The organism is Vreelandella gomseomensis (assembly GCF_031451645.1).
In the GTDB taxonomy this organism is placed as follows: Bacteria; Pseudomonadota; Gammaproteobacteria; order Pseudomonadales; family Halomonadaceae; genus Vreelandella; species Vreelandella gomseomensis.
Genome location: NZ_JARWAI010000006.1, coordinates 56512 through 165377, shown reverse-complemented (window position 1 = coordinate 165377; position 108866 = coordinate 56512). Strand labels below are relative to the sequence as shown.

Annotated in this window: 129 protein-coding genes, 1 tRNA gene, 1 other RNA gene, 2 pseudogenes and 1 riboswitch (2 of these 134 only partly in view); of the genes and pseudogenes, 96 read left to right on the top strand and 37 right to left on the bottom strand. The window is 60.2% G+C overall.

From position 1 onward, the window contains the following. The 26 genes from rplB to QC815_RS09605 form a co-directional block, all read left to right on the top strand. On the top strand, positions 1-672 hold the 3' portion of the coding sequence (gene rplB, locus QC815_RS09730; protein ID WP_230447687.1) for a 50S ribosomal protein L2. It extends 156 nt beyond the left edge of the window; 672 of the gene's 828 nt are visible here — the last part of the coding sequence; its start codon lies beyond the left edge, outside the window; the stop codon is at positions 670-672. 22 nt (positions 673-694) lie between these two features. Beyond that, positions 695-970 carry a 30S ribosomal protein S19 gene (gene rpsS / locus QC815_RS09725; RefSeq protein ID WP_027337511.1) on the top strand — a complete coding sequence of 92 codons (276 nt, stop codon included), beginning with the start codon at positions 695-697 and terminating at the stop codon, positions 968-970. A gap of 18 nt (positions 971-988) precedes the next feature. Continuing rightward, a complete protein-coding gene (gene rplV, locus QC815_RS09720; RefSeq protein ID WP_027337512.1) occupies positions 989-1321 on the top strand; it encodes a 50S ribosomal protein L22 in 333 nt (110 codons plus the stop codon). A gap of 10 nt (positions 1322-1331) precedes the next feature. Then, positions 1332-2036, top strand: a complete 705-nt coding sequence (rpsC, locus tag QC815_RS09715) for a 30S ribosomal protein S3 (RefSeq protein ID WP_230447688.1) — start codon at positions 1332-1334, stop codon at positions 2034-2036. A gap of 15 nt (positions 2037-2051) precedes the next feature. Next, a complete protein-coding gene (gene rplP / locus QC815_RS09710) occupies positions 2052-2465 on the top strand; it encodes a 50S ribosomal protein L16 (RefSeq protein ID WP_230447689.1) in 414 nt (137 codons plus the stop codon). Next, positions 2465-2656, top strand: a complete 192-nt coding sequence (gene rpmC, locus QC815_RS09705; protein ID WP_066318563.1) for a 50S ribosomal protein L29 — start codon at positions 2465-2467, stop codon at positions 2654-2656. Before rplP ends, rpmC begins: the two co-directional genes overlap by 1 nt. Position 2657: 1 nt before the next feature. Further along, complete coding sequence (gene rpsQ / locus QC815_RS09700) at positions 2658-2918, top strand: 30S ribosomal protein S17 (protein ID WP_027337515.1); 261 nt, start codon at positions 2658-2660, stop codon at positions 2916-2918. 50 nt (positions 2919-2968) lie between these two features. Then, positions 2969-3340 carry a 50S ribosomal protein L14 gene (rplN, locus tag QC815_RS09695; protein WP_066318559.1) on the top strand — a complete coding sequence of 124 codons (372 nt, stop codon included), beginning with the start codon at positions 2969-2971 and terminating at the stop codon, positions 3338-3340. A 14-nt stretch (positions 3341-3354) separates the two neighbouring features. After that, complete coding sequence (gene rplX, locus QC815_RS09690) at positions 3355-3669, top strand: 50S ribosomal protein L24 (protein WP_007111996.1); 315 nt, start codon at positions 3355-3357, stop codon at positions 3667-3669. An 18-nt stretch (positions 3670-3687) separates the two neighbouring features. Then, complete coding sequence (gene rplE / locus QC815_RS09685) at positions 3688-4227, top strand: 50S ribosomal protein L5 (RefSeq protein ID WP_230447690.1); 540 nt, start codon at positions 3688-3690, stop codon at positions 4225-4227. Positions 4228-4237: 10 nt separating this feature from the next. Further along, positions 4238-4543: a 30S ribosomal protein S14 gene (gene rpsN, locus QC815_RS09680; protein ID WP_027337517.1), complete on the top strand. Its 306-nt coding sequence runs from the start codon at positions 4238-4240 to the stop codon at positions 4541-4543. A 32-nt stretch (positions 4544-4575) separates the two neighbouring features. Continuing rightward, on the top strand, positions 4576-4968 hold the full coding sequence (gene rpsH / locus QC815_RS09675; RefSeq protein ID WP_230447691.1) for a 30S ribosomal protein S8: 393 nt from the start codon (positions 4576-4578) through the stop codon (positions 4966-4968). A gap of 9 nt (positions 4969-4977) precedes the next feature. Further along, the gene (gene rplF, locus QC815_RS09670; RefSeq protein ID WP_230447692.1) at positions 4978-5508 is read left to right on the top strand and encodes a 50S ribosomal protein L6; all 531 of its coding nucleotides are present in this window, start codon (positions 4978-4980) and stop codon (positions 5506-5508) included. Positions 5509-5517: 9 nt separating this feature from the next. Then, positions 5518-5868, top strand: coding sequence for a 50S ribosomal protein L18 (gene rplR, locus QC815_RS09665; RefSeq protein WP_066318549.1), 351 nt, complete (start codon positions 5518-5520; stop codon positions 5866-5868). A gap of 12 nt (positions 5869-5880) precedes the next feature. Next, positions 5881-6381 carry a 30S ribosomal protein S5 gene (gene rpsE / locus QC815_RS09660; protein WP_074397836.1) on the top strand — a complete coding sequence of 167 codons (501 nt, stop codon included), beginning with the start codon at positions 5881-5883 and terminating at the stop codon, positions 6379-6381. Between the two features lie 6 nt (positions 6382-6387). After that, entirely contained in the window at positions 6388-6570 is a 183-nt protein-coding gene (gene rpmD, locus QC815_RS09655; RefSeq protein ID WP_230447693.1) for a 50S ribosomal protein L30, read from the top strand. Between the two features lie 3 nt (positions 6571-6573). Next, a complete protein-coding gene (rplO, locus tag QC815_RS09650; RefSeq protein WP_230447694.1) occupies positions 6574-7008 on the top strand; it encodes a 50S ribosomal protein L15 in 435 nt (144 codons plus the stop codon). Further along, positions 7009-8340, top strand: a complete 1332-nt coding sequence (gene secY, locus QC815_RS09645) for a preprotein translocase subunit SecY (protein ID WP_230447695.1) — start codon at positions 7009-7011, stop codon at positions 8338-8340. It begins immediately after the preceding gene. Between the two features lie 29 nt (positions 8341-8369). Then, complete coding sequence (gene rpmJ, locus QC815_RS09640) at positions 8370-8483, top strand: 50S ribosomal protein L36 (RefSeq protein ID WP_009099023.1); 114 nt, start codon at positions 8370-8372, stop codon at positions 8481-8483. 122 nt (positions 8484-8605) lie between these two features. Beyond that, the gene (gene rpsM / locus QC815_RS09635) at positions 8606-8962 is read left to right on the top strand and encodes a 30S ribosomal protein S13 (RefSeq protein ID WP_230447696.1); all 357 of its coding nucleotides are present in this window, start codon (positions 8606-8608) and stop codon (positions 8960-8962) included. Between the two features lie 39 nt (positions 8963-9001). After that, positions 9002-9388, top strand: a complete 387-nt coding sequence (gene rpsK / locus QC815_RS09630) for a 30S ribosomal protein S11 (protein WP_027337525.1) — start codon at positions 9002-9004, stop codon at positions 9386-9388. A 12-nt stretch (positions 9389-9400) separates the two neighbouring features. Next, on the top strand, positions 9401-10021 hold the full coding sequence (rpsD, locus tag QC815_RS09625; protein ID WP_230447697.1) for a 30S ribosomal protein S4: 621 nt from the start codon (positions 9401-9403) through the stop codon (positions 10019-10021). A gap of 104 nt (positions 10022-10125) precedes the next feature. Continuing rightward, on the top strand, positions 10126-11121 hold the full coding sequence (locus QC815_RS09620) for a DNA-directed RNA polymerase subunit alpha (protein ID WP_230447698.1): 996 nt from the start codon (positions 10126-10128) through the stop codon (positions 11119-11121). A gap of 39 nt (positions 11122-11160) precedes the next feature. Further along, positions 11161-11547 (top strand): 50S ribosomal protein L17, encoded by a 387-nt coding sequence (rplQ, locus tag QC815_RS09615; RefSeq protein ID WP_230447699.1) that lies wholly within the window; start codon positions 11161-11163, stop codon positions 11545-11547. 222 nt (positions 11548-11769) lie between these two features. Further along, the gene (locus QC815_RS09610; RefSeq protein WP_309768250.1) at positions 11770-13062 is read left to right on the top strand and encodes a serine hydrolase; all 1293 of its coding nucleotides are present in this window, start codon (positions 11770-11772) and stop codon (positions 13060-13062) included. Between the two features lie 81 nt (positions 13063-13143). Next, entirely contained in the window at positions 13144-14019 is an 876-nt protein-coding gene (locus QC815_RS09605; protein ID WP_230447701.1) for a DMT family transporter, read from the top strand. 3 nt (positions 14020-14022) lie between these two features. Here the strand turns inward: QC815_RS09605 and thiE are convergent, their stop codons facing one another. The 4 genes from thiE to QC815_RS09585 all read right to left on the bottom strand — a co-directional run bounded on the left by thiE (position 14023) and on the right by QC815_RS09585 (position 16432). Next, a complete protein-coding gene (gene thiE / locus QC815_RS09600; protein WP_230447702.1) occupies positions 14023-14637 on the bottom strand; it encodes a thiamine phosphate synthase in 615 nt (204 codons plus the stop codon). Continuing rightward, the gene (gene thiM / locus QC815_RS09595; protein ID WP_309768247.1) at positions 14627-15436 is read right to left on the bottom strand and encodes a hydroxyethylthiazole kinase; all 810 of its coding nucleotides are present in this window, start codon (positions 15434-15436) and stop codon (positions 14627-14629) included. Before thiM ends, thiE begins: the two co-directional genes overlap by 11 nt. A 24-nt stretch (positions 15437-15460) precedes the next feature. After that, positions 15461-15556: riboswitch (TPP riboswitch) on the bottom strand. Between the two features lie 45 nt (positions 15557-15601). Next, positions 15602-15946, bottom strand: coding sequence for a hypothetical protein (locus QC815_RS09590; RefSeq protein ID WP_230447704.1), 345 nt, complete (start codon positions 15944-15946; stop codon positions 15602-15604). A gap of 111 nt (positions 15947-16057) precedes the next feature. Continuing rightward, positions 16058-16432 (bottom strand): DUF2237 family protein, encoded by a 375-nt coding sequence (locus tag QC815_RS09585; protein ID WP_230447705.1) that lies wholly within the window; start codon positions 16430-16432, stop codon positions 16058-16060. Between the two features lie 147 nt (positions 16433-16579). Between QC815_RS09585 and gloA the strand changes: the two genes are divergently transcribed. Together gloA and QC815_RS09575 are read left to right on the top strand one after the other, a co-directional pair. Then, positions 16580-17113 (top strand): lactoylglutathione lyase, encoded by a 534-nt coding sequence (gloA, locus tag QC815_RS09580; protein ID WP_230447706.1) that lies wholly within the window; start codon positions 16580-16582, stop codon positions 17111-17113. 1 nt (position 17114) lies between these two features. Then, positions 17115-17477, top strand: a complete 363-nt coding sequence (locus tag QC815_RS09575) for a DUF6164 family protein (RefSeq protein ID WP_230447707.1) — start codon at positions 17115-17117, stop codon at positions 17475-17477. Here the strand turns inward: QC815_RS09575 and QC815_RS09570 are convergent. From QC815_RS09570 to QC815_RS09535, 8 genes and pseudogenes are all read right to left on the bottom strand, one after another. After that, positions 17469-18149: a cupin domain-containing protein gene (locus QC815_RS09570; protein WP_230447708.1), complete on the bottom strand. Its 681-nt coding sequence runs from the start codon at positions 18147-18149 to the stop codon at positions 17469-17471. The two genes, QC815_RS09575 and QC815_RS09570, sit on opposite strands and share 9 nt — an antisense overlap. A gap of 168 nt (positions 18150-18317) precedes the next feature. Then, complete coding sequence (locus QC815_RS09565) at positions 18318-19361, bottom strand: metal ABC transporter solute-binding protein, Zn/Mn family (RefSeq protein ID WP_309768243.1); 1044 nt, start codon at positions 19359-19361, stop codon at positions 18318-18320. Between the two features lie 39 nt (positions 19362-19400). Then, on the bottom strand, positions 19401-20291 hold the full coding sequence (locus tag QC815_RS09560) for a metal ABC transporter permease (protein WP_230447710.1): 891 nt from the start codon (positions 20289-20291) through the stop codon (positions 19401-19403). Continuing rightward, a complete protein-coding gene (locus QC815_RS09555) occupies positions 20275-21009 on the bottom strand; it encodes a metal ABC transporter ATP-binding protein (RefSeq protein WP_230447711.1) in 735 nt (244 codons plus the stop codon). Before QC815_RS09555 ends, QC815_RS09560 begins: the two co-directional genes overlap by 17 nt. Beyond that, positions 21006-21155 carry a hypothetical protein gene (locus QC815_RS09550; protein WP_230447712.1) on the bottom strand — a complete coding sequence of 50 codons (150 nt, stop codon included), beginning with the start codon at positions 21153-21155 and terminating at the stop codon, positions 21006-21008. Before QC815_RS09550 ends, QC815_RS09555 begins: the two co-directional genes overlap by 4 nt. Positions 21156-21397: 242 nt before the next feature. Further along, on the bottom strand, positions 21398-21700 hold the full coding sequence (locus QC815_RS09545; protein ID WP_230447713.1) for a hypothetical protein: 303 nt from the start codon (positions 21698-21700) through the stop codon (positions 21398-21400). A gap of 68 nt (positions 21701-21768) precedes the next feature. Then, positions 21769-21993 (bottom strand): annotated as a pseudogene (locus QC815_RS09540) (alpha/beta hydrolase); the annotation flags it as partial. 321 nt (positions 21994-22314) lie between these two features. Further along, the gene (locus QC815_RS09535; RefSeq protein WP_309768240.1) at positions 22315-22890 is read right to left on the bottom strand and encodes a glycosyltransferase family 2 protein; all 576 of its coding nucleotides are present in this window, start codon (positions 22888-22890) and stop codon (positions 22315-22317) included. A gap of 544 nt (positions 22891-23434) precedes the next feature. On the opposite strand from QC815_RS09535, the gene glnA reads away from it, so the two are divergent. From glnA to ntrC, 4 genes are all read left to right on the top strand, one after another. Beyond that, positions 23435-24841, top strand: a complete 1407-nt coding sequence (gene glnA / locus QC815_RS09530) for a glutamate--ammonia ligase (RefSeq protein WP_230447715.1) — start codon at positions 23435-23437, stop codon at positions 24839-24841. Positions 24842-24909: 68 nt separating this feature from the next. Beyond that, positions 24910-25446 (top strand): DUF4124 domain-containing protein, encoded by a 537-nt coding sequence (locus QC815_RS09525; protein ID WP_230447716.1) that lies wholly within the window; start codon positions 24910-24912, stop codon positions 25444-25446. A 206-nt stretch (positions 25447-25652) separates the two neighbouring features. Further along, positions 25653-26711: a nitrogen regulation protein NR(II) gene (gene glnL / locus QC815_RS09520; protein ID WP_309768340.1), complete on the top strand. Its 1059-nt coding sequence runs from the start codon at positions 25653-25655 to the stop codon at positions 26709-26711. Further along, positions 26708-28135 (top strand): nitrogen regulation protein NR(I), encoded by a 1428-nt coding sequence (gene ntrC, locus QC815_RS09515; RefSeq protein WP_230447717.1) that lies wholly within the window; start codon positions 26708-26710, stop codon positions 28133-28135. The genes glnL and ntrC overlap by 4 nt, the downstream gene beginning before the upstream one ends. A gap of 24 nt (positions 28136-28159) precedes the next feature. On the opposite strand, the gene QC815_RS09510 is transcribed toward ntrC, so the two are convergent. The 3 genes from QC815_RS09510 to QC815_RS09500 form a co-directional block, all read right to left on the bottom strand. After that, positions 28160-28336 carry a DUF6435 family protein gene (locus QC815_RS09510; protein ID WP_230447718.1) on the bottom strand — a complete coding sequence of 59 codons (177 nt, stop codon included), beginning with the start codon at positions 28334-28336 and terminating at the stop codon, positions 28160-28162. A gap of 79 nt (positions 28337-28415) precedes the next feature. Then, the gene (locus tag QC815_RS09505) at positions 28416-28964 is read right to left on the bottom strand and encodes a YqiA/YcfP family alpha/beta fold hydrolase (protein ID WP_230447719.1); all 549 of its coding nucleotides are present in this window, start codon (positions 28962-28964) and stop codon (positions 28416-28418) included. Positions 28965-28971: 7 nt separating this feature from the next. Further along, positions 28972-29103, bottom strand: a complete 132-nt coding sequence (locus QC815_RS09500) for an entericidin A/B family lipoprotein (protein WP_230447720.1) — start codon at positions 29101-29103, stop codon at positions 28972-28974. A 714-nt stretch (positions 29104-29817) separates the two neighbouring features. On the opposite strand from QC815_RS09500, the gene QC815_RS09495 reads away from it, so the two are divergent. Beyond that, positions 29818-29949 (top strand): hypothetical protein, encoded by a 132-nt coding sequence (locus tag QC815_RS09495; RefSeq protein ID WP_268902800.1) that lies wholly within the window; start codon positions 29818-29820, stop codon positions 29947-29949. Positions 29950-29993: 44 nt separating this feature from the next. Here QC815_RS09495 and QC815_RS09490 read toward each other — a convergent pair whose 3' ends face one another. Both QC815_RS09490 and QC815_RS09485 read right to left on the bottom strand, forming a co-directional pair. After that, positions 29994-30533, bottom strand: a complete 540-nt coding sequence (locus tag QC815_RS09490) for a phosphatase PAP2 family protein (protein WP_309768233.1) — start codon at positions 30531-30533, stop codon at positions 29994-29996. Further along, positions 30496-31659, bottom strand: coding sequence for a glycosyltransferase family 4 protein (locus QC815_RS09485; protein WP_230447722.1), 1164 nt, complete (start codon positions 31657-31659; stop codon positions 30496-30498). Before QC815_RS09485 ends, QC815_RS09490 begins: the two co-directional genes overlap by 38 nt. Positions 31660-31881: 222 nt before the next feature. Between QC815_RS09485 and QC815_RS09480 the strand changes: the two genes are divergently transcribed. Further along, positions 31882-32547: an SDR family oxidoreductase gene (locus QC815_RS09480; protein WP_309768230.1), complete on the top strand. Its 666-nt coding sequence runs from the start codon at positions 31882-31884 to the stop codon at positions 32545-32547. Here the strand turns inward: QC815_RS09480 and QC815_RS09475 are convergent. From QC815_RS09475 to ugpB, 5 genes are all read right to left on the bottom strand, one after another. After that, positions 32533-32673 (bottom strand): hypothetical protein, encoded by a 141-nt coding sequence (locus QC815_RS09475; protein ID WP_230447724.1) that lies wholly within the window; start codon positions 32671-32673, stop codon positions 32533-32535. The genes QC815_RS09480 and QC815_RS09475 overlap by 15 nt on opposite strands. 10 nt (positions 32674-32683) lie before the next feature. After that, positions 32684-33739: a sn-glycerol-3-phosphate import ATP-binding protein UgpC gene (locus QC815_RS09470; protein ID WP_309768228.1), complete on the bottom strand. Its 1056-nt coding sequence runs from the start codon at positions 33737-33739 to the stop codon at positions 32684-32686. 1 nt (position 33740) lies between these two features. Beyond that, entirely contained in the window at positions 33741-34583 is an 843-nt protein-coding gene (gene ugpE / locus QC815_RS09465) for a sn-glycerol-3-phosphate ABC transporter permease UgpE (protein WP_230447726.1), read from the bottom strand. Positions 34584-34621: 38 nt separating this feature from the next. Next, positions 34622-35506, bottom strand: a complete 885-nt coding sequence (gene ugpA, locus QC815_RS09460) for a sn-glycerol-3-phosphate ABC transporter permease UgpA (protein ID WP_309768226.1) — start codon at positions 35504-35506, stop codon at positions 34622-34624. Between the two features lie 71 nt (positions 35507-35577). Beyond that, a complete protein-coding gene (gene ugpB, locus QC815_RS09455) occupies positions 35578-36903 on the bottom strand; it encodes a sn-glycerol-3-phosphate ABC transporter substrate-binding protein UgpB (RefSeq protein WP_309768223.1) in 1326 nt (441 codons plus the stop codon). Positions 36904-37120: 217 nt separating this feature from the next. Between ugpB and argE the strand changes: the two genes are divergently transcribed. Beyond that, a complete protein-coding gene (argE, locus tag QC815_RS09450) occupies positions 37121-38299 on the top strand; it encodes an acetylornithine deacetylase (RefSeq protein WP_309768221.1) in 1179 nt (392 codons plus the stop codon). 47 nt (positions 38300-38346) lie between these two features. Here argE and QC815_RS09445 read toward each other — a convergent pair whose 3' ends face one another. Further along, positions 38347-38658, bottom strand: a complete 312-nt coding sequence (locus tag QC815_RS09445; protein WP_230447730.1) for a hypothetical protein — start codon at positions 38656-38658, stop codon at positions 38347-38349. A 253-nt stretch (positions 38659-38911) separates the two neighbouring features. On the opposite strand from QC815_RS09445, the gene QC815_RS09440 reads away from it, so the two are divergent. From QC815_RS09440 to QC815_RS09400, 9 genes are all read left to right on the top strand, one after another. Beyond that, positions 38912-39736, top strand: a complete 825-nt coding sequence (locus QC815_RS09440; RefSeq protein ID WP_309768219.1) for an alpha/beta fold hydrolase — start codon at positions 38912-38914, stop codon at positions 39734-39736. 26 nt (positions 39737-39762) lie between these two features. After that, on the top strand, positions 39763-40263 hold the full coding sequence (locus QC815_RS09435; RefSeq protein ID WP_309768217.1) for a PAS domain-containing protein: 501 nt from the start codon (positions 39763-39765) through the stop codon (positions 40261-40263). A gap of 215 nt (positions 40264-40478) precedes the next feature. Beyond that, positions 40479-44480: a bifunctional diguanylate cyclase/phosphodiesterase gene (locus QC815_RS09430; protein ID WP_309768215.1), complete on the top strand. Its 4002-nt coding sequence runs from the start codon at positions 40479-40481 to the stop codon at positions 44478-44480. After that, the gene (locus tag QC815_RS09425; protein WP_230447734.1) at positions 44461-44787 is read left to right on the top strand and encodes a GIY-YIG nuclease family protein; all 327 of its coding nucleotides are present in this window, start codon (positions 44461-44463) and stop codon (positions 44785-44787) included. The genes QC815_RS09430 and QC815_RS09425 overlap by 20 nt, the downstream gene beginning before the upstream one ends. Before the next feature lie 26 nt (positions 44788-44813). After that, positions 44814-45851 carry a histone deacetylase family protein gene (locus QC815_RS09420; protein WP_309768211.1) on the top strand — a complete coding sequence of 346 codons (1038 nt, stop codon included), beginning with the start codon at positions 44814-44816 and terminating at the stop codon, positions 45849-45851. A 71-nt stretch (positions 45852-45922) separates the two neighbouring features. Further along, complete coding sequence (locus QC815_RS09415) at positions 45923-46261, top strand: hypothetical protein (RefSeq protein WP_230447736.1); 339 nt, start codon at positions 45923-45925, stop codon at positions 46259-46261. 53 nt (positions 46262-46314) lie between these two features. After that, entirely contained in the window at positions 46315-48006 is a 1692-nt protein-coding gene (locus tag QC815_RS09410; protein WP_230447737.1) for a VRR-NUC domain-containing protein, read from the top strand. Continuing rightward, the gene (locus QC815_RS09405; RefSeq protein ID WP_309768207.1) at positions 48003-50318 is read left to right on the top strand and encodes an ATP-dependent DNA helicase; all 2316 of its coding nucleotides are present in this window, start codon (positions 48003-48005) and stop codon (positions 50316-50318) included. Before QC815_RS09410 ends, QC815_RS09405 begins: the two co-directional genes overlap by 4 nt. 16 nt (positions 50319-50334) lie before the next feature. Next, positions 50335-51117 (top strand): TSUP family transporter, encoded by a 783-nt coding sequence (locus QC815_RS09400; RefSeq protein WP_309768205.1) that lies wholly within the window; start codon positions 50335-50337, stop codon positions 51115-51117. 251 nt (positions 51118-51368) lie between these two features. Here QC815_RS09400 and QC815_RS09395 read toward each other — a convergent pair whose 3' ends face one another. Beyond that, positions 51369-51809 carry a helix-turn-helix domain-containing protein gene (locus tag QC815_RS09395; protein WP_309768203.1) on the bottom strand — a complete coding sequence of 147 codons (441 nt, stop codon included), beginning with the start codon at positions 51807-51809 and terminating at the stop codon, positions 51369-51371. Positions 51810-51914: 105 nt separating this feature from the next. Here QC815_RS09395 and QC815_RS09390 point away from each other — a divergent pair, with 105 nt between their 5' ends. From QC815_RS09390 to QC815_RS09325, 14 genes are all read left to right on the top strand, one after another. After that, positions 51915-52106, top strand: a complete 192-nt coding sequence (locus tag QC815_RS09390; RefSeq protein WP_309768201.1) for a helix-turn-helix domain-containing protein — start codon at positions 51915-51917, stop codon at positions 52104-52106. After that, positions 52106-53074: a helix-turn-helix domain-containing protein gene (locus QC815_RS09385; protein ID WP_309768199.1), complete on the top strand. Its 969-nt coding sequence runs from the start codon at positions 52106-52108 to the stop codon at positions 53072-53074. Before QC815_RS09390 ends, QC815_RS09385 begins: the two co-directional genes overlap by 1 nt. Then, entirely contained in the window at positions 53016-53333 is a 318-nt protein-coding gene (locus QC815_RS09380; RefSeq protein ID WP_309768197.1) for a 3CxxC-type zinc finger protein, read from the top strand. The genes QC815_RS09385 and QC815_RS09380 overlap by 59 nt, the downstream gene beginning before the upstream one ends. Further along, a complete protein-coding gene (locus QC815_RS09375) occupies positions 53330-53821 on the top strand; it encodes a VRR-NUC domain-containing protein (protein ID WP_309768195.1) in 492 nt (163 codons plus the stop codon). The genes QC815_RS09380 and QC815_RS09375 overlap by 4 nt, the downstream gene beginning before the upstream one ends. Next, the gene (locus QC815_RS09370; RefSeq protein ID WP_309768193.1) at positions 53818-54096 is read left to right on the top strand and encodes a hypothetical protein; all 279 of its coding nucleotides are present in this window, start codon (positions 53818-53820) and stop codon (positions 54094-54096) included. Before QC815_RS09375 ends, QC815_RS09370 begins: the two co-directional genes overlap by 4 nt. Further along, a complete protein-coding gene (locus QC815_RS09365) occupies positions 54093-54725 on the top strand; it encodes a hypothetical protein (protein ID WP_309768192.1) in 633 nt (210 codons plus the stop codon). The genes QC815_RS09370 and QC815_RS09365 overlap by 4 nt, the downstream gene beginning before the upstream one ends. After that, positions 54671-55612 (top strand): P-loop NTPase family protein, encoded by a 942-nt coding sequence (locus tag QC815_RS09360; protein WP_309768190.1) that lies wholly within the window; start codon positions 54671-54673, stop codon positions 55610-55612. The genes QC815_RS09365 and QC815_RS09360 overlap by 55 nt, the downstream gene beginning before the upstream one ends. Continuing rightward, a complete protein-coding gene (locus tag QC815_RS09355; RefSeq protein WP_309768188.1) occupies positions 55612-56736 on the top strand; it encodes a metal-dependent hydrolase in 1125 nt (374 codons plus the stop codon). The genes QC815_RS09360 and QC815_RS09355 overlap by 1 nt, the downstream gene beginning before the upstream one ends. 5 nt (positions 56737-56741) lie before the next feature. After that, positions 56742-57311, top strand: a complete 570-nt coding sequence (locus QC815_RS09350; RefSeq protein WP_309768186.1) for a thermonuclease family protein — start codon at positions 56742-56744, stop codon at positions 57309-57311. A gap of 154 nt (positions 57312-57465) precedes the next feature. Further along, positions 57466-59376, top strand: a complete 1911-nt coding sequence (locus tag QC815_RS09345) for a site-specific DNA-methyltransferase (protein ID WP_309768185.1) — start codon at positions 57466-57468, stop codon at positions 59374-59376. Next, positions 59373-62006 (top strand): DEAD/DEAH box helicase family protein, encoded by a 2634-nt coding sequence (locus QC815_RS09340; protein WP_309768183.1) that lies wholly within the window; start codon positions 59373-59375, stop codon positions 62004-62006. Before QC815_RS09345 ends, QC815_RS09340 begins: the two co-directional genes overlap by 4 nt. A gap of 330 nt (positions 62007-62336) precedes the next feature. Next, complete coding sequence (locus QC815_RS09335; RefSeq protein ID WP_309768181.1) at positions 62337-62567, top strand: hypothetical protein; 231 nt, start codon at positions 62337-62339, stop codon at positions 62565-62567. 84 nt (positions 62568-62651) lie between these two features. Continuing rightward, positions 62652-63401, top strand: coding sequence for a DUF4417 domain-containing protein (locus QC815_RS09330; protein WP_309768179.1), 750 nt, complete (start codon positions 62652-62654; stop codon positions 63399-63401). A 91-nt stretch (positions 63402-63492) separates the two neighbouring features. After that, complete coding sequence (locus QC815_RS09325) at positions 63493-63723, top strand: hypothetical protein (RefSeq protein ID WP_309768177.1); 231 nt, start codon at positions 63493-63495, stop codon at positions 63721-63723. A gap of 183 nt (positions 63724-63906) precedes the next feature. Here the strand turns inward: QC815_RS09325 and QC815_RS09320 are convergent, their stop codons facing one another. Beyond that, entirely contained in the window at positions 63907-64356 is a 450-nt protein-coding gene (locus tag QC815_RS09320) for a hypothetical protein (protein ID WP_309768175.1), read from the bottom strand. Between the two features lie 379 nt (positions 64357-64735). Between QC815_RS09320 and QC815_RS09315 the strand changes: the two genes are divergently transcribed. The 12 genes and pseudogenes from QC815_RS09315 to QC815_RS09265 all read left to right on the top strand — a co-directional run bounded on the left by QC815_RS09315 (position 64736) and on the right by QC815_RS09265 (position 71536). Next, complete coding sequence (locus QC815_RS09315) at positions 64736-65116, top strand: hypothetical protein (protein ID WP_309768173.1); 381 nt, start codon at positions 64736-64738, stop codon at positions 65114-65116. Further along, entirely contained in the window at positions 65116-65442 is a 327-nt protein-coding gene (locus tag QC815_RS09310) for a hypothetical protein (RefSeq protein WP_309768171.1), read from the top strand. The genes QC815_RS09315 and QC815_RS09310 overlap by 1 nt, the downstream gene beginning before the upstream one ends. 918 nt (positions 65443-66360) lie before the next feature. Continuing rightward, complete coding sequence (locus QC815_RS09305; protein ID WP_309768169.1) at positions 66361-66912, top strand: DNA-processing protein DprA; 552 nt, start codon at positions 66361-66363, stop codon at positions 66910-66912. Between the two features lie 223 nt (positions 66913-67135). Then, on the top strand, positions 67136-67312 hold the full coding sequence (locus QC815_RS09300) for a hypothetical protein (protein WP_309768168.1): 177 nt from the start codon (positions 67136-67138) through the stop codon (positions 67310-67312). 14 nt (positions 67313-67326) lie between these two features. Continuing rightward, positions 67327-67635, top strand: coding sequence for a hypothetical protein (locus tag QC815_RS09295; protein ID WP_309768165.1), 309 nt, complete (start codon positions 67327-67329; stop codon positions 67633-67635). 85 nt (positions 67636-67720) lie between these two features. Further along, positions 67721-67897, top strand: a complete 177-nt coding sequence (locus tag QC815_RS09290; protein ID WP_309768163.1) for a hypothetical protein — start codon at positions 67721-67723, stop codon at positions 67895-67897. Beyond that, complete coding sequence (locus QC815_RS09285) at positions 67887-68750, top strand: hypothetical protein (RefSeq protein ID WP_309768161.1); 864 nt, start codon at positions 67887-67889, stop codon at positions 68748-68750. The genes QC815_RS09290 and QC815_RS09285 overlap by 11 nt, the downstream gene beginning before the upstream one ends. Before the next feature lie 115 nt (positions 68751-68865). Then, positions 68866-69192 carry a hypothetical protein gene (locus QC815_RS09280; RefSeq protein WP_309768159.1) on the top strand — a complete coding sequence of 109 codons (327 nt, stop codon included), beginning with the start codon at positions 68866-68868 and terminating at the stop codon, positions 69190-69192. 48 nt (positions 69193-69240) lie between these two features. Then, positions 69241-69732 carry a siphovirus Gp157 family protein gene (locus QC815_RS09275; protein WP_074397744.1) on the top strand — a complete coding sequence of 164 codons (492 nt, stop codon included), beginning with the start codon at positions 69241-69243 and terminating at the stop codon, positions 69730-69732. Between the two features lie 43 nt (positions 69733-69775). After that, the gene (locus QC815_RS09270; RefSeq protein ID WP_309768156.1) at positions 69776-70204 is read left to right on the top strand and encodes a hypothetical protein; all 429 of its coding nucleotides are present in this window, start codon (positions 69776-69778) and stop codon (positions 70202-70204) included. Beyond that, a pseudogene (locus QC815_RS17370) lies at positions 70197-70325 on the top strand (helix-turn-helix domain-containing protein); the annotation flags it as partial. The gene QC815_RS09270 and the pseudogene QC815_RS17370, both read left to right, overlap by 8 nt. Before the next feature lie 95 nt (positions 70326-70420). After that, complete coding sequence (locus QC815_RS09265) at positions 70421-71536, top strand: tyrosine-type recombinase/integrase (RefSeq protein ID WP_309768155.1); 1116 nt, start codon at positions 70421-70423, stop codon at positions 71534-71536. 66 nt (positions 71537-71602) lie between these two features. Here the strand turns inward: QC815_RS09265 and QC815_RS09260 are convergent. Next, positions 71603-71679: transfer RNA gene (locus QC815_RS09260), tRNA-Pro, on the bottom strand. An 89-nt stretch (positions 71680-71768) separates the two neighbouring features. Continuing rightward, entirely contained in the window at positions 71769-72773 is a 1005-nt protein-coding gene (ispB, locus tag QC815_RS09255; protein WP_230447740.1) for an octaprenyl diphosphate synthase, read from the bottom strand. Positions 72774-73069: 296 nt separating this feature from the next. On the opposite strand from ispB, the gene rplU reads away from it, so the two are divergent. The 4 genes from rplU (at position 73070) to proB (ending at position 76180) form a co-directional block, all read left to right on the top strand. Beyond that, the gene (gene rplU / locus QC815_RS09250; RefSeq protein ID WP_230447741.1) at positions 73070-73381 is read left to right on the top strand and encodes a 50S ribosomal protein L21; all 312 of its coding nucleotides are present in this window, start codon (positions 73070-73072) and stop codon (positions 73379-73381) included. A 31-nt stretch (positions 73382-73412) separates the two neighbouring features. Beyond that, the gene (rpmA, locus tag QC815_RS09245; protein WP_066316237.1) at positions 73413-73670 is read left to right on the top strand and encodes a 50S ribosomal protein L27; all 258 of its coding nucleotides are present in this window, start codon (positions 73413-73415) and stop codon (positions 73668-73670) included. Positions 73671-73807: 137 nt separating this feature from the next. Then, positions 73808-74995, top strand: a complete 1188-nt coding sequence (cgtA, locus tag QC815_RS09240; RefSeq protein ID WP_230447742.1) for an Obg family GTPase CgtA — start codon at positions 73808-73810, stop codon at positions 74993-74995. Positions 74996-75031: 36 nt separating this feature from the next. Beyond that, positions 75032-76180, top strand: a complete 1149-nt coding sequence (gene proB / locus QC815_RS09235; protein WP_230447743.1) for a glutamate 5-kinase — start codon at positions 75032-75034, stop codon at positions 76178-76180. Here proB and QC815_RS09230 read toward each other — a convergent pair. Both QC815_RS09230 and QC815_RS09225 read right to left on the bottom strand, forming a co-directional pair. Then, positions 76177-77148 carry a DUF1853 family protein gene (locus tag QC815_RS09230; protein ID WP_309768152.1) on the bottom strand — a complete coding sequence of 324 codons (972 nt, stop codon included), beginning with the start codon at positions 77146-77148 and terminating at the stop codon, positions 76177-76179. The two genes, proB and QC815_RS09230, sit on opposite strands and share 4 nt — an antisense overlap. A 233-nt stretch (positions 77149-77381) precedes the next feature. After that, on the bottom strand, positions 77382-77858 hold the full coding sequence (locus tag QC815_RS09225) for a PepSY domain-containing protein (RefSeq protein WP_309768151.1): 477 nt from the start codon (positions 77856-77858) through the stop codon (positions 77382-77384). 138 nt (positions 77859-77996) lie between these two features. Between QC815_RS09225 and QC815_RS09220 the strand changes: the two genes are divergently transcribed. The 11 genes from QC815_RS09220 (at position 77997) to QC815_RS09170 (ending at position 92210) form a co-directional block, all read left to right on the top strand. Then, entirely contained in the window at positions 77997-78377 is a 381-nt protein-coding gene (locus tag QC815_RS09220; protein WP_422828713.1) for a PepSY domain-containing protein, read from the top strand. Positions 78378-78400: 23 nt separating this feature from the next. After that, entirely contained in the window at positions 78401-79075 is a 675-nt protein-coding gene (locus QC815_RS09215; protein ID WP_230447747.1) for a response regulator transcription factor, read from the top strand. Next, positions 79075-80451: a sensor histidine kinase gene (locus QC815_RS09210; protein WP_309768149.1), complete on the top strand. Its 1377-nt coding sequence runs from the start codon at positions 79075-79077 to the stop codon at positions 80449-80451. Before QC815_RS09215 ends, QC815_RS09210 begins: the two co-directional genes overlap by 1 nt. 38 nt (positions 80452-80489) lie before the next feature. Further along, positions 80490-82424, top strand: a complete 1935-nt coding sequence (locus tag QC815_RS09205; RefSeq protein ID WP_230447749.1) for a metallophosphoesterase family protein — start codon at positions 80490-80492, stop codon at positions 82422-82424. 117 nt (positions 82425-82541) lie between these two features. Then, complete coding sequence (locus QC815_RS09200) at positions 82542-84290, top strand: bifunctional diguanylate cyclase/phosphodiesterase (protein WP_230447750.1); 1749 nt, start codon at positions 82542-82544, stop codon at positions 84288-84290. A 111-nt stretch (positions 84291-84401) separates the two neighbouring features. Next, positions 84402-85367 carry a phosphate/phosphite/phosphonate ABC transporter substrate-binding protein gene (phnD, locus tag QC815_RS09195; protein ID WP_230447751.1) on the top strand — a complete coding sequence of 322 codons (966 nt, stop codon included), beginning with the start codon at positions 84402-84404 and terminating at the stop codon, positions 85365-85367. Positions 85368-85442: 75 nt separating this feature from the next. Further along, entirely contained in the window at positions 85443-86285 is an 843-nt protein-coding gene (gene phnC / locus QC815_RS09190; protein ID WP_309768146.1) for a phosphonate ABC transporter ATP-binding protein, read from the top strand. After that, positions 86282-87115 carry a phosphonate ABC transporter, permease protein PhnE gene (gene phnE, locus QC815_RS09185; protein WP_309768144.1) on the top strand — a complete coding sequence of 278 codons (834 nt, stop codon included), beginning with the start codon at positions 86282-86284 and terminating at the stop codon, positions 87113-87115. The genes phnC and phnE (QC815_RS09185) overlap by 4 nt, the downstream gene beginning before the upstream one ends. Before the next feature lie 45 nt (positions 87116-87160). Beyond that, positions 87161-87976, top strand: a complete 816-nt coding sequence (gene phnE, locus QC815_RS09180; RefSeq protein ID WP_309768142.1) for a phosphonate ABC transporter, permease protein PhnE — start codon at positions 87161-87163, stop codon at positions 87974-87976. A 278-nt stretch (positions 87977-88254) separates the two neighbouring features. Beyond that, the gene (locus tag QC815_RS09175; protein ID WP_309768141.1) at positions 88255-90189 is read left to right on the top strand and encodes a methyl-accepting chemotaxis protein; all 1935 of its coding nucleotides are present in this window, start codon (positions 88255-88257) and stop codon (positions 90187-90189) included. 215 nt (positions 90190-90404) lie between these two features. Then, entirely contained in the window at positions 90405-92210 is a 1806-nt protein-coding gene (locus tag QC815_RS09170) for a putative bifunctional diguanylate cyclase/phosphodiesterase (RefSeq protein ID WP_230447756.1), read from the top strand. A 15-nt stretch (positions 92211-92225) separates the two neighbouring features. On the opposite strand, the gene QC815_RS09165 is transcribed toward QC815_RS09170, so the two are convergent. After that, positions 92226-92870 carry a putative metalloprotease CJM1_0395 family protein gene (locus tag QC815_RS09165; RefSeq protein ID WP_230447757.1) on the bottom strand — a complete coding sequence of 215 codons (645 nt, stop codon included), beginning with the start codon at positions 92868-92870 and terminating at the stop codon, positions 92226-92228. A 103-nt stretch (positions 92871-92973) separates the two neighbouring features. On the opposite strand from QC815_RS09165, the gene QC815_RS09160 reads away from it, so the two are divergent. The 4 genes from QC815_RS09160 to QC815_RS09145 all read left to right on the top strand — a co-directional run bounded on the left by QC815_RS09160 (position 92974) and on the right by QC815_RS09145 (position 97037). Then, positions 92974-93201, top strand: coding sequence for a DUF2835 family protein (locus tag QC815_RS09160; RefSeq protein WP_230447758.1), 228 nt, complete (start codon positions 92974-92976; stop codon positions 93199-93201). An 8-nt stretch (positions 93202-93209) separates the two neighbouring features. After that, a complete protein-coding gene (locus tag QC815_RS09155; RefSeq protein WP_230447759.1) occupies positions 93210-93593 on the top strand; it encodes a hypothetical protein in 384 nt (127 codons plus the stop codon). A 175-nt stretch (positions 93594-93768) separates the two neighbouring features. Next, complete coding sequence (locus QC815_RS09150; RefSeq protein ID WP_230447760.1) at positions 93769-94440, top strand: glutathione S-transferase; 672 nt, start codon at positions 93769-93771, stop codon at positions 94438-94440. 8 nt (positions 94441-94448) lie between these two features. Then, positions 94449-97037, top strand: coding sequence for an EAL domain-containing protein (locus QC815_RS09145; RefSeq protein ID WP_230447761.1), 2589 nt, complete (start codon positions 94449-94451; stop codon positions 97035-97037). A gap of 53 nt (positions 97038-97090) precedes the next feature. Here QC815_RS09145 and nhaD read toward each other — a convergent pair whose 3' ends face one another. The 3 genes from nhaD to QC815_RS09130 all read right to left on the bottom strand — a co-directional run bounded on the left by nhaD (position 97091) and on the right by QC815_RS09130 (position 100774). Next, positions 97091-98566 carry a sodium:proton antiporter NhaD gene (gene nhaD / locus QC815_RS09140; RefSeq protein WP_230447762.1) on the bottom strand — a complete coding sequence of 492 codons (1476 nt, stop codon included), beginning with the start codon at positions 98564-98566 and terminating at the stop codon, positions 97091-97093. A 180-nt stretch (positions 98567-98746) separates the two neighbouring features. Beyond that, on the bottom strand, positions 98747-99712 hold the full coding sequence (locus tag QC815_RS09135) for a calcium/sodium antiporter (RefSeq protein WP_309768135.1): 966 nt from the start codon (positions 99710-99712) through the stop codon (positions 98747-98749). Between the two features lie 93 nt (positions 99713-99805). After that, positions 99806-100774, bottom strand: a complete 969-nt coding sequence (locus QC815_RS09130; protein WP_230447764.1) for a LysR family transcriptional regulator — start codon at positions 100772-100774, stop codon at positions 99806-99808. 143 nt (positions 100775-100917) lie between these two features. Between QC815_RS09130 and QC815_RS09125 the strand changes: the two genes are divergently transcribed. Together QC815_RS09125 and QC815_RS09120 are read left to right on the top strand one after the other, a co-directional pair. After that, positions 100918-101859 carry a sodium-dependent bicarbonate transport family permease gene (locus QC815_RS09125; RefSeq protein WP_309768133.1) on the top strand — a complete coding sequence of 314 codons (942 nt, stop codon included), beginning with the start codon at positions 100918-100920 and terminating at the stop codon, positions 101857-101859. Positions 101860-101979: 120 nt separating this feature from the next. Next, on the top strand, positions 101980-102696 hold the full coding sequence (locus tag QC815_RS09120) for a metal-binding protein ZinT (RefSeq protein ID WP_309768131.1): 717 nt from the start codon (positions 101980-101982) through the stop codon (positions 102694-102696). Positions 102697-102834: 138 nt separating this feature from the next. Here QC815_RS09120 and ssrA read toward each other — a convergent pair. Continuing rightward, positions 102835-103212, bottom strand: a transfer-messenger RNA (tmRNA) gene (ssrA, locus tag QC815_RS09115). A 44-nt stretch (positions 103213-103256) separates the two neighbouring features. Further along, on the bottom strand, positions 103257-103748 hold the full coding sequence (smpB, locus tag QC815_RS09110) for an SsrA-binding protein SmpB (RefSeq protein ID WP_230447767.1): 492 nt from the start codon (positions 103746-103748) through the stop codon (positions 103257-103259). A 125-nt stretch (positions 103749-103873) separates the two neighbouring features. Between smpB and QC815_RS09105 the strand changes: the two genes are divergently transcribed. Both QC815_RS09105 and QC815_RS09100 read left to right on the top strand, forming a co-directional pair. Continuing rightward, positions 103874-104308 (top strand): type II toxin-antitoxin system RatA family toxin, encoded by a 435-nt coding sequence (locus tag QC815_RS09105; RefSeq protein WP_230447768.1) that lies wholly within the window; start codon positions 103874-103876, stop codon positions 104306-104308. After that, positions 104298-104621 carry an RnfH family protein gene (locus QC815_RS09100; protein ID WP_230447769.1) on the top strand — a complete coding sequence of 108 codons (324 nt, stop codon included), beginning with the start codon at positions 104298-104300 and terminating at the stop codon, positions 104619-104621. The genes QC815_RS09105 and QC815_RS09100 overlap by 11 nt, the downstream gene beginning before the upstream one ends. Here the strand turns inward: QC815_RS09100 and bamE are convergent. Continuing rightward, positions 104612-105076: an outer membrane protein assembly factor BamE gene (gene bamE, locus QC815_RS09095; RefSeq protein ID WP_230447770.1), complete on the bottom strand. Its 465-nt coding sequence runs from the start codon at positions 105074-105076 to the stop codon at positions 104612-104614. The genes QC815_RS09100 and bamE overlap by 10 nt on opposite strands. A 72-nt stretch (positions 105077-105148) precedes the next feature. Between bamE and fur the strand changes: the two genes are divergently transcribed. Beyond that, a complete protein-coding gene (fur, locus tag QC815_RS09090; RefSeq protein WP_230447771.1) occupies positions 105149-105601 on the top strand; it encodes a ferric iron uptake transcriptional regulator in 453 nt (150 codons plus the stop codon). 111 nt (positions 105602-105712) lie between these two features. Here fur and recN read toward each other — a convergent pair whose 3' ends face one another. After that, a complete protein-coding gene (gene recN, locus QC815_RS09085) occupies positions 105713-107386 on the bottom strand; it encodes a DNA repair protein RecN (protein ID WP_230447772.1) in 1674 nt (557 codons plus the stop codon). 195 nt (positions 107387-107581) lie between these two features. On the opposite strand from recN, the gene grpE reads away from it, so the two are divergent. Continuing rightward, positions 107582-108223, top strand: a complete 642-nt coding sequence (grpE, locus tag QC815_RS09080) for a nucleotide exchange factor GrpE (protein WP_230447773.1) — start codon at positions 107582-107584, stop codon at positions 108221-108223. A gap of 122 nt (positions 108224-108345) precedes the next feature. Continuing rightward, positions 108346-108866: the 5' portion of a molecular chaperone DnaK gene (dnaK, locus tag QC815_RS09075; protein ID WP_230447774.1), read on the top strand. Its footprint extends 1411 nt past the window's final position; 521 of the gene's 1932 nt are visible here — the first part of the coding sequence; its start codon is at positions 108346-108348; its stop codon lies off the right edge, out of view.

Genomic DNA, 108866 nt, shown 5'->3' with positions numbered 1-108866 from the left:
CATGTGGGCGGTGGTCACCGTCATCACTACCGGTTGATTGACTTCAAGCGTACCAAGGATGGCATTCCCGCCACCGTTGAGCGTCTGGAGCATGACCCGAACCGCAGTGCGCACATTGCACTGCTGAAGTACGCCGATGGCGAGCGTCGTTACATCATTGCACCGAAAGGTGTCAGCGCGGGTGACGTGCTGGAATCTGGTGTCAACGCGCCCATCAAGAAAGGCAATGCCTTGCCGCTGCGCAACATCCCGCTGGGTTCTACCGTTCACGGTATCGAGCTCAAGCCGGGTAAAGGCGCGCAGATTGCTCGCAGTGCCGGTACTAGCGCTCAGCTGGTTGCGCGTGAAGGCAACTACGCCACCCTGCGTCTTCGTTCCGGCGAAATGCGCAAGATCCTGGCCGAATGCCGTGCGACCTTGGGTGAAGTGAGCAACTCCGAGCACAGCCTGCGTCAACTTGGCAAGGCCGGTGCGAAGCGCTGGAGAGGTGTGCGTCCGACTGTTCGCGGTGTCGCAATGAACCCGGTGGATCACCCGCACGGTGGTGGCGAAGGCCGCACCAGCGGTGGTCGTAACCCGGTCACCCCATGGGGTGTGCCGACCAAGGGTTATAAGACTCGCAAGAACAAGCGCACCGACAAGCTTATCGTTCGTCGCCGCAAGGCCAAGTAACAGACATTAAGGGGTAACGGCTGTGCCACGTTCACTAAAGAAAGGTCCTTTCATTGACCTTCATCTTTTGAAGAAGGTTGAGGCTGCAGTGGAAAAGAACGACCGCAAACCGATCAAGACCTGGTCGCGTCGTTCAATGATCCTGCCAAACATGGTGGGTCTGACCATCGCAGTCCACAACGGTCGCCAACACGTCCCGGTGCACGTCTCCGAGGAAATGGTTGGTCACAAGCTAGGCGAATTCGCTGCCACTCGCACTTATCGCGGGCACGTGGCGGACAAGAAAGCCAAACGGTAAGCCAAAGAGGATTGAGAGATGGAAGTCACAGCTAAGCTGCGTGGCGCCGGATTATCCGCCCAGAAGGCCCGTTTGGTGGCTGACCAGGTGCGCGGTAAACCGGTCGCCGAGGCACTCGACCTGCTGACCTTCTCACCGAAGAAGGCTGCCCAATTGGTCAAGAAAGTGCTTCAGTCCGCCATTGCAAACGCGGAAGAAAATAACGGCATGGATATTGACGAGCTGCGTGTCTCGACCATCTGCGTCGATGAGGGCATGACGCTCAAGCGTATCAAGCCGCGTGCCAAGGGGCGTGCGGATCGTATCTTGAAGCGCACCTGCCACATCACCGTCAAGGTAGCCGAGAAGTAGGAGTCGACCGATGGGTCAGAAAGTCAATCCAACAGGCATTCGACTGGGCATCGTTAAAGACCATGCTTCTGTCTGGTATGCCGAGCGCGGCGCCTATGCCGATAAGCTCAATAACGATCTCGAAGTGCGTAGCTTCCTGGAAGAGCGTCTTAAAAACGCCTCCGTTAGCCGTATTCACATCGAGCGTCCGGCGAACAACGCCCGCATCACCATTCACACGGCCCGTCCGGGCATCGTGATTGGTAAGAAAGGTGAAGATGTCGACCGTCTGCGTCGCGATCTTACCGAGATGATGGGTGTTCCCGTTCATGTGAACATCGAAGAAGTTCGCAAGCCGGAGCTGGACGCCAAGCTCGTCGCTGCCAACGTAGCGGGTCAGCTTGAGCGTCGCGTGATGTTCCGTCGCGCCATGAAGCGTGCGGTACAGAACGCAATGCGTCTTGGCGCTGGCGGCATCAAGATTCAGCTGTCAGGTCGTCTGGGTGGTGCTGAAATCGCACGTACCGAATGGTACCGCGAAGGTCGCGTTCCGCTGCACACGTTGCGTGCGGACATCGACTACGCCACTTACGAAGCTCACACCACCTACGGCGTTATCGGCGTCAAAGTGTGGATCTTCAAGGGTGAAATCCTCGGCGGTATCGAGGAAGTACGTGCCAAGGCCAAGCAACAACAGCCTTCCGGCAACGCGCCCAAGAAGAAAGGTTCCAGGTAAGGGGAGAGCGAGTCGATGTTACAGCCCAAGCGTATGAAATTCCGCAAGATGCAGAAAGGCCGCAACCGTGGTCTGGCGCATCGCGGAAGCAAGATCAGCTTCGGGGAGTACGGCCTGAAAGCTACCGGTCGCGGCCGCATTACCGCGCGCCAGATCGAAGCCGGCCGTCGTGCGATCACACGTCACGTCAAGCGTGGCGGTAAAATCTGGATCCGCGTCTTCCCTGACAAGCCGATCTCTAAAAAGCCGCTCGAAGTTCGTATGGGTAAAGGTAAAGGCTCCGTCGAGTACTGGGTAGCCCAGATCCAGCCGGGTCGGGTTCTGTACGAGATCGAGGGTGTGTCTGAAGAGCTTGCACGCGAAGCGTTTGAGCTTGCCGCACAGAAAATGCCCATATCCACCACCTTTGCGAAACGGACGGTGATGTGATGAAAGCCCAGGAAATTCGTGAAAAGTCCGCAGGAGAGCTCCATGAGCAGCTCCTCGAGCTACTCCGCGAGCAGTTCAACCTGCGCATGCAGAAGGCCACTGGCCAACTGAGCCAGACTCATCTGCTCAAGCAGGTCCGTCGGGATATTGCCCGTGTGAAGACTGTGCTCAACGAGAAGGCAGGTGATTGAGATGGCCGAAGAGAAAAAAGCACGTACGCTCACCGGCAAGGTGGTGAGCGACAAGATGGAAAAATCCATCGTCGTTATGATCGAGCGTCGTGAGCGTCACCCGATCTACGGAAAATACGTTAAGCGCTCCACCAAGCTGCACGCCCATGATGAGGCGAACCAGGCTAAGGCAGGCGATACGGTTTCCATTCAGGAGTGCCGTCCGCTTTCCAAAAAGAAGGCCTGGACGCTGGTCGAGGTGGTCGAGCAGGCCAAGGGTTAATTCATGTGCCTGTTTAACCAGTGCAGTCAGATTAGGTTTGGAGAAAACCGATGATTCAGACTCAGACAATGCTGGATGTCGCCGACAACAGCGGAGCGCGCCGGGTGCAGTGCATCAAGGTGTTGGGCGGTTCACATCGCCGTTACGCTCGTATTGGTGACATCATCAAAGTAACGGTGAAAGAAGCCATTCCGCGTGGCAAGGTCAAAAAGGGCCAGGTCATGAAAGCGGTAGTGGTTCGGACCCGTAGTGGCGTCCGTCGTAACGACGGTTCGCTGATCCGTTTCGATGGAAATGCGGCGGTTTTGTTGAATAACACCAACGAACAGCCAGTCGGTACTCGTATTTTCGGGCCGGTCACTCGTGAACTTCGTAATGAGAAGTTCATGAAGATCATTTCCTTAGCGCCTGAAGTGCTGTAAGGAGCGAGGCGGATATGCAAAAAATCAAACGTGACGATGAAGTCATCGTCATCGCCGGAAAGGATAAGGGCAAGCGTGGCACCGTGAAGCGGGTATTAGAAAACCGCTTTCTGGTGTCCGGTGTGAACATGATCAAGCGTCACACCAAGCCAAATCCCATGGCGGGAAATCAGGGCGGTATCGTCGAGCGTGAGGCTCCGATTCACGCGTCCAACGTAGCCATCTTCAATTCGGAGACCGGTAAGGCGGATCGCGTCGGCTTCCAAGTGAAGGAAGACGGTACCAAGGTACGTATCTACAAGTCGACGCAGACGCAGATCGACGCCTAACGCGAGTCGGGTAGCAAAATGGCGAACTTGAAAGAACGTTATCAAAACGAGGTCGTAGCACAGCTCACCGAGCAGTTCAGCTACGCCAACGTAATGCAGGTGCCGCGCATCACGAAAGTGACGCTCAACATGGGCATCGGCGACGCGGTCAGCGATAAAAAGCTGATCGACAATGCCATCGGCGACCTGGAGATGCTGTCCGGTCAAAAGCCGTTGGTGACCAAGGCACGCAAGTCCATCGCGGGCTTCAAGGTGCGTGAAGGTTGGCCGATCGGCATCAAGGTGACCCTGCGCGCCGAGCGCATGTGGGACTTCTTGGACCGTCTGGTCAACATCGCGATTCCCCGCGTGCGTGACTTCCGTGGTCTCAACCCGAAGTCCTTCGACGGTCGCGGCAACTACTCCATGGGTGTGCGTGAGCAGATCATCTTCCCGGAGATCGAGTATGATAAGATCGATCGTATCCGGGGGTTGGACGTCACCATCACCACTACCGCCAACACCGACGAGGAAGGTCGCGCGCTCTTATCTGCGCTGCACTTCCCGTTCAAGAAATAAGGGTTGGATCATGGCAAAGAAAAGCATGGTAGAGCGTGAGCTCAAGCGCACCAAACTGGTCGAGAAGTACGCGGCCAAACGCGCTGAGCTCAAGGCAATCATTGTGGATGTGAACGCTTCTGAGGAAGATCGCTTCGAGGCGACGCTGAAGCTGCAGCAACTGCCGCGCGACTCGAGCCCGGTACGCCAGCGTAACCGCTGCCGTATCACCGGCCGTCCGCACGGTTTTTACAACAAGTTCGGCCTCGGCCGTAACAAGCTGCGTGAAGCCGCCATGCGTGGCGACGTCCCTGGTCTGAAGAAGTCCAGCTGGTAACGCCACGTAGAATCATCAGGAGCGCACATTAAATGAGCATGCAAGACACTCTGGCGGATATGTTTACCCGTATCCGCAATGCGCAGATGGCCACCAAGGAGACGGTCACCATGCCGTCCTCCAAATTGAAAGTGGAAGTGGCCCGCGTGCTGAAAGAAGAGGGCTACATCGCCGATTTCACGGTGGCTGAAAGCACCAAGCCCGAATTAACCGTGACTCTCAAGTATTTTGAGGGCAAGCCGGTTATCGACCATATCCAGCGGGTTTCCAAGCCGTCTCTGCGCCGCTACATGGGCAAGGACAACCTGCCTAAGGTCGCCGATGGCATGGGTATCGCAATCGTCACGACCTCGAACGGGGTTATGACCGATCGCGCCGCTCGCCAGGCGGGTGTTGGTGGCGAAGTCATCTGCACCGTATTCTAGGAGGCTGGAATGTCCCGCATAGCGAAATATCCGGTTAAAGTGCCTGCCGGCGTCGAAATCACCATCGATGCCGACCAGCTGACCGCCAAGGGCGGCCAGGGCACGCTGTCAATGACCATTCACCACCATGTGGTAGTGGCTCAAGAAGATGGCCAGCTGACCTTCGCCCCGAGTGAATCTGCCAAGAGCTGGGCAATGGCCGGTACCACCCGCGCCTTGGTTCAGAACCTGGTGACGGGCGTATCCGAGGGTTTCACAAAAACTCTCGAAATTGTTGGCGTCGGTTATCGTGCCCAAGCAAAGGGCCAGACGCTCAATCTTTCACTGGGCTTCTCGCACCCGGTCGACTACGAACTGCCTGAAGGTGTCTCAGCGGAAACGCCGAAGAACACCGTGATCGTGCTGAAAAGCGCGGACAAGCAGCAGCTCGGTCAGTGCGCTGCGGAAATCCGCGCCTTCCGTCCCCCCGAGCCGTATAAAGGCAAGGGTGTCCGGTACGCCGACGAGCAGGTGCGTCGCAAAGAAGCCAAGAAGAAGTAAGGCAGGGTTATGAACGCGAAGAAAGAATCTCGTCTCCGTCGTGCCCGCCGCGCTCGCGCCAAGATCCGCGAGCTGGGCGTGTATCGCCTGTGCGTCAACCGTACCCCGCGTCACATCTATGCGCAGATTATCTCGCCGGATGGTGGCAAAGTGTTGGCCAGCGCATCTACGCTGGACAAGGCACTGCGCGAGGGTGCGACCGGCAACTCAGAAGCCGCTACCAAAGTGGGCGAACTGATTGCCGAACGCGCTAAAGAAGCAGGCATCACCCAGGTGGCCTTCGACCGTGCTGGCTTTAAGTATCACGGTCGCGTCAAGGCTCTGGCCGACGCCGCGCGTGAAGGCGGCCTGGAATTCTAAAGGGTTTTTACGATGGCGAAGAACGAACAGCAAAGCGGTGATCTGCAGGAAAAGCTCGTGCAGGTCAACCGCGTCGCCAAGGTGGTCAAAGGTGGTCGTATTTTCGGCTTCACCGCACTGACCGTCGTTGGTGATGGTAAAGGTCGTGTCGGTTTTGGTCGTGGTAAGGCGCGTGAAGTGCCGATCGCGATTCAAAAGGCGATGGACCAAGCTCGTCGCAACATGGTCAAGGTCAACCTGTCAGGCCACACGCTGCAATACCCGGTTAAAGCCCGTCACGGTGCTTCCAAGGTATACATGCAGCCGGCCTCTGAAGGTACCGGCATCATCGCCGGCGGCGCTATGCGCTCGGTACTCGAGCTCGCTGGCGTCCATGACGTACTGGCCAAGTGTTACGGTTCCACCAACCCGGTTAACGTGGTACGAGCGACTGTCAAAGGTCTCTCTTCCATGCAGGCACCGGAAGACGTGGCCGCCAAGCGCGGTCTGTCTGTCGAAGCGATCACGGGGTAAAACACCATGGCAGCAACGATCAAGGTTACCCAGATCCGCAGCACCATCGGCGTTCAGCCCCGGCACAAGGCCACGATGAGTGGTCTGGGTCTGCGTCGCATCGGTCATTCGGTTGAGCTGGAAGACACCCCTGCCGTACGCGGCATGATCCACAAGGTAAACTACCTTGTGCGCGTTGAGGGAGAGTAATCCATGAAACTCAATACCCTGAGCCCGGCAGCGGGCTCCAAACACGCTGAAAAGCGCGTTGGTCGTGGTATCGGTTCCGGTCTGGGCAAGACCGGCGGCCGTGGCCACAAAGGCCAGAAGGCACGCAGCGGCGGCAATGTGAAGCCTGGTTTCGAAGGCGGTCAGATGCCGTTGCAGCGTCGTCTGCCGAAGTTCGGTTTCACGTCTGCCAAGTCGATGGTGTCAGAAGAAGTACGCCTGGCTGAGCTGGCCCAAGTGGCCGGTGACGAGGTTACCCTCGACACGCTGAAGCAGGCCAACGTGCTGAAGGATGCGACGCTGCATGCGAAGATCATCCTTTCTGGCGATCTGAAAAAAGCGGTTACCGTTCGCGGCATCAAGGTCACCAAGGGTGCCCGTGAAGCGATCGAAGCCGCTGGCGGCAAGGTAGAGGACTAAATGGCCAAGTCAGGAAACATGCCGGCGACGGGCAGCGGTCTGAGTGAACTGTGGGCGCGTCTGCGCTTCGTGCTCCTCGCCATCGTGGTGTACCGTATTGGTGCCCACATTCCCGTTCCCGGTATCAATCCTGACCAGCTTGCTGCCTTGTTCAGGGAGCAACAGGGCACCATCCTGGGCATGTTCAACATGTTCTCGGGTGGCGCTCTGGAGCGCATGAGCGTCCTCGCCCTGGGTATCATGCCCTACATATCGGCGTCGATTATCATGCAGCTGATGACCGCGGTCTCCCCGCATCTTGAACAGCTCAAGAAAGAGGGCGAGGCCGGCCGCCGCAAGATTAGTCAGTACACCCGCTACGGCACGGTGTTGCTGGCGTTCGTTCAGGCTGTCGGTATGTCCGTCGGCCTGGCGAGCCAAGGTATTGCCTATACCGCCGACTTCAGCTTCTATTTTACCGCCGTGATTACCTTTGTATCAGGCGCGGTATTCATGATGTGGCTGGGTGAGCAAATTACTGAAAAAGGCATCGGCAACGGTATTTCGTTGCTGATCTTTGCCGGTATCGTGGCTGGGCTACCCAGTGCGGTAGGCCAAGCGTTTGAACTGGCTCGTAACGAAGGAGCCTGGAACGTATTGCCGCTGTTGGCGTTATCGGCACTGGGTGTTGCCACCGTGGCCTTCGTGGTGTTCATCGAGCGCGGCCAACGTCGTCTCAAGGTGAACTATCCACGCCGTCAGGTCGGCAACAAGATGTATGCAGGGCAAAGTAGCTACCTGCCGCTGAAAGTGAACATGGCGGGCGTTATTCCGGCCATCTTCGCCTCCAGTATTCTGCTCTTCCCGGCCTCGATCGGTCAGTGGGTGGGAGCAGGCGAAGGCATGGAGTGGCTACAGCGCGCCTCGCAGGCATTAGGCCCCGGCCAACCGCTTTACATCTTGCTTTTTGGTGCGGCAGTGGTATTCTTCTGCTTCTTTTACACAGCGCTGGTCTTCAACCCCAAGGATGTGGCTGACAATTTGAAAAAGTCAGGTGCTTTCCTGCCGGGTATTCGTCCTGGCGAGCAGACGGCTCGCTACATTGACAAGGTCATGACGCGTTTAACGTTGTTTGGTGCCTTGTACATCACTGCGGTTTCCCTGATGCCCCAGTTCCTGATCGTTGCGTGGAACGTGCCGTTCTTCTTTGGCGGTACCTCGCTTTTGATCGTGGTAGTGGTCATCATGGACTTCATGGCCCAGGTGCAGTCGCATCTCATGTCGCATCAATATGACTCAGTGATGAAGAAGTCCAACCTGAAAGGCTACGGTAGTGGCGGCATCATGCGCTAAGGCGTGTGCCGTCCGTATTGGAGAGAACGATGAAAGTTCGAGCTTCCGTAAAGAAAATGTGCCGTAACTGCAAGATCATTCGTCGCAATGGCGCTGTACGCGTCATCTGCATCGAACCTCGGCACAAGCAGCGCCAGGGTTAATTCCCCGGGCTGCATTAAGCGGGTGCCGGCATACCCCTTGCCTTCGGGCTGCTAAAGGGGTATGCTGTTGCGCCTTTTAAAGATGATTAACGAGCAAGCCGCTCAAATTTCGGAGTAAGCTGATGGCCCGTATTGCAGGCGTCAATATCCCGGACAACAAGCATGCGGCGATCTCGCTGACCTATATCTTCGGGATTGGTCGTACCCGTGCTGAGCACATCTGTGTCGCAGCCGGTATTGCCATGAATGCCAAGATCCAGGACCTGTCTGCTGAAGAAGTCGACACCCTGCGTTCTGAAGTTGGCAAGTACACCGTAGAAGGTGACCTTCGTCGTGATACGACGCTTAACATCAAGCGTCTTATGGACTTGGGTTGCTATCGTGGTCTGCGTCATCGTCGTAGTCTTCCGCTGCGTGGTCAGCGGACCAAGACTAACGCGCGTACCCGTAAGGGCCCGCGTAAGCCGATCCGCAAATAACACGCACGTTCTGGCGTAAAGACAGGAATAGACATCAACATGGCTAACCCGCGTAGTAACCGTAAAAAGGTTAAAAAGCAGGTAGTGGATGCCGTAGCGCATATCCATGCCTCTTTTAACAACACGATCGTGACGATCACAGACCGCCAGGGCAACGCTCTGTCATGGGCGACTGCCGGTGGTTCGGGTTTTCGTGGTTCTCGCAAGAGCACCCCGTTCGCTGCTCAAGTGGCAAGTGAACGTGCAGCAACTGCTGCAGCCGAGTATGGTGTGAAAAACGTCGACGTGCTGGTCAAAGGCCCCGGTCCCGGTCGTGAATCCGCCGTGCGCGCACTGAATGCCGCCGGCTTCCGCGTGCAAAGCATTATCGACGCGACGCCCATCCCCCATAATGGCTGCCGTCCGCCGAAGAAACGCCGCGTTTAAGGAGACAGATTCATGGCCCGTTATATTGGACCGAAGTGCAAATTGTCTCGTCGCGAGGGCACCGATCTCTTTTTGAAGAGTGGCGTGACCCCCTTCGAGAAAAAGTGTAAATCCGAGCAGATTCCGGGTGTACACGGCCAGCGTCGTCAGCGTCTTTCCGACTACGGCTTGCAGCTTCGCGAGAAGCAGAAAGTACGCCGTATGTATGGCGTACTCGAAAAGCAGTTCCGCAACTACTACAAAGAAGCCGCTCGCCTGAAAGGCGCGACCGGTGAGGTATTGTTGCAGTTGCTCGAATCCCGACTGGATAATGTCGTCTACCGCATGGGCTTCGGCTCGACACGCTCTGAAGCGCGTCAGCTGGTCAGCCACAAGGCGATTGCCGTGAACGGTCGCACCGTCAACGTGGCTTCCTACCAAGTGAAGCCGGGTGACGTTGTCGCCATTCGCGAAAAGGCGAAGAACCAGGCTCGCATCCAGAACGCGTTGTCCATTGCGGCCAACCGTGGCGATGTGGCGTGGATCGAAACCGACGCCAAGAAGATGGAAGGCACTTTCAAGGCTCTGCCTGAACGCGGTGACCTGACTGCCGACATCAACGAAAACCTGATCGTCGAGCTGTACTCCAAGTAAGCAGTGTGAAGTAAACAGTCTCTGCTTCTTTGTAGCCCGGGCGGTTCTCCGCCCGGATGCTCCTGAGTACCAAGTATCCGTTTGGCAGCCTGAAAGGTGTTCATATGCAGCGTTCAGTGACAGAGTTTCTCCGTCCTCGTGACATAAAGGTCGAAGAAATCAGCGCACATCACGCCAAGATCGTGCTCGAGCCGTTCGAGCGTGGTTTTGGTCACACCCTGGGGAATGCACTGCGCCGCATTCTGCTCTCGTCCATGCCCGGCTGTGCCGTGGTAGAAGCCGAGATTGCGGGTGTCGAGCACGAGTACAGTGCCCTCGAAGGGGTGCAGGAAGATGTCATTGAAATCCTCCTGAACTTGAAAGATGTTGCGATCAAGATGCACAGCCGCGATGAGGCGGTGCTCTCGCTGAACAAGCAGGGCCCAGCCGTCGTCACCGCTGGCGACATTGCGCTTGATCATAGCGTCGAAGTCGTCAACCCGGATCACGTCATTGCACACGTCAATGAAGGTGCCGAGCTGAAGATTCAGCTTAAGGTAGCGCTGGGTCGTGGTTACGAACCGGCTGACGCCCGTGGCTCTGATGAAGAGTCCCGTGCTATTGGCCGCCTGCAGCTGGATGCCACCTTCAGCCCTGTCCGCCGTGTTTCCTATGCGGTCGAAGCCGCTCGTGTCGAGCAGCGCACCGACCTCGATAAGCTGATTATCGATCTGGAAACCGACGGTACCCTGGATCCGGAAGAGGCAATCCGCCGCAGTGCGACCATCCTGCAAGAGCAGCTGGCCGCCTTCGTCGACCTGGAAGCAGATAAAGAGCAGGAAGTCGAAGAGGAAGAGGATCAAGTCGATCCTATCCTGTTGCGCCCCGTAGACGATCTTGAGTTGACCGTTCGCAGCGCGAACTGCCTAAAAGCCGAGAATATCTACTACATCGGAGATCTGATTCAGCGCACTGAAGTTGAGCTGTTGAAGACCCCGAACCTCGGCAAGAAATCCTTGAATGAAATCAAGGATGTATTGGCAGCGCGTGGCTTGTCCCTCGGCATGCGGTTGGAAAATTGGCCGCCGGCTAGCCTGAAGGACGACAAGGCCTCCGCGTGAGTGTCGACTCGAGTCCCAGTTTGGTAAGGAATCACAACCATGCGTCATCGTAAGAGTGGTCGTCATCTGAATCGTACCAGCTCGCATCGGCAGGCCATGTTCAAGAACATGTCTGTCTCGCTGGTCGAACATGAAGTCATCAAGACAACCCTGCCCAAGGCCAAGGAACTGCGTCGCGTCATCGAGCCGCTGATCACCTTGTCCAAGCAGGACAGCGTTGCCAACCGTCGTCTGGCTTTTTCCCGCACGCGCTCTAAAGAAGCCGTCGGTAAATTGTTCAACGAGTTGGGCCCGCGTTACGCCGAGCGTCCGGGCGGTTACGTCCGTATCCTCAAGTGCGGCTATCGCACCGGCGACAACGCACCCATGGCGTTCGTTGAGCTTGTCGACCGTCCCATCGTTGAAGAGGCAGCCGGCGAAGAGTAATTTTCCTTCGGCCTGCCGAGTCAACGTCAAAACCGACCCCTTGTGGGTCGGTTTTTTTATATCGCCGCTTTGTGGCTTCAACGTATATACTCAAGGCGTTAACCTGTCATCCAGGCAAAATAAAATGGCGGTGTTGGAAGCTACTTTCAGGGGGCACGTATGTTAGCCAAGCGATGGAGGTGCCGGTGGCGCCTGCGTGGAAGCGCGTTACTGGTAGGCGTGATGCTTATTGTCGTCGCCTTGCCGCTTCAGGCGGCCAACCCTCGCTATGCGGGCATGGTTGTCGATCTGGATGAAGGCGAAGTGCTGTACGCCGAGAATGAAGACGCCAGACGCTATCCGGCCTCGCTGACCAAGGTCATGACGCTCTATCTCACCTTTGAAGCGCTTGAGCAAGGTCGGCTACAGGTCGATCAGCCGCTGCCGGTGTCTTCTCAGGCCGCCTCCATGCCAGCCTCCAAGCTATGGCTCTCACCGGGCAGCTCGATTCTTGTCGACGAGGCCATCCGTGCCCTGGCGGTGCGCTCGGCCAACGATGTGGCCGTGGTCGTGGCCGAGGCGCTGGGTGGCAGCGAGCGACGCTTTGCCCAGCTGATGACCGCCAAGGCGCGTGAGTTGGGCATGCGCAACACCACCTTTCGCAACGCCTCGGGGCTGCCCGATGATCGCCAGATCACCACGGCACGCGACATGGTCACGCTGGCGGTGCGCGTGATGCAGGACTTCCCCGACTACTACCATTATTTTGGCCTGCAGGAATTCACCTACCGCGGCACCCGGCACACCAGCCATAATCGCCTGGTGCGCAACTATCCCGGCGCCGATGGCCTTAAAACCGGTTTCATTCGCGCCTCGGGGTTCAATGTCATCACCACCGCCAAGCGCGGTGACCGTCGGCTGATGGGCATTGTCATGGGCGGGTTCACCGCGCAGTCCCGGGACAAGCACATGACCAGCCTGCTGAACCGCAGCTTTGTCCGGGCCGCGTTGCGCGATCAGCAAAACTTCGTATCCGATCTCAGTTTCTCTGCTGAGTACATGGCGTTTGCGCCATCCTCCACGCCAGCCCCCACCCGTGATGCCCCACCGGCTGCAGCGCCGGTCTCGACGCCTGAGCAACCTGCGGTGGTTGCCACCTACACGCCGGCTTCAGCCCCCTCCGAGTCGGTCTCGGCCCCGTCGGCGGTCGATGAGCCGGATCGCCAGCCCCAAGAGGATCCGCTACAGGCTTTTATCGAGCGTGAGCGCGTCATGGCGGCGCGTGCGGCCGCTGGCGGCTGGGGTATTCAGGTCGGCGCCTTCAGCCAGGAGGATCAGGCCCAGCGCTACGCCCGTGAAGCCGCTGATTATTTATCCCGTGACGTGGGTGGCCAGGTGGCCGTCGACGCATCGGCTGGCCAGCGTCCGGTATTTCGCGCCCGGCTGATGGCGCTGGAAGAACCGCAGGCCCGCCAGGCCTGCGAACAGCTACGCTCTCGAGGAATGGATTGCATGGTGGTCAACGCCAGTCTGTAATGCGGTAGTGTGACAGCACCCCGCCAGAGGCTATTTGGCGGGGTGCTTTGCTTTTTGGCAGGGAATAAAAAGGAGGTCACGGTGACGACGTCCCTGAAGGGTATCCTCTGCATGTGTCTGGGCGTCCTGTTCCTGGCGCTGGGGGATGCTGTGTCTAAATGGCTGGGCGAGGTTCATTCGCCGCTGCAGATCATTTTTTTCCGTGCCCTGATCTCGCTGCCGCTGATTGCCTTGCTTGCCCACTTTGCCGGCGGGGTGCGCAAGCTGCGCACGCGGCGACCGGGTGTTCACCTGCTGCGCGGGCTCATCTATACCGCCACCATGGTGTGTTTCGTGCTGGGGCTGACGCTGCTGCCGCTTGCTGAGGCCACCGCGATTGCCTTTGTGGCGCCGCTTTTTGTCACCCTGCTGTCGGTACCCCTGCTGGGTGAACGCATCGAGCCCCCCGTGCTGATTGCCTCCCTGGTGGGGTTTGTCGGCGTGCTGATTGTGGTTCGCCCCAATGGCGACGCGTTCCAGCCGGGTGCCTTGGCGCTGGTAGGCGCGGCGCTGTTTTACGCCCTGATGATGATTACCGCTCGGCGTTATGGCGCCCGGGAACACCTCTGGGCGATGCTGTTTTACATGACCTGTGTGCCCCTGGTGGTGACCGCAGCGACCTTGCCGTGGGTCTGGCAGACGCCGCAGCCCTGGCACTGGGCAGGGTTCTTTGCCTCGGGCGTGCTGGGCGTCGCCGCCACCGCTTTCATTACCCTGGCCTTTCGCTTTGCTCCGGCGGCGATTGCCGCGCCGTTTGATTACACCGCCATGCTGTGGGCCGTACTGCTCGGCTGGTGGTTCTGGGGAGAGTTGCCCGACCTGTGGGTGTGGGTCGGCAGCGCCTTGATCATGGCCAGCGGCCTGGCGATTGCCTACCACGATCGGCGCACGACCCTGAAGCGTCGCCCCACGGCCTGATGACTATACGCGCTGGAAGGCGCGTGCCGCCGCCTCGGGATCCGGCTGACCGCAGATCGCCGAGATGACGGCCAACCCGTCAGCACCGGCGCGCTGCACGGCGCTGGCGTGGCTGGCAGTAAGCCCGCCGATGGCCACGCTGGGTAGCGGGCAGGCGTTGACCAGAGAGGCCAGGCCGCCAAAGCCGATGGGCTGGGCGTGATCCTGCTTGCTGGGCGTGGCAAATACCGGCCCGATGCCAACGTAATCCAGCAGGTCGATGGGCAATGCCTGAAGCTGTTCAACGGCGTTGATCGACAGCCCCAGGATGGCGTCCGGCCCCATCGCCTGGCGGGCCTGGCGCACGTCGGTGTCGCTCTGGCCAACGTGCAGCCCATCCGCCTGGCTGGCCAGCGCCACCTCGAGACGGTCATTGATGATCAGCGGCACGCCGCTACCCGCCAGCAGGGCTTTCAGGCGCCTAGCCTGATCGATCATCTGCGCATTGCTTGCCTGTTTGTCGCGCAGCTGGACGATGCTGACCCCGCCCCGCACGGCCTCGCTGACGGTGTTTTCAAGGCCGTAGTGTTGGCACAGTGCCGCATCGGTCACCAGGTAAAGGGATAGATCAAGCGGCATGCGTCACCTCGTGCTGGGCAAAGTGGCTTAGGTCATCGGGGGTCAGTTGATAAACAGCGTCCAGAAAGGCCACGTAAAAACTGCCCGGCCCGGCGGCCGTCGCGCCGGCACGCTGACCGGCCAGGGCGAAAGACGCCACTGCGGCGCTGGTGGCCAGGAGTGGCTTGCCCGGCGTGGCCGCGACAAACGCCGCCACCAGCGCGCTCAGCGCGCAGCCCAGGGTGGTCACGCGCGGCATCAGCGGGTGGCCGCCGTTGATCGTGTAATACTGGTGGCCATCGGTAACCAGATCCCGCTCCCCGGTCATGGCCACCACGCAGCGATGCTGTTCGGCCAGCGCCATGGCGGCTGCCAGGGCATCCTCGGTGGCGGCGGTCGCATCCACGCCCCGCCCCTGGTGGGCCAGTCCATTGAGCGCGAGTATTTCCGAGGCGTTGCCGCGAATCACGCTTGGCCGGTGAGCCAGCAAGTCGGCGCAGACCGTTTGCCGATAGCGGGTGGCGCCAACGGCCACTGGATCAAGCACCCAAGGGGTGGCGTGGGTATCAGCAGTGTGGGTAGCGAGCTGCATGGCCTCGACCCAAGGCGGGGAAAGCGTTCCGATATTGACGGAGAGCGCATCGGCCAGCTGGGTAAATTCCGCCACTTCCTGGGTGGCGTGCAGCATGGCGGGGGATGCCTCGGCGGCCAGCAGCACGTTGGCCGTGCTGTTCATTGCCACGTAATTGGTGATGCAGTGAATCAGCGGGGTGGACTCACGCAGGGATGACAGACAGCTGCCAAGAGAAGGTTGCGTCATGGGATCCTCCCGACGGGGAGGTGGTGTGCGCACACCACGACTCCCTACGCCGGTATTAGCCGGTTCAGGTTATAAGGGTGCTTCTCAGCTCGCTGGTCACGAGCGCCCCTGTCGTGTGCTTACTATCCGTGGCTTTGGCGTGTCTGTAAAGCCTTGAAAAACGGGCTAGCGAAACGCGATGCGGGTTCCGTAGGTGAGCATTTCATCAGGCGTCATGGCTTTGCCTTCGACGCCGATCATTTCATCGCCACACTGGTCGGCAAAGGTCAGTACGCCGTGGGTCAAACCCAATGACCCAAGGGTATCGCGGATTTCGCCGGTGCCGAGAAAGGTGCTGACGTGCCCGTCGGCATTGGACAGGTCGGAGACGCCGTTGGCATGATGAAAGCGCACCTTGTAGATGCCATCCATGGATTCCACTTCCACAATCGGCGAGAAGCCGTTGCGTAACGCCTGGGATAGTTGCTTTAGCGTGATGTGGTCGCCAAGGGCCATATCGATCGAGGTCATGACCTGCTCCTGATGAACGCCTTTACGTGGGCATTAGAAAACGTTTTGTATAGCTAAGATAATAGAAGTGTAGAGTGTTTGCACAAAATATCCAACCTGTCTATTGTCACCTCAATGCACGGCATCCAGCGCATGTCGGCGCAGCGTGACCAGCTCGATGATATCGAGGGTTTTCTGATGGGTGCCGGAAAGGATAACCGGCGGGGCCAGCCCCACCTCGGCGGCTTCCAGCCAACGGGACGCGCACAGGCACCAGCGGTCGCCGGGCCGCAGGCCGGGAAAACCGAATTCAGGGCGGGGCGTCACCAGGTCGTTACCCTGCGCCAGCGAAAAGGCCAGAAACTCCTCGGTAAGCATGGCGCAGACGGAGTGAACGCCTACATCATCCGGCCCGACGCGGCAGAAGCCATCGCGGTAAAAGCCGGTTTTGGGGGCATGACAGCACGGAGTGAGCGGCTCACCCAGTACATTGAGATCGCGGGCCATAAGGCCTCCTGGCGGTTAAAGACTGGAATTCTGGGCGACTGCCCTCATGATGAAGTGACGGCGCGGTAGTCGCGTATCAACGACATTGGTTTAACAGCTACAGTATAGCCTTGTACACCGTGTTAAAAACGTCAAAGGAGATAGCGCATGCCCATGCAAGGTGAGCAGCACCCCGGCGTCAAGCCGGCCCCGGCGCAGACCCAGGGTTTCCGCCTGAATCACACCATGCTGCGGGTGAAAGACCCCGAGCGAGCCCTGGCGTTTTATTCCCAGGTATTTGGCATGCAGGTGATGCGGCGGCTGGACTTCGAGGAAATGCAGTTCTCGCTGTACTTTCTTGCCAACCTGGAAGACGGCGACAGCGTGCCCGACGATACCCAGGCGCGCACCGCCTGGACGTTCAGCCAGAAGGGCCTGCTGGAACTGACCCACAACTGGGGCACGGAAGATCAGGAGGATTTTGCCTACCACGACGGCAACGCCGAGCCTCAGGGCTTTGGCCATATCTGCTTTAGCGTGCCCGATCTGGCGGCGGCCCAGGCGTGGTTCGACGAGCACGACGTCACCTTCGTCAAGCGCGCCGATCAGGGCAAGATGAAGGACGTGGTGTTCGTCAAAGACCCCGACGGCTACTGGATCGAAGTGATTCAGGCCGACTTGATGGCCGGTAAAGGCGACTAACATGGCGCATCTGCTGTTCCGCCTGCGCCACGTCACCGACGAGGAAGCCATGGAGGTGCGCCAGCTGCTGGACGCCCACGGGATGGATACCTACGAGACCCAGGCGGGCTTCTTTCGGCTGGGCGTGGATGCCATCTGGCTCCGCGACCTCAGTCAGCTCGAAACGGCCAGGGCGCTATTGGCCGACTACCAGGCCGAGCGCCAGATTCGCGCCCGGCAGGCCCACCAGGAGGCCGTCGAGCGGGGTGACGCGCCGACGCTATGGCGACGCTTCACCGCCCACCCCATCCAGGTCACGCTGGTGGGCGTGGCCATCGTGCTGTTGATCGCGCTGACGCTACTGCCGTTTCTCGCGCTAGGCTGATTCGGCCTGTGCGGGAGGCAGGTGCCCGCGTTTGAGGTATAGCTGCACGCCGTTGGCGCCGGCGGTCAGCGTAAGCGCCACGCCGCTGGGATAACGGCACCAGCTGCCGGCCGGATAATCGCGCTCGCCGTCGCTCAGCGTGCCTTCCAGCACAAACAGTTCCAGCCCGCCGGTGAGCACCGGGTAGCGGATGGCGTGGCCGGGTTCCCAGCGTTCCAAGCTGACCCGCTCCTGCTTGAAGGTGTGCAGCATTTTGTAGGTAATGCCGGGGCGGCGATCCGGCTGCCAGGGCAGGCGGTGGGCGGGAACGGCCAGCTGCAGGATATCGTTGGGGTCAAACTGATGCAGCTTGACCAGAATCAGCGCGCCTTCCTCGCCAATTTGCGGCGTATGGCCGGTACCGATGGGGTTGCGCAGATAGCTGCCGGCCGCATACTGGCCATGCTCATCGGCGAACACGCCTTCCAGGACGAGAATCTCTTCACCGCCACCGTGGACGTGCCGATCAAACTGGCTGTTGGGCGCGTAACGCACAAGGCTCGTGGCACGCGCCACTTCATCACCAATGCGATCAAGCATCATCCGCTCGACACCGGCGCTGGGCGAGGCAACCCACTGATAATCGTCCGGAGTGACACAGGCGAAGTGGGAAAAATCGGCGTTCAAACGCATGGGGCTGGCTCTTTGCAGGCAAGGGAATGCTGCCAGTCTCCATATCGAGGTCGCAAAATGCAACTTTCCCTTCGCCAGATGCCCCCGGAAAGCCACGCGATGGCCGCTTTCCGGGCGTGGCTGCTCAAGGCGGTCAACGCCTGATCAGCGCGTATTTATCGAGGCTGATCAGTGATCGTGGTCGCCGTGGTCATGATCATGACCGTGCTCGTCGGCTTGACCATGGTCTTCATGATCCGGGTCGGCCAGCGCGTCGTGCAGCACCTTGGCATTGTGACGCATCATGCCTAAGTAAGTACTTGCTTCGCCTTCGGTGCTCAAGGCATCGGCATACAGAGTGCCCGCCACGCTCAGCCCGGTTTCTTCGGCCAGTTGGTCGAGTATCGACTGGTTGGTCATGTTTTCGTGGAACAGCGCCTCGACGTTCTCTTCTTCGATCACGTCGATGAGGTCGGCCATGCTGGCGCCGCTCGGGTCGGCTTCTGTGGATAGCCCTACCGGGGACAGAAAACGCACGCCGTAGGCGTCAGCAAAGTACCCGAACGAATCGTGGCCGGTGATCACGCTGGTGGAAGGGGGAATCTCCTCGATCAGCGCACGGATCTCGGCGTCGGTGGCCTGAACCTCGGCCAGATAGCGCTCGGCGTTTTCCTCATACGCCTCGCGGTTGTCGCCATCGGCCTCGATCAGCCCATCGCGGATGTTCTCGACGTAGGTTTCAGCGCGGGCCAGGTCCTGCCAGGCGTGCGGGTCGTCATCGCCGTGGGCGTGCTGGGCTTCAGCATCGTGACCATGATCGTCATGACCCTGTTCGTCGTGGCCATGGTCATCATGACCGTGCTCGTCGTGATCACCCTGGCCGGCCCGGGCCAGCGGCCTCATGCCCTGGGTCGCGGTAACCAGCGCGCCGCGATAATCGCTGGAATCGATCAGGCGCTCCATCCAGCCCTCGTAGAGCAGCCCGTTAAAGACTACCAGGTCGGCATCGGCCAGCGCGCGTGCGTCGCCGGGGCTGGGCGAATACACGTGGGCGTCGCCGTCAGGGCCAACCAGCGAGGTCACCGCCACGTGCTCGCCGCCGACCTGTTCAACCATATCGGCCAGAATCGAAAAGCTGGTGACCACTTGTACGCGCTCGGACGCCACGGCGGCGGGCAAGGCCAGCAGCGCAGACGCGCCAACCAGCCAGCGGGAGAAAGGTAACGGCGACATGAAGGCTCCTTATCAAGGTGAACGGGCAAGACCCGGTGATCAAGCGCTTGGCTCCGCCGAGAGCGGCGCGGTTTTGCGCCGCCAGCGAGCGGCCAAGCTGTGATAACGGCCGAACAGGGCAGACAATAGATAGCCACTGCCGGCCAGTAGAATAATGCTGGGGCCTGAGGGAATGTCGAGATGAAACGACAGCAACAGCCCGCCGGTACTGGCAATCATCGCAAGCGCCACGGCAATCCCGATCAACCCCTCCAGGCGCTTGCTCCAGAAGCGCGCCGAGGTGGCTGGCAGCATCATCAAGCCCACTGCCATCAGTGTTCCCAGGGTTTGAAACCCGGCGGTAAGATTGAGCACCAGCAGCCCCAAAAACACGCTGTGCACCCAGCCGCTGCGGCGACTCTGGCCGCGTAAAAACAGCGGATCCAGGCATTCCACCACCAGGGCGCGGAAAATCACCGCCAGGGTCAGCACAATCAATGTGCTCATCCCGGCGATCAGCAGCAGCGCTGTGGAGTTGATCGCCAGAATCGAACCAAACAGCACATGGGTCAGATCGACGCTGCTGCCACCAATCGAGATCAGCATCACGCCTGCCGCCAAGGAAATAATGAAAAAGCTCGCCATGGCAGCGTCTTCGCGCTGGCCGCCCATCTTGGAAACGGCTCCGGCAAGCAATGCCACCATCACGCCGAACAGCACGCCGCCGATGCTCATCACCGGCAGTGAAAACCCGGCCAGCAGAAAGCCCAGCGCCACCCCGGGCAGAATCGCGTGGGCCATGGCGTCGCCAATCAGGCTCATGCCGCGCAGCACCAGAAACACGCCCAGCGTGGGCGCCGCCAACGACAGTGCCAGGCCGCCGACTACCGCACGGCGCATGAAGCCGTAATCGAAAGGCGCGATAAACCAGGCATCAAGCAGTGCCAGCATGACGGCCTCCCAGCGTGAAGGGCACCACCTGAGCGGGCGCGTGCTGATGGGTAAGCGCGCTGGGCGACATCCAGCGGCCGTGACCGCCGTTGAGCATCAGCACTTCGTCGGCCAGGCGCTGCAGGTGATCCATATCGTGGAGCACCAGAATCAGCGTCGCGCCGTCGTCGGCCATCTGGCGCAAAATGCGGATCAGAATGTCCACCGTCTCGCTATCCACGTTGGCAAACGGCTCGTCGAGCAGCAGCAGCTCGGCTTCCTGCATCAGCGTGCGGCCGATCAGGGCGCGCTGGCGCTGACCGCCGGACAGCTCGCCCAGCGGACGGTGCGCCAGATGTGAGATGCCCAGCCGCGCCATGATCTCGCGGCCCTTGCGGTAGTGCGCCGCGCAATAGCCTTTCAGCGCCCCGTGGCTTGGCCAGCTGCCGGTCATCACCAGCTCTTCCACGCTCATCGGGAAGGAAAGGTCCAACGCCAACTGCTGCGGTAGCCAGGCCCGGCGTTCCTTGGGCACGGTGCATACCACCTTGCCGCTCATCGGGCGGAGTTCACCCATGATGGCCTGAATGAGCGTGCTTTTACCCGCGCCGTTCGCGCCGATCAGCGCGGTGATCGCGCCGGGTTGAAAGTCGCCTTCCACATGCTCCAGCACCGTGCGGTGCCCCTGGGCCAAATGCAGGTCATGCAGCTGCAGGCGTGATAGTGAGCGCCGGCTCATGATGCCCACCCGTTGGCCCACAGCACCATCAGCCACAGCACCAGCAGCGGTACCGCCACCGACAGCAACCGCCGCACCGCCGACAGCGACATCAGCGAAAAATGACAAGGCCCTTCCTTGTTATGGCGATGTGAATGCTCACTCATTAAGCCGCCCTCGTGAATAATCAAATAGGTTATAACATAACAATTGGCGAAGCCAATAAATTTGCCGAGTATTTTACTCGCTCAGCGGCACAGAGCAACGTCAAGAATGCGAGACCAACGCAAATGTGCCGGCGCGGTCATCTGGGGAGAAAAGGATGAGGAGAAGGCTAGCTGTGAAAAGTTAAGGTGATCCCTCGTTTACAACGAGGGATCCAGATATACATCGTTGTTTAAACGGCGTCTTACTCCTCGGGACTCGGCTCCATGGCGCGTTTGTCATCGGGTAGGCGGACAATGTCGCCCTTGTGCAGCTTGCCGTGACTGTCGAGGCGTTGGCCCTGGGGGCCGATGATGGCCACCACGGGGCCGATGCTGACCCTTTCGTCTTCCTGATAGCTTTGTACGTCTACCCTAACCGAACAGCCCTGGTAGCGGGCTGAGATGATGTCGCCGGTATGCGGTCTGGCGTCGTGGTTGGGATCCTGGGCGTAATGATGCGCGACGCTGGCGCTACCTGGCATATCCCATTCAATGTGGCGATGCATGGAAAACTCCTTGTTCCGTTGGGGTGAGTTGTTAACGACAACGCGAAATATCGTTATATAAGCGTAGCTTATTTGTGTGAGTTGTTCTGGGTTGGCGCCTCGACATATTGAAACATGAAGGTCAGCGCGGCCGGCAGGCTGGCCCGCCACACTTTCCAGGTGTGGCCGCCGGGGTACAGGTCGAAGTTGACCGCATTGGGCTGGATCTTCTCCATGGCCTGGCGTAACTGCCGGGCGTGAAACTCGGCGTCGAAAACGTCGCGCCGTCCGGCGCTGATGTACAGCGGCACGGGGCACGTAGCTGGCCCGGCTGATGGCGCTGAGCCTCTAGAGAGGGCGTTGTGCCACGAGCGCCTCGTCTGTTGGGAATTGTCGTGCACTGCCCAAGTCGGACAGCGCATGGTGTGGGATGTTCAGGGCGCGATGCGTCAAGCGTGGTGTAACCACACACAGGCAGGAGGGCTCATGCGGAAAGTGGAAGAGATCTTGGGGCTGGGGGCGTAAGGCTGCATCGCCGTTTTTATTCACTTGATGGATCAAGTGAATAACGACATGGATAACCTCGTCGCCGATTTCATGCGTATTCCGCTGGAGCCCTTTGTATGCAAGAGGCCCTAGGCAATATGGCCCGTGGAAAACGGTTTGCCGTCGGCATTCAGGGCGTCAATGCGGGTCGGGCAGGCGTGCAGCCGTTGCAGGAAGTCGTGGATGGCGGTCCGGTCGAGCTCCGGGTCGAAGCCGCCCAGGCGCTCCAGCCACGTTCGTCGAACCGCAATATAAGGGGGCGACTGCAGCGTGGTGGCCATAAAGCGCTGCAGCAGGCGCGTGGACAAGGTGGGCTCACTGGAGCCGAGGACAACGGCGTCCATGGCATAGCTATCCAGCATGGGAAACAGCGAGCGCCACAGGGCCGCCTGCAGGGCGGTGGCGTGCAGGGCAAACACCAGCCACTCGGCCTGGCTGGCACTGGCCGCATGGTTGAGTCGCTCCCCGAGTGCGGTGCCGGGCAGCGTGGTGCACTGGGCGGAAAAGCGCTGTTCCATGAGCGTTAACCGGGGGTCATGAGCCAGGCTGACGATCCGCAGTGAGAAGTCAGAGCCGTCGTCGGTAGCTCGCTGGATGGTCTGAAGATGGCGGGGCAGTTGAGCACCCGTGACATAGGTGTCGATGATAAAACAGACCGACTTCATGGGGTGCCCTCTGGCCGTTTACGCCTGATTTTGCCTAATTGTAACCGATTGTGTTCAAAAGTTAATATAGTAGCGATTGTCTAGTGCGCAAGCAAATACAGCGGCCATGTTACCGGTGTCATCTTGCCATATGCACCTTTTTAGTGCGCGTGGCGTTATTTTTGATTTATTTTGGTGCGAACACCGCGCCGGAAGAGCTGGATGTCAGGGCTTTAGCCAGGTATGCGACATGAAGATGCACGAGAACAGGTTTTTAAGTGCTTAAAAAACAAATACTTGTTTATTTTTAATGCCATATTGGTGCAAAAATGGCACGCAACCTGCATTGCTTGCAGTAGCGGCTAGTCGGTCATAGGCAAAACGCCATGCGGCGTGCTACAACATTAGCCGGTTTCGTTATCGCTAGACGTTCTGTTGAAGGCAACAAACAAACGTTGAGTGAATAAGCAAGGCAGGCGTGCCATGATGCACGCGTCATGTCGAACAACATTTATCGGTAGCTTACTGTCGTTAGCTTTAAGCCACGCTCATACCGGAGGACACTATGTCAGCCAAGACTCTCGCGCTAATCGAAGAGCATGATGTTAAGTGGGTAGACCTGCGTTTCACCGACACCCGGGGTAAAGAACAGCACGTGACCGTGCCTGCCCGCGACGTCGATGAAGAGTTTTTCGAAAACGGTCAGATGTTCGATGGTTCGTCCATCAACGGCTGGAAGGGCATCAACGAATCCGACATGATTCTGCGTCCGGAAGACGGTACTGCCTACCTCGACCCCTTCACCGAAGACGCGACGCTGGTACTCCGCTGCGACATCATCGAGCCGGCGACCATGCAGGGTTACGACCGTGACCCGCGCTCCATTGCCAAGCGTGCCGAGGCGTACCTGCAGTCCACCGGTCTTGGCGACACCGCCTTTTTCGGCCCGGAGCCCGAGTTCTTCATCTTTGACGAAGTGCACTGGAAATCCGATATCCAGGGTTCCATGTACAAGATCACCTCTGAAGAAGGTGCCTGGGCCACGGATAGCCAGGTAGAAGGCGGCAACCTGGGCCACCGCCCGCGCGTCAAGGGCGGCTACTTCCCGGTACCTCCGGTCGACAGCTTCCACGATATTCGCGGTGCAATGTGTAACACCCTGGAAGCCATTGGTCAGTCGGTGGAAGTGCACCACCACGAAGTGTCCAACGCCGGCCAGAACGAAATTGGCGTGAAGTTCAACACGCTGGTGAAGAAAGCCGACGAAGTCCAGGAAATGAAGTACGTGATCCACAACGTGGCGCACGCTTACGGCAAGACCGCGACCTTCATGCCGAAGCCGCTGGTAGGCGATAACGGCTCGGGCATGCACGTTCACCAGTCGTTCTGGAAAGAAGGCACCAACCAGTTCGCGGGCGACGAGTACGCCGGCCTGTCTGAAATGGCGCTGTACTACATTGGCGGCGTCATCAAGCACGCCCGCGCGCTGAACGCCTTCACCAATGCGTCGACCAACTCGTACAAGCGCCTGGTACCGGGGTTTGAAGCGCCAGTCATGCTGGCCTACAGCGCCCGCAACCGTTCCGCGTCTATTCGTATTCCGTACACCGCGAGCCCGAAAGGCAAGCGTGTCGAGCTGCGTTTCCCTGACCCGACGGCCAACCCGTACCTGTGCTTTGCGGCCATGCTGATGGCGGGTATCGACGGTATCAAGAACAAGATCCACCCTGGCGATGCCATGGACAAGAATCTGTACGACCTGCCGCCGGAAGAAGGCAAGTCCGTACCCACCGTGGCGCACAGCCTGGATCAGGCGCTGGAAGCACTCGACACTGACCGTGCTTTCCTGACCGAAGGTGGCGTGTTCACCGATGAAATGATCGACGCCTACATCGAGCTCAAGATGGAAGACGTGGAGCGTATCCGTATGACCACGCACCCCGTCGAGTTTGATATGTACTACAGCTGCTAATCTCACCTCTGTGGTGCTGATAAGCCTAAACCCCGCCACGGCGGGGTTTTTTCATTGAAGGAGGGCGCATGGTGCGCAAGGCATTGAGGCGTTGGAGACAAGCCAGCGCGATAGTCGGCGCTGGCCTGCTGCTGACGGTGGCGGCTGCCGGGGCGGTTGCGTCGTCAACGGTCTACCGGGTGGTGGATGACAACGGCAACGTCACGTTCTCCGACTCCCCGCGTGACGGCGGCGAAGCCATTGAGCTTGCGCCGCTGCCGGGCTTGCCGAGCCCAGCGTCGAAGGCGACGGACGCGCGTCCCGCCGCGGCATCGCCGGGGCCGCCTTTCATGCCCTACGACCGCTTTCAGATTGATTCGCCCGGTACGGGCGCGGAAGTGAGTGCCGCCACGCCGGTGACGCTACGCATCGTACCGCCACTGCGCGATGATCATCGCGTCCAGCTGCGGGTCAATGGAGACGTTAGCCAATCGGCGCTGCACAGCGATGTGTTCTGGCTGGCGAACCTGCCCGTCGGTCGGCATCAGCTCCAGGCGGACCTGCTGGACGCCCAGGGGCGTCGGCAGCACCGCACGCCACCGGTGACCATCGTGGTGGCAGAGTAGTGCAGATGCGCCATTATGGTGCAGAGGTGACGCAGTGCGGCCGACGGTTTGCGCCATGACAGCCCGCCATGCACCGCCACGCGGCGCAAGTAGCGTGCAAATCAGCGCTGTCGCCCATTTGGCGCGCTTTTTGCAGTGCCCACTACATCTTTCCAGCGGAAGGTTGACCCAAGGTAATGGACGAGGCGACTTTGCAAGACACCACCATGCACCAGCGATTACTGGAACATCTCACCACGGCGGTGCTGCTGTTGGACGGCCGCCTCAACGTGTGCTGGATGAACCCGGCGGCGGAAGCGCTGCTGGCGGTGAGCCTGAGCCGGGTAAAGGGAACCAGCCTGGATACCCTGCTGGGCGGCGATGAAAGCATTGACGAGGTGCTGGCCAAGGCCCGCGATGCATTCCATCCCTTTACCCAGCGCGAGGCGCGTATCACCCCGCTGAACAGCGACGCTTTGACCGTCGATTACACGGTGACACCGCTCTCCGAGTCGGAGCTGCTGCTCGAGGTCGAGCCGCGTGACCGGCTGATGCAGATTTCCCGCGAGGAAGCGCTGACCACCCGCCAGGAAACCATCAAGGTGCTGGCCCGGGGGCTCGCCCACGAGGTGAAGAACCCGCTGGGCGGTATCCGCGGGGCGGCGCAGCTGCTCGAGCGCGATCTGGATAATCCCGCGCTGCGCGAATTTACCCACATCATCGTCGAAGAGGTTGATCGGCTGCGCGACATGGTGGACTCGATGCTGGGGCCCAACTACATCGTCAAGCACGAACCGGTCAATATCCACAAGGTGCTCGAACGGGTGCGCTCGCTGCTGATTGCCGAGCATCCCCACGTCGATATTCAGCGTGACTACGACCCCAGCCTGCCGGATCTGTCCGGCGACGAGGATCAGATGATCCAGGCGGTGCTGAACGTGGCGCGCAACGCGGTGCAGGCCATGAGCGACGCGGAAACCCCGTCGCCGACCCTGGTGCTGCGTACCCGCGCGCGTCGCCAGTTTACTCTGGGGGCCGAGCGCCACCGGCTGGTCAGCGAAGTGGCCGTGCTGGACAACGGCCCCGGCATTCCGGCGGCGCTGCAAGAAACCCTGTTTTATCCGATGGTCTCGGGCCGTGCCGAAGGCAGCGGTCTTGGCCTGTCGATCGCCCAATCGATCCTGCACCAGCATCAGGGGCTGATTGAGTGCGACTCACGCCCGGGACACACCGAATTTCGTCTCTTGATCCCACTGGTTATTCATTCCACCGGAGAAGCGTCATGACTGAGCCTGCCCGTAATGATGTTGCGCGGGTCGTCATCGTTGACGATGACCGTGCGATTCGCTGGGTACTAGAACGCGCGCTGGCGCAACCCGACCTTGAGGTCGAATGCATCGAGCGGGCCGATACGGCCCTCACGCGTCTGCTTGAAAGCCCGCCGGACGTACTGGTGACCGATATTCGCATGCCGGGTATCGATGGCCTGGACCTGATGGCCCGGGTGCGCGAGGCCCACCCCGACCTGCCGGTCATCGTGATGACCGCGCACTCGGACCTGGACAGTGCGGTGGCGTCCTATCAGGGCGGCGCCTTCGAATACCTGCCCAAGCCGTTCGATGTCGACGAGGCGCTGGCCCTGGTGCGCCGCGCCGTGGCCCACGCCCGCGAGCGCCAGCGGCCGGTCTCGGTGCCCGAAGGGCTCAACGCCGAAATCATCGGCGAGGCGCCTGCCATGCAGGAGGTCTTCCGGGCCATCGGGCGGCTTTCCCACTCGCACATTACCGTGCTGATCAACGGCGAGTCGGGCACCGGCAAGGAGCGTGTTGCCGAGGCGTTACACCAGCACAGCCCGCGCGAAGGCAAGCCCTTTATTGCGTTGAACATGGCGGCGATACCGCGGGATCTGATCGAGTCGGAGCTGTTCGGCCATGAGAAGGGCGCGTTTACCGGGGCGACCTCGCAGCGCCAGGGGCGCTTCGAGCAGGCCAATGGCGGCACGCTGTTCCTGGATGAAATTGGCGATATGCCAGCTGAAACCCAGACGCGCCTGCTGCGCGTACTGGCCGACGGCGAGTTCTACCGCGTGGGGGGACACACCCCGACCAAGGTCGACGTGCGCATTATCGCGGCGACGCACCAGAACCTTGAATCATTGGTGGATGATGGGCGCTTCCGGGAAGACCTGTTTCACCGCCTGAATGTCATCCGCATTCATTTGCCCAAGCTGGCCGAACGCCGTGAGGACATCCCCCGGCTGACGCGGCATTTCCTGGCGGAAGCAGCCAAGGAACTGTCGACCGACGTCAAGGTGCTGACGCCCGAAGCGGAAGCCCATCTAACCCGGCTGCCGTGGCCGGGTAACGTTCGCCAGCTGGAGAACATCTGCCGCTGGCTGACGGTCATGGCCTCGGGGCGCGAAGTGCTGGTAGAAGACCTGCCGACCGAGCTGCGCTCGCCCAGCGCATCGGACACCAGCGCCTATGGGGACTGGCGCAGCGCGTTTCGCGACTGGGCGGATCATGCGCTCGCGGAAGGCCATACGCATTTGCTGGAAGAAGCCGTGCCGGACTTCGAGCGCATCTTGATCGAGACCGCCCTGAAGCATACCGGCGGTCGCAAGGGCGAAGCGGCAGAGCTGCTGGGCTGGGGGCGCAATACCCTGACCCGCAAGCTGAAGACATTGTTACCCGCGCTGGCTGATGAGTAGCCAGGCGGTATAACGACGGCGGGATTATTTGCCGTCTTTCTTCAGCTGTTCGATTTCGGCCAGCAGCGCATCGGCTTCTTCGGTCAGCGTGGCGTTAGCCCGCATGTCACCGTTGCGCGACGCTTCCATGGCGGCTTGCAGCTTGCGCTCGTAGTCTTGCTGTAGCTTTTTTTTGGGGTCGCGCTTAAAGAGACCAAACATGGACGCTCTCCTTCTGTGTGTACATTGTTTGTACACCCTTGAGGCGAGTTTGTCGACTGTTGCGTGCCAGGCGCTGCCCCTAGCGACGCGAGCAGGGGATGGAACTGGCATGCAGCAGGGCGCTGCAGCGGGTCAGAAAGGTGTCGAAGTCGCTGAGTAGGGTATCGAGGCTTTCGTGGAGGCGATGGTCGTCGTCGACCATGCGCAGCGACAGGCGTTGGCGCTGCGCGCGCTCGATCACCGGGCCGGGGGGAATGACGTCGTCCTGCCAGCCATGGATGATATGCGTGCAGCGCGCCTGAATGGTGGGCGAGGTCTCGGGGTAGTGCGCCAGGCCCAGTGCGGGGGCTAATAAAAAGCAGCCCAGAACCGGCTGCTGAGCACTGACTGCGGCGCTCAGCCAGCCACCCAGGCTGGAACCGGCAAGCACGCAGCGTTCAGGGTCATCACCCCGGGCCTTAAGCGTCGCCAGCAGGTGCTGAAGGCGCTGTTGCGGCTCGGGCTGATCACGGTAATCCATTACCACGGCCTCGCAGTCATCGAGTTTGTCGGCAATCCCTTTGAGGGCCTGCATTTTCAGCGCGCCAGGGCCGCTTTCCAGCCCGTGTGACAGGTAAACCGTTAGCATGATCGTGTTAACTCGCAGATTGCTGGATGGCTTCTCCGCCCCGCTCGATATCTTCACCCGCCCCGCGGATGGTATTGCAACCGCTCACGAGGAGCAGGACGGTAAGGCACAGAATGCCAAGGGCTGTTACGCGTGTCATGGAAGCCTCCTTACTCAGGCAGATCGTGTTATTAGCTAGATTAGCAAAGCTTTGCCATTTAGCGACACCGCCAGTATGTACCCATTTTGCCCCCATTGCCTTGCGGTTTTGTCGCATGTGCCACGCTGGCACAGTCTTTGTGTGCCAGCCGGGTGATCAGCGACGCATCGTGCTATAGATTAAGTGGTTGTTTTTGTTGTTATATTTAATTTTTCAAGCGTTGTTGGCCCAGTGCCTGCTTTACCCAGAGTGTATGGGGAGTCAATAACGTTTTCAGTCACTTGTCGTTAGTTATGTCACGGTCATCGGTAGTAAAGGGTAAATGGCGTCGCTGGTAAGGAGGGGTCACGAGTAAGTTAAGCGTCAATGAGTCACGTAGGTCAGGAGAGTGTCTTCACGTTAAACGGACGGCAGGAAGCCATCGCATAACGAAAGGAGCCTTCAAGGGAATCGGCACTCTCCGCTTTAGCGCCGGGACGCGCTAAACATCATTACCATGGACGGTCACGATGCGAATTGACCACTTTGTTTCGGCAAGGTGGTCTTTTTGCGTCTGGGCCATACGCAATGCCAAAGCGTCAATATTGTCATCAGCCTGAGGTTTTGCATAACATTTGTACAGTTTGGCCGCCTACTTTAGACTATCCCTATAAATGAGACAGTACAGCGCTCATAACAACACCCGCACTGCGGCATACTCAAAGGGATAAGCGTATGACCATGGGACTGATGCTAAGCATGTTGGTGCTTTTTTCTGCCTTTTCTGCCGTGGGCGTGTACATGGCCGTCAAGACCACCCTCGCCACCCTGAATGCTGATCCGGACGATCTGCCGCCGGAACGGTAATCCCGCTTTGGGCGGCCTTGCTCACCATTTGCGTTGTGCCTGGCTCAGCCCATCAGGTATAGGCTCAGCAGCGCAAAGCCGTAGCCCATGACCGCCCCGGCGATCACGTCGCTCACGTAGTGCAGACCCAGGCCCACCCGCGATATGGCAATCAACACCGCCAGGGGTAACACCACCGGCAGCAGCCATGGGGTATGCGCGGCGACCAATACGCTGAACATGACGGCGTGCATGGTGTGCCCGCTGGGAAAGCTGTAGCGATCCCGGGCAGGCGCACTGCGCTGAATACCGCTGCGGTAGGTGATGAAGGGGCGCTCGCGGCATAGGCGGGTCTTGATCAGGCGGTAGATGGCGATCGCCACGCCGGCGGTCGCGGCGTACTGCATGAGGTGCCCTAGGCCTTCCGGCTGTAGCCAAGGCTGCGCCACGACCAGCAATACCCACACCGGCCAGTCACCCAGCGCGCTGGCAGTCTGCAGCGTCACCCGCCACGGGCGAAACAGCGTCAGCCGGGCGATGCGCTGGCAAAACTGCCATTCCAGCAGGTCAAGACGATCGAATACGACAAGGGCGCGGGGTCGCATGATAAGCCTCCTGGGCTTGTTGAAGATGGTCAATAAACTGCTGGGCGATACCCGCCCAGCTCTGCTCGAGCGCTCTCAGGCGTGCCAGACGACTGTATTTGGCATAGTCCGCGGGGTGTTGGCATAGCGTGACCGCGGCCTGGCAAAACGCCGCCGGGTCGTCGACGGGCACGGTAATCCCGTTGTAACCGCTTTTAATCAGCTCGGCGCTGGCCGCGTGGTGGAAGGCGACCACGGCCAGCCCGCTCGCCATGGCTTCGTTGACCACGTTGCCCCAGGTTTCCGACAGCGAGGGGAAGATGAACAGGTCGGCACTGGCGTAATGCCGGGCGAGCGCCTCGGGGTCGATGAAGCCGGTAAAATGCGCATCCGGCAGCGCGCTTTCGAGCTGTGCCCGGGCGGGGCCATCGCCGACGATGACATGGGCCATGTCGGGGCGCACGTTGCGCATGGCGTGATAGGTTTCCTGGAGTAGCGCCAGGTTCTTCTCGGCGGCCAGCCGGCCCACATACAGCGCTACCGGTTGATGGTCGTTGACGCCCCAGGCGCGCCGCAGTGCCGGGTCGCGGTGGGCGGGGGAAAAGCCTTCGCCATCGATGCCCCGCGACATCACCTTGACGTCCTTGATGCCCTGCTGGCGAAGCTGCCTTGCCTGAAGGTGGGTGGGCACCAGCGTCAACGCGCAGCCGTTGTGAAAATAGCGCAGGTAGCGGCGGGTGGCGGCGGCGAGCCAGGGCACCCCGTAATCGTTGCAGTAGTGGTCAAAGTTGGTATGCCAGCCCGCTACCAGCGGAATGCCCAACCGCCGCGCGGCCTGGCGCGCCGACCAGCCCAGCGGGCCCTGGGTGGCCAGATAAATGATATCGGGGCGGTTGTCTTGCCAGAACGTGCGCAGGGTTGCCGGGCGGCAGAACCCCAGGTGCACCTCACGGTAGCCCGGCACCGACCAGGACGGCACCTGCAGCTCGGCCAGCGCCTGAGGTACCGGGGCCGGGCACGCCGGTTTGGGACGCACGACATCAATGTCGACCCGGTAATGCGCAAGCTCTCGGCTCAGCCGCCCCAAGGTGTGCGCGACGCCGTTGATTTCCGGTGCCCATGTTTCGCTGACGATGCAAAGCCGCATGTGCCATTCGTCCTGTTAGTCATTTAGCCACAGCTTGCGCGCCCGGCATGACGCAGCCAAGACAGCCCGGTGAATAATCGATGACAGCGGCGCGGCTAACGGTGGCCAGGCGGTTTTCGTTGGCCGCTGGCGGCGTGGGCGTTGACAGGCGAGGCGCCTACGGTTGCCGTGGTGATGTTACGATGCCCAGGCTATCCATGATCCAGTCACCAGGAGCAGAGCATGAAATCGACGGTGTTGATTACCGGGGCCAACCGGGGTGTCGGGCTGGCGCTTGCCGAGCACTACGCTGAGGCGGGCTATCGCGTTATCGGGGTCTGTCGGTCCTCTTCCGAGGCGCTGGCGCAGGTGGCCGACCAGGTCATCGAGGGCATCGATGTTACCCAGCCGTCAGACGTCGAAAGGCTGGCCGACACGCTCAAGGGTCAGACGCTGGACCTGCTGATCAATAATGCCGGCCTGTTACGCGATGAGTCGCTTGGCGACATTGATTTCGACAGCATCCGCCAGCAGATGGAAATCAACGCCTACGCGCCTCTACGGGTTGCCGAGTCGCTGTTACCGTTGCTCAAGCAGGGCAGCAAGATCGCCAATATCACCAGCCGCATGGGCTCCATCGCGGATAACAACTCGGGTGGCCGCTATGGGTACCGTGCGTCCAAGGCGGCGCTCAATGCGTTTGGCAAGTCGCTGGCGGTCGATGTCAAACCGCGCGGCATTGCCGTTGCGCAGATCCATCCCGGCTACGTACAAACGCGCATGGTCAATTTTGGCGGGGTAATCAGCCCAACCGAGGCGGCGCAAGGCATCGCCGCCCGCATTGACGCGCTGACGCTCGACACCAGCGGCGGGTTCTGGCACAGCAATGGCGAGTCACTGCCCTGGTGAGGGCGGCGGTCGGTGAGCGCGCGCCTGCTCGCGCCGACGCTGCAGAAACAGCGCATTGCCGTTGGCCAGCTGCACCAGAAAGGCAACCTCGTCGTTGCTGAGCGGCTTGCGGGGAGTTGTCGTCATGGTGTCACCGTCAATCCTGTATCCGTTGGCCCGTGGTGCTGTTAAAAGGGTGTAGCGCGTGGCGAGGCACATAAATGCGTAAGGTGTCGCCCTCGGCTACCGGCGGCTGGCCGGATACTCGAATCACCGTGGGCTGGGCGCTGTCGGCGAGCGTTACGTACAGGTGGCTTTCGGCACCGGCGGCTTCAAACAGCGCAAGCGTCGAATCGAGTATCAGGTGAGGCGCGTGGGGCGGCGCCAGGTGCATGTCATCCGGGCGAATACCGACGGTATCAGTGCCCTCGGGTAGGTTATCCAGCGGCCCGTCGGCGCCCTGTGCTGTCAGGTAATCCACCGACAGCATGTTCATGGCGGGGGAGCCGATAAACCCGGCGACGAACATGGTGGCGGGGCGGGCGTAGATCTCCATGGGCGTGCCCACCTGCTCGATCTGCCCGGCGTTCAGCACCACTAAACGATCACCCAGGGTCATGGCTTCCAGCTGGTCGTGGGTCACGTACAGGCTGGTGGTCTTGAGGCGCCGCTGGAGCTGCTTGATTTCCACCCGCATCTGCACGCGCAGCTTGGCGTCCAGGTTAGAGAGTGGCTCGTCGAACAGGAATGCGGCGGGGTCGCGGACCAGGGCGCGGCCCATGGCGACGCGCTGGCGCTGGCCACCGGATAGCTTGCGTGGTTTGCGATCCAGAAACGCCTCGATCTCGAGCATTTGGGCGGCAACCCGGACGCGTTTTTCTATGTCGTCTTTTTTAAAGCCCCGGTTCTTCAGGCCGTAGGCGAGGTTGTTGTACACCGTCATATGCGGGTAGAGCGCGTAGTTCTGAAACACCATGGCGATGTCGCGTTCGGCGGGTTCGAGCTTATTGACCACCCGGTCACCGATTTTGAGCGTGCCGTCGGTGATGGTTTCAAGCCCGGCCACCATGCGTAGCAGGGTGGATTTACCGCAGCCGGAAGGCCCGACCAGCACGACAAACTCGCCGTCTTCGATCTGCAGGTCAACGCCTTTGACCGCCCGGACATCGCCACTATAGGTTTTCGTTATTCCCTCCAAAGTAATGCTGGCCATCTTACTTCTCCGTCTCGGTCAGGCCTTTCACAAACAGGCGTTGCATAAACAGGATGACTAACACCGGCGGCAGCGCGGCCATGACCACCGCCGCCATTATCAGGTGCCACTGGGGGTTCTCCTCCGAGGTCATGCGCTGAATACCCATGACGATGGTGGTGTAGTCGGGGTCGGTGGTGATCAGCAGCGGCCAGAGGTACTGATTCCAGCCGTAGATAAACATGATCACGAACAGCGCGGCGATGTTGGTCACCGAGAGGGGCAGTAGGATGTCCTTGAAGAACGTCATTGGCCCGGCGCCGTCGACCCGGGCGGCCTCGAGCATTTCTTCGGGGACGGTCATGAAGAACTGGCGGAACAGGAAGGTCGCGGTGGCCGAGGCGATCAGCGGAATCGACAGGCCGGCGAAGCTGTTGAGCATGCTGAGATCGGCCACTACCTGATACGTCGGGATAATGCGCACTTCCACCGGCAGCATCAGCGTGACGAATATCAGCCAGAAGAAAAACATGCGGAAGCGGAAGCGGAAGTAGACGATGGCAAAGGCGGATAGCAGCGAAATAAACAGCTTGCCCACGGTGATCGCCATGGCCATTACAAAGCTGTTCCAGAGCATCAGCGCGGCGGATGGAGAGTTGGTCGACGAAACGCCGGATAGCCACATTTGGGTATAGTTTTCGATCCCATGGCTGCCGGGTAGCAACGGCAGGGTGCCGCGCAGCAGCTCATCAGGTGCCTGGGTCGATGCCACAATGGCGATATAGACGGGGAAAACCACCAGTGCCACGCCGATGATCAACACAGTATGGGCAAAGCCATTGGCCCAGGGTCGGTTTTCAACCATCACAACACTCCATCAAGGCCGGATTCGCAGGCCGTCTGTTAATAATTAACGCGCCGCTCGATAAAGCGGAACTGAATCACGGTCAGCGCGACCACAATGACCATCAGAATCACCGACTGAGCGGCCGAAGACCCCAGGTTCAGCCCCACGAAGCCGTCGGCATACACCTTATACACCAGGATGTTGGTGGCCTGTGCCGGTCCGCCTTCGGTGGTGGCGTGGATAATCCCAAAGGTGTCGAACATGGCGTACACCACGTTGACCACCATCAGGAAGAAGGTCGTGGGCGACAGCAGCGGGAAGACGATTGTCCAGAAGCGTTTGATGGGGCTGGCGCCATCAATGGCGGCCGCTTCAATCAGCGATTGTGGAATGGACTGCATCCCCGCCAGGAAGAACAGGAAGTTATAGGAGACCTGCTTCCAGGCGGCGGCTAGAATCACCAGCAGCATGGCGTCGCTGCCTGAATTGCGGTGGTTCCATTGGTAACCCACCATCTCCAGCATGTAAGGCACGATGCCGATGGAGGGGTTGAAGATGAACCACCATAAAACGCCCGCCAGGGCGGGTGCGATGGCGTAGGGCCAGACCAGCAGGGTGGTGTAGGTGCTGCGCGAACGAAGCATCCGGTTGACGGTGCTGGCCAGCAGCAGCGCTACCGACATGGACAACAGCGTGGTGCCCACGGCGAATACCACCGTCACCGACAGCGAATTAAGATAGTTGCCGTCGCGGAACAGGCGGACAAAATTTTCGAGCCCTACAAACGTCGAGCGTAACCCAAAGGCATCTTCGCGCAGGAGTGATTGATACAGGGCCTGACCCGCCGGCCAGATAAAGAAAATCAGCGTGATGATCACCTGGGGGGCCAGCAGGGCGAAAGGCAGCCAACGCCCTGGAAAGGTCATGCGTTTTGTTTGCATGGCAAGCTCTTGAACACAGCCGAAACGAAAGCGCCGCCTACCCTTGGGTAAGCGGCGAAGTCAGTGCCTGGTTACTGATTGGCGGCTTCGAAGTCCCGCAGCAGCGCATTGCCGCGTTCCACGGCATCGTCCGCCGCTTCCTGGCCGGATTTATCGCCGGTCATCACGGCTTCCATCTCTTCGGAGATGATGTCGCGGATCTGCACGAAATTGCCAAAACGCAGGCCTTTGGAGTTTTCGGTCGGCGCGTTGAGGGTCATCTGCTCAAGCGAGATATCTGCTCCCGGGTTCTCTTCGTAATAGCCCTGCTCTTTACTCAGATCCCAGGCGGCCTGGGTGATGGGCAGGTAACCGGTTTGCTGGTGCCAGTCGGCTTGTACCTCGGGTTGGGAAAGGTACTCGAAGAAGGCCGCAACGGCTGCGTACTCTTCTTCGCTATGGCCTTGCAGTGCCCAAAGCGTCGCGCCACCGATAATCGAGTTCTGCGGGGCATCTTCCACGTCGGCGTAATAGGGCTGCATGCCAAAGCCGACGTCAAATTCTGAATTGGCGGCGACATCGGCGCGTGAAGCAGAAGAGCCGAAGAAAATCGCACAGTCCTGGGAGTAGAACAGCGGCTCTGAGTCGGGGCCGGAACCGGGGCCGCCCCATTTAAAGACACCTTTTTCCTGCCAGTCGTGGAGGTTGTCCCAATGACGAGCAACCAGCTCATTATTGAAGGTAAGCTCGGTTTCCAGGCCGCCAAAACCGTTTTCCAGCGTACCTAGCGGCACGTTATGCCAAGCGGAGAAGTTTTCCAGCATTACCCAGCTAGGCCAGGAGGTGGTAAAGCCACAGCTGGCCGCACCAGCGTCGACGATCTGACGTGAAAAGTCGGCCACTTCATCCCATGTTTGGGGGGGCTGCTCGGGATCCAGGCCCGCTTCTTCAAACATGTCCTGGTTGTAGTACATGATGGGCGTCGAGGAGTTGAACGGGAACGACAGCATATTGCCGTTGGTGTCGGTGTAGTAACCCACCACCGCAGGCAGGAAAACATCGTTATCGAAAGCGCGACCATGCGCTTCCATCAGCTCGTACACTGGGTAGATGGCGCCTTTGGCGTTCATCATGGTCCCGGTGCCGACCTCAAACACCTGCAGAATATGCGGCTGCTCGTTGGCGCGGAAGGCGGCGATAGCGCCCGTCATCGTTTCGGTGTAGGTGCCACGGTAGCTGGGGGTCACATGATAATCATCCTGGGACTCGTTAAAGTCCTGAGTCATCTCTTCAAGAATGTCGCCCAGTTGGCCGCCCATGGCGTGCCACCAGCTAATCTCGGTTGTCGCCTGAGCAGACAGGCTAAGGCTGGCCGTCGCCACCCCTACGGCAAGCGCGTGCAGTGTAAAACGAGACATACAGAAGCTCCTTTTGGGCCTGAAATGAGACAGGCAGTACCCTGCGTTTGTTAGGGTTTTTGGATACATGGTTGTCTGGATGCCTAGACTGTAGAAAGTGCAGATGACGTTCAGGTGAACGCCAGATGAACTCCCCATGACAGCTTGCCGATGTAGGCGGCCGGTGGGCGGGGTGATAGTCTGGCAGACAAGATGGCCAATGACAGGAAGGGCAATAATGAGCGACGCGGAGCGACTGTTAGCAAGGTTGGTGGCGTTTGATACCACCTCGAGCGAATCCAACCTGGCGCTGGTCCGCTATGTGGAAGACTACCTGGCTTCCCATGGTGTTGACGCCGAGCGGGTAATGAGCCCGTGTGGTCAAAAAGCCAACCTGATCGCCCGTATCGGCCCCGAGGCGCCGGGGGGCGTCATGCTGTCGGGGCACACCGATGTGGTGCCGGTGGCGGGGCAGCCCTGGTCGAGTGACCCTTTCACCCTGCGCGATGGCGGTGATGGCCGGTTATACGGGCGTGGCACCTGCGATATGAAAGGCTTTCTTGCCTGCGTTCTGGCCAACGTGCCCGAGTGGGTGAACGCGCCACTCAAGCAACCAGTTTATCTGGGGTTTTCCTACGATGAAGAAATCGGCTGTGTGGGCGCGCCGGATCTGATTCGGCGATTCTACGAGCATTACTCGACCACTGCGCATGTGATTGTCGGCGAGCCGACCAGCATGCAGCCGGTTGTGGCGCAAAAGGGCGCGACCAACCTGCGCACCACCGTTACCGGACGCGAGGCCCACAGCAGCCAGGTCAATCAGGGCACCTCGGCGATTCACGTCGCGGCAAGACTGGTGACCTTTATCGAAGACACCATGGCCGCGCTGGTGGAAGAGGGCCGTGTCGATGAGGCCTTCAACGTGCCCCATACCAGTCTGCACGTCGGTAAAATCAAAGGCGGTACGGCGATCAATATCATGGCCCGGGAGTGCCAGTTCGAGTGGGAAATTCGCCATTTGCCGACGGATACGTTCGACGAGGTATATGCTCGCTATGAGGCGTTTTGCGCCCAGTTAAGCGATCAAATGCGGGCCAGAGGGAAGCATGTTGAGATCACGACCGAGGCGCTGAATGTGACAGTCCCGGGGTTGGCGGATCGTGATAATGACCGCGTCCTACGCTTGGCGAAAGACCATTTGCCAGCAGGATGCTGCGACCACGCGGTGGCCTATGCGACCGAGGCCGGGCAATTTCAGGGGCAGGGCTTGCAGACGATCATTTTGGGGCCAGGTAGCATTGCCCAGGCGCATCAACCGGATGAGTATGTTGAACGCTGCCAGCTTGAGGAGTGCCTGGCGTTTTTAACCGCCATGGGCGTCGCGTTGGAACAGCCCGCAGAACGTCATGGGGAGTAATGAGGGTCCCACCCCGCATCGCGCCGGGTGGGACGATCGTTACCTTGTCAATGCTGATGATCTTCTACATAGAGCTCAGCCTTGGCATGGCGCATTACATCTTCACAGGCTTGCTGCTGCGCAAGTTGCGTCAGCAAGCGCTGGGTCACTTCAAAGCCTTTACCCAAGCAGGTATCGACTTCGTGTGCGCTGATCGTTGGCGTCACGCGATAATCAATTTTTATCGTGCGCCCGCCGCCTTCCAGCCGATCCGCGACCCCCCTGAGACGCCACGCGATTCTCTCTTTCCAGCTAGCTGATTCTTCCGCGCCTTCGTTTACGCTAAACGTGCACTGCCATTCCGGTTTGTAGACCTTCATAGGGAGAACCTCCACTGCAATTTGGAAAGAATGATCGATCGTGATTCGTACTCCGTCTGTCTGATGATGTTGCCCATTCACTATACGCGCTTTACGGCGTAATCCGAAACGAAACCGTCACGCGTGCCGCGACGCGGACGCTCGTATAGCGTAGGCTGGTAGCTGACATGCCTGACTGTTAACAGCTTTTAGTCGTCACGTCATCTCATTATTTTTAATGAGCTCGACTGATCCCGTCACCAAGGGGTGCCCAATGGGAACACCATCGTCCATTATCGAACGCTTCAATGTCGTGCAGTCCGGGCCGCCAGACGCACCGACGCTGCTGTTGCTACATGGCCTCGGCTGCGATCAAACACTGTGGCATCCGGTGCTGCCGTACCTGGCCGATTATCGCGTGGTGATGATGGACCACTGGGGATCGGGCCGGTCGCTGACCCATGGCAGCGAGGCGGCGGCGCATGCCAGTCTGGACGGCTATGCCGACGACGTGCTGGCTGTCTGCGACGCCTTGGCGCTGCGCGATGTCATCCTGGTTGGCCACTCGTTCAGCGCGATGGTGGCGTTACTGGCAGCTCGGCAGCAACCCGACAGGTTCCGCCACCTGGTCATGATCTGTGCGTCGGCCTGCTACCTCGACGATCCGCCGCATTATGTGGGCGGCTACAGCGAGGAAGACCTGGCCGGCCTGATGACGTTGATGGAGCAAAACTATTCCGAATGGGCCAGCGTGGTGTCGTCCGCAGCGATGGGCGAGCAGTCGTCGGCGGCGTATCGTGACGACCTGCGCGAGCGCTTTCTCGATAACAACCGCGCCAGGCTGCGACGGCTGGCGACGCTGGTATTTTTCGGCGATCATCGGCAGCGGCTTGCCGACTGCCGGGTGCCCGCAAGCGTGCTGCAAACCGACACCGATGCGATGGTACCGCTTTCAGCGGCGCGCTACCTGGCCGATCACCTGCCCAACGGCCGGCTTGAGATGCTGGCTTGCCCGGGGCATTATCCGCCGTTGACCCATCCCGCGCTGCTCGGACGCACGCTGGGTCAGCTTGTTGCATTTACCCACCCGATCCACTAAGGCTTCTCCATGACGTTTCGCTGCTTATGACAATACCCCCGACGCCCGGCCTGACCGCGCGCGAAGCCTGGTGGGAAAACGCGCCCACCGGGCAATTGGTGGTGGATGCACAGGGAATGGTGCACGCCTGTAATGCCCAACTGGCCGAATGGATGGGGCAACCGGTCTCCGCGCTGGAGGGCCGCCTGGCCAGCGAGCTGTTCGACCCGGCCTCGCGGGCCATCTACCTCGGGCTCTTTGCGTTTCGCATGGCGACCATGGGGCGCGTGGATGAAGTGCACCTGGTGCTGCGCTCGATACATAATGACGATATCCCCGTACTGTGCTGCGCGGCTCGCCACATCGTTGACGATGAACGCTTCACGCAAATCTCGCTGCTGCCGATACACCGTAAGAACCGTCTTGAAAGCGAATTGATCCATGCCCGTCAGGCGGCAGAAAAAGCCGCCGAAGACCGTGCGCAGGCGCTTGCCGAGCTGGAGTCCGCGATGCAGCGACTTAACGACATGAAACATCCTCCTGGTTAGACCGTTGGTTGATGACGCCGCCCTGACGTATTCAGCGCCTGCGTTTCACGGTATGTTGCCGACAGGCGCGTAACGCTAAGCGGGATGAGGGCCGTGACGGGTGCTCGGACGCCACGGCGTTGAGCTGCGCCGTCTGTCGCCTGCCCTCGATAACCGGTGCGCTGATGGTGATCCGTAAGAGACCGACGACAATAAAGCAGGAAGAGGATGTCACCGTGCCAATCAACGCGCGCGACCTTGCGCTAGACACGCTGCTGTTAATGACCGTCGCCACGCTGGTGCTTATGGGCGTGATTGGCTGTCTCATGGGGTTGTCCACCTCTCACCCGCTGTTTGCCGTCGCGCTGGTGCCCGATGCGGCGCTGGCAACGTCCCTGGCCGGTGTCGGCGTGCTGGCCAGTCTGCAGGCGTGGCGGCGCGTGCGATGGCTGTGTGCCCTGGCGTTGACGGGGCTGGCGCTGTATACCCTCGGTCACAACGCCCTTGCCGCCACGTACAGCCCGTCCTGGGTAAGCGGCCAGGAACGCATGAGCAGTCTGGGCTCGTTGATGCTGCTGGTGGTGGGCCTGGCGCTGTGGTGCGGCCAGTCCACGTCCAGGCGTCGGCTTTTTTGGCTGCTCAGCGGACTGGGGCAGTGGGTGTTCGGCGGCTTGCTGCTGGTCAGGTTGTGGGCGGGGGCCGAACTGGATCATCCCACCTTCGCGTCGTCCCCGGTGGCGGTGGTGGTGTTTACGCTGCTGCTGGGCACCGCCATGGTGGCGTCTTACCTGCGCCGGTCGCCCGGGCCGCTCAGCCTTAACCGCACGACAGTGCTGGCGTGCCTGGTCGGGGTGGCCGCCAGCAGTCTGGCATGGGGGATACTCAGCCTGCAGCAGTTCAACGGTACGCAGCAGCAGGCCCGATACCTGCTGGACAATGTGCAGCTGAACGCCGAACAGGCGGTCAAATCCCGGCTGCAGCTGTTGCAGCGCATGGCCGAACGCATCGACGCCGCGCCGAATGACTTCGATCGCGAGCGGTTGACCCGTGATGGTGAAAGCTATCTGCGCGATACTCCCAGTCTGCAGGCGATTGCTCTGGTTGACGAGCGCTTGAATCCTGTCTGGTTTCATTCCCGCACACCGCCAAGCGAAGCGTGGCTCCGCCAGCAGCTCGACAAGCCGGCGGTGCCCAAGTGGTTATCGGTACCCTTCGACCGGCCCTGGGTAGTGATCTCTGATCCTGGCACCCCAAGCCTGGCGTTTGTGGCCATGCCCCTCGCCCAGCGGGATCAGCGGCTGGTGGCAAGCCTCGACCTGAGCGTGCTGCTCAACCATGACTTGCGCCTCGAGCTGGGACCCTTTCAGATCAACATACGCCGCAGCGGGTCGCGCCTGCTGATGCTGCAGCCGCCTGGCACACAGGCAGATCGGGACTTACATCCGGGTCGGATATTGGCGACGCGCAATGCGGGGTTGCCCGGCGGGGTCAGCCTGCGCCTCGAAGCGCTGGCGGGCAGCCATTACAACTGGTACCTGGCCGGTTTTGCCCCCGTGGTGGTCGCCATGGTGGGGCTGATGCTCAGCGGTTTAGTGGCGTTTTGCATCGGCCTGGTGGGCGCCAGTATCGCGCGGGCGAAAGAGCTGGCGGAGGCGCGTCAATACCTTGAGGATCAGCAGCACATCCAGCGCATGATTGCCCAGCAAGCCCCCCTGGACGATATCCTGGAAAACCTTTGCCGGCTGCTCGAGCGCCAGCTGCCCGGTGCGCTGTGTTCGATCATGATGGTCAATAACGCCAGGACGCACTTAACTCTGGCGACGGGGTCGCGCCTGCCCACGGCGTTCCGGGAGGCGATTCAACAGGTGGCGATCGGCCCGGCGGTGGGGGCGTGTGGTACGGCGGCTCATCACCGTTGCCAGGTGATCTGCAAGTGCATTCAGAGCGATTCGCGCTGGCAGGGGTATCATGACGTGGCTCGCCGAGCCGGCCTGGCGGCGTGCTGGTCACTGCCTGTCGTCGGCAGCAACGGTCAACTGCTGGGGACCTTTGCCACCTATTACGGCCAGCCCCGGGCGCCCAGCGAGCGTGACGCCCGGCTGATCGAGAAAGCCGCCGGCCTGATGGCCCTGGCGGTCGAACGCTTTCAGGTGCGCCGCTCGCTGGAAGAAAGCGAGCAGCGCTATCGGTCGTTGTTTACCCGCCATCCTGATGCGGTCTTCTCGCTGGACGAGCAGGGACGGTTCGTCACCGCCAATGCCACCTGTGCGTCTATCAGCGGTTACCCTATCGACGAGATTATCGGTCGCCATTTCCACTTTCTTATTGCCGATGACGGCATCGAAACCGTGACGCAACGCTTCGAGGCGGTCATGCAGGGCAGCATCATCCGCTACGAGCTGACCATCCGCGATCGCGCCGGTCAGCCGCATATCATGGATCTGATCAACCTGCCCATCGTGGTCGATGGCGAGATTCAGGGGCTTTATGGCATTGCCCAGGAGGTCACCGAGAAGCGCCAGCAGGAATCCCGGTTGCGCACCCTGGAGCGCAGTGTGGAAGCCAGCGTCAACGGCGTGGTGATTGCCGACGCCACCCGGCCGGACATGCCGATCGTGTACGCCAACCAGGCCTTTGCGACGATGACCGGCTATGACCATGCGGAGGTGCTGGGGCGTAACTGCCGTTTTCTGCAGGGCAGTGGTACCGACCCGAGCGCGGTGCAAACCATCCGCGATCATCTGACCGAACACCGCGACGTCCACGTTACCCTGCGCAACTATCGCAAGGACGGCAGCCTGTTCTGGAATGATTTATACATTGCGCCGGTACGCAGTCCAGACGGCCAGCTGACCCACTATGTGGGCGTGCAGCACGACATCACCGAGCATAAGGTGTTTGAAGAACGCCTGGCCTACCATGCCACCCACGATGATCTGACGCGGCTGCCCAACCGCTCGCTGTTCGAAGAGCGGTTAAGCAACGCCTTTGCCCAGGCCAGTCACCACCAGCATGCGGTCGGCGTGCTGTTCGTCGATCTGGACGACTTCAAGCCGATCAACGACAACCTGGGCCACGCCGTGGGGGATCGCGTGCTGGAAGAGGTGGCCAACCGGCTGATCGACGCGGTGGACGAGCAGCACCTGGTGGCCCGCCTGGGCGGTGACGAATTCGTCATTCTGCACCCGTGCGTGGCGGATGAACCCGAGGTGGTGGACGTCGCCGACCGGCTGCTGGCCACGCTGTCGCGCCCTTACATGATCGACGGGCACGAGCTATACCTGACCGCCAGCGTCGGCATTGCCATCAGCCAGACAGACACCACAGAGCCGCAGATGCTGATCCAGCAGGCGGACATGGCGATGTACAAGGCCAAGCAGCAGGGGCGTAATGCCTACCAGTGGTTCACCGACGCCTTTACCGACACCGCCAGCGAACGCCTGGTATTGCGTAATGACCTTCAGGAAGCCATCGAGCGCGAGGCCTTCGAACTCTACTACCAACCGTTGCTCAATCGCGAAGGGCGACTGGTGGGCGTGGAAGCGCTGCTGCGCTGGCGGCATCCGACCAAGGGCTTTATCTCGCCGGCACGCTTTATTCCCCTGGCGGAGGCCACCGGTCAGATCATGCCGATCAGCGAATGGGTGCTGGAGCGCGCTTGCCGCGACATGCAAACCCTGACTGAGCAAGGCCACGGCAAGATGTCGGTGGCGGTGAACCTGTCACCCTTGCAGTTCCAGCGGTCGAGCTTTCTCGCCACGCTGCGCCGGACGCTGGCGGCGACCGGATTGCCTGCCCGGCAGCTCACCCTGGAGCTCACGGAGGGGGTGTTGATGGATGACACCGAGGCAGCCATCGAGACCTTGCATGCCTTGCGACAGATGGAAATCGGGGTGGCCATCGACGATTTCGGCACCGGCTTTTCGAGCCTTAGCTACCTCAAGCACCTGCCGATCAGCACGGTAAAAATCGATCGCAGCTTTATTCACGAGCTCAACCAGGGAGACGGCGATGCCGCTATTGTCAAAGGTATCATTTCCATGGCGCACCACCTGTGTCTGAGCGTAGTGGCCGAGGGCGTTGAAACCGCTGAGCAGCATCGTCGACTGTTGGACTATCATTGCGATGCGTTTCAGGGCTTCGGATTGGCCAGGCCCATGCCGCTGAAGGCCCTGGCCGCGTTTATCGATGCCCTCCACGAACCGTCAGGAGCCGCCGGTGACCACGACAGCCAATAGCGTGCCCCCTCCGTCAGGTGGGTGGTATCTTTATTTACTCGAATGCCGGCGGGGTACGTACGTCGGCATCACCAACGATTTGAACAAGCGCTACCGTGCCCATGCGGCGGGTAAAGGCGCACGGTTTACCCGGGCCAACCCACCGCTGGCCCTGCTGGGCGCGCAGCCGTTTCCTGACCGGGCCAGCGCCAGCCGCGCCGAATACCGGCTCAAGCGCCAGTCGGCTCAGCAAAAACGTGCCTGGGCCGCGCAGTGGCCGTGCCCGGGTTATCCGGGCGGTGAGCCCGACGCGACGGTATCCAACTAACGGCGTGTGCGATGGCAGGAGGCACCATGCATATCTTTTATTCGGACAAAACCCGGCTGCGCCAGGCGCGAACGGAGCTGCACGACGGCGTGCTGGTCGCGCCTTTCGAATGCCCCGAACGGGTCGACCTGGTGTTGAAGCAGCTTCAACAGGCGGCCGTGGGCGAGCTGCACGAGCCCCGCGCCTATGGCCTGGAGCCGGTGCTGGCCGTGCACGATGCGGGCTACGTCAACTTTCTGGCGGACTGCTGGCACGAGTGGGTGGCGGCCGGCCACGAAGGTGAAGCGATTCCCAATATCTGGCCCGCCCGCACGATGCGCAGCGACCATCTTCCTCAGGCGATAAGCGCCAGGCTGGGCTATTACGCCCTGGCGGCGGAAACCTCAATCACTGAGGGAACCTTCGAGGCGGCCATGGCCAGCAAGGACATTGCTCTGGCCGCCGTCGAACATACCCTTGCCACCGGCGAGCCGAGCTTCGGGCTTTGCCGTCCGCCGGGTCACCATGCCGCCTTTGACCAGTTTGGCGGCTACTGCTTTTTCAACAATGCGGGCATCGCCGCCCAGCAGGCATTGCGTCAGGGCAAGCGCCGCGTGGCGATTCTGGATGTCGACTTTCACCACGGAAACGGCACCCAGCAGCTGTTTTATGCACGCGACGACGTCCTGTTCATCTCGCTGCACGGCGACCCGGAGGTCACGTTTCCTTACTACCTCGGCTATGCGGACGAAACGGGGCAGGGCAAAGGAGAAGGCTTCAACGTCAACTATCCGCTGCCACCGGGCACCAGCGTGGCGACCTGGATGGCCGCGCTGGATGATGCCCTGGCCACCATTGCGCGCACCCAGTGCGACATGCTGATCGTCTCCCTGGGGGTGGATATCTTCGAGGGCGACCCGATCAGCGCCTTTACCTTTACCAGCGACGACTTCGTGCTGCTGGGGCAGCGGCTTGCCGAGGCGGGGCTGCCCACGGCGCTGCTGATGGAGGGCGGCTATGCGGTGGATGACATTGGTGTCAATGTGGTCAATGTGCTACAAGGCATTAAACAGGGTGGCCGCTAACGTGCAGGAAGGTGACAACCCGGGACAATTCCGGCAGGCTGGTGGCCTTTTAACAGGCGGGGAGTGATGGCGTGGCCGTTTACGGCGGTATTCAAGCACATGAATTGGAGCGTTGGCTCAATGCCTTGACCAACGCCGCCTACGATCGACGCTGTCCGCTCTCCAAGGTGCACGGCGGCAACGCCCGTGCGCGAACGGCACGCCAGGATTTGCTGTATATCGCCAATGCGTTTCGCAGCGGTCAGCAAAGCCGCGAAGACAATGCCCTGGCCCTGGGGCGCTGGTGCGAAAGCTACCTGACCGAAGCGGAGTGGTACATTCTGGCGGGGGCGCACCACAAGGCAGACACGGCGGAGAGCGCGCCGGAAAGCCTGTCGGCCGAGGCGCTGCGCCAGCACCGCGTCGGCTAGTGCCATTAATCAGACAGTGGGCGAGAGTATCTGTACGCTGATACAATGGATAGATGCACAGTGCTTTCGTGACCCCCACCGCGTCGCTCGACGATCCTCTCTACTACCTGACGAACTTTCGCTTCGTGCTGGCCTGGGTAGGCGAACGCCACGGCGACCTGCTGTCTGGCGACGAGCGTGATTTTCTTGACCAGTTCGCACGCCTGCCTCAGCCCGCCCAGGCGCTGCTGGTGCGCATGGTGATGCGCAAGGGCGAGCTGTTTCGGCTCAGCAAACTAAATTACGTCGAAGTGGGCGATAGCGCTTCCGTCATGGTGCCCCTGGTAGCCCTCGGCTGGGTCGATGATGATCCGGTACTGAACCTCGACGAGCTGTTCAACCAGCTGCGTCTCGCCGAGCTGCGCCTGGGGCTGGCCGAGGCGATTCGCGCTGCCGGGGGGAGTACCGCCAGCGCCAAGACCGTCCTCTACGCGACCCTGTCAAGCCAGCCTCACGATGCCAAGCGGCTTTGCCAATGGTGGCCCGACGCCGCAGATCCGGTTGTGCGCCTCAAGGTCATGGATATCTGTGACCGCCTGCGGCTGATGTTCTTTGGCAACCTGCGCCAGGACTGGGCCGAGTTCGTGCTGACCGAACTGGGGCGGCAGCACTTTGAGACGGTGCCGTTTACGCCGCACTCCCGCGCTTTCCAGTGGCGCCATGAGGTGAATCTCTACCTGGATCTCCATCGCCTGCGCCAGCGTCTTGATACCGGCGAGCGGCCCGCCGACCTGTATCCCGAGGTGCCGCCGCCTGCGCATAACCGCTGGCTGGACGCACGGCGTGCGCGGCTGTTGCTGCAGCTCGGCCGCGAGGCAGAGCGTAGCGGGGAGGCGTCGCTGGCGCTGACGCTGTATGGCGATGCGGGTAGCAGCGACGCGCGCATCCGCCAGCTGCGGCTGCTGGAGCGCCAGGGCGAACATCAAACGGCGTTTGAACTGGCGATGCAGGCACTGGAGAGTCACCCCAGTGAAACCGAACGCCAGGCGCTGGCGCGAATTCTGCCCCGTGTGCAGCGGCGGCTGAAACGCTCCGTGGTGCCGAGCGATCCGGAGCCTGCCCATGAGCGCTGGGACCTGCCATTGCCCGGCCCGCAACGCGTCGAGCGCGCCGTGGCTCAGGCGTTAAGCGCGCCGCATGCGCCGGTCTATTACGTGGAAAACAGCTTGGTGACCGGGCTTTTCGGGCTGCTCTGCTGGCCGGCGATTTTCGCCCCGCTGCCAGGTGCGTTCTTCCATCCCTTTCATCATGGCCCGGCGGATCTGTACCGCGAGGATTTCGTGGCGCGGCGGCGGGATGCCTTCGATGCCTGCCTGGCGCGGCTGGACGACGGCAGCTACCGCGAGGCGATGAGGGCGACCTGGCGGGAGAAATATGGCCTTGCCTCGCCCTTTGTGCACTGGGCGATTGTCGATGAACCGCTCATCGAGCAGGCCCTTGCGTGTATTCCCCCCGAGCACTTGAAGCGCTGTTTCGAGCGACTGCTGGGCGATCTGAAAGCCAATCGGGCAGGGCTTCCGGACCTGATTCAATTCATGCCCGAGGCCCCGGAGGGAGAGCCTCGCTACCGGATGATCGAAGTCAAAGGCCCCGGCGACCGGCTGCAGGATAATCAGCGCCGCTGGCTCGCGTTCTTCCATCGCTGTGAGATGCCCGTGGCGGTGTGTTACGTGCGCTGGGCGGCAAGCGACGAGCAGCCGGCATGAGCGCGACCTATCGCGTCGCCGTGCGCGCGCTGTGCGACTTTACCGCCCGGGAAGGCGATCTCGATCACCGCTTTACCCCGGCGCCCAGCGCCCGGGAAGGCATGGAAGGCCACACCCTGGTGGCCAGCCGCCGAGGCGACGACTACCTCGCGGAGTTGTCGCTGTCGGGCGTTTATGAAGAGGACGGTTTTGCAGGACTCACCGTCACCGGGCGTGCCGATGGTTTCGATCCTACGGCCAACCGCCTGGAAGAGGTCAAGACCCATCGCGGCCGCCTTGAGCGCATGGCGGACAACCAGCGTGCGCTCCACTGGGCGCAGGTGAAGGTATACGGCGCGTTGCTGTGTGCCGAGCGGAGGCTGGAGCGGGTTACCCTGTCGTTGGTGTACCTGGAGATCGCCAGCGGCAAGGAGACCCTGATCAGTCAGGACGCCACTGCCGACGAACTCCAGGCGTTCTTTGCCGAGCAGTGCCAACGCTTTCTCGCCTGGGCGCAACAGGAAGCCGACCACCGCCAGCGCCGGGATAGCGCCCTGCAATGTCTGCGCTTCCCCCACGCGTCGTTTCGCCCCGGGCAGCGTGAACTCGCCGAGGACGTCTACAAAGCCACGCGCACCGGGCGCTGCCTGCTCGCCCAGGCGCCTACGGGCATCGGCAAAACGCTGGCCACGCTGTTCCCCATGCTTACGGCCATGCCGCGCCAGCCGCTCGACCGCATCGCCTTTCTGACCATGAAAACCCCCGGTCGCCGCCTGGCGCTAGACGCCTTGGCGACCCTGCGCGGCAGGCGCGATACGGTCGAGGCCCAGCCCCTGCGGGTACTGGAACTGGTGGCCCGGGACAAAGCCTGCGAATACCCCGATCGCGCCTGCCACGGCGAGTCGTGCCCGTTAGCCGCCGGCTTTTACGACCGCCTGCCTGCCGCCCGCGAAGCCGCCGTGGCGCAGCAGTGGCTGGATCGCGATGCGCTGCGTGACGTGGCGCTGGCTCACGACGTCTGCCCGTATTATCTGGGCCAGGAGCTGGCGCGCTGGGCGGATGTGATCGTCGGTGACGTCAATCATTGGTTCGACAGCCACGCGTTGCTGCATGGTCTGGCCCAGGCCAACGACTGGCGGACGGGCGTGCTGGTCGACGAAGCCCATAACCTGGTCGAGCGCGCTCGCGGCATGTACAGCGCCGAACTCGACCAGCAGCGCTTCAATCGCGGACGCCGTGCGGCACCCAAGGCCCTTGCGAGGCCCCTGGAACGTTTGGCCCGCCAGTGGCAGGCGGTGTTCAAGGAGGCCGGGGCGGAAGAAGCGGGGGAGCCGGGAAAGCCGACCTATCACCTGCTCACCACGCTGCCCGACAAGCTGGTCAGCGCGGCTCAACAGGTGGGTGCCGCCATCACCGACCACCTGGGGGAACACCCCGAAGACGCCAGCCTCGAGCTACAGGCATTGCTGTTTGAAGCGCTGGCGTTTTGCCGCCTGGCGGAGCGCTTTGGCGAGCACTCGCTGTGTGACCTCACGCGCTACGGGCGAGGGCGGGCCGTATTGGGGCTGCGTAACCTGATCCCCGCCGATTTTCTCGCCCCGCGGTTCCATACGGCCCGTTCAAGCGTGCTGTTCTCGGCAACGCTTTCTCCTGCTCACTACTATCGGGATCTCCTTGGCCTGCCGGACAACACGGTATGGCGGGAGGTGGCCTCGCCCTTTGCCGCGCGTCAGTTGGAAGTGCATATACGCCGTGATATCTCCACGCGCTTTCGCGATCGGGACGCCTCTATTGAGCCGATCGTGGCGACCCTGGCGGCCCAGTATCAGCGCAGGCCCGGGCACTACCTGGCGTTCTTCAGCAGCTTTGCCTATCTGGAGGCAGCGCTTATGAGGTTTCGTGAGGTGCACCCGGCAGTGCCGGTTTTCAGCCAAACCCGCGGGATGCCGGAAGCCCAGCGCGAGGCATTTCTGGCGCGCTTTACGCCCGGCGGCAAAGGCATCGGTTTCGCGGTGCTGGGCGGTGCCTTCGCCGAAGGCATCGACCTGCCCGGCGACCGACTGATCGGTGCCTTTGTCGCCACCCTGGGCCTGCCGCCGTTCAACGACTTCAACGAAGCGCTCAAGGCGCGGCTCACCGCGCGGTTCGGCCAGGGTGACGACTACGCCTACCGCATTCCCGGCATGATCAAGGTGGTTCAGGCCGCCGGACGGGTCATTCGCAGTCCAGACGACGAGGGCGTTGTGGTATTAATGGATGATCGTTTTGCCCAGACCGGCGTGCGCGCGCTGCTGCCAAGCTGGTGGCAACTGGGCAGCCACGCCTCTCGCTAAGGGACTTGCACGACCCATGACGGATCTACTCTGGTACCAGTATGCGCTGATCGGACTGATTTTCGCCTGGAGCGGTTTCGTGCGCACCAGCCTGGGCTTTGGCGGCGCCGTACTGGCGCTGCCTTTCCTGCTGCTGGTGGTCAACGAGCCGCTGGTGTTCCTGCCGATCATTGCCATCCACCTGCTGATTTTTTCAAGCTGGATCGCCTGGCGCGGGCATCGCCAGGTGCAGCAAGCAGGGGCGAGTACCACCTCGCCGGAGAGCAATATCGACTGGGGCTATCTGTCCCGCGCCCTGAAAATCATGATCATTCCCAAGCTGATCGGCGTGGTGGGGCTGCTGACGCTGCCTGCCCAGGTGATGACCAGCATCATTTTCGGCATCGTCATCATCTATGCCATCGGCTATGTGCTCAACAAGCCGTTCAAGAGCAACAACAAGTACGTAGATTATGTGCTGCTGGCGCTCGGCGGCTATGTCAGCGGGACCTCCCTGATCGGTGCGCCGCTAATCGTGGCGGTATTCGCGACTCATGTTGCCAAGGAGCAGCTACGGGACACTCTGTTTGTGCTGTGGTTTATCCTGGTGGTGATCAAGATGGTCTCGTTCCTGATCGCGGGCGTGGACCTACAGCTCATCCACCAGCTATGGCTGCTGCCCTGTGCGTTCATGGGTCATTTGGCGGGCGAGAAAGCCCACCGCTATATGCTCAAGGCGGACACCGGGCTGTTCTTCCGGGTGCTGGGCGCGGTGCTGATCGTGGTCAGCGTGGTGGGGTTGATTCACCCGCCGGGGTGAAGCGGGAAGCTGCCTGTTGACTATCTGGCGGGCAAACAAAAAACGACCACCTGCTCAATGAGCTAAGTGGCCGTTTTTCTAACATATCTGGTCGGAATAGCAGGATTCGAACCTACGACCTCTGCCTCCCGAATCCACTTCTCTTCATATGTGTCCTGAAAAATCAATACGTTAACGCACTCCGCCCCGCGTGTACGTGACCCTTCGTGACATGAACGGCCATAGCGTGACCCACGTGCGTCACGTTTTGGTCACGCGTAACAGATTGCCCGAATAGTGAACAGAAGCTGAACGTAGCCATCCCGGCTAGCTTCCCCGGGCAGCACAATGGAGGAAAGCGCATGCCACTCTTCGGTAGTGATCTGGAGGTGTCGGGTAAGTTGCTGGTCGATGGCCAGCTCACGCAGCCCAGTAGGTGCCATCTGATCGGCGACCAGCTCGGCTTGCTTGCTGTTGGTTTCCTGGACAGTGTACTCAGCGACATTGTCCCCCAGATCGAGGCCCATCAAATACTCGACCGTCACGTCCAGAACCTTGGATGCCTGCAGCAGCTGGCTACGTGTCAGTCCGCGTTCGCCACGCTCCACGCGAGAGACGCGCGCCTGGTCGACGCCAATCCGCTCAGCCAATTCCATTTGATTCAGACGCTTGGCTTTCCGTGCAGCACGAAAACGAGAAGAAACGATTTCCATAGTCATCTACTGAAACAATGAGATTACTGAATTATGCCTGTTTAGCATTCTTATGTCTTTTTATATGTATTAACGACATTGGGCATGTAATCACCAGGGGGCTTTATGCAACTTCGACAAGCTAGGCTCAACGCCGGGTTAACCCAGAACGCGCTGGCTGAAGCCATCGGCTGCAGTCAAAGCGATATCAGCCGAATCGAGAGTGGACAGCGCGATATCACGCTGGAGCGGCTCAAGGCTATCGCTGCAGCGCTGGGAGTTCCAGTGGCGCAACTGCTCGCCGACGAGGTGGCCTGATGGCTGCCCCGGCGCATGCCTGGATGCCGCTCTCCGCTTTCACCGACCGGCGTCTGGGCGCACGGGATATGCGCGTGCTCGGCGCGCTTTATGCCCATGCGGATACCGAAAGGACGTGTTGGCCTTCCGTGTCAACGCTGGCCGCATTGACCGGCATCGACCGCCGCGACGTTCAACGGGCTATCCGGCGCCTGGAAGGCTTCGGGTGGCTGACGGTCGAGGCGGGAGGCGGTCGCGCCGCAACCTCTCGCTACCGGCTATGGCAGGCATCACAAACAGCGGGTGATCCGCCCGCCGATATCCAGAGAAGGGCGGGTAAAGCACCCTCCGTTGAAGACGAAAAGGCGGGTATTTCCACCGCTGTTGATTCACCACAAAGGGCGGGTGAAGCACCCACCATATCGCCTAAAAGGGCGGGTGAATCGTCACAAAAGGGCGGGTGTTTTACCCCTGAAACAGCGGGTGATTTAACCGCCCGAACATACCAGGAACAAACCAGGAACATTAACCCCCCTTCTTGCGCAACGGACATGAGCGCAAGCGAGCCGAAGGCGAAGCGCGGGGAAGCTGCTCGGGAAGCGTCCTTTGCGGACTTCTGGCGAGCCTACCCGAAACGCCGGGGCAAGGCGGACGCCCGCAAGGCCTGGATGAAGCTCGCGCCCGACGAGGGGCTGACCGAGCGGATCCTGCAGGCTGTGGCACAAGCTCGGGCCTCGCCGGACTGGCGAAAGGAGGGCGGGCAGTTCATCCCGTACCCGGCGACATGGTTGCGCAGGCGCGGCTGGGAAGACGAACTGGAACCCGACATCGAGCCGCTGGTGGGGGCTCGGGGGCCGCACCACGGCGAAGCACAGCGTATCGGCGGCACTCTGGCCGCGCTGGATTCCCTGTTCAGAGGAGAGCAAGAACATGCACAACACGACGTTCCAGAAGGGCATGGCCTACCTGTCGGCCGCGTATGGCACTGAGCTTAGCCGGGAGCGGCTGGCCGTTTACTGGGATCAACTGGCCTACATGGATGATGACGCCTTCCTGGCAACCGTGAAGGCCCATGTTGCCAGCCGCCCTCGCTTCCCTGTGGTTGCCGAGCTGCGGGATGCCTACCGACAGCGCTGCCAGCCGCAAGCCTGTGTCCACCGTTTGCCGCGCGCCAGGCGGGTCGATGAAGACAATGCGAGGCGCGTACTGCAAAACCTGAAGACCCAAGTAAGGAGACCCTGCCCATGAGCGCGAGCGAACACCAAGAGCAGGTAGCGCTGTTCAAGTGGGCCGAGTACGCCGTAGGGCGTTGGCCGGTTCTCGAACTGCTCTACGCCATCCCGAATGGCGGCATGCGGCCGTCAAAGGCGCGCACGGACAAGCGTGGACGAATGGTGCGCTACTCGGTTGAGGCCCAGAAGCTCCGCGCAGAAGGTGTGAAATCCGGCGTGCCGGATATCTGCCTGCCGGTGCCGAGTGGCCCGTACCACGGCCTTTACATCGAGCTGAAGACGCGCCGAGGACGGCCCAGCGAGGCGCAACGGCAGTGGGTGGCTGCCCTTGTCCGCCATGGCTACCGGGCCGAGGTGTGCCGCGGATGGGAGGCGGCACGCACCGTCATTGAAGACTACCTGGGTGTGGCAGGCGAGGTCGCCACGGTTGCCGCACCTGACCGAGCCATTTACCACCCTACTCCACGCCCAGAGCGCAACCAGGCCGAGAGGATGCCGACATGACCGCTACTGCACAGACTGAAGGCCGCCGCCACGATGCTGCGATGATTCACATCAGCCCGGATGGCCAAACACTGCCCGTTGACGCCCGCGTCGACGCGCTGACCACCAAGGTCAAGAAGATCACCACCACCGACGAAGGCAAACTACAGATCGTCCTTGAATCGGAGGGCATGGATCAGGAGGCGCTCGACCAGGTCAAGGAGCTGCTCACGCTTCAGCAGCAATCCCTGGTGCTGGTCAGCATGACGCCGGTACAGCGGGAGCTGTTCTCATGATTCGCAAAGCGGCATTAGCCGCCATTGTGACGATTGCTGCCCCGGTGTGGGCAGAGGCCGCACCGCTGGACGACGCCATCGCCTTGGTGCAGCGCGCTCATCCCGTGCTGGCGGCTGAGTACGCCGAGTACCGGGAGACGACGCGCCAGCACGATTGGTCGAGCGACATCACGCTGGGCTGGACGCAGCGCGGTACCGTCGAGGGCGGCGCTGCTGGCGCCAATGCTGGCATAAGCGTCTCGATTCCGCTGTTCGACCGCAGCCATGAACTCCGCACCGCTGAGGCCCGTAGCGCCTGGACAGCCAGCCGTGACGGTGTGCTGACGGGCTTCTTAGCCAGCGTTTCGGAGCTGGAGGCGCTGGCGCTGAAACTGGCCGAAGCCGAGAGGATGCGGGATTTCCGCCGCGACCGGCTGGAATACCAGCGCCGCCAAGTGGAGGAAGGCATCGCCGAGCCGGATAGCCTATGGCCGGTCGCCGAAGCGATGGAGCTGGCGGATCTGGACTACGCCGAGCGGCAGGCCAAACAGCAGGCGCTCAGCGAACGCATTGCCCGTGAATTTGGAGGTGAACAGTGGACGACGTTACGGGATTTGTTGGCCGAGCACGTGAATCGGAAGGTGCCCTGAGCGCCATTCGACGTGGTGCCAATGTGCTGATCCAGGGCCGGGCGGGCATCGGCAAGTCCGCTTTCCTGCGCCATCTTCACGGCCAGCTGAAAGACGACGAGCTGCCGGTCGTGTTCGTTCCCGCAGGAACGACCAAGTCGAGCCTGCTCGAACTGGCCCGCCAGATTCATGAGCGTTGCGGCCTGGCCGTGCCAGAGGCCATGCTGCCACCGCGCACGCTGGCGCGCGTCAAACGCGAGGGAAGCCTGCCCTGGGCAGATCTGGTGCGCCCGCTGCGCCGCCTGCCCGTCGCCGATACCGTGGATCTGCTGGAAGGAAGCCTGCGACGCCAACGCTTCCTTGTGCTGCTGGAAACGCTTGAGGTACCGCCGAGCCAGGCCGAACTGTTTGCCGTCATTCTCGACTGCGCCCAGGTAGTCGCGTGCATGGACGACGCCAATCGCCGTACGCGCATCGAGCGGCTGCTGTGGCGCTTCCAGACCACTGTGGAGCTCAAGCCGCTGCCGCTCGACGACAGCCGCGAGCTGGCCGAGCGATGGCTAACCTTGCGCCCGTTGCGTTTCTCCGACGAGCGCACCCGTGACCGGTTCCTGCGCCACGTTGCTCAGGCCGGAGGCGGTATCCCGGCAGCGATCCGCGGCATGCTTGAGGAAGCCGACAAGGAGGGCGAGATCACCCCGGCCAAGGCGCGCTCGCTCTACCATGAGGCAGGCATTCGCTATGTGGATATGACCCCGCTGCTGGTGATTTTGCTGGTGATCGGCATGGCCAGTCGCTATATCAGCCGTGGCCTCGGCGACACCCAGATGTTGGTGCTTTCCGGCGTGGCCACGGCGATCTTCATGGGGCTGCGATTCTTTTTCTTCCAGATGCGGAGTCGTCGCTGATGCTTGCCCCGACCCACATGGTGGCCGGACAGGCCGCGTTCGTCGCCTTGAGCCTGGCGGTTGGTCACGCGCCTAGCTGGCCGGAGGCGTGTCTGGCCGCCGGAGCCGCCTTGCTGCCGGATCTCGACAAGCGTCATGGCGTCGTCGGAAGGTTGTTTCCATGGCTATCGGAGCCACTGGAGTACCGTTTCGGCCACCGCACCCTGACCCACTCGCTGCTCGCCTGCATCGTACTCGCCATGCTGCTCTGGCCGTTGCTGCCCCACGGCCTTTGGCTGGCGGTTGTGGCAGGATACACCTCGCACCCGGTGGCGGACATGATGACCCCGGCGGGCGTGGGATGGTTCTGGCCAGCGCGCTGGCGCTGCGTGCTGCCGGGCAATGAACGTTATCGCATGCGCGCCATGGGTTGGGGCGAGCTGGCCTTCGCCGCGATCCTTGCGGTGGCCACGATACCGCTGCTCGGTATGGCACAGTCCAAGCCCGGTACCGGAAGCGTGATCGCCGCTGCCATTGGCGATATTGCCACTGCCAGAACCCGGTACGATGCGGAGAAGGGCAACAACCGCTGGTCGCTGCGCCTTGAGGGGCGCGACAACCTCACGCTTGCCGACGTGAACGGCAATTACCCGATAATCGGACCCTGGAAGGCCGCTGGCTTCCTGATCGACACGGAGGGCGGGCCGCAGACCGTCTGTCGCAGCGGCGACTGTAACTGGTATGCCGAAAGCGCTGTGGCAGTCAAAGGTGAGCGACAGGAAACCCTCACGCGCCATATTGACGCCGAGCACACCTCGCCAGCGGCTCTGATGAACGCGCTCAAGCCGCTTGAGGCGTCAGGCGAGGTCTACCTGATCGGTAGCCTCACGGCGCGAGGAATTGCCGCACAGGCGCCCTCAGTGGCCGTCAGCGGCGACGATGTAAGCCTCTCTTACGCCGAACCCAGGGTAATCGAGAGCTGGGGCGCGCGCCCCCTGCGCGACCTTTTGATCACCGTGCAGGTTCGCCACTCACCGGGCGACACCGTCCCCAAGCTAGCGCTGAGCGAGGAAACGGCGGGCGTGATACCCGCTGAATTACGCCCATGGCTGCATGAAGATGACAAATTTTCTCGTGACAGGTAGGTAACATGAATAAAACACAAGTAAGAAACGCGATCCGGCGATTGGCGACCCGGCATGGACGACACAAGCGAATGCCGCTGTTCTGGACAGTGGCCGTCGTCGCCCTTATCTTGCCCTGGCTACTGCCCGATCTCGGCAGCAATGATGGCGCCCCCTGGTCGGGAAGCGCCACCGCAGACCGCTTGAGCTGTCGCGTGCAGAGTATCTATGACGGCGACACGATGACCGTCCGCTGTGCCGGACAAGAAGAGAAGGTGCGTCTCTACTGCATCGACACCCCTGAGATGGGACAGCAACCCTGGGGGCGCCAGAGCCGCGACTATCTGCGCAGAATCACGCCCAACCAGGTGGAGATCGTCACTCACGATCGCGACCGCTACGGGCGTCTTGTCGGCGAAGTGCTGTCAGGAGGACGCAGCCTGAATCTGGCAATGGTCGAAGCGGGGCAAGCTGCAGTCTACAATCGGTACTGCAGCGAAGACCGCTACTCGGCGGCAGAGCGGCAGGCTAAATCGACAGAGCTGGGGATTTGGGCTGAGCCGGGGTTGCACCAGCGTCCGTGGGATTGGCGGTAGCATTTCACCTATTAAAAAACTTATCTTATTGAATTTATTTTTTCTGGGTATGGGGTTCTACATGCTTTATGAAGTCGTGAGATGATCCGAACGCAGTTTCATGTTTCTTGCTCCCTATGCTCAATGAAATTTTAACCAAACTGGAAGGTGGAAATTGCAGAATTTACTTAAAGACCTTGAAGCTCTTTTGCAGCGAGACCAATCTTTTATATCAGATGGAGCGATCCTCAAGAACGCTGTGGTCGAGGCGGCGCTGAATATGGATACGCGGCTGCTGGAATTGCTGATGCAGTCCGAGACGATCAAGGAACATTTCTTCACTGAGGTGGCGGGCGCTTTGGTCTTCGACAAGGTGAAGTTTCAGGACTTCGTGTCCAACAAGGCTTTCCTGCCTGACAGCTACACGGCCTTCAAGAACCGAATCGGGCTGACGGATGGACGCGGCGACTACCTAAACCAGTCGCGCGACGTGGTGCTGGCGTGGCCATACAAAGACTGCGTGCTGGAAGGCGGAATGACGAAAGAGGATCAGGGTTGCAACGAGGTGTTCTGGAACACGACGTTGGCTCCAGACGACATCACGCGGCTTTTTGAACCCAAGGTAATGACTGGCTGGGAGCGCTGGGATGCCGAGGCCGTGGTGGCGGGTAAGCCTAAGTCCGTGGGCGAGGTGTCGGAGGACGACAACCTGCTAATCAAGGGCAACAATCTCCTGGTGCTTCATTCGCTGAAAGAAAACTATGCGGGCAAGATCGACTGCATCTATATTGACCCCCCTTATAACCCGCCCTCAAAATCGAATACCTTCCTCTACAACAATAGATTCAATCACTCCTCTTGGCTGACATTTATGAAGAATCGGCTTGAGGTAGCAAGGCAGCTTCTAAAGCACGATGGATCACTGATCGTAGCTATTGATGAGAACGAGTTTTTTTATCTCGGTGTGCTGCTGAAAGAGGTTTTCCCCAATCACGAAGTGCATTGCATTTCAGTCGTGCATAACCCCCGTGGCGTGCAGGGCGCAAACTTCTCCTATATCAACGAATACGCATTGTTTGTCATTCCGAAGGCGAAGAAGTCGATTGGCGGCAGGGTGATAGATGATGAAGAAGTCGATTGGTCTAACTTTCGAAACTGGGGCACTGAAAGCGAACGCAGTGATGCAAAAAACTGCTTCTATTCCGTCAAAGTAAAGGACGGGGAAGTAATAGGTTTCGGAGAAGTCCTGCCCGATAATGAACACCCAGAACAAACTGTCGAAGGTGAAGACGGTGTTTTTGAGGTGTTCCCCATTGACACTAAAGGCGACGAGCGCAAGTGGCGATATGCCCGACAGTCAGCTGATGAAATCAAGAACCTGCTGAGGGCAGTTTGGCGAAAGGGTCATTATGAGATTGAGCTTGGGAAGAACTTCGGGATGATGCGAACCGTCTGGCAGGATCGCCGATACGATGCCAACGGCTACGGCTCGCAGTTGTTACGTGAGATTGTGCCCGGCTGTGACTTTACCTTCCCAAAGTCACTTTGGACTGTTCATGACTGCATCAAAGCGGTGGTAGGTGAAAAGAAAACGGCCAAGGTGCTAGATTTCTTCGCAGGTAGCGGTACAACTGGCCATGCGGTGCTTGAGTTAAACAAGTCGGACAATGGCCGCCGCACTTTCATTATGACCGAGCAACTTGACTATGTAGAAACATGCACAAAACAACGCATTGTAGAGGTCATCAAGCGCGATAGACTGAACGCCCGGTTTGTCTACGCAGAAGCCATGCACTCTAACGCGGCCTTTGTCGACCGGATCGGAGCGGCCTCGGACATGACCACGCTGCAAGCCATCCATGCTGATATCCAGGCCACCGGCTATCTGCGCTATGACGTAGACCTGAGCGGGTTCGATACCGACGACTTCGCAGCACTTCCGCTTGCAGACGCCAAGCGCGTGTTGATGGACTGTCTTGATGCCAACCACCTCTATGTCGATCTCGGCTCCCTTGGCGATGCAGACTTTGACATCTCTGACGAAGACGCTCGCGCGACTCGCTCTTTCTATGGGGTGGGCAAATGAGCCAGACGCTAAACGACAAACTCGACGGGGCGGTTGAACTTGGGCTCCTCAAGAAAGACATCCCCGACTATGTGACGGGCAACCTTGAGGCCACGATCGACCTGCGGCCCTACCAAGTCACAGCGCTGGAACGTTGGCTCTACTACATCGAAGATTTCCCACAGCGCCCGACCAACCCGCACCTGCTATTCCACATGGCAACGGGCAGCGGCAAGACGGTGTTGATGGCGGCGCTGATCCTTGACCTCTACCGGCGCGGCTATCGCAATTTCTTGTTCTTCGTGAACTCCGCCCAGATCATCGAGAAGACCAAAGAAAACTTCCTCAATCCAGCATCGGCCAAGCACCTGTTCGCGCCCACAGTGCGCATTGACGACAAGCCGGTAGAAATCCGCGCGGTGGAGACCTTCGACGCGGTAAACATGGACGTGATCAACATCCACTTCACCACCATCCAAGGTCTTCACACTCGGATGCAGGCCCCGAAAGAGAACTCCGTCACCATTGAAGACTTCCGCGACTACAAGGTGGTGATGATCTCGGACGAAGCGCACCACCTGAACGCCGAGACCAAGAAGACGCTGACCAAGGGCGAGGCCCAGGACAAGGCGAGTTGGGAAAGTACGGTGTCAGAGATTTTCCATCAGCATCCCGAGAACATGCTGTTGGAATTTACCGCGACCGTGGACTTGAACAACGAGGCGATCCGGGCGAAGTACCACGACAAGATTTTATTCGACTATACCCTGCGGCAGTTTCGAGAAGATGGTTATTCCAAGGACATCGAGTTGCGTCAGGCTGATTTGCCCCCCGAGGCCCGGATGATGCAGGCGATGGTTCTGAGCCAATATCGCCGCAAGGTAGCCGAGGCATACGGGCTCCATTGCAAGCCGGTGATCTTGATGAAGTCCAAGACAATCAAGGACAGTGCCGACAACGAGGCCGCGTTCACATCGATGGTAGCCGGGTTGACAGGTGAGGCGCTGGACACGCTTAGGACGGACTCTGAAGGAGATGAGACGCTTTCCCGTGCTTTTGGCTTTATTATGGATGAAAGGGCCATGCGCGGCGCGGATTTCGCTCGTGAGCTGCGGGGAGATTTTGCGCCCGAGAAGGTTGTGAACGTAAACAACCCCAAGGATTTGGAAAACAGACAGATTGAGCTGAACGCGTTGGAGGACCGGGACAACGAGATACGAGTGATCTTTGCTGTCGATAAACTGAACGAAGGCTGGGACGTGCTGAACTTGTTCGACATTGTGCGGCTGTATGACACCCGCGACGGCAAGGCCAATAAGGTGGGAAAGACCACGATGGCCGAGGCGCAGTTGATCGGACGCGGGGCGCGATACTTTCCCTTCACGGCCCCTGACCAGGCCGACGCGGCTCGGGAAAAGCGCAAGTATGACAGCACGATGGAACATCCGCTGCGCATCTTGGAGGAACTGCATTACCACTGTTCCCATAACCCCAAGTATATCCAAGACATCCGCAACGCCCTACGCGAAACCGGGATGCTGGATGAGACTACTCAGACAGTGCAGCTTCGGCTCAAGGACAGCTTCAAGCAATCGACGCTCTATATGTCGGAACATGTCTGGGTGAATGATCGGATCAGGAATCCACGCGAAGATGTGGCGGGGCTAGATGCTTACAAGATTCAAGCCACATTTACCTATCCCAGGCTCATGACAGGGCGAGTGACAGAAGGCTCTGCATTTGGCGGTGGGCAGTCGACGATGAAACAGCCGAGCAAAGAGCCCGTGTCCCGCGACTTCAAGCTAGCCGACTTTGGAAAGGCCATAATAAGCTTTGCGATGGACGCCAATGACTTTTTTCACTTCTCCAATCTGCAAGCCTATTTCCCGAAACTCGCCAGTGCATCGGAGTTTATAACCTCTGATACCTATCTGGGCGGCGTGACAGTGGTTGTGTGTGGTCTGCCTGATGACTTGGACAATCTAGCCTCGCGGCAAAAACTGGACATAGCGCAATACGTTCTGCACCAGATCGAAAGCGGCGTGAAACACGAAAGTATTGAATATGTTGGTACGAGAGAGTTTAGGCCTCAGAAGATTAGCGAATGCTTCACAGACAAGACGTTAAAACTGCGCGCGGAAGGCGAGACAGGGTTGAGTTGGGTAAAAGGTGAAACCAACGTGCCGGGCTTGGATCAGATAGACTTGGCGGCAAAGGATTGGTATGTCTATGACGACAGTTACGGTACAGACCAGGAAAAATATTTTATCAAGTATTTGCACGATCATTCTGACCGTCTACGTGCACTGTATGAAGACTTTCATCTACTCCGTAATGAGAAAGCTGTAAAACTATTTGATTTCGAGACTGGGCAAGTATTTGAACCTGATTTCCTATTGTTTTTGCGGCGCACTGAAGGTGGGAGTGAAAACATCATGCAGCTATTTATTGAGCCAAAAGGTAGTCACCTGACGGCTCAGGATAAATGGAAAGAGGATTTCCTAAAGCAGTTGAAAAATGAGGCGAAGATGCATGTTTTCTTTCAAGGTAAAGACTACAGGATACTCGGGCTTCCCTTCTTTAATAACTCTTCGCCTAAGATTGAGGAGTTCAAGGCTGATTTTTCCTCAATAACAAGTATTGATAGGTAAAAATTCTCTATCCTGGGTGAAGTGCACTTTAGTCGTAACAGGCCGTTGAGGTTTTGTCTTACAGGGATGTAAGAAATATCTTACACCGGAATCTTCTAGAGTAGGCTAGGCTAATGTTGCATGTCGCCTGAATATTGCGTTTGAACAAGGAAAGTCACTCGCCTGAGTTATGCGTCATGTAGTCAAGCTGCTCCGGGTTGTGTGTTGTCATGCAGCCTGGAGCACACTGCAGGTCGTTTAGCTGAGATTTGGTATGCTTGAAATTTTATCGTATCCTAATTACTTATTTGTATATTTATCCACTCGCTGAGAAGCGACAGGAGACACATCATGACCAACGGCTACACCACCTTCGATAAAGCTCAGCCACCCATCGGCCTTCCCATCGTCTGCCTTTTCTGGTCTGCTGATATGCCTGAATCGCGCATGCATCATCGAGCCAACGCCATGAGCAAGGCGATCCGCCGTTCCGACGGCGAGATTTACTACCATGCCGACACCAGCCCTGGAATGGGTAGAATCCGAGGCCGGTTGATGGGCTGGAAACGCTGCTGGTGGTGATCCAGCACCCAGGAGGATTCTCATGACTGATATCGATGGCGGACGCGGCAACGACGCCAAGCCTAAGGAGTAGGGTGGCCACCGTTGCCGCAATCCTTCAGCCAGCCACCAGACTGGAGCTGCAAGCCTGGTGGCTGGGACACCACCGGTACCCGCGAGGTGTTCCCCAGCACCTCGCCGCTCGGCATTCCCGATCTACTCCCGCAGACCTTCAACGAGCTGCCCCCATCGTTCAGACTGTTGCCTTATCGAAGCAAGCGAAGCCTGGCCAACCGCGACCTTTGCCACTTCTATCTTGACGACTACCGCTTCGAAACGACCTGGAACCGCCCCAACGCTGCCGTGAATCACCTGCGCCGCTACTGGGCCGCGCTGACGCCGGACTTCAGCCTCTACCCCCAATGGCCCGCCGTGGTGAATCAGTGGAACACCTACCGGAGCCGCTGGTTGGGACGCTGGTGGCAGAGCCAGGGAATACGTGTGATCCCCACCTTGAACTGGGCTGATATAGCCAGCCATACCTACTGCTTTGACGGCATCCCAGCCGACCAGATCGTCAGCATCGGCGTACCGGATACCCGCCGCTCGCATGTCGTGGAACGCTACCGTGCCGGTGTCGACGCCATGTGCGAACGACTCCGCCCAAGGCTGGTGATTGTCTACGGCCACTCGCCGGTGGAGATCGACACACCGATGCTGGAGATCGAGCCTGACTGGCACCGACTGCGCGGCGTAAGCCACCGGCCGCAGGCGGGAGAGAAGCGAAGCTGCTCAGGAAGCGTCCAAATGAACCAGGCGCTGCACTATCGGCAGTCTTCATGCAGCAGGTCATGAATATGCTGCTGAAGCATATTGCTATTGCGATGAAGAAAACTTAGATTGGTTGTGCTGAATTTTCAGCCGTATACCAAGATGGGGATTAACAATGAACGATCATGATTACGTGAATTTTTCGGAAGACCACGAGATGGACTACATATTGCAAAAGTTCGAGCAACGTCAGACGGAGGACAACCGCGAAGAACTCAGAGCGATGGGCGTCGAGCTGAAACGAGCGCTAAAGAAGGAAAGGCTGATGCATATTGAATTTCACCCCTACGTGGAAAATAACCTTTTCCGCTTGGAGTCCAAGCCGAAGCCCTCGACGAAACTTTAGTATTGCTTTGGCATCCGCATGGTTACACGGGGGCCATCGCTTCCGACACGACAGCCAAGAGTGGGCATGAGTACAAGTATCAAGAAGGGGGGGGGCTGGGAGCATCATTGCTGAGATTCAGGCACTGTGAGAGTGACTGGAGGTCATTGGCCGCTGACCGGTCAGTCAACGGCAGGCGCGGTTCTAGTCGGGTCGTTCACTATACCTTAAAACGGTGTCCAGAGCGGCCTCGGCGTTGTCATCATCGTTATCATAGCCAAAGATATCGGCCAGCAAATCGTACTCCTCCTCGTCTTCACCATCGTCGTCCTCTGCATACACTTCATTGTCGCTCTCGTCTTCCTCTGGTGGAGTCAGAACCGGCCCGCTAACGCGCTGCATGGTGGCACTGACGACCTCTTCAGCCATGCTTTCTCCGTGACGTTGCTCACCGGGAATGTCGACATTGCCCTGGGCGATAGCCCCGTTGAGCCGAGCCCACTGCTCTACGTTGTCCGTCGAGGCGTCTACACCATGCCGCTGAAAGCTCCGGCTGGTGAGACAGTTAGCAGTATGGCGGTCGTACTCCTCCTCCGCTCTGCGGTGGGCGCTGTATTGTTGGATGATGCTTGACGTTCCATAGCACGTCGACATATGACACCTCTGCTCGCAGCAAGGCCGCTTTTAGCGGCGTGGGGAAAGTGTGTATGGCGGTACTTCTGCCATCGTTTAATAGTAGGCACTGCCACTGCGTTTTCAAGGTATCACCCGTTGGCAGCCCCGCCAGCTCGCCCCTCGCTAGCACAGGGAAGCTGACTTTATGCGGCCAATAGGCCAATAGTGCCTGTTCGTTTGGGGGGACACGAAGCATCACCACAAAACTTCTTTCCTAGACGCCTGAGTATGATCTATGCTACGAGATGAGCAGTGAGCATTTTTAAGTTAAAAATTTTTTTGTGATGAAAAGTAGGTTGAATCGTAGTGGTGCATTGTTGAAATTAACTTTTTAATGCTTTTAGCTAATGGGGTTAGGATGAGTTATGTATACAGAAATCCGTGGGTAAGAGCAATACTGCCAATTGTGTTAATGGCTATGATAGGGGTTTTCACTAATTTGGTTAGTCATGAGATTACAGAGTCTAAAAAGCCAATTCTCTACGTGCTTTTGAATGATATTAATTTTTTGTATTTGCTGATTTTTAGTTTAGTGCTTGCTTGGTATCAAATAGGGGCAATAAACTATGATAATACGTTTAGGAATTCATTGTCTCAGGAAGATTTTGATGCATACATGCGGAGAGAGGCTCTTGAAGGCACTGCAAAGCGTGTAAAAAAACTGATTAAAGAAGGTGATATTGATAATCTTAGAAAAGAAACCCAGGCTTTTAAGGATATGTTTGGAGGAGACCAGTAATGGAGACTCTCGTAGCCAAAGATTTTAATGATTCTGTGAGAGAGATGTCCGATGATCTAAAGAAAGAAGTTTTCAATGCTTTTAGTTCTTTAGAGTCATCCCGTAAAGAAAATATATTAAGTAAGGGGGTTGTAAGAACCTTTAGTGCTGATGAAGGGGAGGGGTTTATTTATCAAATGAGGCTTCCTAATTCTGTTGTATATTTTACATTCGCAAATAAGAATGGCGATGAGGATTTAGTTCTTCTAGACGCGACAGCTATAAACAATAAGGACAGGTTAAAAGGCAAGAGGTCTATGTTCCAAAGGAAGAAAGGAAAAGTTTAGTGTTAGTCTAAAAGGACTTCATGGTGATTATGGACTACGCGAACCCACTTATTAATAATACTTGCTTTTCAGTCACCCCCGCCAGCTCGTTCCTCGCTAGCGGTCGGGCTGCTACGGGCTTCGGCCCTTCGGGCTGGCTGACGCCACCCTACGCATCCCTGGTGCTCTTGCGCTCCGCGCGCTGACGGCTCCGCCTGTTCGTTCCTCACACGCTCCGCCTGCAGGGGCCGGCTCGTTCCTCGCCCGCCCCTGAACCCCGCGCTCCGGCGCAAGCTCGTTCCTCGCACGCGCCTTCGCTTAACCCCAACCCCACATCGGTGGGCGCAAGCGCCCGCTTGTTTCTTCCCCGTCTGCCACGGCGAACCCCAAAACCCGCTTCGCCAGCGAGGCAACCGGGGGCGGTTCGCATACCCCCGCTCTCCGCCCCCGGTGGGGGCAGCGTGGGCGCTCCGCTCCGGCAAGCACAACATCGGAACCCCACGCCAACCCCCGCGCGGGGCCCCCGCGATGTTGTGCTTGCCTACGCTCCCGCGCGGTGCATATGCAATGCAAAGTGCTGTTTTAATTGGAAAAATGGCCATTTTATGCTATATTTATATACAGTATTAAGGCGCGTTGGGGGTGGGTTATGGCGTTCGCTAGCGGCGGTATCAATTACGGGGCAGGGGTTGTACAGCAGCATTGTCGTGGCGGCTGGGTTTGGGCTCAGCGCATGGCGCGCAAAGGCAACAACCCGGCTCCGGCTTGCGTATGTATTCCGGTCGGCTCTCGGGCTCAAGCAGTCGCAGCCTGGTGGGTACTGCATCGTCAGGGTTGGCAATGTTGGCCACGGCCCGGCAAGCGTACTCAGGCACCGGCTGAAATCAAGCTTGTGGTACCGGCGGGTTGGTCGCTCGCTCAGGTGCGCGGGGCGCTGGCATGGCTGGCCGGGTAGCCATCGTGGGCGGGCGGCACATCACGCCCGCTGTCAACGTACAGGTGCAGTCAGTGGTCACCTCATTGGTGGCGCACGGTTATACCCTGGTGGCTGGCTGTGCCACTGGCGCAGATCGCGCTGCCGTGGCAGCGGCGCTAACGGGTAGTGTGCCGTTGTCCTCTCTCCAGGTATTTGCCGCCTTCGGCCCGGATGGTCAGGGCGCGTGTGGTGTGTCGGCGGTATCTGACGTGCAGGCGTTTGCAGCGCAAGGGGGTTCCGTCACCTGGTGGGCAGGGGGCGGCCCAAGTGTGCCGCTACGCGCGCGGCTGGCGGCGCGTGCCGCTCAAGTCGTCTCCCAGGCTTCCTCGGGTGTCGTGGCTTTCCAGCCAGGGAAGGGCAGCTGGCGCGCCTGCCGGTTGGCGGCAGGTCGTGGGTTGCGCGTTGTTGCGTTCACCAGCGTGCATGAACCCTTGGGCATGGGTGAATGGGTGCCTTGTGCTGAAAGCGGCACATGGGCCAGTGCCAGGCGTTGGGCGCCTGCCTCACTGTTCTAACGCTGTAAGCCATATCGCCTCTTTGTAAGCTATTTCTTACAAATCAAATGGAGTATTTCCTACAAAAATATATGTCTTTTATACATTTAAACCCTTGAAATATGTCATTTTTGGGCTAATATGTTTATATGACATTTAATATGTCATCGCGTTTTTTGCCGGCAGGTTCGGTCGCGTTAAAGGGAAAAGCCGGGTACTTAGCAACAATAGAAGGAAAATTGCCATGTCTACGTTCGTCCACACCGGTGGGCTTTCCAACTACGAATCCAGTGTGGTCAGTCAAGCTCGCCGCGTTGCTGCCGGGCAGTCCGCTGAACCGCCCAACCTGGAACATCTGCGCGTGCTCCTGAAATGGCTCGACGCACACGCCATGTGCCCTTCCGGGGCTTCACTGCATTAGAGGAGATAGTGCTCATGCTATTGAAACATCAGGAAGTGTTGACCGACATCCTGTTGCTCACGGTTTTGGGCTCCGAGCGGACGGGGAAGCGGATCTGCCACGACGTTACCGCCTGGGGAAATGGATCCTTCTGGAGCCAGGTGCGCGTGATCGAAGATGGCTGGCGCACCGATTCCGCAACAGATCCCGATACCGCCGTCGTTGTAGAGGCGAACGGCGAGCAGTCGCCGTTATTTTCAACCGGGGAGGTCGCCACGTTGAACGGCCAGCGCGAAGCGCTCGTCGATTGGATCGCCGCCAACAGACAAGGGGATGTTGCATGAATGCCAAGGTACAGACATGAAATGGCCCGCTTCCAGTGGGGGCTGGAGCGGGCCGACAACATGATCCGAAGCGAGGACCAATACCATGAAGAATATGCACTTAACGCCTGAATGGCAAGCCCGGATGGATTGGCGTGAGGAGGGTGCCTTCCGTTCAGGGCAGTTTGTGGGCAATGCCGCGCAGCGCTATTGCCGGGAAGCTCGACGCATCGAACGCGAGTGGCGAGCAGCACAGTATGGAGGGCAGCCTCATGTCGTCTGAGATTATCGAGCAGCGAGATACCGAACGGGCAGCGCACGAAGAGGCTCAGCCCAACGCGCTGACAACGTCGGCGTCACCGCTCGACCTGCCCGCCGAGGTGTTCCGCGCCGGGCTGGATCGACGGAAAGAAAACCGCGCCGCGCTTATGGAGTGGGTGCGCTCAGCACTGGTGGAAGGCGTGGACTTCGGGCGTATTCACGTCGTCAGCCGGAACAAGTGCCCGCATGGAGCTCGGTGCCGCAACCCTGCGCACTTCAGCAAGCCGTCGCTGTTCAAGCCCGGTGCCGAGAAAATCTGCGGCATGCTGGGGGTCACCATCCACTACCCTACGCTTTCCGATTACGAAGCCGCCGCGCTGCAGGGGGTTGGGCTGGCTCACGTCATCATGCGCTGCGAAATCCGCGATGCTACCGGCAACGTCGTCGCCGACGGGGTGGGCGCGCGCTCGCTGCGCCAGGACAGCGGCGACTTGAACAAGTCGCTCAAGATGGCCGAGAAGTCGGCCCACATCGACGCCACGCTGCGCATGGCGGGGCTCTCGGAGGTATTTACACAAGACCTGGAGGATATGGTTCATGGGCAAAACCTGGAAGAAACGACCGGAAACGCGCGCCCGAGTGCGCCGCAAACTCGAACTCCAGCGCCGCGTGCAGCAACGCAAGCGCAAGGCCGGATCAGCGACGCGCAGCGCCAGCGGCTCGAAGCCCGTATATCGGGACTGAACCTCGATCCGGATCGGGTCAGGCGCTGGCTTGCCAAGGCAAGTAGAGGGCGCGTGCAGTCGTTCAGCGAGCTGACGCCGAAGCTCTACCGTCGTCTCGATGACCGCCTCGACCAGTGGGCCTCTCAATGATTGCCCTGTCGCCCACACTCACCGTGCCAGCCGCGCTGCGGCTGGCGCACCGGCTGGACTGCGTGATCGTGGTTCGCGCCGGGGTTCCGTATCTCTCGCACCAGGAGCTGCAGCAATGAGCGCACAACCGACACATGATCTCGCCATCAAGACGGGCGAATATTCCGACCGCCAGACCGGCCAGCAGAAGGGCCGCTGGCTGCGTATCGGTACCCTGTTCCGCCATGACGACGGCGGCACTTCCATCAAGCTCGACGCCTTGCCGGTCGGCCTGACCGGCTGGGAAGGGTGGGTCAATGTCTTTCCACGCGACCAGCGGCAGCCGCAAGGCTATGCAGAACCCGGTCGGCGTGGCAACGGCAGTCACTACGCTGACGCCCGCGACGGGCGCGCCGCGCCACCGCCCTATGCCGACTTCGATGACGAAATCCCTTTTGATTGAGCCCCGTGCGCTCGCCTCACGGCGGGCGGGGCCGCAGGAGACACCGACATGAGCAACCTCTACCAACTTACCAACGAGTTCCAGCAACTGGCCGCGATGGATGCCGATGACGATGCCGCGTTCGCGGAAGCATTGGCCGAGACTCTGCAGGCCACCGGCAGCCAGCTGGAAGACAAGATCGAAGCCACCGTCATGGTGGCGCGCCAGCTGGATGCCGACGCCGCCGCCTGCAAGGACGAAGCCCGGCGACTGAGTGAGCGAGCCGCCCGGCTTGAGCGCAACGCCAAGGCGTGCCGGGAGCGTGTTCAGTGGGCGATGCAGGCCACCGGGCGCGACAGGGTAAAACGTCCGCTGTTCACCCTGTCCATCCAACGCAACCCGCCGTCCGTGGCGATTTCCGACGAAACCGCCGTGCCTGACGAGTTCAAGCGGGAGGTCACCACCATCAAGGTTGACCGTGCCGCACTGAAAACGGCCCTCAAGGAGCGCGCCATACCTGGTGCCGAGCTGGTCGCCAGCACACGGCTGGCCATCCGTTAACTGGAAAGCGGCGCGGGCAACGTCCCGCGCCGGGAGGATCGACATGATGCAACGTCTCGACGATATCGTCAGTCAGGCCCGAAAGGGCGCCGATGAAACCGCCCTGGACACGCTGATCAGACCGCTCAGCACCGGAGAACGGTGCTACGTCGCACTGGCAGCCGACCGTGCCGACTGGCTGCCCGATACCTACGACGCCCTGTCCGCCTGGCACCGACTCGACGACGATTGGCAGCTCGACGTATGCCGCTGGCGAGGATGGCCGGAAGAATGGGTGTCGGACAGCATTGGCGACAATGAATTGAACCTGGCCAGGCTATCCATGGCGCTTGATGCCGCCGGCGTACCCGCCAGTCAGCTGGGAGGGATCGACGCTATTGCCGAGCGGCTGCAGCATCTCATTGAGCAACGTGACGAGCTGGCGGTTCTGCTGGAGGAATCGTGTTCCGGCAAGGCGGTGCACCATGGCTGACGCACTGCTCTGGAGTCTTGAAGAAACCGCACGCCAACTGGGTGGCGTTTCGACGCGAACGGTTCGCCGACTGATCGAGCAAGGCGACCTGCCCGCCGTGCGGGTTGGCCGCCGAATCACAGTTCCAGCCGACGTCGCCCGTCACTGGGTGGCACGAAGTATGGCGCCAGCGCATAATGACGAAAGCGCGGGGCCGGATGTGCAAGGAGACAGCACATGCCGAAGCGCAAGACTAACCGTCGTCAAGACGGCATCTACGAACGCACGGACTCCCCGTACTACTGGGCGTCCTACATCGAGGCAAGCGGCAAGCGCGTTAGGCGCTCGACTGGCATCGCCAAATCCGTCGAAGGCAGGCGGGAAGCCGAAGCGCTGCTGAGTAAATGGCGCCTTGAAGCGCACATGGAAAGGCAGTGGGACGAACAGCCGTCAAGAACGTTCGACGAGTTGATGCTGGCGTACCTGGAGGAGCTGGAAGGGATGATGCGCAACACTGAGCGCCATATCTGGAGTCTGAAGAACCTGTATCCCAGGTTCACAGGCCGGGATCTGAACCAGCTTACGCCGGGGGATATACGCCAGTACATAGTGGATCGCCGCAAGGCTGGGGCCAGCAACGGCACCATCAACCGAGAAATTGGGCTGGTGTCGGCTGCCCTCAACCATGCCCGCAAGGAATGGGATTGGGCTGTGCCCAACCCCTGCGAAAAGCGGCGGCTCAGAGAGCCGGAAGGGCGTGTGAGGTGGATCACCCGTCGAGAGGCCGACGTACTGCTGGAGGCCGCCCGCGATCACGAGCGGCCAGGGTATCTGGCCGACTTCATCGCGCTGGCGCTCAATACGGGCTGTCGCCGCGGCGAGCTTCTTGGTCTGGAATGGTCACGGGTGGATCTTCAGGCGAGATTGATCCACCTGGAAGCCGAGCATACCAAGACCCGGCGTCGGCGCAGCGTGCCGCTAAATGAAGCCGCTCGGCAGGCGATCCTGTCCCGGCTCAGGTTCCGCATGCGGTACTGCGCCGACACCCCTTGGGTGTTCTGCAATCAGAAGGGCAGGCGGATTGCGGACATCAAGAAGACCTGGGCAACGGTGTGCCGAAAGGCGGGACTCGACGACTTTCGGGTTCACGATATGCGGCACACCTGCGCCGCCTGGCTGGTGACCTCGGGCGTGCCTCTGGCCGAAGTGCGGGATCTACTAGGCCACAGCACCATCGCCATGACGGAGCGTTACGCACACCTGGCACCCGAGAATGTGCGTTCAGCGGTTGCCAGACTGGATGAAAAACAGGAGCTGGAAACAAAACGCCCCCGGCATGGCCGAGGGCGTTAAGTCACGATTTGGTCACGTGAGACTCAGGCGCGTAATAGAGAAGTTGGCCTAAGGCTTTGAAATATCTGGTCGGAATAGCAGGATTCGAACCTACGACCTCTGCCTCCCGAAGGCAGCGCTCTACCAAGCTGAGCTATATTCCGAGGCGTTGTCAGCAGTGCTCGACAACGGAGAGAAATCATACGTAGCCGGACCGTTTTTTTCAAGCCTGCCAGGCGTCAAAAACGCAACTTTATGTTTGCCGGTCGACCGCGAGGCGGGCGAGCTGGGCCATGCTATCGCGGTAGGGGCTTTCCGGCAGCTGTTCGAGCTGCAGGAGCGCCTTGTCGACCATCGCCTCGGCGCGGGCGCGGGTATAGTCGAGCGCGCCGGTGGCGTGAACGATATCGAGGACGGCGTCCAACTGCTCAAGTCCACCGTCGCGGATTACCTGGCGGATCAGCTTGGCCTGTTCCGGCGTGCCTTGTTCCATGGCGCGGATCAGCGGCAGCGTCGGCTTGCCCTCGGCCAGGTCGTCGCCGACGTTCTTGCCCATGGCCTTGGCGTCGCCCTGGTAATCCAGCAGGTCATCGATCAGTTGGAAGGCGAGGCCCAGATAGCGGCCGTAATAGCGCAGCGCCTGTTCCTGCTCGGGCGTCGCCTCGGCCAGCACGGCGCCGCTGTGGGACGCGGCTTCGAAGAGCATGGCGGTCTTGCCGAGGATGGTCTCGAAGTAGTCGTCCTCGGAAACGCTGGGATTGCCGATATTGGTCAGCTGCTGGACTTCGCCTTCGGCAATGACGCAGGTCGCCCCGGATAGAATCGCCATGATGCGCATCGAGCCCACGTCGACCATCATCTGAAACGAACGCGCGTAGAGAAAGTCGCCGACCAGCACGGAGGGTGCATTGCCCCAGGCATCGTTGGCGGTTTTCTTACCCCGGCGCATGTGCGATTCATCCACCACGTCGTCGTGCAGCAGCGTCGAGGTATGCATGAACTCGATCAGCGTGGCGAGCGGAACATGCTTGTCGCCGGTGTAGTTCAACGCCCGCGCGGCCAACAGCGCCAGTAGGGGGCGCAGGCGCTTGCCACCGCTTTCGGTGATGTACTGGCCGATGGTTTCGACCAGGGGCACCTTGGAATTGAGCTGGGCGACGATGGTACGGTTTACGGCATCGAAGTCATCCGCTACCACGGCGTGCAGCGGAGAGGGCAGCGAGCTGGCAGGTTGGGCTGATGAGACGTTGGCGGTCATGGAGTGTTCATCGCGGCAGATGGAGGCGGCAGGAGCCGCGCTAGGTTGAAGTCATGCTATGGGGCTGTCCGTTGGGCGTCAAGACGCCGCGGCTGCCGGGTGGCGCCTGGGCTTGCCGGGGCGCAATAGGCCTTGTGGCTCGGTTCAAACATCGTTATAATCCGCGACCCACTCATCATGCTCCCTGTCAGATGGCTGCCAAAAGGGGCGCCACTCGCCGCAGGTCGACAAGAGCGTCAGCCGATGAGCGGCCGTTTAAGTTATCGAAACGGCAATACCGACGTCCGGAGAGAGACATGTACGCAGTTATCAAGAGCGGTGGCAAACAGTACCGCGTTCAGGAAGGCCAGACCCTCAAGCTTGAAAAGATCGAAGTCGCCACTGGCGAGACAATCGAGTTTGACGAAGTGCTGCTGGTTGCCGACGGCGACGACGTCAACGTCGGCGCGCCGCTGGTTGGCGGTGCGAAAGTGTCTGCCGAAGTGGTTTCCCATGGCCGCGGCGACAAGGTGACGATCATCAAATTCCGTCGCCGTAAGCACAGCATGAAGCGTCAGGGTCATCGCCAGTGGTTTACTGAAGTCAAAATTACTGGAATTTCCGCGTAAGCGGTCAATTCCCTTTTAGGAGGATTTTGCAATGGCACATAAAAAGGCAGCCGGCTCCACGCGTAACGGTCGCGATTCCGAGTCCAAACGCTTAGGTGTGAAACTCTTTGGTGGCCAGGCAGCAAGCGCCGGCAGTATCATCGTTCGTCAGCGCGGCACGCGTTTCCACGCGGGTACCGGCGTTGGCCTGGGTCGCGATCACACGCTCTTCGCTCTGAATGAAGGCTATGTGAAGTTCGAGACCAAGGGTCCGCACAACCGCAAGTTCGTTAGCATCGTTTCCGAGTAAACGGCTAACGCTGCGCTCGCATTTGCGAGAAAAAGCCCCGCCATGGCGGGGCTTTTTTGTCTGTTTACCCCTTTTGCTGAATGCATGAAGCAAAGGTCGGGTGACTATCGGGCGGCGAAAGCGGCCGGGAGAAACCAATGCAGTTCGTCGATGAAGCCTCCATCATTGTTGAGGCGGGAAAAGGCGGCAATGGCTGTCTCAGCTTTCGCCGCGAAAAATACGTGCCCAAAGGCGGCCCTGACGGGGGCGACGGCGGGCACGGCGGCAGCGTTTACCTGATCGGTGACGATGCGCTGAATACGCTGATCGATTTCAAATACCAGCGCTTCTACAAGGCGGAAAACGGTCAGGGCGGTATGGGCCGCCAGATGAGCGGCAAGGCCGGTGATGACCTGCACGTCAAGGTGCCGGTGGGCACCACGGTGATCGACGAGGATACCCTCGAGGTCATCGCCGACGTCACCGAGATCGGGCAGGTGGTGCTGGTGGCCGAAGGCGGACGTCGTGGGCTGGGTAACATCCACTTCAAGTCGTCCACCAACCGTGCGCCACGGCGCACCACGCCGGGCACCGAAGGCGACCGCCGCAACCTGCGCTTTGAAATGAAAGTCATGGCCGACGTGGGGCTGCTGGGCATGCCCAACGCGGGCAAGTCGACGCTGATTCGCTCGGTATCGGCGGCCAAGCCCAAGGTGGCCAACTACCCCTTCACCACGCTGGTGCCCAACCTGGGCGTGGTCAAGCTTGGCATGCACGAGCACTTCGTCATGGCCGACGTGCCTGGCCTGATCGAAGGCGCGTCCGATGGCGCGGGACTTGGGTTGCGCTTTTTGAAGCACCTGACCCGCACGCGGCTGCTGTTTCACGTGGTCGATGTCGCGCCATTCGACGAGTCCGACCCGGTCGAGGCGGCCAAGGCCATCGTTCACGAACTGGGCCAGTTCTCACCGGCGCTTTCCGAGCGCCCCCGCTGGCTGGTCCTGAACAAGTTCGACCTGCTGCATGAAGAAGAGCGCGAGGCGCGCGCCCAGGCGATTATCGATGCGCTTAACTGGCAGGGGCCGGTGTTCCGCATTTCGGCGATCAGCAGCGACGGCACCGACAAACTGGTGCAGGCCGCCTACCGCTGGCTCACCGAACAGCAGCGCCTGGAGCACGAAGACGAAGAAGCCCATGCCCGCGAGCAGGAAATGCGCCGGCGTATGGAGGAAGAGTCGGTGGCGCGCACCGAAGCGCGGCTGGGTCGTCGGCGTAAGCCTGACGATGAAGACGATGATGATTTCGACGATGATGATTACGACGTGGACGTTGAATACGCGCCTTAACGTCTAGCGTCGACAGGGCTGAAACATTCAAGGGAGATGGGCGACGTGGCTAGCAACGAGTCGGTGCTGGGTAGAGCGGCGTTGAGCAGAGCTCGCCGCGTGGTGGTCAAGCTGGGTAGCGCGCTGCTGACCAACGACGGCCGTGGCCTGGATGACCCCGCCATTGGCGGCTGGGTCGACCAGGTAGCCGCTTTACACCAGCGTGGTGTCGAGGTGGTGCTGGTGTCGTCGGGCGCGGTTGCCGCCGGTATGGTGCGGCTGGGCTGGCAGGCTCGCCCCAGCGCGGTGCACGAGCTCCAGGCCGCCGCCGCCGTGGGCCAGAACGGCTTGACCCAGTGCTATGAACAGCATTTCGCGCGCCACGACATGCTGACCGCGCAGATCCTGTTGACCCATGACGATCTCTCCAACCGCAAACGCTATCTCAATGCGCTTTCTGCGCTGCGTACCCTGGTCGGCATGCGCGTGGTCCCGGTGATCAACGAAAACGACACCGTGGTCACCGACGAGATCCGCTTTGGCGATAACGACACCCTGGGCGCGCTGGTCGCCAACCTGCTGGAAGCCGACGCGCTGCTGCTGCTCACCGACCAGGACGGGCTGTTCGATGCCGACCCACGCCACCACCCTGAGGCGCAGCTGATCAGCGAAGGCCGCGCCGACGACCCACGCCTGGCGGCGGTTGCCGGCAGCGGCGGGGCGCTGGGGCGGGGCGGCATGACCACCAAGGTGCGCGCCGCCCAACTGGCGGCCCGTTCCGGCGCCGTGACGGTGATTGCCAATGGCCGGCAGCCGGACGTCATCACCCGGCTGATGGCCGGTGAGTCGCTGGGTTCGCTGTTGTATCCCGAGCAGGCGCCCATCGCGGCGCGCAAGCGCTGGCTGGCCGGGCAGCTTCAGGTGCGCGGCACCCTGGTGCTCGACCCCGGTGCCGTGAAAGTCCTGCGTGACAAGGGCTCCAGCCTGCTGGCGGTGGGCGTGCGGAACGTTCAGGGCAGCTTCAAGCGCGGCGATATGGTGGCGTGTGTCGATGAGAAGGGCATGACCGTTGCCAAGGGGCTGGTCAACTACGGCGCCGATGAAGCGCGACTGCTGGCGGGCCAGCCCAGCCACCAGATTGAAGCCATCCTGGGGTATGTGGAAGCCCACGAGCTGATCCACCGGGATAATCTGGTGGTGGTTTAGCGCGGCGGCAGAGGCACTTGGCGGGGCCAATTGTCGGGTACGATGAATAGTCGCTCGCTGCGCTGCTCGGCAGGGCAGTAGACGATCACCTGCTGGGGCTGGTACAGGGCTTTTGTCAGCCACTCGACGCGCATACCGGGCGGCATAAAGGTCTCTAGCGGCGGCGGTGCCAGCCAGTGCGGCTTTTCCAGCCAGGCAATCCGGTAATCCCCGGGCAGCGTGGCGGCAAGGGCCGGCCAGTCGCTGACGTGGCACCAGCGGCCACGCCGGTGCCCGGGTGCGGCACCTTCCGGCGGCGGTAGCGGCGCATGCCAGGGGTAAAACAGCACCCCCGGCATCGCCAGCCGCTGAGCGAGCACGGCCGGCAGGTCAGGCGTCGCTGGCCCAAGGTCGCGAGGCGTCAACCAGTGGCGCAGGGTGTCGAGCGCCAGCGGCGTGGCCGAGAGCGGCAACTGATGGCGCTGCAGATGACGGCATTTGAGCGCCAGACTATCCAGACCGCCCGGGCCGATCCAACGTCCCTGATCGGTGACCGCTCCCGGCCCGTCGGGCAATCCCAGATAAAACTTGATCGCCACTTCTAGATGCACCGGTGCTGGGTTGTCGCGCCTGCGGTAGAGCATATCCAGCTCGCCCAGGGTGTTGCGCCTGCGGGTAATGCGCACGTTATGGGCCAGCAGGCGCGTGTTGGGCGCGCGGTCCAGCAGCCAGTGCCATAGCTGTTCGTGATAGTGCCCCATTCGGCTAGCTTGACGACCATTGCGGGCCAGCTCCGGTATCGCCAAGCCATTCAGCCAGGTTTCCAGGACGCCAGTTAACCCCAGCTCGGCCTGACTGGGGCGGCCTGAAAATGGGCTGGATGGCGGGAACGCCACGATATCCGGTGTCACGACCAGCCAGGCGAGGTCACGCAATAAGGCGTCTTGATATGTCGACGCCACACCTTCCAGGTAACCGGGCGGCTTCAAGCGTTGTTCTCCGGCCCGCGTAGTCTGGCGGTCAGGCGATGGCTGATCATGGTGGAATTCCCAGGGCATGCGAGGGGTTATAAAGCGTAATGACGACGGCTTTTGGTAACACGCTTACCGCTGATATGGAAGAGGCCGTCTCTGCAGGCGCATGATCAGGGATTGATAGGGGCGGGTGGCAGTAACGCAAACGGGCTCCCCCCTGGGAGCCCGTAAAACGACATGGTTAAAGATCAGTCGCGATCCATCTGGGTAATATCGTAGGAGCCCTGGCGCACACTGATTTCCAACTCACGGCCGTTTTCGCCACGGCCTTCTACTTCAATCATGCCGCTTTCATCGATGTCGATATCTTCGAACTCGACCATGCCTTCCTGGCTGGCGACGTTCAGCGCCTGGCGAATATCGTCTTCGCTCATGCCCCAGGCACCGGTAATTAGCCGTTCGCGTTTTTCTTCCAGCGTTTCGCCGTTATCGATTGAAAAGCTGACATCGGCGTACCACTCATCGTCGAGCCAGCCTTCGACTTCGGCGCGGCCACGACTATTGATGCTGACTTCTTCAAAATGCGTAAAGCCATAATCATTGGCGTGGGTCAGCACATCGTCAATCCGGTCCATCGCCAGAGAGTCCGCCTGGGCCGTGCCTACCGCTGCCGTAAGCAGTAACGCCGAGGTCGGGATAATCAGCATTTTTTTCATCGTGTTCATGGTTAATTCCTTCTTTCCATTCGAGGTGGTAAACGGCATTCGGCGAATGCGACAGTGACGTTATACCCCCACTATGCTTTCCTTAAGCTGACAAAGCGGTTCATCTGGCGTTCATGTTGAGTTTGGCATGCTGAGATGATGACACACATGATGTCCTTCCTTACCACGCGGCAACAATTCCGCGATCGACCTATCCTGCGGCGCCTGGCGGCGGGAGGGGTGGTCGTGCTTTGCTTGGCAGCCGGGCAGGCGGCTTCCGACTCCTCGTGGGAATCATTACACGGTGACGTCAGCCGAGGCGATGTGGTGCCGCTGGAAACCATTCTCGATTGGTTGGAGGCTCATTATATCGGCGAGGTACTGGAAGTTGAGGTCGAGCGTGAAGGTAGCTACGTCGAGTATGAAATCAAACTGCTCGGTCCGCAAAACCAGGTGGTAGAGTTTGAATTTGATGGCCAGACCGGGCAGCTTATGAAGATGGAAGGCGTACGGATCAATGACATGCGCCGCCCGCAGTAGAAGGCAGAAACAGTGGTGAGCCGATGAAGTGTTTGTTGGTAGAGGATGACCAGGCGTTAGCCCGCGAACTGGGCCAGGCATTACGCGATGGTGACTGGCTGGTAGAGCATGCGTTCAACGGTCAGGAAGCCGACTTTCTGGTGCGCACCGAAGCGTACGACAGCTTGATTCTGGACGTTGGGCTGCCTGATGGTGATGGCATCCGTTGGCTGGCGGCATGGCGGGAAGACGGCATTGATCTGCCGGTACTGATTTTAACCGCGCGTGAACGTTGGGCCGATAAAGCGGCCGGTTTTTCCGCTGGCGCCGACGACTATGTCACCAAGCCGTTTGAATCCGCTGAGGTCCTGTTTCGCCTGCGTGCGCTGGTTCGCCGTAGCCACGGGCACGCGCACCCGGTGCTCAGGATGGGAGAGTTAAGCCTGGATACCCATACCCAGCACGTGGCGCTAGCGGGCCGCCCCGTATCGCTGACCGCCCAGGAAACGCGACTGTTGAGCTATTTGATGCACGCCGCGCCCCGGGTGGTGAGCCGCACTGAGCTGTCCGAACACGTCTACGACCGTGACCATGAACCCGATTCCAACGTCATTGATGTTCAGGTCAGCCGATTACGACGCAAGTTGGGCGCATGGCGCATTGTCACCCAGCGCGGCCAGGGCTACCGCCTGTTGGCCGAGCAGCCGGCGGCGGGATGATGCCCTGGCCATGTTGGCAGGGCCGCATTGCGCGTCGCTCAATCGCCAGCCGTCTATTAGTGGCGACCCTGATGATCGTCATCGTCGGGCTGCCTTTAGCGGGGTTCTTGCTGTCCCATCACTATCGTGAGTCGGCGACGCAGGCCTTCGATGATCGCCTGGAAGCCTTGCTCAATGTGGTCATCGCCGGGGTCGCCTTTGACCGTGTCGAGCAGCGACTGATCTTTGATCGCGATCTGGGTGATCCGCGTTTCGATCAGGTTTACTCCGGCTGGTATTGGCAGATGACCGACGGTCAGCAGCACACGCTCACCTCGCGCTCGCTATGGGATCAGCGCCTGCCGACCCATGACGGCAACACGCTCATTGCCCGAACCGTGAACGGTCCCCGGGCAAGTTCGCTGCGCCTGGTCGAGCGCGATATACAGCTGGCACCGCTCGAGCAGCCGCTGCATATCAGCGTTGCAGCTGAAGACCAGGCATTGATGGACAATGTGCGCCAGTTTCAGCAGTGGTTATGGGGCGGTTTAGTCGGCTTGGGCACGCTGCTGTTGACGGTGCTGGCGTTACAGATTCGCTGGGGGTTGGCGCCGTTGCGGCGTATGCGAGCCAACCTGCGCGAGGTGGAAAACGGCGAGGCCAAGCAACTGGATACCCGGCTGCCCGATGAGTTGGCCGGCCTGGCCACCACCATGAACGCCGTACTGGCCCGTGACCAACGCTTGATAGAACGTGGTCGCCATGCCGCTGGCAATCTGGCCCACGCGCTGAAGACGCCGCTCAGTGTGATGCGTCTGCTGGCCCGTCAGGCACCGGCCGAGCAGCAGAGCGCCTGGGAAGCGGAGCTGACGCGCATCGACAGCGCCGTGCGCCACCATCTGGCACGCGCCTCGGCGGCCGGTGAGGGCGGCAGGGTAGCGCCCGTGTCGCTCAATGAAGCCCTGGCGCCGCTGATAAACGGACTGGCAAGGCTGGCCCAGCGCCGCGATATCCACCTTGAGCATACCCTGCCGCGCGATATGCAAGCGCACATGGATGCCCAGGATGCCCAGGAGATTGTCGGCAATATTCTGGATAACGCTCTGCGTTGGGCGAAGGGCGAGATTATTCTGACCCTGGAGGCACATGGCGAACACCTCCAGCTGTGTGTCAGCGACGATGGCCCCGGAATGTCCCCTGCTGATTGCCAGGCAGCGCTGCAACGGGGCAAACGGCTGGATGAGAAACGTTCGGGAAGTGGTTTGGGGCTTTCTATCGTTGCTGATCTGGTCGCTCTGTATCGTGGCGATATGCAACTTGAGCGGGCCGCTTTGGGCGGGTTGGCGGTCACCATCACGCTACCCGTCGTCGTGATTCGTCGCCCGGATAGCCGCTGAAAACGCGTCACGAACACCGAACAGGCAAGGAGCGATCAATGAACCACCCCGCGGCAGTCCTCCCGGATGTATTGGTTGGCCCCATTCTGCGCCGTATCACCCCATCACGCTGGGTGATGTGGTGCCTGACGTCACGGCCGCTCACCATGTCCCTGGTGTTGCACCCCGGTAAGCCGCACGCGCAGACGTATCCGCTAGCGGCTTACCAGCAATGCCTGCCGGTCGGGCAGCATGCGTTTATCCATTTGATCGACGTGCCGCTGGCGACCCCCTTGCCTTGCGATGAGCGCATTGCCTATGACCTGAAGGTGCAGCAGTGCGATGGCGGTTACCTGTCGCTTCCCGAATGGGCGCCGTGGTTATGCTACGACGACCAGGACTATCCGGGGTTTGTGATCGCCTCGCGGCATCATCGCCTGATGCACGGCTCCTGCCGCAAGCCCCACCATGATAGCGCCGACGGTCTGGTGCGTGCTGACCAGTGGTTGGGCGAGCGTCAGACGACGCCAGGCGAATGGCCCGCGTGGTTGCTGATGACCGGCGACCAGGTGTATGTAGATGACGTGGCAGGGCCGATGCTGCGCGCGATTCATGCCCTGACGGAACGTCTGGGGTTGGTCGATGAGTATCTGGAAGGGGCGACCATCAGCGACAGCCAGGCGCTCTATACGTCCCCCGACAGCTACTATCAGCGCAGCCAGTTGCTACCGGATACCACCAGCAACGTGGCGCTTCGCGAACGCTTTTTTGGCGGCGTGAAAAAGCCCGTCTTTACCTCGGCCAATGCGCAGAATCACCTGATGACGCTTGGCGAAATGCTGGCCATGTATTGCCTGGTGTGGTCGCCCGTGGCATGGCAGGTCATCGCGCCCACTCAGCCACCACTGGGTGACAAGGACGCCGCGCTCTATCAGCAGGAGCAGGCCGTGATTGAGGCGTTTGTGGCGGGGTTGCCCCAGTGCGCGCGCGCCATGGCGCATTTGCCGAGTCTGATGATCTTCGACGATCATGATGTGACGGACGACTGGAACCTGACCGCCGAGTGGGAGCGCAGTGCCTACGGTCACCCGTTCTCGAAGCAGATTATCGGCAACGCGCTGATCGCTTACCTGCTTTGTCAGGGATGGGGCAACGCGCCGGAAAACCTCAACCCGCTGATTGACGAGACCAAGGCGATGCTCGAGTCGGTGGACAGTAACGGCTATCTCGCCAACGTGGCCCAGGATGGGCTGATTGACCGCCTGCTGGCCTTTCAGGGGTGGGCGTTTCAGGTCGCCGGCGAACCGCCATTGATCGTGCTGGACACCCGTACGCGCCGCTGGCGTAACGAGCGACACCCGCAGCGCCCTTCCGGGTTGATGGACTGGGAGGCGCTGATTGAAATGCAGCAGGCGTTGATCGGAGCGCCCAGCGCGGTGATCATTTCTCCTGCGCCGATGTTTGGCGTCAAGCTGATCGAAGGTATCCAGAAGCTGTTTACCCTGGCTGGCAAACCGCTGATGGTCGACGCCGAAAACTGGATGGCGCATCGCGGGGCTGCGAACGTGCTATTGCAGATTTGGCAGCATTCCAAAACGCCCGGCAACTACGTGATCCTGTCCGGGGATGTGCACTACTCCTTTGCCTACGACATCGTGGTGCGTCACCGCAAGCAGGCGCCCAGGCTATGGCAGATCACCTCCAGCGGGGTCAAAAATACCTTTCCTGATTCGCTGTTGGACACCTTTGACCGGCTCAATCGCTGGCTGTATGCCCCCTGGTCACCGCTCAACTGGTTTACCAAGCGCCGCAAGCTGAGTGTTCATCCCCGGGACCCCGACCGTGCAAGTGCTGGCGAACGGCTTTGGAACGCCAGCGGTATCGGGCTGGTGACCCTCGACGAACACGGCTGCCCGGTCGACATTCGCCAGCTGGATGCGGCCGGCGGCGAGGCCTGCTTTCCACCCCCGGCAATGCCGCCCCGGGAGGGTTAATTAGCCGCCCCTTAATCGCTGTCATCATCCCGTCACGTTATTGACCCACGATTGTCTTCTTGAAAAAGGAGACAACCCCAGGGATATCGAGACGTTATTTAACGTGGCGCACAGACAATGACTGCCCAAGAAGCGCAATGGCTAGACCGCATCATCCGTGCGGAAGATTTACAGGTGCTGTTTCAACCGATTGTCGATGCCAGCCAGCAGGCGATTTACGGCTACGAAGCGCTGATCCGTGGCCCGCGCAGCTCACCGCTGCATTCGCCGCTGCGGCTTTTCGAGGTCGCGACCCAGGCGGGGCTGCTGGTCGAGCTGGATCTGCTCTGCCGCCGCCTGGCGATTCGTCGCTTTGCCGAGCTTGGGCTGCCCCACCTTTTGTTTCTCAACGTCATGCCGCTGACGATTGTCGAGCGTGATTTCCAGGAAGGCCTGACGCTTGGGTTTATTCGTGAAAGCGGCCTGCCTGCCGAGCGCGTAGTGATCGAGCTCACCGAGCACGTGCCCATTCATGATTACCAGTTGATGCGCCAGGCCGTCGCCCACTATCGCGACATGGGCTTCCAGGTCGCCCTGGACGACCTGGGCGCCGGCCACTCGAGCCTGCGTCACTGGTCGGAACTGCGTCCGGATTTCGTCAAGCTGGATCGCCATTTCATTTCGGGCATCGACCAGGAGCCCGCCAAGCGCGAGTTTCTGCGCTCGATTCTGGATGTGGCGCGCAGCCTGGACTGCCAACTGATCGCCGAAGGGGTGGAAACCGCCGCCGAGCACCTCTGCCTGTGGGAGCTTGACCGCGGGCTGGCGTTGCTCCAGGGGTTCTACTTTGCCAGGCCCAGTGCCGAACCGCCGCTTGATCTTCAAATGCGGCTACCCGCCGCTGAGCCCCTGGCAAGTCCGGCGGGGCGTACGGCTCGGTCGATCTGTCAGGCCATCGAGGCGGTTACCCCCGACTGTGCAATTCCGGTACTGGCCGAGCGCTTCCGGCAACAGCCCACGCTGCGCTGCGTGGCGGTGGTTGACGACGGTAAGCCCGTAGCGGTGGTGCGGCGCAGCGCTTTTCTCACCCTGTTTACCAATCCCTTTAGTCACTCACTGTATGGCAAACGTCCGATAGGGGACGTGGCCGATACTAAGGCGTTGATTGCCAGCGCCAGTACGCCGCTGGACGTCTTAAGCCAGCGACTCACCGACAGCCGCGATATCGAGCAGGAAGACTTCGTGATCGTCAACGATGACGGCGACTATCTGGGCATGGGCAATATCGTCGACCTGCTGCGCGAGATCACCGCGATCCAGGTTCGCCAGGCGCGTCACGCCAACCCGCTGACGGGGCTGCCTGGCAACATCCTGATCAATGAAACCTTGAGTCGGTACCTGAGTGCCGACGAGGGCGTGGCCGCCGCTTACGTTGATCTGGATAACTTCAAGGCCTTCAACGATGCCTACGGCTACGCCCGGGGGGATCACATGATCATTGCCCTGTCCCGCCTGCTGCAGGCTCAGGTGGAGAGTGTCGGAGGCTTTATCGGCCATATCGGCGGTGACGATTTCATGATGCTACTGCCGCTGATTCATTGGGAAAGTGTCTGCGAGGAGATTCTTCAGCACATGGAGGTGATGGCGCCGGGGTTCTACGAAGACGAAGATCGTCAGCGGGGAGGTATCTGCATTGAGAACCGCCAGGGCACCACGAGCTTCTACCCCTTCGTTAGCCTGTCGATTGCGGTCAAGCCAATAGCGCCCGCTGCCCGCTGCAAGGCACTGGACGTGGCCGCCGAGCTTTCGGAGCTGAAACACCAGGCCAAAAAAATCCCCGGCAATAGCCTGTTCGTGGAGCGTCGCGGCGGCAACACCCAGGCGTGATGTCATCGTGGGGTCTTTAAACCGTCATCCAGTGGTCATCGAAGTGCCCTGCCGTTGTCATCTAACGACGGCAGGATTAACGCTGTCTTCTAACAACGCTTCAGGTGATTCATGCAGACGTTATCCCTTCCCCGTACCCTCATTAGCGCCGCCGTTGCCAGTGCCTTTGCCTTTTCAGCCGTGGCGGTTCAGGCCGATCTTTCCAGCCGCTACCAGGATGCGGATGGCGATCTGATGGCAGATGTCCCCAGCGATGACGCCCAGTGGGTAGACCCGGACACGCTGGTGTTTGCCTATACGCCGGTCGAAGATCCCGCTGTCTATGCCGATGTCTGGTCTGACTTCCTGGATCATTTGAGTGACGCCACAGGTAAAGAGGTGCAGTTCTTCCCGGTACAGTCCAACGCTGCCCAGCAGGAAGCCATGCGTGCGGGCCGTTTGCACGTCGCCGGTTTCAACACCGGTGGTGTGCCAGTAGCGGTCAACTGCGGCGGTTTCCGTCCGTTTGCCATGATGGCCGCCGAGGACGGCAGCTTCGGTTACGAAATGGAGATCATTACCTACCCGGGCAGCGGTATCGAATCCGTTGAAGACCTGGAAGGCCGCCAGCTGGCGTTTACCTCCGAGACCTCCAACTCGGGCTTCCGCGCGCCGTCAGCGCTGCTGCGTTCCGAATACGGCATGGAAGCGGGGGAAGATTTTGAGACTGCGTTCTCGGGTTCACATGACAACTCTGTTCTAGGCGTGGTCAACGAGGACTATGAGGCCGCGGCCATCGCTAACTCGGTAGCGCGTCGGATGCTGTCGCGTGGCGTCGTGGAAGAAGGTGATTACGAGGTCATTTATACCTCGCAAACGTTCCCGACCACTGCCTACGGTACGGCCCATAACCTGGCACCCGAACTGGCGCAGGACATTCAGGACGCCTTCTTCAGCTACGACTGGGAAGGCACCGCCCTGGAGGAAGAATTCTCCAACTCCGGCGAAGCCCAGTTTATCCCCATTACCTATCAGGATAACTGGGAAGTGATTCGCACCATCGCCGATGCCAATGGGGTGACCTACGACTGCGACTGATCGCCAGGTGGACGTTGTTAACCGGCCAGGAAGGCTCCCCTTTCTGGCCGTTTCTTTATATGTTTGAGGTGGAAAATGTTGACACTAAGCGGCGTAGCCAAGCGCTACCCCACCGGCGATCGGGCGCTGGCCAATATAGAGTTAACCCTGCCCAAGGGACAGGTGATGGCGCTGATCGGGCCATCTGGCGCCGGTAAAAGCACCCTGATTCGCTGTGTTAACCGGCTGGTTGAGCCTACCCAGGGCAGCATTCGCCTGGAAAATACCGAAATTACCAAGCTTTCCGGCCACAAGCTGCGCCATGCGCGGCGTTCTATGGGCATGATTTTCCAGGAGTATGCCCTGGTTGATCGACTCACCGTGATGGAAAACGTGCTCTCAGGTCAGTTGGGTTACGTGGGTTTCTGGCGCAGCTTTCTGCGCCGCTACCCTCAGGAAGCGGTCGTGGAAGCGTTTCGGCTGTTGGAGCGGGTTGGCTTGACCCACGCCATCGATAAACGTGCCGATGCGTTATCGGGCGGTCAGCGCCAGCGTGTGGGGATTGCCCGGGCCCTGTTGCAAAGCCCCAAGCTATTGTTGGTTGATGAGCCTACTGCCAGCCTTGACCCGAAAACCTCCCGTCAAATCATGCGCTTGATCCGCGAACTGTGTGCCGAGCGCGATCTGGCAGCGATTATCAATATCCATGATGTGGCGCTGGCGAAGCAGTTTGCCGACCGCATCGTCGGACTGCGGGCGGGTGAAATCGTCTTCGACGGTGACCCCAGTGAGCTCACCAGCGAGATCCTCACCACGATCTACGGCGAAGAAGACTGGGATACCACGCCCGAACCAATGGATGACGAGGTTAGCGAAGACCAGCGCGATACAGGCTCGTATGGCGCGGCCCCCGCAATGGCCGTCGGAGGCGGACGATGAGCGAGCAGGCCGAGATGTTGACAGCGCGCCAGCAAGCGGCGCGCCGCGGCGAGTGGCGGCGGCTACCGCTGATCGAAAGCCCGCGGCTGCGCTGGGGCATTGTCCTTGGGGTGTTGGTGTATCTTGTGTTGGCACTGGCCTCGGTGGAGGTGGACTGGGAGCGCGTGGCCGAGGGGGCGGGCCGTGCGGTGAATTTTCTGGGCGCGTTTATGCAGCCCGATTTTGTCAGCCGTTACGACGATATCGTCGCGGGCCTGCTGGAAAGCTTGACCATGACGCTGACCTCCACGGTGATTGGGGTGCTGCTGGCGATACCCGTCGGGCTGGGGGGCGCGCGCAATATTGCACCATTGCCGATTTACACTGTCTGCCGGGCGATCATTGCGGTATCACGCACTTTTCAGGAGGTCATCATCGCCATCCTGTTCGTGGTGATGTTCGGCTTCGGGCCTTTTGCCGGCATGATTACCCTGGCGTTCGCGACGATTGGGTTCATGGCCAAGCTGCTGGCCGAAGACATCGAGGACCTGGATTGGCGGCAGGTCGAGGCAGTGCGCGCCACGGGGGCCAGCTGGTGGCAAACCATGAATCACGCGATTCAACCCCAGGTCATGCCGCGTTTGATCGGGCTTTCCATGTACCGCCTGGATATCAACTTCCGCGAATCCTCGGTAATCGGGATTGTCGGCGCAGGCGGTATCGGGGCCACCTTGAACACCTCGCTGAGCCGCTACGAATATGATACCTCCGCGGCGATCCTGCTGATCATCATCGCCATCGTCCTGCTGTGCGAATACAGTTCGAGCCATGTCCGCCGCTGGACCCAATAACCCTGAATCAGTCCTTGCTGAATCGATATTTTGTGGAGAAGTTGAATGCCCGTTTCCACCTCACCTTTGGGTCAACCGGTCTGGCGGCGGCGTACGACCCGCGCACAATGGCTGCAGTACCTGGCCTGGCTGGCAGGGGTCAGCCTGTTTCTGCTCTGCTGGAAGCTGATTTCGGATAACACCATGTGGGTGTTTGTCGAAGACGCCGGCCGCCAGGGAGCCGACCTGATCAGCCGCATGACCCCACCGGCGTGGGGCTACGCCAATGTCTTGTGGAAGCCCATGTGGGACACCCTGAACATTGCCACCCTGGGCACCGCGCTGGGCATTGCCATGGCGTTTCCGGTGGCGTTTCTGGCCGCCCGCAATACCACGCCGCACCCGCTGGTGCGCAGCGCCGCGCTGATGGTGATCGTCTCGTCGCGCTCGATCAACTCGCTGATCTGGGCGATGCTGCTGGTGACCATTCTAGGCCCCGGTGTGCTGGCGGGGATCATCGCCATTGCCCTGCGCTCCATCGGCTTTGTCGGCAAGCTGCTTTATGAGGCCATCGAAGAAATACATCCCACGCCGGTCGAGGCGATCAGCGCCACCGGTGCAAGCCGCATGCAGGTAATGAACTATGGCGTACTGCCCCAGGTCATGCCGGCCTTCGCCGGGATCAGTGTGTATCGCTGGGATATCAATATCCGCGAGTCGACGGTGCTGGGCCTGGTGGGCGCCGGCGGCATCGGCCTGCAGTTGAATGCCTCGATCAATAGCCTTGCCTGGGATCAGGTCAGCGTCATCTTCCTGATGATTTTCGTCACCGTGCTGGTCTCGGAATGGATTTCCGCCCGCGTCCGCCACGCCATCATGTAAGTCAACGTCAGCGGCGCCTTCCGGGCGCCCCTCGCCCCTCCGTCCCCTGCATGGCGTCTTCTTACCCGCTGGCTTTGTTGATCCAGGTCAGTAAATGCCTTTTCTGACGCCCTATACTGCCCCTTTCTCGCCACGTATCGCTCATCAAAACCTCATCCTTATGGGCTACCGTGGCCTAATGCGGCCAACTTGATTCCACGCGTGACACCTGCGCGATTATAACGATATGAGTACGCCGCTTACCTCCCCCGACCACGCTGTAACTGTAAGGCTAAACAATGAAAACTATCGTTAACCGCATGCCGATGCGGTTCAAATTTGCCTGCGTGCTGGTGCTGCCGCTGCTGGCCCTGGCCTGGTTCGCCACGCAGGGGATTCTGGAACGCCGTGCGACGGTCCTGGAGTTCGATCGCCTACATGCCATGACCGAGCTTGCCCAGCGGGCCGGGGACGCCGTGCATCAAATGCAGCTTGAACGCGGCATGACGGCGGGCTACTTGGGGAGTGAAGGAGAGACGTTCGGTAACCGGCTGCGCCAGCAGCGGCCCAAGACCGACGCCGCTGTGGAGGCGTTTCAATCTCAGCAGTCCACGCTGAACCAAGCCTCGCTGACGCCCGCCGTTCGCCAGCAGCTGAGCGCGATTGACGATCGCTGGCAGCGTCAGGCGGCCCTTCGCAACCGTGTCGATGCGCTGGAGGTAGAGACCGGTGAGGCGCTGAGCCATTACACCGCCATCAACGGTCAGCTGATGGCCTTTGTGGGCGGGCTTGCCCAGCTCACCCGCGAGGGCGATATTACCCGCCGGCTGAGTGCCTATTACCAACTGCTGGAAGCCAAGGATCTGGCCGGTATCGAGCGCGCGATGCTGGCCAATGCGTTTGCTGCGGACGGTATGCCGCCGGCCATGCTGCAGCGTTTCCTGTCGCTGCTGGGTAAGGAGCAGGCCTTTTTGGACAGCTTCCGCGTGCTGGCCCAGGACGCCAGCCGCGAGCAGCTGGCCCAGGCGTTGAGCGGCGCCGAGATTGACCGGCTGCGGGAACGTCGCGAGCTGGCGATCCGCCAGGCAGACGAGGGCGGCTATGGGGTTGATCCGGAAGAGTGGTTCGAGTGGCAGACGGTGAAGATTGGCCGCTTGAAGGCACTGGAAGACCAGGTGGTCGGGGCGGTGATCGCGGACACGGCAACGCTGCGCCAGGCCGCCCAGCAGGCACTCTGGCAGTATGCGCTGATTGTCCTGGTGGCAAGCCTGGTGGCCATCGCCGCGGCTATGCTGATCGTGCGAGCGATTACTCAGCCGTTGCAGCACGCCTTGGCGAACATCGCCAGCCGCGGCAATGACCTGACCCAGCGGTTGAGCGTGCCGGGCAGCGACGAGCTGTCGAAGCTCTATCACGCCTTCAACGAGTCGTCGGCGGTGACCGAAACCATGGTGGCCGATATCAAGCGCAATGCCCAGTCGGTGGCGGTCGCCAGCAACCAGATCGCCCAGGGGAATCAGGATCTTGCCCAGCGTACCGAGGAGCAGTCCGCTTCGCTGGTGCAAACGGCGTCGAGCATGGAGCAGATTACCGCCACGGTACGCCAAAGCGCCGATAATGCTCAGCAGGCCCAGCAGATGACGGGCGATGTCGCCAGCCAGGCCAAAGAGGCTACCCAGGTAGCATCACAAGCCCAGCAGGCCATGCAGCTGATCCAGCAGGCCAACGAGCAGGTCACCAGCATCGTGGCAGCCATCGACAACATTGCCTTCCAGACCAACCTGCTGGCCCTCAACGCCTCGGTCGAGGCGGCGCGGGCGGGCGAGCATGGGCGTGGTTTCGCGGTCGTGGCTGACGAAGTGCGCAAGCTGGCCAGCCGTAGCGCCGAAGAAGCCAATCAGATTCGCCACCTGATCGACAATAACGTGAGCAAGATTGCCGAAGGCGAAACCCTGGTGACCTCGACCAACACCACCCTTGAGCGGATTGCTCAGCGCGTTGGCCAGATGGCGGGCCTGATGGACGAGATGGCCTCGGCCACCCACGAGCAATCAGCAGGGATCGAGGAAATCAATCGCGCCATGGCCCAGTTGGAAGACGTGACCCAGCAAAATGCTTCGCTGGTGGAAGAAGTGGCGGCGGCCAGCCGCTCGCTGGACGAGCAGGCCGATGACATGACCAGCAAAATGAATGCCTATCAGGTGCGCGACAGCTATCAACTTTCGCTCAGCTAGGCCGATAAAGTATTAATAAGGTCGTCAGAAAGTACCTTTCCGGCTCGGGGCTGAAAAGCCTCGAGTATTCGTAGTTCGTTGATTCGCGACGATTGTCGGGTCGCGCAGGGTTAAACGGAGGATGATAATATAGCGATCAAACGGCGTGTGCCGGGGGAGGGCGTAACCCCGGGTGCACCACCAAGGCCACCATTATTCGAGGAGAGCAGGGACGTATGAGCCAGTCTTTCACGACGCCAAAGGCGCAGCCTTTGCCTCAGTCCCGCGCATCGTCGTTAACGCCTGACGCTAGCGATGCACTTAACATCTCTGATACCTCAGCCCCGTCCACACGCTTTCCGGCTCATTCAGCCTTCTGGTACGCCAACGAGGCGATCATCATCACCGACGCCGACAACCGCGTGATCGAAGTCAACCCGGCCTTCGGCGAACTCACCGGCTGTACCCTGGAAACGGTCAAGGGCAAGACCCCCGAGGCGTTCAGTATCCTGCCGCTGGACGATAGCCGAACCACGCGGCTGATGCGCGAGGAGCTCCAACTGCGCGACCGCAGTAAAAGTCAGGTGAGTTACCGCAGCCACGATGGTCAGTTCTATCCCGGCATGATGTCGATCAATCGGGTACGCGACTCAGCCGGCGGTATCGACCATCATGTCATCGTGCTGGCAGACCTCTCCGCTATCCCTGCCCACGCTCGGCACCTCAGCCGGGAGGTGTACTTCGATGCCCTGACCGGCTTGCCCAACCTTCAACTGCTCACCCAGCTTATCCAGGAGTCCATGCAACATGCGGAAAGCCAGCAGATGCGGCTCGCAGTCTGCTCGCTGGATATCGACTTCTTCAAGTCGATCAATGACCGGCTGGGCTCAAGCGTCGGCGATACGCTGCTCTCGACCTTCGCTCAGCGCATCAGCCACCTGCTGTTCGGCGACGATGTGCTGGCCCGGGTGGGCGGCGATGAATTTGTGCTGCTGCTGCATCACGGCGTAGATGACGCCTTCTTCGAGAATCTGCTGGCCTCCATTCGCCGGCCGCTGTTCATTGATGGGCACACGGTTCACTTCACGGCCAGCCTCGGGGTGACGTTTTATCCCGATGATCCGGTTCAGGGAGATGGTCTGCTGCGCCATGCCAATCAGGCCATGTACCGAGCCAAGCAGCGCGGTCGCGACACCTACCACGTCTTTGACCCCAATCACGACCGGCTGCTACAGGTGCGCCACGAGCAACGTCAGCGCTTTTTGGATGCGTTGGCAGGCGACGAGCTGCGACTTTACTACCAGCCCCAGATTGATATGTGCTCCGGTCGGGTTGTTGGGGTTGAAGCGCTGATTCGCTGGCAGCATCCCGAGCGTGGGCTGATGGCGCCGGGGCAGTTTCTGCCGACCATTGAAGCGACACCGCTCGAGGTCGATCTTGGCGAATGGGTGCTGGAGCAGGCAATGCGCCAGCTGGTGATATGGCAATCAGCGGGCATCATGCTGCCTATCAACGTCAACATAAGCCCTTCGCACCTGCTGCTGGGCAACTTCAGCCAGCGTCTGGGTGAGCTGCTGGCGCGCTACCCGACGGTACCGCCGGCGATGCTCAAGCTGGAGGTGTTGGAAAGCGCCGCCATGCACGATATCCAGGCAGCGCTGACCACCATGGCCGAGTGCCAGGCGCTGGGCGTCAACTTTGCGATCGATGACTTTGGCACCGGGTTCTCATCGCTGACGCATTTACGCCAGCTGCCGGTGAATCTGATCAAGATCGACCAGAGCTTTGTCCGCGACATGCTCAGCGACCCGGACGACATGGCCATCGTCGAGAGCGTGATCTACATGGCAAACCGCTTTCAGCGGCCGATGCTTGCGGAAGGGGTGGAGACGCTGGCGCACGCTAAAGCGTTGATCGCCCTGGGGTGTGAGCTGGCGCAGGGGTACGGTATTGCCCGCCCCATGCCTGCCGACGAGCTGCCCAAATGGTTGGTGGCGTGGCCCAAGCGGGCCGACTGGATCGCGCTGGGCAGGACGCACTAGTCAGCCGCTAGCGGATCAGGCAGCGCTGGGTGTATCGCTGATGGGAGTAGGCGCATTGGCGGGCGTGGACTCGTCAGCGCGGTTGTCGCTTTCTGCTCCGGCGCGTGCCTTATCCATTTCGATGGTCTGCATGCCGGCCTCCAGCTTGGCCTCCAGCAGGTATTGCCTGGCCTGGGCGGCGACCTGGTAATCCTTGGGTGACGGGTCAGCGGGTGCCATCGCGGCGGCAATCACCGTCTGCATCTTCTCGATGGTCGCCTTCGGGTCGTTGGGCACCGGGCCATAATCGATCGACACTTCGCCGGCCACGGCGTAGCGCTGGCCGTCGGGCCCCACTTCGTAATCGTAGCTTGCCCCGCCGGCGTAGGCGCCACCCACCGTCTGGTGAGCCATTTCGTGTTGGCGCACGGCACGGTCGGTTTGCTTGAGCTGTTCCAACTGCTCGATCTGTTCGGGGGCCATGGGAGTACCGTCGGCCGCCTTAGGTGCAACGCCGACTTCGTCGCGCGGGGAAGCCTGATCATCGGTATCTCCGGTCGGGGAGCTTCCGGGGTTGGTGGCGGTGTTGTTGGTCGAGGGGGTATGTGTGGCGGCGCCGGCATTGAATGTTGGCGATGCCCAGGCTGAAAGCGATGCGGCCCCCAATACGGCGATGGTCATGGCAAAATACCCATGCGGAGAATACGAGTAGCTTGAAGTATCGTCGAGGCGGGCCGGTTGCGCAAGTAAGCACCGGGTGAATGAGCGGCAGGGAATCGAGATCATGCAAACGGTGGATGTGGTCATCAAGCTGTCTTACGAGGCCTGCCTCGCGCACTATGAGGGGCGTATTGCCCAGGTGTACACCTATAGCCTGGACGGTCGCCGGGTGGTGTTTCCGGCAGAAGCACTGCGCCGGGTGATGACCCATGATGGCGTCTACGGCACCTACCGATTAAAGTTTTCTGAGCAAGGCCGATTTATCAGTATCCACCCGCTTACCATTGGTTGAACCTTACTATGCTGCACCCCACCTCCGACGTGTCGTTGCATGACGTCGTGTATGAGGTTATCCCCAACCTCAATACCGCTGAGAAGCTGGTGAATAACACACTGGATAGCATCATGGAGGCCGCCACGGATCCGTTGGAAGTGATGCGGCGCAAAGAGCAGCGGGATGCCTTTCGTCTGGAGATCCAGCGCGTGCGCATGAACCTTGAGCATTTGCTGGCGCGCTACCATGAGGAAGTGGCCGCGCTGGTCAACGCCGACGGACGTGAACGAGGCCCGGTGATAGCCCCTGACCGGGATGAGGCGGAGGCGATTCGCACCGCCATCGACATTTACCAGCACGTGCGGGCGTATCAGCGTGGGGAGCGCCGCCACCCTCTGGCGAAGCGCTAATCTCGCTGCTTCGCGCGGGGATGGCAGAGAGGCACCGGGCGACGTAGCGTTGGGCATGTCAGGCGACAGGGGTTTACTCCTTGATGGCCAACGCTGCTATGCTGAATGAGCGCACAGTGAAAGGAAGTCTGTCGTCGACGCAATGTCGGCGTGCTCAATCGCCTATGGAGTGTCCATGATACACGTTCACCATCTCGAACAATCCCGCTCACATCGTATCTTATGGCTGCTCGAAACCCTCGGGCTCGACTACGAGATCCGTGTCTATCAGCGTGATGCATCCTCTCAGCTAGCCCCTGAAGCGCTCAAGAAAGTGCACCCGCTGGGCAAGTCGCCGGTGATCACCGACGGCGAGTTCACCGTGGCCGAGTCCGGAGCGATTATCGACTATCTGTTGCAGCGCTACGGCGAGGGACGTTGCCAGCCCGACGGCAGCGACCTCAACGCCTGGGTGGACTATCGCTACTGGCTGCATTATGCGGAAGGCTCGCTGATGCCGCTGCTGGTCATGAAGCTGGTGTTTGGCCAGTTGCCCAAGCGGGCCCCCTGGCTGGTGAAGCCAATCGCCAAGGGTATTACCCAGACCGTCAACAGCACCTTTCTCTATCCGCAAATCAACCAGCATCTGCGCGTCATCGATGACTACCTGGCCGCCCACGGCCAGTTTGCCGGCCCGTGGCCAAGCGGCGCCGACGTGCAGATGGGCTTCCCGCTTCAGGCGGTTGCGGCGACGCAGTCAATGACGGAATACCCGGCGATTGCCCGCTTTGTCGAGCGTGTTGAAGCCGACCCGGCCTGGCAGCGTGTCGTCGAACGCGCCGGCCCGCTGACCATGCCCGGTGCCTAACCGGTCTCATGGTGGCGTTAGCGGTGACCCGGCCGAGGCGTAACCTGCGCCAGGCGCGTCGTGTTTATCTTGCCCGCAGCGTGCTGGTGATAGGCAGTGCCTTGATGGCGCCTGCGGTGATGGCCGATGAGACGCTGCGCGTCGGTGTGTATAACAATCCGCCCAAGCTGCTGCTCGATGGCCAGCAGCAGTTGAGCGGCATTTTTGGCGATCTGCTGACGGCCATCGCTGCGCGTGAGGCATGGCAGATCGATCCCGTCGTATGCGGGTGGCAGCGATGCCTCGACATGCTCGAGCGTGGCGACATCGACCTGTTGCCCGACGTGGCATGGAACGAGGCGCGGGCCGAGCGCTTCGGCTTTCACCATGAACCCGTGCTGCACAGCTGGTCGCAGCTCTACCAGCGCGAAGGCGCCACCATTGATGCCGTGGTGGATCTTGCCCAAAAAAGCGTGGCGGTGGTAGGCGGCTCGGTTCAGGAGCGCTACCTGGTCGATATTACCCAGCGCTTTGATATACCGGTCGACTGGATCCGGGTGGCCAGCTTCGAGGAAGGCTTTGCCCGGGTTGCCGACGGTGACGCCGATGCCGCTGCGGCTAGCCGTCAGTTCGGCGAGTGGCGCGCGCAAAAGACTGGCCTGGAGAGTTCTCCCGTGGTCTTTCAGCCCGTCCAGCTGTATTACGCCGCCTCGCCGTCGGTGTCTCAGTCGGTGCTGGCGAACATTGACGACCACCTGGCCCGTTGGAAGGCCGACGGCGACTCGCTGTATTTCGCCACTCTGCGCGATTGGCAGGCGGCGGGGGCTACGCCGTCTCCGGGGCAGTCGGGCTGGCTGTCCTGGGGAGTGGCGGCGCTGCTTGGCGTGTTGGCGCTGGCGTTGGTGGCGAGCCTGCTGATGAGGCGGCGGATAGCCAGCCAGCGGATGCGTCTGGCCACCAATGAAGCCATGCTGGCAACCATTCTGGACAGCGTGGATGCCTATATCTACATCAAATCCCCCGATCTGACCTACCAGTTTGTCAATCGGCGCATCAGCGAGCTGTTCGGCTGCCCGGCGGACGCCGTCATCGGTCAGCGCGACGAGGCGTTTTTCGATGCCGCCACGGCTGCCGAGATCGCTCAGGTGGATCGTCGCGTGCTGGGGTCGGGAGAAAAGACCACCCTGGAAGAGCGCAGTGTCCTGAAGCATGACGGCCAGGTCAGAACCTTTCTGACGATCAAGATGCCGCTGACGGTCACCCCCGGCGGCCCGCCCTCACTGTGCGGTATTTCCACCGAGCTGACCGAATACCTGGAGATGCAGTCGCGTACGCATTATCTCGCCTTCTATGACGCGCTGACGGGCTTGCCTAACCGGCGGCTGCTGATGGAATCCCTGGCGACGACGATTGATCAAGATACCCGGGGCAATCAGTTCGGCGCGATTCTGCTGGTGGATCTGGACAACTTTCGACTGGTCAATGACCTGCAAGGGCATGCCAGCGGCGATCAGCTACTGATCAATGTCGCCGAGCAGCTGCGCGAGGCCCTGGACAGCGATGCCATGCTGGCGCGTTTCAGCAGCGACGAATTCGTTGTGCTCCTCGAGCAGCTCGGCGAGCAGTCGCAGGAGGCCGCGGCCAAGGCCGAGCGCATGGCCCACCAGTTGATGACCACCATTCACCAGCTGCGCAACAGTCGCTCGCTGCCGATCAGCGCAAGCGTGGGGCTTTCGCTGTTCAACGGCGCAGCGAGCTCGCTGGATGTGGTTCTGCAGCAGGCGGACATGGCGCTTCAGCAGGCCAAGGCAGAGGGTGGCAATGCGCTGCGTTTCTTCAACCCGGATATGCAGACGAGCGTGCTGGAACGGGCGAACCTGGAAGCCGACCTCCACCATGCCCTGGCGCGTCGTGAGCTGGCGCTGCACTATCAGATACAGGTGGATCAGACCGGCGTGACCACCGGGGTCGAGGCACTGCTGCGCTGGCATCACCCGGAGCGTGGTTGGGTTTCGCCCGCCGAGTTCATTCCCCTGGCCGAAGAGAGCGGGCTGATTATTCCCATCGGCGACTGGGTGCTGACCCAGGCCTGTCAGCAGCTGGCCAGGTGGTCGCGGCAATCCGCCCATGCGGCGCTGACCATCTCGGTCAATGTCAGCTCGATCCAGTTCCAGCAGCCTGACTTCATCGATCGCGTCGAATACCACCTCAAGCAGACCCAGGCGCCACCGGATCGGCTGGTGCTGGAAGTCACCGAAAGCCTGCTGATGCGTGAGCCGACCCGGGTGCGGCATACCATGCTCAAGCTCCGTGAACAGGGCATTCGCTTTGCGCTGGATGACTTTGGCACTGGCTATTCATCATTGAGCTATCTGAAGCGACTGCCCCTCGATGAGCTCAAGATCGACCAGTCGTTTATCCGCGAGGTGCTGACCGACAAGGCGGATGCCGCCATTGTCGATACGATCATTCTGCTGGCGGTGAGTCTCGGGCTGGTGGTGGTGGCCGAAGGGGTGGAAACCCAGGCCCAGTTGAACTGGCTGAAAGGCCACGGCTGTTACCGCTATCAAGGCTATCTGCTGGGCCGCCCCAAACCTGTTGACGCCCTGTTTGAATGAAAAATGCCCCACCGGGGTAACGGCGGGGCATTGATCAATCGACCAGCGTGGCCTCAGCCAAACAGGGCGAAGCTTTCCGCATTCAGCCACATATGAACCAGGATACTGGCAGCGTAACCTAGCAAAATGACCGGCGACCACTTCAGGTGGCCCATGAACGTATAGGCGCCGCGCGCCTGGCCCATGACGGCTACGCCCGCCGCAGAGCCAATCGACAGCAGGCTGCCGCCGACCCCGGCAGTGAGGGTGATGAGCAACCAGTGCCCGTGTGACATGTCGGGCTCCATGGTCAGCACCGCAAACATGACCGGAATATTATCGACCACGGCAGAGACGACGCCGAGCACAATGTTGGCCGCCGTGGGGTTCCAGCCGAGATATAGGGCTTCCGAGAGCAGGCCAAGGTAGCCCATGAAGCCAAGTCCGCCCACACACATTACCACCCCGTAAAAGAACAGCAGCGTATCCCACTCGGCGCGCGCTACCCGGTTGAAGACATCGAACGGCACGACGCTGCCCAGCTGCTCCAGTTTCTTGTTGTCGCCCCGACGGCTGTAGCGCTCGCGCTTGCGCTCCAGCGAACGCGGCAGGCTGCGGCGCAGGTAATAGCCAAAAAACTGCAGATAGCCAAGGCCGGTCATCATGCCCAGCACCGGGGGGAGGTGCAGCAAGGTGTGACACAGCACCGCCGTGGTAATCGTCAGCAGGAAAAGCACCACGATGCGCCGCGCACCGCGCTTCATCCACACGTCTTCCTGGACGCTTTCCGGTTTCTTGTTGGGAATGAACAAGCTCATGATGACAGCGGGGATCAGGAAGTTGACCAGCGCCGGGAAGAACAGAATGAAGAAGTCCTGGAACGGTACGATGCCAGCCTGCCAGACCATCAGCGTCGTGATATCACCGAAGGGGCTGAAGGCACCGCCGGCATTGGCGGCGACCACGATGTTGATACATGCAACGTTGATGAAGCGCTTGTCACCCTCTGCCACTTTGGTCACCACCGCACACATAAGCAGGGCCGTGGTCAGGTTGTCGGCAATCGGTGAGAGCACGAACGCCAGGCCACCGGTCAACCAGAACAGCGACCGGTAGTTGAACCCCATGCGCAGCATCCACGAGCGCAACGCGTCAAAGACTCGACGCTCCTCCAGGGCATTGATATACGTCATGGCTACCAGCAGGAACAGCATCAGCTCGGTGAACTCCAGAAGCGTCACGCGGAAGGCGTGCTCAGACGCCTCCGACATGCCGTTCTGAACGTACACCCAGCCGATGAGGCTCCAGATGATACCGGCGGCGACCAGTACGGGCTTTGACTTGCGCATGTGGATTTTTTCTTCGGCCATGACCAACGAATAGGCCAGGACAAAAATACCCAGTGCGAAAAAGCCGACGACCGATTGGGTCAGATCCAGCTCACCTGTCACGGCGAGCACGGCGGGACTGAATACCAGCAGCAGGGCTGCCAACAAAAAAAGCCAGCGACGATCGAATCGTGGCTGGCATGGGGGTCGAAAACAAGGCATGACGATGCGTTTCCTTTCGGCAGATGTATAGGAAGGATTTGAAAGCCGCGTCAGTCTATCAGTCCGTATTGCGATGCAATACGTAATTAAAACGAATGAACCTAGCGGTTCTTAACCGCTAAAGATCATTTTTTAGCAAATTAATCGTTTAGGTAATAGTAACTTGGCGCATCTTGCGTTTTAGAAAGCGCCAATCACGCTAAAACTCAAGGTTAAGTACACTCCATAGCCGGCCAGTAATAGGCCGCCTTCAAGGCGCGAAAGCCGCATGCTGGTGTAGAGGAAGATCATCAGCACACCGGCGGCCCCAAGCATGACCCACTGGTCGAAAGCGGCGACCCGGTCGGCGATCGGCAGCGGCTGTAAAAACGCCGATATCCCAAGGATGCCGAGCAGGTTGAAGATATTGCTGCCCAGAATATTGCCCACGGCAACATCCGCATGCCGGCGCAGGGCCGCGATCACCGACACCGCCATTTCCGGCAGTGACGTGCCCACCGCCACGATCGTTAGGCCGATCACCGCTTCTGAAATACCCATCGCCTGGGCCAGGCCAATCGCACCGTAAAGCAGCAACTGAGAGCCCCCAATCAATAGCCCAAGGCCCAGGCCCAGTGCCATGACAATGCTTATAGTCGTCTTGGGGAGGGCAGTCACCTCATCCGCTTCTGCGGCGTGCATTTCGGCGGCGGGGATTATCTGCTGTCGTTCGCTCAGGTACGCCCAGATGAGATAGCTGATCAGCCCGGCCAGGAAAATACTCGCATCCAGGCGGCCCAGGGCGCCTCCAAAGGCCAAGCCGATAAACAGCACCGTGGCCGCCACCATGAACACACCGTCACGGCGCAGCGCCTGGGGCTGAACGGTCATCGGGCAGATCAGCGCACATAACCCCAGGATCAATAAAATATTGCCGATATTGCTGCCGACGATATTGCCCACGGCGATATCCGGTTGCTGGTTGATAGCAGCGTCTATCGAGACCACCAGTTCGGGTGCGGAGGTGCCGAACCCGACCACCACCAGCCCTGTTAGGAGGGGGGAAACCCCCATCCGCCGTGCCCCTGCTACGGCGCCCCGTATCAAGGCCTCGCCGCCCAGGGTCAGAAAGCTGATTCCCACCAATAAACTCAAGGCATACAGCATATTGTGTTCCTTACAGGGGGCGGGGCATCGTGCCCCGCTGGTGGTGAACAGTCGTTCAAAAGGTAATGGCCGCAGCCGTTTAATGGCATGCCGTCAGCGGCGGAGTGGAAAGGTTGGGTACAAGCGCAAGAGCGCCGGCAGTTCATTGCATACAAAGCGCGGTTCAATCCACTGGTCGAGGTGCTCGTCGACGTAGTGCAGGAAGCGCTGGGCGGACTGTGGTAGCCGCTGGTCATTGCGCACGATGAATTGCCAGTGGCTTTCAATGGGCAGCCCGTCAATGGGCAGCACCGCAAGCTCGGGATGTTCGTTGGGCAGCACGTGTTCCGATAATACGGCAACGCCCATCCTCGCCGCTACACCGACGCGGATCGCTTCGTTGCTGGCCATCTGCAGCGTCGTTTTCATGGCGAGCCCGTGTTCCTGCAGCCAGCTTTCCAGCAGCATGCGCGTGGCGGATCCCGGTTCGCGCAGTAACAGTCGCTCGTTGAGCAATTGCTCCATGGTAACCGACGGTTGCTGGGCCAGCGGGTGGCCGGCGGCGGCGATGGCGACCAGTGGATTACGCATGAAGCGTGCGGCCACCGCGTGAGAAAGCGCAGGCGGGTGGCTGAATACATACAGATCGTCCTCGTGGCGTTCGAAGCGCGCCAGCACCTGACGGCGGTTGCCGATATGCACGGTCACGTCCACCTCGGGAAATGCCTGGCTAAACGGGCCAAGCAGGCGCGGCAATACGTACTGGGCGGTATTCACCAGGGCAATGCTGAAACGTCCTTTGCTGCCCTGGTGAAGCGCCCTGAGCTGGTCGGCAAAGTCCTCGAAGCGGCCCAATACGTCGCAGCTGGCGTGATACAGCGCCTGACCGGTGGCGGTCATGGTCAAGCCCTGGGTGTGGTACTCCAGCAGCGGCCCGCCAACGGCTTCGCTCAACCGCTTGAGCTGTTGCGATACCGTCGGCTGCGTCAGGTGTAACTGCCGTGCGGCCTCGCTCACCGAGCCGCAGCGCACCACCGTGACGTAAACCTGAAGCAGTCTGAAGGTCAGCTGACGAATGTTCATGGCAGGGCTCGCTTGGCGCGTGAGAAGATCGGCATCTTTAATAGTATAGATAATTATCTATATAATTTTTTAAATATATGATTAGTTAACTTGCTGTCGCCATCGCAAGATGCAGCCTCTTTTAATGCTTGGGAGCTAGCGCGATGCCGGATATTGTGGTGATGTTTTTTCTGCTGGGGCTTGTTGCCGGGGCGGTAAAGTCGGATCTGGAAGTGCCCAAGGCCACCTACGACACCCTGAGCCTGCTGTTGATGCTGACCATTGGCTTGAAGGGCGGCATGGCGCTTTACGGTAACCTGCATTGGGGACTGGTGCCCGAGCTGTTGGGCGTGGCGCTGCTTTCGGCGCTGATACCGTTGATGCTGATGTCGGTGTTACGGCGCCTCGTACGCCTGTCCGCCGTCGACAGTGCCAGCATTGCCGCCCATTACGGCTCGGTGAGCGCAGGCACCTTTGCGGTCGCGCTCGCCTACGTGGAGGCGCGCGATCTGCTGGTGGGCAGCGAAGTCACGCTTTACCTGGTGGCGATGGAGCTGCCCGCGATCATGGTCGCCATCGCGCTGTTTAGGCGCTACCAGGGCGCCGCGGTCAAGGAGAGTACACGCAAGCTTTGGCATGAAACCCTGACCAATCGCGGCGTCATTCTGCTGGCGGGCGGTGTATTGATCGGTGCGCTTTATGGGCCTTTCCAGGGCGAGGAAGTCACTACGCTGTTTACCAGCGCGTTCAAGGGCGTGCTGGCGCTGTTCCTGCTGGAAATGGGCCTCACCGCTGCGCAAACGCTCAGGCCGATGCCCTGGCATCATTGGCGCCTGGTCACCTTTGCGCTGGTGACGCCGCCGTTGCTGTCGCTGCTTGGGATTCTGTTGGGCGCTGCCTTGGGGCTGCCGACCGGGTCGGTGGTGATACTGGCCGCGCTGGCCGCCAGTGCCTCCTATATTGCGGCACCTGCGGCCATGCGTGCCGCCATTCCCGAGGCCGACATCGGTCTGGCCATGCTGGCATCGCTGGGGATCACCTTCCCGCTCAACGTGACGCTGGGGATTCCTGTTTATCACGCCATCGTGGAGTATCTGCTTGGTTAGCGGGTCGTTGTGTCTGCTCAGGCCAGGTTCATCGAATAGAACGTCGTTGATAAATGAAATGTTATATTATACCTTATGCGTCTTAAAGTGACCCCCAACCAGCATAAGGAGCTATCGAACATGACGGCATTATCATCTAAAAGCTTGAGCGCAATCGCCTTGAGCGCTTTGATATTGGCGAGTACCCAAGGCGTCAGCGCCGATGAACACGACCATGAGCATGATCAAGACCATGCTCATCACGATCACGATCACGATCACGATCACGATCACGGCCACGACCATGGTCATGACCAAGATAGCGATATCTACGCCGGTTATTTTGATGATCACCAGGTTGAAGATCGCGACCTCACCGATTGGGAGGGCGATTGGCAATCCGTTTATCCGTACCTGAAAGACGGCACTCTGGACGAGGTGTTTGCACACAAGGCAGCGGAGGGTGACAAAACCGCCGAAGAATACAAAGCCTATTACGATACCGGGTACCAAACGGAGGTAGCGCGTATCGTCATTGACGGCAACAACGTCACCTTTTACGAGAACGGCGAGGAGATGTCAGGGGACTACCAGTACGATGGCTATGAGATTTTAACCTACCAGGCGGGCAATCGCGGGGTGCGGTTCATCTACGAACTCGAAGACGCGGCTGATGATAATCTGCCCCAATACATCCAGTTCAGCGATCACAGCATCTACCCCACCGATGCGCATCACTACCATCTCTACTGGGGGGATGACCGCGGCGCGCTGCTGGAAGAAGTCACCCACTGGCCGACGTACTACCCCTCGTCAATGAGCGGTCAGGAAATCGTCGAAGAAATGCTCTCGCACTAAAACGGCAGCGGACGAAGCAACACACCGTTTAGCCTGTTCGAGTGACGACAAAGCGCTGGCCAAAAGGGTAGCGCTTTGTTTTATGAGGACGGCAGACACAAAAAAAGCACCCGTAGGTGCTTGATTTGAAGGGATGTCTGGTGGAGGCGGCGGGAATTGAACCCGCGTCCGCCAGCACTCGCCCATTGGCTCTACATGCTTAGATTTCGTCTTTTGCTTTAGCGCGGCTGACTCCGACGATCAGGATTCAGTCACGCGAGTCTTCTAAGGTTTAACGATTGACGAGAAGACACCGTCAACCGCGATCCTATCATTTTTAGCTCGTATCCCCTCAGCGATGAATAGGCACATCGCCTTGGGGCCGGACAAGAAGCTACCAGCTTACGCTGCTAGCGCGCCCTGAGCATAGTTTTCGTCGTTTGCGACTATTTTTCGTGATGTGGTATTTACGAGATACATCACGCTCTCGGCATGCACCGCAGGGGTTGTCACCGGCGTCGAAACCATGTCGCCCCCTTAACTACGCGAGCATTCTAACGTGCTCACCCTTAATTGACCAGCTACGCCTTGTTATGTTCCCGCATGATTCGTCCTTTTTGGCGGTTCCAATCGCGATCCTTTTCCGTGGCGCGCTTGTCGTGGATCTTCTTGCCGGTCACCAGGGCGAGCTCGCATTTGACCTTGTTGCGCTTCCAGTAAAGCTTTAGCGGCACGCAGGTGTGGCCCTTGTCCTGGGTGACCGAGAACAGCTTGGCAATCTCCTTGCGATGCAGCAGCAATTTTCGCGTGCGCGTGGGGTCAGCGATTTCATGGGTGCTGGCGGTATTCAGCGGCATGATATGGCTACCCAGCAGCCAGGCTTCGCCGTTGCGAATCAGGATATAGGTGTCGGTGAGCTGGGCTTTACCCGCGCGAAGGCTTTTGACTTCCCATCCTGCCAGCGCAAGGCCTGCTTCGAAGGTTTCGTTGATGTGGTACTCGAAGCGTGCCTTCTTGTTCTGGGCAATGACGTTGCTGGTAGGGCCTTTGCTCTTCCCTTTTTTCGTGGCCATGAAACCTCATATTCGATCTGTCTGTGACACCCCCTTCGTTATATGGGGAGGCGTGATACCATTCAAGGTCTTAACTATGATACCCATGATACGCCTTGGGCACTGTGAAGTCAGCGGAGAGGTCAATGCCAACCGTCAATCGTTCCGCCTTGGTGCGGCACACCCCCAAACAAATGTTCGATCTGGTCAATGACTTCGAACGCTATCCAGAGTTTTTGCCGGGTTGTCGGCGTGCGCGCTTGCTCGAGCATGATGACGATCACCTGATCGGTGAAATGACCCTGGGGCGTGCAGGCGTCGAGCAGACGGTCACGACCCGTAACGACCTCTTCGCGCCGGAGCGTATCGAGATGTCGCTGGTCAGTGGCCCCTTCAAGCGTCTGACCGGCCGCTGGCAGTTTATCCCCATGGGCGACGGCGCCTGTAAGGTGAGCCTGCACATGGAGTTCGAGTTCGCCAACCGCCTGTTGGGCATGGCCTTCGGTAAATTGTTCCAGCAGATAGCCGGACAGCTTGTTGATGCGTTCACCCGGCGAGCTGACGAGCTTCATGGACGCTGACACCCACGCGGTCGAAGTGGCATTCGGCCTGCCGTATAAACAGCGCCTGGTCGCGCTGGATGTGCCACCGGGCACCACCGCTCGAGAGGCCGTGGCGCTTGCGGACCTACCTAACCTTTTTCCCGAATTGCCCCGTGACACCTTCGATGGGGCACCGCTGGGTATTTTTGGCCAGGCGCTGCGTGACCCGGCGCAATATATCCTTGCGCCGGGTGATCGGGTAGAGGTCTACCGGCCGCTGCTGATCGACCCCAAGGCCGCTCGCCGTGAACGCGCAAAGCGCCAGGCGAGCGGCACGGCCGATCAGAGCTGAGCGTCGGGTGAGAAGTTGGTGGGGCCAGGCGTCGGATTCTGTATGCGCTCGTTGGGGATAGTGTCGCCTGGCGCGACGGTATCCGTGGCCGGGCCGCCACCGCCTTCAACGTCGAGCGGAATATCCTCGGACAAGTCGCCTTCCCTGTCGATCTCGGCAAGCCTTCCCTGATTATCAAAGGTCAGCGTGACCCGGCGCTGCTCAACGCCTGCGTAGGCCTTGTCGAGTCGGAATACGTAGTCCCACTGGCGCGCATCGAAGGGGGCTTCGAGTAGCGGGCTGCCCATTACGTAGGTGACCTGTTCCTGAGTCATGCCCGGCTGCAGCTGATCGACCATGTCTTCGGTGACCAGATTGCCCTGGGGAATGTCGCGTTTGTACACGCCTACGTAGCTACAGCCGCTGATCACGACAATGGAAACGGAGAGCGCGATGATTCGAGTCAATTTTTGCATTTGAGCCTATTCTTCACTATCGTGGTTTCGGTCGATCATACCCGACCTAACCTGTTACTGCGAAGAGCAACCATGGCCGATCAGAACCATGAATTACGCAAAGCCGGGCTGAAAGTGACCCTGCCGCGTGTCAAAATCCTGCAGATTCTCGAAAATGCCTCGGGTCAGCACCACCTTAGCGCAGAAGAAGTGTATAAAACACTGATAGATGCGGGCGAAGATGTGGGGCTGGCGACCGTTTACCGTGTACTGACGCAGTTCGAGTCAGCCGGCCTTGTGATCCGTCACAATTTTGACGGTGGGCATGCCGTATTCGAGATGACGCAAGAAGACCATCATGACCACATGGTGTGTCTGGAAAGCGGTGAGATCGTCGAGTTTGTCGATGAGATCATCGAGCGCCGCCAGCAAGAAATTGCCGAAGAGCACGGCTACGAGTTGGTTGACCATGCCCTGGTGCTGTACGTGCGCCCCCGTGGGTCAGACATGACGCGCCAGGACAGCGGGCCTACTAACAAGAAGTAGGGTGCCTGCCAGTGCGACTGGTGTTGCAAGATTCGCCCCTGGGCTACCCGGCAGACCATGCCGAGTGGCCCAGGGGCGTTTTCATGTCTATCAGCACGACCTGCCTGGTCGTCAGTGCGGCTGCCGCTGACTGGCGTTGAGCATCTCCCGGGCGTGGGCGAGGGTCTGGTCGGATAGCTTGACGCCCCCCAGCATGCGGGCCAGCTCGCTTACCCGGCCGCTTTCATCCAGCAGTGCCATATGCGTAAGGGTGCTGTCGCGTTTGGCACGTTTTTCGATATGCAGGTGCTGATGTGCCTGGGCAGCGACCTGGGGCAGGTGGGTGACGGTCATGACCTGGCCGTTTTCGCCCAGCTTGCGCAGTAGCTGGCCGACGATTTCGGCAGTGGCGCCGGATACGCCGACGTCTACTTCGTCGAACACCAGGCTGGGAATTGTGGAGTGGGACGCGGCGACCACCTGAATGGCAAGGCTGATACGCGAAAGCTCACCGCCGGACGCTACCTTGGTGAGCGGTCGGGCAGGCTGGCCGGGGTTGGCGCTGATCAGGAAATGAACCTGGTCGAGGCCTTCCACCCCCGGGGTGTCGCGGGCGGTGACCTCAACCTCGAAACGTGCCTTGCCCATGGCCAAAAAGCTCAGCTGTTGCTGAACCTCCTTACCCAGCCGCACAGCGGCCTTCTGGCGTCCTTCGCTCAGCCGCTTGGCGTCGCGCCGATAGCGCTCGCGCAGCTCCGCCACCTGGGCGGCCAGGGCTTCGATATCGTTATCGCCACTCTCCAGTTCGGCGACTTCACGGCTCAGCTCGGCGTGCAGCGCGCAGACGTCCTCCGGCGCGACGTGGTGTTTGCGCGCGATGCGGTGCACGTCGGCCAGGCGCTCTTCCACCCACGCCAGCCGCTCGGGGTCGAGCTCGGTGGTGCTGGCGAGGCGGTGGAGTTCGCCAGCGGCCTCTTCGACCTGAATGCGTGCATCGCTGAGCATGGCGAGGGTATTGGCCAGCGTGCCCTTGTCGCTGCCGGGGAGGGCGCTTAGATGCGCGTGCGCCTGGTTGAGCAGCGACAGCGCACCGCCTTCGTCGCTGGCACAGCAATCGGCGGCGAACTGCGTTTCGCGCAGGGTTTCGTCGGCGTGAGCCAGGGTGTGCTGCTCGTCTTCCAGGGTTTGCAGCTCGCCCTCGGCCAGGGCCAGTTGATCGAGCTCTTCTACCTGATAGCGCAGCAGCTGGCGCTTGGCTTCCACCTCGCTGCCCGCTTCCTTGCGCTGCTTGAGGCGCCGGTTGGCGCTGCGCCATTCGCGATACGTCTCGGCCAGCTGCTGAGTGGTGTCGCGCAGTCCCGCGTAATCATCCAGCAGCGCCAGGTGAGTTTCCTCGCGCATTAACGCCTGATGGGCGTGCTGGCCGTGAATCTGCACCAGCCGCTCGCCGAGCGATTTCAGGTCGCTGATAGTGGCCGGCTGGCCATTGATCCACGCCTTGGAGCGGCCGTTGGCCGTCACCACCCGCCGCAGCAGGCATTCATCACAGGGCAGCTCGCGGCTGCTGAGCCATTCGCGGGCCGCCGGCAGGTGCTGGATGTCAAAGCGCGCCGCGAGGTCGGTGCGTTCGCTGCCGTGGCGCACGCTACCGGCGTCGGCGCGCTCGCCCAGGCAAAGGCCCAGGGCGCCCAGCAGGATCGACTTGCCGGCGCCGGTCTCGCCGGTAATGGCGGTCATGCCATGGGTCAGGTCGAGCTCTAGGTGCTCAACGATCGCGTAATCTCGAATAGCAAGCTGAGTCAGCATGGGGGCCTCCTGAGGCGCAGCGGAGCCAGCGTCGCCAGGGCGCTGGAGTATTGTTGTTTTATACAGTAGTCGAAAACGCGCTTCAATGCCCACTTGAGATGGCTTTCAAGATCCCCATATACCGTGCATAGCCAATTTGATTGCTACTTACTATTGGGCATTCGAACAGCCCCCCGAACGATGCAGGAGCAAGGCATGGCAAAAGAACCGCAAACCCCGTTGGATGACGAACTGGCTCGCCAAGAGCAAGAGGCCGAAACGCCGGAGCAGGCGTCGGAAGACCGTCTGGCCGAAGGCGAGCTGGAAGGCCTGATCAACGACGATGATGAAGCCGTCGTCGATCAAGTTGGTGACAGCGCCGAAGCTGACGCCCTGGCCGCCCAAGTGCAAGACCTGGAGCAGCGCCTGGCTGAAGCCAATGACCAGTCCATGCGGGCCGCTGCTGAAGCGCAGAACGTACGCCGGCGTGCCGAGCACGAAGCCGAAAAGGCGCGCAAATTTGCCCTGGAAAAGTTCGTCAAGGATCTGCTGCCGGTGGTCGACAGCCTGGAAAAGGCTCTCGAGTCGATGCAGGAAGACGCCTCCGAGGTGCATCGCGAAGGGGTCTCGATGACGCTGAAGATGCAGCTCGACGTGCTCAACAAGTTTGGTGTCGAGCGCATCGACCCGCAGGGCGAGCCCTTTGATCCCCAGGTTCACGAGGCCATGGCCATGGTGCCGAATCCCGAGGTCGAGCCCAACACCGTGATGGAAGTCATGCAGAAGGGCTACTCGCTGAACGGGCGCCTCGTTCGCCCCGCGATGGTCGTGGTCAGCCAGAAAGCGAGTGAGTCATAGGCGATCCGGGCATAAAAAGGCCTTGAAAACTTTCAGGTGGCCCCCAGATAAAGGGGCAACCCCGCGGGATAACCCGCAATCAGTTTGACGTAGTGAATCAACCGAATCCGAGGTTCTAAATTATGGGACGCATTATTGGCATTGATTTGGGCACCACCAACTCTTGTGTATCGGTGCTCGATGGAGACAGTGCAAAAGTTATCGAAAACGCCGAGGGTGGTCGTACCACGCCGTCCATCATCGCCTATACCGAAGACGGCGAGACGCTGGTCGGCCAGGCGGCAAAACGCCAGGCGGTGACCAACCCGGAAAACACCCTTTACGCCATCAAGCGTCTGATCGGCCGTCGTTTCAAGGACGACGTCGTACAGAAAGACATCAAGATGGTGCCGTACAAGATCACCGAAGCCGACAACGGCGATGCCTGGGTGGAAGTGAAAGGCCAGAAGATGGCGCCGCCGCAGGTCAGTGCGGAAGTGCTCAAGAAGATGAAGAAGACTGCGGAAGACTATCTCGGCGAAACCGTCACCGAGGCCGTCATCACCGTACCGGCCTACTTCAACGACAGCCAGCGTCAGGCCACCAAGGATGCGGGTCGTATCGCCGGTCTGGACGTCAAGCGCATCATCAACGAGCCGACCGC

Coding starts and splice junctions, on each gene's coding strand:
- rplV (WP_027337512.1), top strand. CDS start 989: ATGGAAGTCACAGCTAAGCTGCGTGGCGCCGGATTATCCGCCCAGAAG.
- rpsC (WP_230447688.1), top strand. CDS start 1,332: ATGGGTCAGAAAGTCAATCCAACAGGCATTCGACTGGGCATCGTTAAA.
- rplP (WP_230447689.1), top strand. CDS start 2,052: ATGTTACAGCCCAAGCGTATGAAATTCCGCAAGATGCAGAAAGGCCGC.
- rpmC (WP_066318563.1), top strand. CDS start 2,465: ATGAAAGCCCAGGAAATTCGTGAAAAGTCCGCAGGAGAGCTCCATGAG.
- rpsQ (WP_027337515.1), top strand. CDS start 2,658: ATGGCCGAAGAGAAAAAAGCACGTACGCTCACCGGCAAGGTGGTGAGC.
- rplN (WP_066318559.1), top strand. CDS start 2,969: ATGATTCAGACTCAGACAATGCTGGATGTCGCCGACAACAGCGGAGCG.
- rplX (WP_007111996.1), top strand. CDS start 3,355: ATGCAAAAAATCAAACGTGACGATGAAGTCATCGTCATCGCCGGAAAG.
- rplE (WP_230447690.1), top strand. CDS start 3,688: ATGGCGAACTTGAAAGAACGTTATCAAAACGAGGTCGTAGCACAGCTC.
- rpsN (WP_027337517.1), top strand. CDS start 4,238: ATGGCAAAGAAAAGCATGGTAGAGCGTGAGCTCAAGCGCACCAAACTG.
- rpsH (WP_230447691.1), top strand. CDS start 4,576: ATGAGCATGCAAGACACTCTGGCGGATATGTTTACCCGTATCCGCAAT.
- rplF (WP_230447692.1), top strand. CDS start 4,978: ATGTCCCGCATAGCGAAATATCCGGTTAAAGTGCCTGCCGGCGTCGAA.
- rplR (WP_066318549.1), top strand. CDS start 5,518: ATGAACGCGAAGAAAGAATCTCGTCTCCGTCGTGCCCGCCGCGCTCGC.
- rpsE (WP_074397836.1), top strand. CDS start 5,881: ATGGCGAAGAACGAACAGCAAAGCGGTGATCTGCAGGAAAAGCTCGTG.
- rpmD (WP_230447693.1), top strand. CDS start 6,388: ATGGCAGCAACGATCAAGGTTACCCAGATCCGCAGCACCATCGGCGTT.
- rplO (WP_230447694.1), top strand. CDS start 6,574: ATGAAACTCAATACCCTGAGCCCGGCAGCGGGCTCCAAACACGCTGAA.
- secY (WP_230447695.1), top strand. CDS start 7,009: ATGGCCAAGTCAGGAAACATGCCGGCGACGGGCAGCGGTCTGAGTGAA.
- rpmJ (WP_009099023.1), top strand. CDS start 8,370: ATGAAAGTTCGAGCTTCCGTAAAGAAAATGTGCCGTAACTGCAAGATC.
- rpsM (WP_230447696.1), top strand. CDS start 8,606: ATGGCCCGTATTGCAGGCGTCAATATCCCGGACAACAAGCATGCGGCG.
- rpsK (WP_027337525.1), top strand. CDS start 9,002: ATGGCTAACCCGCGTAGTAACCGTAAAAAGGTTAAAAAGCAGGTAGTG.
- rpsD (WP_230447697.1), top strand. CDS start 9,401: ATGGCCCGTTATATTGGACCGAAGTGCAAATTGTCTCGTCGCGAGGGC.
- QC815_RS09620 (WP_230447698.1), top strand. CDS start 10,126: ATGCAGCGTTCAGTGACAGAGTTTCTCCGTCCTCGTGACATAAAGGTC.
- rplQ (WP_230447699.1), top strand. CDS start 11,161: ATGCGTCATCGTAAGAGTGGTCGTCATCTGAATCGTACCAGCTCGCAT.
- QC815_RS09610 (WP_309768250.1), top strand. CDS start 11,770: ATGCTTATTGTCGTCGCCTTGCCGCTTCAGGCGGCCAACCCTCGCTAT.
- thiE (WP_230447702.1), bottom strand. CDS start 14,637: ATGCCGCTTGATCTATCCCTTTACCTGGTGACCGATGCGGCACTGTGC.
- thiM (WP_309768247.1), bottom strand. CDS start 15,436: ATGACGCAACCTTCTCTTGGCAGCTGTCTGTCATCCCTGCGTGAGTCC.
- QC815_RS09590 (WP_230447704.1), bottom strand. CDS start 15,946: ATGACCTCGATCGATATGGCCCTTGGCGACCACATCACGCTAAAGCAA.
- QC815_RS09585 (WP_230447705.1), bottom strand. CDS start 16,432: ATGGCCCGCGATCTCAATGTACTGGGTGAGCCGCTCACTCCGTGCTGT.
- gloA (WP_230447706.1), top strand. CDS start 16,580: ATGCCCATGCAAGGTGAGCAGCACCCCGGCGTCAAGCCGGCCCCGGCG.
- QC815_RS09575 (WP_230447707.1), top strand. CDS start 17,115: ATGGCGCATCTGCTGTTCCGCCTGCGCCACGTCACCGACGAGGAAGCC.
- QC815_RS09570 (WP_230447708.1), bottom strand. CDS start 18,149: ATGCGTTTGAACGCCGATTTTTCCCACTTCGCCTGTGTCACTCCGGAC.
- QC815_RS09565 (WP_309768243.1), bottom strand. CDS start 19,361: ATGTCGCCGTTACCTTTCTCCCGCTGGCTGGTTGGCGCGTCTGCGCTG.
- QC815_RS09560 (WP_230447710.1), bottom strand. CDS start 20,291: ATGCTGGCACTGCTTGATGCCTGGTTTATCGCGCCTTTCGATTACGGC.
- QC815_RS09555 (WP_230447711.1), bottom strand. CDS start 21,009: ATGAGCCGGCGCTCACTATCACGCCTGCAGCTGCATGACCTGCATTTG.
- QC815_RS09550 (WP_230447712.1), bottom strand. CDS start 21,155: ATGAGTGAGCATTCACATCGCCATAACAAGGAAGGGCCTTGTCATTTT.
- QC815_RS09545 (WP_230447713.1), bottom strand. CDS start 21,700: ATGCATCGCCACATTGAATGGGATATGCCAGGTAGCGCCAGCGTCGCG.
- QC815_RS09535 (WP_309768240.1), bottom strand. CDS start 22,890: ATGAAGTCGGTCTGTTTTATCATCGACACCTATGTCACGGGTGCTCAA.
- glnA (WP_230447715.1), top strand. CDS start 23,435: ATGTCAGCCAAGACTCTCGCGCTAATCGAAGAGCATGATGTTAAGTGG.
- QC815_RS09525 (WP_230447716.1), top strand. CDS start 24,910: ATGGTGCGCAAGGCATTGAGGCGTTGGAGACAAGCCAGCGCGATAGTC.
- glnL (WP_309768340.1), top strand. CDS start 25,653: ATGCACCAGCGATTACTGGAACATCTCACCACGGCGGTGCTGCTGTTG.
- ntrC (WP_230447717.1), top strand. CDS start 26,708: ATGACTGAGCCTGCCCGTAATGATGTTGCGCGGGTCGTCATCGTTGAC.
- QC815_RS09510 (WP_230447718.1), bottom strand. CDS start 28,336: ATGTTTGGTCTCTTTAAGCGCGACCCCAAAAAAAAGCTACAGCAAGAC.
- QC815_RS09505 (WP_230447719.1), bottom strand. CDS start 28,964: ATGCTAACGGTTTACCTGTCACACGGGCTGGAAAGCGGCCCTGGCGCG.
- QC815_RS09500 (WP_230447720.1), bottom strand. CDS start 29,103: ATGACACGCGTAACAGCCCTTGGCATTCTGTGCCTTACCGTCCTGCTC.
- QC815_RS09495 (WP_268902800.1), top strand. CDS start 29,818: ATGACCATGGGACTGATGCTAAGCATGTTGGTGCTTTTTTCTGCCTTT.
- QC815_RS09490 (WP_309768233.1), bottom strand. CDS start 30,533: ATGCGACCCCGCGCCCTTGTCGTATTCGATCGTCTTGACCTGCTGGAA.
- QC815_RS09485 (WP_230447722.1), bottom strand. CDS start 31,659: ATGCGGCTTTGCATCGTCAGCGAAACATGGGCACCGGAAATCAACGGC.
- QC815_RS09480 (WP_309768230.1), top strand. CDS start 31,882: ATGAAATCGACGGTGTTGATTACCGGGGCCAACCGGGGTGTCGGGCTG.
- QC815_RS09475 (WP_230447724.1), bottom strand. CDS start 32,673: ATGACGACAACTCCCCGCAAGCCGCTCAGCAACGACGAGGTTGCCTTT.
- QC815_RS09470 (WP_309768228.1), bottom strand. CDS start 33,739: ATGGCCAGCATTACTTTGGAGGGAATAACGAAAACCTATAGTGGCGAT.
- ugpE (WP_230447726.1), bottom strand. CDS start 34,583: ATGGTTGAAAACCGACCCTGGGCCAATGGCTTTGCCCATACTGTGTTG.
- ugpA (WP_309768226.1), bottom strand. CDS start 35,506: ATGCAAACAAAACGCATGACCTTTCCAGGGCGTTGGCTGCCTTTCGCC.
- ugpB (WP_309768223.1), bottom strand. CDS start 36,903: ATGTCTCGTTTTACACTGCACGCGCTTGCCGTAGGGGTGGCGACGGCC.
- argE (WP_309768221.1), top strand. CDS start 37,121: ATGAGCGACGCGGAGCGACTGTTAGCAAGGTTGGTGGCGTTTGATACC.
- QC815_RS09445 (WP_230447730.1), bottom strand. CDS start 38,658: ATGAAGGTCTACAAACCGGAATGGCAGTGCACGTTTAGCGTAAACGAA.
- QC815_RS09440 (WP_309768219.1), top strand. CDS start 38,912: ATGGGAACACCATCGTCCATTATCGAACGCTTCAATGTCGTGCAGTCC.
- QC815_RS09435 (WP_309768217.1), top strand. CDS start 39,763: ATGACAATACCCCCGACGCCCGGCCTGACCGCGCGCGAAGCCTGGTGG.
- QC815_RS09420 (WP_309768211.1), top strand. CDS start 44,814: ATGCATATCTTTTATTCGGACAAAACCCGGCTGCGCCAGGCGCGAACG.
- QC815_RS09410 (WP_230447737.1), top strand. CDS start 46,315: ATGCACAGTGCTTTCGTGACCCCCACCGCGTCGCTCGACGATCCTCTC.
- QC815_RS09405 (WP_309768207.1), top strand. CDS start 48,003: ATGAGCGCGACCTATCGCGTCGCCGTGCGCGCGCTGTGCGACTTTACC.
- QC815_RS09400 (WP_309768205.1), top strand. CDS start 50,335: ATGACGGATCTACTCTGGTACCAGTATGCGCTGATCGGACTGATTTTC.
- QC815_RS09395 (WP_309768203.1), bottom strand. CDS start 51,809: ATGGAAATCGTTTCTTCTCGTTTTCGTGCTGCACGGAAAGCCAAGCGT.
- QC815_RS09390 (WP_309768201.1), top strand. CDS start 51,915: ATGCAACTTCGACAAGCTAGGCTCAACGCCGGGTTAACCCAGAACGCG.
- QC815_RS09385 (WP_309768199.1), top strand. CDS start 52,106: ATGGCTGCCCCGGCGCATGCCTGGATGCCGCTCTCCGCTTTCACCGAC.
- QC815_RS09380 (WP_309768197.1), top strand. CDS start 53,016: ATGCACAACACGACGTTCCAGAAGGGCATGGCCTACCTGTCGGCCGCG.
- QC815_RS09375 (WP_309768195.1), top strand. CDS start 53,330: ATGAGCGCGAGCGAACACCAAGAGCAGGTAGCGCTGTTCAAGTGGGCC.
- QC815_RS09370 (WP_309768193.1), top strand. CDS start 53,818: ATGACCGCTACTGCACAGACTGAAGGCCGCCGCCACGATGCTGCGATG.
- QC815_RS09365 (WP_309768192.1), top strand. CDS start 54,093: ATGATTCGCAAAGCGGCATTAGCCGCCATTGTGACGATTGCTGCCCCG.
- QC815_RS09355 (WP_309768188.1), top strand. CDS start 55,612: ATGCTTGCCCCGACCCACATGGTGGCCGGACAGGCCGCGTTCGTCGCC.
- QC815_RS09350 (WP_309768186.1), top strand. CDS start 56,742: ATGAATAAAACACAAGTAAGAAACGCGATCCGGCGATTGGCGACCCGG.
- QC815_RS09340 (WP_309768183.1), top strand. CDS start 59,373: ATGAGCCAGACGCTAAACGACAAACTCGACGGGGCGGTTGAACTTGGG.
- QC815_RS09335 (WP_309768181.1), top strand. CDS start 62,337: ATGACCAACGGCTACACCACCTTCGATAAAGCTCAGCCACCCATCGGC.
- QC815_RS09325 (WP_309768177.1), top strand. CDS start 63,493: ATGAACGATCATGATTACGTGAATTTTTCGGAAGACCACGAGATGGAC.
- QC815_RS09320 (WP_309768175.1), bottom strand. CDS start 64,356: ATGTCGACGTGCTATGGAACGTCAAGCATCATCCAACAATACAGCGCC.
- QC815_RS09315 (WP_309768173.1), top strand. CDS start 64,736: ATGAGTTATGTATACAGAAATCCGTGGGTAAGAGCAATACTGCCAATT.
- QC815_RS09310 (WP_309768171.1), top strand. CDS start 65,116: ATGGAGACTCTCGTAGCCAAAGATTTTAATGATTCTGTGAGAGAGATG.
- QC815_RS09305 (WP_309768169.1), top strand. CDS start 66,361: ATGGCTGGCCGGGTAGCCATCGTGGGCGGGCGGCACATCACGCCCGCT.
- QC815_RS09300 (WP_309768168.1), top strand. CDS start 67,136: ATGTCTACGTTCGTCCACACCGGTGGGCTTTCCAACTACGAATCCAGT.
- QC815_RS09295 (WP_309768165.1), top strand. CDS start 67,327: ATGCTATTGAAACATCAGGAAGTGTTGACCGACATCCTGTTGCTCACG.
- QC815_RS09290 (WP_309768163.1), top strand. CDS start 67,721: ATGAAGAATATGCACTTAACGCCTGAATGGCAAGCCCGGATGGATTGG.
- QC815_RS09285 (WP_309768161.1), top strand. CDS start 67,887: ATGTCGTCTGAGATTATCGAGCAGCGAGATACCGAACGGGCAGCGCAC.
- QC815_RS09280 (WP_309768159.1), top strand. CDS start 68,866: ATGAGCGCACAACCGACACATGATCTCGCCATCAAGACGGGCGAATAT.
- QC815_RS09275 (WP_074397744.1), top strand. CDS start 69,241: ATGAGCAACCTCTACCAACTTACCAACGAGTTCCAGCAACTGGCCGCG.
- QC815_RS09270 (WP_309768156.1), top strand. CDS start 69,776: ATGATGCAACGTCTCGACGATATCGTCAGTCAGGCCCGAAAGGGCGCC.
- QC815_RS09265 (WP_309768155.1), top strand. CDS start 70,421: ATGCCGAAGCGCAAGACTAACCGTCGTCAAGACGGCATCTACGAACGC.
- ispB (WP_230447740.1), bottom strand. CDS start 72,773: ATGACCGCCAACGTCTCATCAGCCCAACCTGCCAGCTCGCTGCCCTCT.
- rplU (WP_230447741.1), top strand. CDS start 73,070: ATGTACGCAGTTATCAAGAGCGGTGGCAAACAGTACCGCGTTCAGGAA.
- rpmA (WP_066316237.1), top strand. CDS start 73,413: ATGGCACATAAAAAGGCAGCCGGCTCCACGCGTAACGGTCGCGATTCC.
- cgtA (WP_230447742.1), top strand. CDS start 73,808: ATGCAGTTCGTCGATGAAGCCTCCATCATTGTTGAGGCGGGAAAAGGC.
- proB (WP_230447743.1), top strand. CDS start 75,032: ATGGGCGACGTGGCTAGCAACGAGTCGGTGCTGGGTAGAGCGGCGTTG.
- QC815_RS09225 (WP_309768151.1), bottom strand. CDS start 77,858: ATGAACACGATGAAAAAAATGCTGATTATCCCGACCTCGGCGTTACTG.
- QC815_RS09220 (WP_422828713.1), top strand. CDS start 77,997: ATGACACACATGATGTCCTTCCTTACCACGCGGCAACAATTCCGCGAT.
- QC815_RS09215 (WP_230447747.1), top strand. CDS start 78,401: ATGAAGTGTTTGTTGGTAGAGGATGACCAGGCGTTAGCCCGCGAACTG.
- QC815_RS09210 (WP_309768149.1), top strand. CDS start 79,075: ATGCCCTGGCCATGTTGGCAGGGCCGCATTGCGCGTCGCTCAATCGCC.
- QC815_RS09205 (WP_230447749.1), top strand. CDS start 80,490: ATGAACCACCCCGCGGCAGTCCTCCCGGATGTATTGGTTGGCCCCATT.
- QC815_RS09200 (WP_230447750.1), top strand. CDS start 82,542: ATGACTGCCCAAGAAGCGCAATGGCTAGACCGCATCATCCGTGCGGAA.
- phnD (WP_230447751.1), top strand. CDS start 84,402: ATGCAGACGTTATCCCTTCCCCGTACCCTCATTAGCGCCGCCGTTGCC.
- phnC (WP_309768146.1), top strand. CDS start 85,443: ATGTTGACACTAAGCGGCGTAGCCAAGCGCTACCCCACCGGCGATCGG.
- phnE (WP_309768144.1), top strand. CDS start 86,282: ATGAGCGAGCAGGCCGAGATGTTGACAGCGCGCCAGCAAGCGGCGCGC.
- phnE (WP_309768142.1), top strand. CDS start 87,161: ATGCCCGTTTCCACCTCACCTTTGGGTCAACCGGTCTGGCGGCGGCGT.
- QC815_RS09175 (WP_309768141.1), top strand. CDS start 88,255: ATGAAAACTATCGTTAACCGCATGCCGATGCGGTTCAAATTTGCCTGC.
- QC815_RS09170 (WP_230447756.1), top strand. CDS start 90,405: ATGAGCCAGTCTTTCACGACGCCAAAGGCGCAGCCTTTGCCTCAGTCC.
- QC815_RS09165 (WP_230447757.1), bottom strand. CDS start 92,870: ATGACCATCGCCGTATTGGGGGCCGCATCGCTTTCAGCCTGGGCATCG.
- QC815_RS09160 (WP_230447758.1), top strand. CDS start 92,974: ATGCAAACGGTGGATGTGGTCATCAAGCTGTCTTACGAGGCCTGCCTC.
- QC815_RS09155 (WP_230447759.1), top strand. CDS start 93,210: ATGCTGCACCCCACCTCCGACGTGTCGTTGCATGACGTCGTGTATGAG.
- QC815_RS09150 (WP_230447760.1), top strand. CDS start 93,769: ATGATACACGTTCACCATCTCGAACAATCCCGCTCACATCGTATCTTA.
- QC815_RS09145 (WP_230447761.1), top strand. CDS start 94,449: ATGGTGGCGTTAGCGGTGACCCGGCCGAGGCGTAACCTGCGCCAGGCG.
- nhaD (WP_230447762.1), bottom strand. CDS start 98,566: ATGCCTTGTTTTCGACCCCCATGCCAGCCACGATTCGATCGTCGCTGG.
- QC815_RS09135 (WP_309768135.1), bottom strand. CDS start 99,712: ATGCTGTATGCCTTGAGTTTATTGGTGGGAATCAGCTTTCTGACCCTG.
- QC815_RS09130 (WP_230447764.1), bottom strand. CDS start 100,774: ATGAACATTCGTCAGCTGACCTTCAGACTGCTTCAGGTTTACGTCACG.
- QC815_RS09125 (WP_309768133.1), top strand. CDS start 100,918: ATGCCGGATATTGTGGTGATGTTTTTTCTGCTGGGGCTTGTTGCCGGG.
- QC815_RS09120 (WP_309768131.1), top strand. CDS start 101,980: ATGACGGCATTATCATCTAAAAGCTTGAGCGCAATCGCCTTGAGCGCT.
- smpB (WP_230447767.1), bottom strand. CDS start 103,748: ATGGCCACGAAAAAAGGGAAGAGCAAAGGCCCTACCAGCAACGTCATT.
- QC815_RS09105 (WP_230447768.1), top strand. CDS start 103,874: ATGCCAACCGTCAATCGTTCCGCCTTGGTGCGGCACACCCCCAAACAA.
- QC815_RS09100 (WP_230447769.1), top strand. CDS start 104,298: ATGGACGCTGACACCCACGCGGTCGAAGTGGCATTCGGCCTGCCGTAT.
- bamE (WP_230447770.1), bottom strand. CDS start 105,076: ATGCAAAAATTGACTCGAATCATCGCGCTCTCCGTTTCCATTGTCGTG.
- fur (WP_230447771.1), top strand. CDS start 105,149: ATGGCCGATCAGAACCATGAATTACGCAAAGCCGGGCTGAAAGTGACC.
- recN (WP_230447772.1), bottom strand. CDS start 107,386: ATGCTGACTCAGCTTGCTATTCGAGATTACGCGATCGTTGAGCACCTA.
- grpE (WP_230447773.1), top strand. CDS start 107,582: ATGGCAAAAGAACCGCAAACCCCGTTGGATGACGAACTGGCTCGCCAA.